The organism is Capnocytophaga sp. oral taxon 903, assembly GCF_013394785.1.
GTDB classification, from domain to species: domain Bacteria; phylum Bacteroidota; class Bacteroidia; order Flavobacteriales; family Flavobacteriaceae; genus Capnocytophaga; species Capnocytophaga ochracea.
Window position 1 is genome coordinate 1,643,258 of record NZ_JABXYW010000002.1, and the last position, 115,343, is coordinate 1,758,600.

A 115,343-nucleotide genomic window follows, 5' to 3' on the forward strand; every position below is an offset into this window, starting at 1 on the left:
TTACAACAAAAAAAGCCTTTGGAGTTCCAAAGGCTTTTTTTGTAAATAATACCGTCCTACTCTACTATAATAGTGTATTTAAGGTCTATATTAGTACGCGGGTCAAAAACAAAATCAAAAAAAGTAGCATCATCTTTCTTACCTTGTCTTATCCGCTACTTTACTTTGTTTTCCCTTCGTTTTATTTCCCTCAAAATTAGTGTTTTCTCACCTCTTTTAACTGTTCATTACCAACTACTTATATACCCTTCCTATACCAATCGTCCAAGATTCGTATAAGCTTCCTATAAGCTCTCTATAAGCTAAACATACCCTCCTAATAACCTTTTTTCATCAAAATTGCATTCCAGCCTCTTCTGAAATATTCCGTTTCCTTACGAAAACTCCGACCTTCCATCACCCATCAGTATTTCTGGTATTATTGGTATTTCTGGTATTATATTATTAAAAAAAGGTCAGCAAAACTCTTCTTGCTGACCTTTTTCTTCTGTTTCTATTATCCTAATCTTTACTGTATCGTAATCGTATTGAGTTTGTTATAACCTGTTTGAGCTTCCCATATGCCTTTGTTAGCCAAACGAATGCTGTATTCCGGACGATGAGCAAGACTTTGGTAAGGGTCTGGTAAATTCAAATAAATGTCATAAAGCCCTTTGGAAAGATGTTGAGGTAAAGTAATATCTGCTTTCACTTTCACAGTCTTACCTGCAAACCAACGTCGAGGGTCGTTATTGAGTTTAAATACTTGTTTTTCCGAAGTGCCTTTTCTCACTAAAACAATCTGCACATCACGATGATTATACGGCGAAGCAAAGCCCTCATTCTTGAGTTCAAGCTCTATTTGCAAATGTCCTCCAGGCACTGGGTTGCCCGTAAATTTACTGTAATTAAGTGCAAAACGATAGCCTAATTTTCTTTTCATATCGTCCATACACCTGTTTTTCCAACTATTAATAGTACCCTCGTGGAAGTCCATATTAATATAACTCCAATGGTACAAAGCCATTTCTCTTAAAGCATTACTACATTCTGTAAAACTATTAGGCGAGGTGCAAGTCTCTCCTCCCATCACCACATACTGGGTCTCCCGCTCCATATACTTGCGGTAGTTTTCATTAGGATAAGTACCCATATTAGGAGCATCGGCTAAAAAGCAATCGTTATGGAAGCCTATGCGTGATAAATCACTGCCATTATAAGCATTTCCCTCTGTAAGATTCGTGTGCACATTGATGTTTTGGGTAAATATCTTTGCCATTGGGTAGCGCACACACACCATTCTATCCTTAGGTAAAATGCTTAATTCTTTTGCCAATACCTTTCTGCGGGCTTCATAAGCTCCTGCGTTTTCTTGGGGTTCAAAGCCGTAATGATTGGTGTAATACCATTCGCCCCAAACACCCACAAAACCTGCTTCCCATACAGCTATGATATCAGCATTTTCACGAATTATTGGTGCCAATTGGTTAAGGTGTCTTTCCGTCCAATACCACGAGGTATCTCCTCTACCATTGTAATAATCACCTTGGTCTTTTGAATAAGCAAAGCGTAAAACCACCTTAGAGCCTCCTTCGCGAATGACTCGCATATTATTCCGAATCCGATTTAAAAAGTACTCCGGAATGTCTTTCTCCCGAAAGTTATTCATATAATAAATCGTGAGAATAAGACTTATCCCCTCCTGATTTCGCTTCTGTCTCACCCAATCTGCATTAAGTGTCCAATCACCTTCCCCTTGGTCTTGATGGGTTAAAAAACCTCTTTCAGGATTTAAAAACACCTCATTAGTACCTTCATATCTCACTGTCTGATTGAGAGAAGGAACTGCTGGGGGTGTAACGGGTGGTATAGGGGTGGTAGTAGACGTAGTAGTAGAGGTTTTGGTAGTAGGTGACTGTGTACCTCCTCCATTGTTAACGTCATCTTCTTTGCTTTGGCAAGAGATTATGGTGGTTAGTAAAACAAAAAATGTTAAAAGATATTTTTTCATAGGATTTTAAGTTTACAATGCATAATTTATTACTTAATCTTTACAAAATAAGGCAATCGCTCCAAAGGTACTTTTAGGGTGTATTCTTTGCCTCCTTTGTACTTTTTGCCTTGTTCGTCTTGCCAAGTGCCTTTGGGGAGTTTTACTGTGCGAATATCGCTTTCGGTCATTACAGGGGCTACTAAATACTTATCGCCCAGCATATATTGGTCTTTGCAATTAGCGAACCCCTGATGAGGAAAAGTATACTCCATACTGCGCACAATAGGTTCTCCTGTTTGTGCCGATTTTTTGGCTTCGGCTATGATATAGTCGCCTAATTGTTCGTGCCATTTGGCGTATTTGATACAGATAGCCAAATTCTCTTTCGATAGAATGCGCCAAGGAGCTACTGAGAATTGCATCATAGGCATCATCGAATGTATTTGGCAAGAGCGCACGATGAGCTTCTGATTGAACTTAGTAGGGTCTACATTCAAGAAACTGCCGTATTCCCCTCCGCCTATCATATCGGGGCAAGCAAATGCATAACCGTTGAGTCCTGCGGCTATCATATCGGGGACTAAACGGGCGACCCCGTCCCAAGAGTAACTTTTGTCGCCCAAACGCTGTACCAAAGCCTGTCCGCCCAATTTCCAGCAAGCGCGGAACTCGTTGTAAGGGAATTCTAAACCTAATTTACCCCAAAGAAGAGACTGTTCAGTATCGTAAGATTTTTGGTCGAAAACGTCAACATCTTCCGCCAAATAGCGCTCTGGGTCACCTGCATCAAACTTAAATCCATCGATGCCGTATTCTTTTTGTAGGTCTTTAAGCATATTCACAAAGTAGGCAAAGGCTTCGGGATTGCTGAGGTCGTAGCAAGCGCTGAGCCCATTCCACCAATCGAGGATAGCAGGGGTGTCAGCTCCTTTTTTCTTCACTAAAAAGCCTTTGTCGCGCAAAAAGCGGTATTCTTGGCTATCGGGTGATACAAATGGGCATACCCATACCATTACTTTGAAGCCCATTTGGTGGAGTTGGTTTATCATTTCCTTAGGTGTAGGAAACTTATCGGGGCGGAATTGCCATACGCCATAGTCTTTTTGCCAGTTGTCATCAATCATTATTACTCCCGTTGGCATTCCGTTGTCCAGAATAGCTTTGGCATAGGCTAAAACGTCCTTTTCGTTCTGATTGTAAATAAGTTCTATCCAAGTGTTGTATTGTGGTTTGGTAAAGAACACTTCGGGGGGATTACCCCAGAAGGCGGAAAGTATTGTTTACTCACTGCCTGATAGGCACTTTTGAGGGTAGTGCCAGCTGTGTGGCAACTCACCTCAGCCCGTGAAGGCGTGATAAGTATCTTTCCTTCTTTAAATTGGTAAGCAAAAGGAGCCTCCGAAGCGATATAACGCCCTTGATTAGAGTACAGAAAGGGCACTGATTGGTTGTTAAAATTCTCGGTGCGCAAGTTGTAAATACGCTCCGATGATTGGTAAGGCATCTCTTTGCCTACGCCCGTAAAGCCACCCCACCATTGTTCATTGGGTAGTAGGGTGATTTCAGTGGGCTGTTGTGCACTCGCCCATAGCGAACTGCACAAAGTAATAAAAGCAAATATTCTTTTCATTTGTATGTTTTTAGTCGTTAGTTATTAGTTCTTAGCCGTTAACTTTTTACCTCTTATCTCTTACCTCTTACCTGAAATAAATTCTGAGGGTGATACCCCAAATTGTTCTTTAAAAGCTCTTGTGAAATACGACGGACTATCGATTCCTACTTCGTAGCACACTTCACTGATGAGTTTATCGGTGGTTTTAAGCAGTTCGGCAGCCTTGTCTAAGCGTATTTTGCGAATGTAGTTCGCCAAGGTAAGCTCGGTGGCTTGTTTGACAAAGCTGTACAACTTAGTGCGGTTCATACCGAGTTCAAGGCAGAGGTTATCTACCGAGAAATGTGGATTTTGCATATTGGTCACTACCAAGTGAGTGAGCTTGTCTAACTGTTCTTGTTGTTTTTTATCAATCACTTTCTGACGGATATTCTCAATAGGAGTGTGTTGTTTGCTCTTGTTGAGCAAGTTGCGCACATTGGTTTTGAGCAGTTTCACATCAAAAGGTTTCGTAAGGTAGGCATCAGCACCTAACTCAATTCCTTCTATCTGCGACTCTATTTGCGATTTCGCCGTGAGCAATATCACAGGAATAAAGCACGTTTGCAGGTTCTTTTTCAGGATAGCACAAAGCTCAAAGCCATCAATTTTAGGCATCATCACATCCGATATGACCAAATTAGGAAAATGCTGGTTGCACTTCTCAATCGCTTGTTCGCCGTCGGAGGCGAGAATGATGTTGTACTCTTTGATAAAGATGTTTTTGAGTATCATCAGTACCTCGTGATTGTCGTCTACTAAAAGCAAGGTAGGTTTATCTTCTTGAGGCAAATTTAACATTTCGTCCTCGTCTTCGCCTATGTGTTCATACTCAACCGCATAGTCCGATAAGTATTCTTTTAGCTGAAAAGCACTGTCCTGCAACTTCTGTTCGGGCAATAAGTAACTATCGTCCATAGGAAAAGTGATGATAACTTCGGTACCTACATTGGGCTTACTGCTAATAATAATCCCACCGCGATGCGCTTCAACTAATGATTTTACCAAAGAAAGCCCGATGCCCGAACCTACTCTTTTTTGTCCCAACCCCTCTACGCGGTGAAAGCGTTCAAAGATTTCGGATAAGGCATTCTTCTCCAACCCTATGCCTTCATCTTGCACTTTTACGACCAACTGTTTGCCTGGCAAGGTATGCGTAGTGTTCTCAAAGGTGCTCTTGTAGAGCGGTGTGAGCTCTCTCAAATTCTCTACCGAAATCGATAAGCGTATAGTGCTTCCCGCATTGGAGTACCTAATAGCATTGGAAAGAATATTCGAAAGTATCTTGCTAAAATACTTCTCATCTAACCACAACTTTACTTCTTGTTCAGGTAGTGTTAATTGCAACGTTATAGCCACTTTGCTTGCCCACTCCTTAAACTCGTTGTAAATGGCTTGCACATAGCTGTTTGCCGAAATGTAATTGGCTTTTAGCTGAGGTGTATACACGTCCATACGGTGTATTTCAAGCAGTTCGTTTACCATATTACTGAGCTTACCCGTATTGCGTTTGAAGGTATGCACATACTTATTGGAAGGCATTTCCTCTTCCATTTCAGTTACTGCGTGGCTCATTAGGGTAAGTGGTGTGCGGAACTCGTGTGAGACGTCTGTAAAGAACTGCATTTTCATCTGCATTAGCTCTTCTTTATGTCGCTCTTTTTCCTCTTGTACAGCTATGGTATGCTTCATTTGCGTCCATCGCATAAAGTACCTGAAACCTATGTACAGCAAGCCTGCAAGGGCAAGTGCATAGAGGGTGTATGCCCACCACGTAAGCCAAAAAGGAGGCTTGGAGACCACTGTAAGCTCGGTCTGCGCTCCGCTCCACTGTTGCCAATCGCCTACCTCTACTAATAGTTTGTAAGTACCATAAGGGAGCTTTTGGTAAGTGGCGTGTGGGGCAGGGTCATTCACGGCTATATAATGCCAATCAGTGTCGTAATCCTCTAATTTATAACGGTAACGCAACCGCTGAGGGGCATTGTATGACAAAGTGGTGAAGTACACCGAAAAATCGTTGTCTGGGTATGCAATCGAAAGCGCATCGGTAAACTCTATACACGAATTGACTACCTTGCCGTTGTTTTCAAACCTGCTAAAATGTACTCTTAGGTGAGCTGACGAAAGCATTTGCGCTTGTGGTTTGAAATAGTTAAAGCCGTGTGAGCCCCCAAAGTACAGATTCCCCTCAGCATCTTTGCAAGAGGAAGCCGTCCCGAAACTGTGTCCTTGCAAGCCATCGTTGTTGCTGAAAGCCGCAAAACGCTTCTGCTTTGTATCAAAGAAACTCAAGTAAAAGCCTCCACACCACACATTGCCAAAAGCATCTACCTCCACACTTTCAATATCGTTAGAGGTTGCCCCTTCTTCTATACCGTAATGTTCGGCAGTATAAGTGAGTTTGCCATTAGCGTTATCAGTGAGAACCACCTTGTTGAGTCCGCTACCCATAGTGCCTATCCAATAAGTATCTTTGTCTTTATCAATTGCCCAAAGATAATTACTACTCAGGCTGTGCGGGGTTTTAGCGTCGGCAGCGTATTTGAGCACACGCACTACCTCGCCTTTGGCATTGAGTTGCAATCGGTTTAAGCCCATTACCGAGGTTATCACCAGTTCGTTCTTAGCTTTATCCACATATATTTTGTGGAGCTTGTTAGTAGATAACCTACGAGGTTCAGGTGTTGTTTCGGTAAAGGTGTAGACGTTTTGCCATTGTCCTTTTTGCTCTTCAAAGCACTCCAATCCTGAATAGGTAGTAATCCACAAACGGTGAAAGGTATCGAGCTTGATATCAAATATATAATCGTTGCACTGTGTTGCAAACGAACCGATAATGCGTCGGCTTTGCTTGTCTATCACCCATACCCGTTCGCGAACCGATACGTACAAGTGTGCTTTATCGCTCTGAATACTCGTAACGTTAGGCGAAAGCTCAGGAGCATTGCAATAGTGCTCGTCTAACTGTTGGTTCTGGGTGTGAAACCTAATCACTCCACCGAACTTATTGCCTATATACACATAGCCATCGGGGTCGTAGTGCATCGTGCTTACAAACTCCGAACCCACTTTGCTTTGCGGTTTTATCCATACCGTCTTGAAGAACGCATCACGCGTACTGCTGTACGATACGCCATTAGACCAAGCCGATACCCACAGATTGCTGTCCTTGTCTAAGAACACACTGTTGATATGATTGCTTGCCGAATACGGATTCAAAGGCGAGTGACTGTGTTCTTTCAGCAGAGAAAGACTGTTTTTATCCAACTGAAAGATACTTTCTTCATTCACTACCCACACGTATTGCCCGCTCAGTGTAAGAGAAAGCAAATGTTTGTTCAGGTCAAATTCCTTTTTAGCGACTATCGTATAGGTGTTATCGGGCTTACAGGCGTACTTCACTAAGCTATCTCGGTAAATCACCCACAAATAGCCATCGGCATACAGCATCTTTACGATACCCGAACCTATGTTGTTCACCTTTTCAGGTAGGGCTTTTAGTCTGCCCTTATCAGGAACGTAAGCCGATAACCAAGGGAACCCCGAAAGCCACACTTCTCCTTTTTCGCTCACTGCTATTTGCGGATTGAGTTGCGAAGTAGTGAGTTGTGAGGCAGAACCAATAGGCAATGTTTTTAGCGTAAGTGCCTTCTCGCGCTGATTCCACACTACCTTAGCACGCCTAATTTGGTTTTCGCTCAAAAGCCAAAGTTCATTGTTTGTGCCTTTTTGTAAGAGTTTTACTTTGGTATAGAAAGCCAAATCAAGAGGGTCGTCTATTTTGAAATTGACAAACTGTTTCAGCCGAATATCAAAACAAGCTACCCCTGCTTCGGTAGCTACCCAAAGGTAACGCCCCATAGGTTGCAAGCTGTACACACGGTTGTAGTACACCGAGTTGATAGGGTCTTGCTCGTACTTGTAGGCATCGAGGGTATAGCCATCGAAACGGTTCAGCCCTCTGTGGGTGCCTAACCAAATAAAGCCCAACGAATCCTGAGCAATGCAAGTAACGTTGTCGTGCAACAGACCTTCATTGCGCGTAAGATGGTGGAAAAGGAAAGTTTCTTGCGCTTGAATTCTCACCACCAACTCTTCTGTGAAAGCGATAGGAAAGAGAAAATACCACAACAGCAGGATTCGCAGGAGCTTTATCGTTCTGTTCATTTGTCAAAAATTCATTTAGAGGGCAAAGATATAAAATCCTTATCAAAAGCTCAAAATACCCAAATCTAAAAACTGATAAGTAACCTTCATTTCTTCATCTTAGATTCGCCTTACCTTCATCGTAGATTCGTCTTTTGTTCGTCATTCCTTCGTCTTTTGTTCGTTGTAGACCCACTGTAGACCCACTGTAGACCCACTGTAGAGCCACTGTAGACCCACTGTAGACCCACTGTAGACCCACTGTAGACCCACTGTAGACCCACTCTTCGTTCACCTCTTCTTCGTCTTTTCTTTACCCTGTTCGTACAGATTATACCTTATCACTATCCTATGGGGTTACCGTAATTTTGATAGTTCGGTATTCAGTGTTATACTTGTACTCGTTGGCACTTACAGTTCCTACATCAGTTTTATAGCCGTCTTTTGAATAGCTTTTAAAACCACTGCTACTGCCCACTACCACTACCTCATAAGTTCCTGCTTTGTCATACGTATGAGTGTATTTAGTCACACCAGAATCATCGGTAATAGTAATACCTTTTCCTGTATCGAAAGCCTTATAGTCAATAGCTCCAAAGTTAGCCGATTCAACAAAGTAATCGCCTATATAACCAATGCCAGCACCCACGGTAGTAAACAGAATCTGAATATAAGAAAGCGTTGCCATTTTTTTGTTTACAGCACTTTCCCAAGCACTTATCACACGACCAATGTCAAAAGTGTAATCGGTATATTCGGTTTTGGGTTCTACGAATAAATCCCAAACGGTTTCTTTTTTGAAAGTGACTACTGTTTCTCCTTCAGCAATTCCTCCTAAGAATATCACGATAGGAAACTTTGTTTCTTCGGGGTGTTCGCTTTCGTCATTAGTACTCTTCAAAGTAGTTGTCGCAAACTTCATTCTTAAAGTCATCTTCTTGTTGCTTCCTACTTTGGTATTTACATTAAGGCGCAAAGCTTCATACCACCAGTTAGGGTGTTTGGCATTCACTTTCACTACATTTTTACCTATGGTAGCATCGGTTACTACTTCGGCTTGACTGCCAACTAAGTTGTCACCGCTATTGGCGTTGCGCACTTCAAAAGCGCCATCGGCTAAGGTAGTGCTTCCTACTTGTGTAGAAGTAAAGTCTACTTTGTAAGGTTTCACATCAGGGTCGGTAGGGCGATAGTTTTTACCTTGCAATTCCTCAGAAGTCTTCCCTTTGAGTACATTGTCTATACTCTTTTGGTAATCGTGCCCTTCATCACCGGTGTAAATAGCCAAAGCATTTACATTGTGATGAATAGTAAAAGTTACGGGGTCGCCTACCTTCACTTGGGTTTTATCAGCTGTTACTGATAGGTCTACGTCTTCAGGTTTGTCCTTAGTACAAGCACCCAAAGCCGTGAGTAGCAACCCGCTAATGAGTAATATATGTGTTTTCATTTGTTTGTGTGTTAAATTGTTAGTTCTTTTTCAACTTTGCCAAAGGTCGTAGCACGACAAGCAATAAAAACTTTGGCAAAGTTTTGCTACGCTCTCATTGGCTATTTAGTATCCAGGATTTTGAGTTAAATTCTTATTTGCGTCCAATTCGCTAAGCGGAATAGGTAACAATTGGTGATAAGGGCGAACATTCTCAGGCGCAGCAGGTGCTGGAATACGACGCTCTTCCCCACTGATAAACGGATTGTTGATACGCCAGTTTTGGAAAGCTTGTACCAAAATGCCACGGCGTACGAGGTCACACCAGCGGTCGGTGGTTTCTCCTACAAGCTCGCGTGCACGTTCATTTAAGATTTCAGTGCGGAAAGCGGTATAATCATCGCTGTAATGTTTAGCTGTCCACATAGCAGTACCTGCATAGTCATAACCATAAGAGGAGGTTTTCCAATCGGGTACTACAGTATTTACATCGTTGATATGAGTTTTATCCAAATCACGAGGCAATACATCGCGGTGTACGATGCGTCCGCCTGCTTTATTAGAGATACGAGCGCGTTTGCGCACTAAATTCACCGCATCGTAAGCGCTTTGCACGTTGGTGCCATTCATTGTTAAAGAAGACGAGGGTGTGTAAGCCCCAGGTGAATGGTTTACCTCGTTATAAGCCTCTGCATAGATGAGGAGTACATCAGCAAAGCGAAGTAACGGTTCATCCATACCAAAGTTCTTGTAGTTATACGAAGAGGTATCAGCTAGTGGGAAACGGCGGAACTTACCGATGCTCCACATTACCCAGTTATTGTTTTCGGTAGCCTTACTAAGAGGTTGGTCTACACGGGTATCTTTGTAAATATTGTAGTCCCAACCCCATAACTTACCATTGTCGAGTACTTGCACACGTGGGCAGTTCCACAACCGGCGAATAGAGTCGGAAGGTTCATAAATCATACGGTGGTAATCGGAACTGGAGATGTTATCCCACGAACCTCCTAAGTTTTCGTTACCTCTCATTCCGTAAAGCATACCTGTCAGTGTACCTGTATCGTCGCCTGTAAGCCCTTGTACGCACCAAATGACTTCTTTTGGAGCTTCGCTTATTTTGGTTTTAGCGTTGAATACATCAGGATAGTATTCTACTAATTGGTAGCGACCGCCTTGTATGACCTCTTTGGCATAGTTCATTGCTTTGGTGTAGTTATCAGTAGCTGAACCAAGCACTTCACGTCCGTCGCGTTGCGCTACTGAAGCGAGCCACAAGTGTACTTTAGCCAAGAAACCGCGACAAGCATCTTTGGTAATACGTCCGTATTGATAACCATTGCTTCTATCGTCTTTTTCGGCTACGTGAGCCATCGAGTAAGTAAAATCGGCAATAATTTGCTCAAATACCTGCTTTTGTGGGGTGCGAGGCACTTTGAGGTCGTCGAGCGATTCAGTTTCTTTTAATACCAAAGGCACATCGCCAAACCAACGCACCAAATCGAAGTACAAGTAAGCGCGCACACCACGAGCTTCGGCTACATAGCGTTCCCAGTTATTGATACGACCTTGGTGTTCGGTTACATTATCGATTACCGAGTTGCAGTTCTTAATGGCAGCATAATGTTGTTGCCACATTTGGGTAATATAATCGTTGTCAGGGCCAAATTTATAGTTACGCAAGCCTTGTCCTTCGTCCCAATCAGCGCGTTTGGCAAGGTCGGTACTAATTTGTTTGGTGCCGTGTCCTGTGATGTACACATCGGTGAGGTAACGGTAAGTACCGTTCATCGCTTGGCGAGCATCCAATTCATTTTCATAGAAAAATTGAGACGTAAGGGTGCTCTTGGGGTCTTCTTCTAAGAACTTAGCACAACTGCTCAATCCGAGGCTTGCCCCTATTGCTATAATAGTGATAATATGTAATTTCATAATCTATATCTTTTAAAAACCAACTTCTACTGAGAACAAAAGTGAGGTAGGTCGTGGGTACGGACTCATATCAAGTCCTGGTGCTAAACGAGCTATGGTGCCATAGCCCGTATTGGCTTCGGGGTCAAACCCTGAATAGCGCGTCCAAAGCGCAAGGTTTGTTCCGGTAACGCCTACACGCAATTTGCTGAGTTTATAAGGCTCTAACACTTCTTTAGGCAAGTTGTAACTAAGAGTAACAGTTTGCAAACGCAAGAATGAACCATCTTCTACTAAGTCGCTGCGGAAAGCATTTTCAGCCCAGAAACCACCTCCAAAGAGTGGGAAGTTGCGGTCGGGGTGAGCTTCCGACCACACATTGTTATAAACACTTTGTGTGATATTGTCGATATTCTTAGTGCCTGTGAGGTAGTAAGCATTACCGTTTACTACATCGTTGCCATACGACCAACGCAAGAAGGCGTATAATTCCCAACCTTTATAGGAGAAAGTGTTACCTATACCACCTGTGTGCAATGGGTTTACATCGGCTACGGGCACACGGTCATTAGTATCGATTACACCATCGTGGTTGATGTCTTTTATACGCAAACCTCCTAAGGCTACGTTAGGGCCTGGTTGAGCATTATCCACTTCGTTTTGGTTGTGAAATACGCCATCGGCTACATAACCGTAGTAGATACCTACTGGCATACCTACGCGCAAGAGCACATCGCTTTTAATTTTGGAATTGATACCTCGGTCGTAAAACTGTTGATACTGACCTTCGTCTAATGAAAGGATTTTGTTTCGGTAGAAAGAAATATTGAAATCGGTTGTCCATTTGAAATTGCCTTCACGCAACCATTGTGCATTGAAGCTCACTTCGAGACCTTTGTTTTCCATTGAACCTGCATTCTTCCACGCTTTTTGGAATCCCGAAGTAGAAGGGATATTCACTTCCAAAAGCATATCGTCTATGCGTTTGTAATACAATTCAGTAGAAAGGGTGTAACGGTTTTTGAGAAAGGACAAATCTAAACCGATATTGTATTGCTTTTGGCTCTCCCATTTAAGATTGTCGTTGGCAATATTACTAGTATAACGACCGATTTCCACTTTGTTACCGTCCAATACTACTTTGTTTTTAGCGAGTTGTGCTAAAGATTGGTAAGATGGGATTTGGTTGTTACCTGTCATACCGAAACTACCGCGCAAACGCAAATTGGAAATAGCTTCTATTTTCTTGATAAAGTCTTCTTCGTGAGCATTCCAAGCCAAAGAAACAGCAGGGAAGTAACCGTATTTGTTATTCTTACCAAATTTAGAAGAACCATCGGCACGTAAAGAAGCATTGAGCACATACTTGTTGTTATAACTATAAGTAGCCCTACTGATGTACGATACCAATTGGTTACCATCATAAGTGTATAAAGGCGCATAGGTTACTAACCCTTGATTGATACCCCAAATACCTTGTTTGGTATCCTCGAAGTTGGTAGATTTGTTATAAGTATAATCTGTCCAATACTTATTGGCTTCAAAAGCGCCCATTATAGAAAAATAGTGTTTATTGATGCTCTTAGAGTATTGCAAACGGGCTTCATATACCCAGCTGTTCTCATTGCGATGAGAGAGCTCCATACGTCCCCGTTCTGACTGTCCGAACCAAGTGTCAGGTCCCCAAAAACGGTCTTGACCAATAGTGTGTAAACGGTAAGAAGCACTGGTGTTAAAAGTCAAATCTTTAAGCAGTTGATAGCTGAGGTATACATTGGCGTTGAGCTCGTTGTATTTGGTATTGATATCCACTTGGTCTACCGCTACCTTAGGGCTCATCGTACGAATATTAGGATAGCTCATCAGGGTACCAAAACCAGGGTAGTCTAAGAAAGGAGAAGTTTGCAAAGCTTTGAGAACCACTCCATTTTGAGACCAATCGCTTACGGGATTTTTATCCTTAGAAACGGCATAAGAGAGGTTGATACCTGCATTCATCTTATCGTTAATCTTCTGTGAAAGGTTGAGACGTGAAGTAAAGCGATTGAAAGCAGAACGTTTGATAAGTCCTTCTTGGTTCAGATAGCCCACTGAAAGCATATAGCGGGTTTGGTCGGTACCACCCGTGATACTACCGTTAGCTTCGTTTTTGGTACCTGTTTGGGTAACTTCTTTCAGCCAATCTTTTACGGCAGGGTGATTCCAGCCTTTTTCGGCAATCATTCGTTGCCAAAAGTCTATTTGAGGTTGGTTGCCCCAAGTGCCATAGTCGAGCATTTTGTGAGCGTAATCTTCAGCGCTGAGCACCTTCAAAGGGATATTAGGCATCATATCAATAGAACTTGCATAACTGAAATTGAATTTTGGTTTGGCGAGCTCTTTTCCTTTTTTGGTGGTGATAAGTACTACCCCATTAGAGCCGTTAGACCCGTAGATAGCTGCTGCGGCGGCATCTTTGAGGATTTCCATTGACTCGATATCGTTAGGGTTTAAACTGAGTAGCGGATTGGTAGCCACATCTTCATTGGTATTGGTTACCCTTTGAGTAGGCATAGGCACCCCATCAATAACAAAGAGCGGTTGCGTACCTCCTGTGATGGAGTTCACCCCGCGAATTCTAAATGTGAGTCCGCTGGAAGCAGAACCATCGGAAGAGATGATTTGCACCCCACTCACTTTACCTTGCAACGCTTGCAATACCTGCGATGGACTGCTTTGGGCAATGTCAGCCATCTTCACCGAAGCTACTGCCGTAGAGATATCGCTTTTGCGCTGTGTACCGTACCCTACAAGCACTACCTCATCAATCTGAGTGACCTCAGGTTCGAGAGATACATTGAAAGTACGTGTTTTACCTACGGCTATGGTTTTGGAGCGATAGCCCATAAAGCTCACTACTATTTTATCGGTAGGAGCTACACTTAGGGAGAAACGCCCTTCAAAATCAGTAGCCGTACCTGAATGTGCGTGCTCTACGGCAACGCTTGCACCAGGGAGGGGTTGTTTGTTTTCATCGGTAACTACCCCCGTAATAGTTACTTTTTGCGCCAGCATTGGGATACTGAACAGCAAAATACAAATGCTAATGATGCTTTTCATTATATAAAATTTAAAGTTTTTTCTTTGGGACAAAATTAAGGAATACTTAACAAAAAGCACTTTACTTATTGTACATTTTTCTTTACTAAAAGTTATTTTTCTGGTAAAAACGTAAGTAATCAATAAGTTAACGTGAGCTCAACGTAAGAAATATCGTAGTATTTATGTTACGAAAAATATACAGAATAGAAGCACAAGGGCTTTTTAAAAGGAAATAAAAAGGAATTATAAGTAACTGGAAAAAGTGTTTTTTGGTTGAAAAGAGCTTGGGTTAGCTTATAGAGAGCTTATAGGAAGCTTATACGAATCTTGGACGATTGGTATAGAAAGGGTATACAAGTAGTTGATTAATACTATAATACAACGATTAAAAAGTGCTAAAAATGAGGTTTCGAGGCGAAAGAAAGAGGAATAGGTAATAGGCCTTAGGCCATAGGCAATAGGAGGGAGTATGACGGAAAAGGGGGAATATAGCGACGGAGAAGGGGGAATGTAGCGACTCACTTATTCGGTAAGCCCCCGAACCCCCGAAGGGGGACAAGCTGGAAAAGGTGACAAACCTCTCTCTTTACACATACCCAGCTGTCGCTGGCTACTTTCAAAGGGGGAGTGTAGGTACGAATGACGAGAGACGAATGACAAACAAATGACGGTGCGAGACACACAGGCGGATAAAATTAGTAAATGAGTTAATTAGCAAATTAGCAAATGGGGGCGAAAGAATTAAATAATGTAGATTTAGAGAGCTTATAGAAAAGACGAACAAAGAACGAACAATGAGTGGCTCTACAGTGGGTCTACAGTGGGTCTACAGTGGGTCTACAGTGGGTCTACAGTGGGTCTACAGTGGGTCTACAACGAACAAAAGACGAACAAAAGACGAAGAAAAAGTGAAGGTAAGTTAAAGCTAAGATAGGGATAAGAAGAAAGTTCGGTTGTATTTATCAATTCAAAAAAAAAAGGGGATACCAACGCAAAAGCGAAGGTATCCCTTTTTTTAATATATTTAATGATTAAAAATCGATAGAGGTATCGTCTTCTCCAGAGTCTTCTTCTTTCTCCTTGCTACAATCTATTTGGATTTGTACATTCTGAGGAGCAGGGAATGCAGCTTTGGAAACAGCTAAGTCAGCATCGGCATAACACTTTTTCATATAGTATCCCCAAATAGGTAGAGCCATTGTAGCCCCTTGTCCATAAGCCATACTACGGAAGTGTACTGCACGGTCTTCGCCCCCTACCCATACGCCTGTTACAAGATTAGGCACCATTGCGACAAACCAACCATCGCTGTTGTTTTGGGTAGTACCAGTTTTACCAGCTATGGCATTGGTAAATTGGTAAGGATAGCCAGTCATCACATTTTTATATACAGCGTTGTAACTATCAGCTCCTTTGGTACGTAATCTCGCTCCTGAACCGTAGCGAGTAACACCTTCCAAAAGATTTACTACGGCGCGAGCTACTTCGGCATTTACTACATCGTGAGTTTCAGGAGTATTTTCGAAGAGTACTGTACCGTTTTTATCTTCAATACGGGTAATCAGTACAGGTTTTACATATACGCCTTCATTGGCAAAAGTGCCGTAAGCACCTACCATTTGGAAAACAGTGGCATCGGCAGTACCTAAGGCGATGGAAGGAGCTTGAGGCATATTGGAAGTAATCCCTAACTTTTTCACTAAGTTAATGACAGGAAGAGGCCCTACTTTATCCATTAAATTCACCGTAATAGAGTTCACAGAGTTTGCTAATGCATATTTGAGAGTCATCATCTTACCAGTAAAGTTACCTGTGGAGTTACGCGGACACCAAGCTTGCAGGTTACCATATTTATGGGCTTCTACACAAGTTTGTATATCGGGCAACTCTAAACAAGGAGAATAGTGGAGCTGGTCAATAGCTGTGGCATAAACAAAAGGTTTGAAGGTAGACCCAGTTTGGCGAGCTCCTTGTATGACTTGGTCGTACTGGAAATGTTTGTAGTTAATACCACCAACCCAAGCCTTGATATGCCCTGTTTGGGGTTCCATAGACATCATTCCTGTGCGCAAAAAAGCCTTGTAGTACAGTATAGAATCGCGAGGGGTCATTACAGTGTCTTTCTCACCTTTCCAACTGAATACGCGCATATCGGTCTTTTTATAGAAAGAGTCGCGGATTTCCTTTTCGGAATAGCCTAAATACTTTAAGTGAGCCCAGCGATTAGAGTTTTTCATTGCCTTTTCAATTAGGGCTGCGTACTCATCTTTTGAGACCTTCACAAAAGGGAACATAGGGTTCTTTTTAGGGTTATTTTCGGCGTCGAAAGCCTTTTGTAGTCGTTGCATATGAGCTTTAACGGCAGCCTCAGCGTAGGCTTGCATCTTAGAATCGATAGTAGTGTAGACTTTTAGTCCATCGAGGTATAAGTTGTGCTTGGTACCATCTGGCTTAGGATTGTTTTCAATCCAAGTTTTCATATAAGTACGCAAGTATTCGCGGAAATAGGTAGCCAAACCGTCGTTATGGCTCTCGGGAGTGAATTTAATTTTTAAAGGCAGTTTTTGTAGAGAGTCTTTTTCCTCTTGAGTAATGTAGTTGTTCTTTGCCATTTGGGCAAGTACTACATTACGCCTATTGGTGACGCCTACTTTATTTTTCACTGGATTATAAAGAGCGGAGTTTTTAAACATTCCGACTAGCATTGCTCCCTCTTCTATCTTGAGATTTTTAGGTTCTTTATCGAAGTAAATTTTGGCAGCTGAGCGTATACCATCGGCATTGTTATTAAAGTCGTAGACATTAAAGTACATTGCCAATATTTCTTCTTTGGTATATTGTTTCTCGAGACGAGTAGCAATAACCCATTCTTTTATCTTTTGAGTATAACGCCCTAAGCCTCTTTTCTTTTCTTTATGGAAGAGCTGTTTAGCCAACTGTTGGGTAATAGTTGAAGCTCCTCCTCTGCTACCGAAGAAAAACATTGCGCGCAAGGTGCCACGCACATCAATACCTGAATGCTCGTAAAAGCGTTCGTCCTCGGTAGCAATAAGCGCATCGACTAATGATTTGGGCAAATCTTTAAACTTAATAGGAGTGCGATTCTCGTCTAAATAGAATTTTCCTAAGGATTTACCATCGGCGGTAATTATTTCGGTAGCTAAATTGGTTTCGGGATTTTCTAAGTGTTTGAAGTCAGGCATCTCGCCTAATAGTCCCAAAGATGCTGATAAGAACAGCAACATAATTGCTACAATTCCACCAGCAAAGATATACCAAAACCATTTTATGACAGGGCTTATACCCTTTTTGGTTTCACTATTGTTTTCTGTGTCGTTTGTTTTTTTCATATCTTATCTATTAGTTTATCAATGAAAGGTTACTTTCTGTTTTTTACTTCCTCAACTCTTAATCCTACTTCAGTAATTCCTTTGAGCACAGGCACGCCGTTGTTATCGCCTATTTTTCGCATTGCTTGTTCTATTTTTATGAGATATTTACCTTTAGTAGGGAATGTGAAATTCTCTTTATACCACAATTTACTCTCTTTTACGGCTGAATAGCCATCGCCTAACCATTTACCTTCGGGGGTAGCCATTTCGTACTCCAAAGTGTCTACAATTACTTTATTGCTGTTAGGCAATTCCATTTTAGTAATGAGAAACAGATTGCTGAACTCATAATGTTCGTCATTTCGGAGCATTATAAAAAGGTTTTTCTTTGCTACTGTGTCGTTTTCTTCTAATTCAAAAAACATAGGTTTATGCTGTTCCCAACCGTTGGGTAGGGAAACATATTGGCTATATTCCACCCCACTATGGCAAGAAATAAGCAAGGTAAAGAAGGTTAGCAGGCTAAGAATTCTCATCTTTCGGTGTATTGTCGTTATTATTAACTTTTTGTTTGTTTTTATAATTAGGGTTCTTTTTGTTATTCCCATTGGTATAATGAGTATTTTTAGGTTTCGCTTGTGGCTTTTGAACTTGTTTCTCGTTTGCTACTTCTGCATTGTTATTGTTTTTTTTAGCTCCTTGATTGGACTGTGATTTCAGTTGTTTAGAGGAGTTATTATTGTTACTTTGAGCAGATTTAGCATTCTTTTGACCTCCTTTATTGTCCTTTTTATTGTTGCGTTTGTTCTTTTTGCGCTTAGGAGTATCGAAACGGGTGATGCTATCTTCTTCTACCGGAGCGAGTTCAATGCCCTCGTATACTGAGGTACTCTTACGAGAAGACAAATCGGTTACAATGGCATATTCTTCGAGTTCCTCGATAGGTTCGCCGTTTTTATTGATTTCTAAGATTTCTTTTACACTGTCTACAGATAGTTTGTGCCAAGTAATAGGGTTTTCATCATAAGTGAACCACATTAATCGCTTAAAGATGTCTATCTTTTGACAAGTAGCCATACCGCGTTGTGTATGGAGTTTTGTATCGGTTCTTGGGAAGTCTTGCAGAGCATCTAAATAAGTATCGAGCTCAAAGTTCAAGCAACATTTTAGCTTACCACATTGCCCTGCTAATTTCTGTGGATTTAAAGAGAGTTGCTGATAGCGGGCAGCCGAAGTAGAAACACTTCTAAAATCGGTAAGCCAAGTAGAGCAACACAATTCGCGCCCACAAGAGCCTATACCGCCCAAGCGAGCTGCCTCTTGACGGAAACCTATCTGGCGCATTTCTATACGCACTGAAAAGGCTTTTGCCATATCCTTAATGAGTTGGCGGAAATCTACGCGTCCTTCAGCTGTATAATAGAAAGTAGCCTTAGAGCCATCACCTTGAAATTCGACATCTGAGATTTTCATTTCGAGTCCTAAGGCAATAGCCAGCTCGCGTGATTGTTTTTGTACTTCAATCTCTTTGGCACGTGACTGTTGCCACACATCTATATCGTGCTGATTGGCTTTGCGGTATACGCGGGGCAAGTCGCCTTCCCAATCTATTTTTCGCTTCTTCATTTGCGAACGCACCAACTCACCTGTGAGCGTTACTACCCCTACATCGTGACCTGAGGGAGCTTCGGTAGCCACGACATCTCCTATTTGCAGAGGGAGCTTGTCTACATTGCGGAAGTATTCCTTCCGACTGTTTTTAAAACGTACTTCCACGCAGTCGAAAAACTCTTGTCCACCAGCTAATTGAGTATTAGCAAGCCAATCGAACACTGAGAGCTTTACACTCCCAGAGCTACTGGCTCGACAGTTGGATATACACCCTTTTTTTGTATGATTGATTGTGCAACTATTGCAACTCATTTTCCTGTTTATTATGTTAATAGTGTTTAGTAATATACTACCTCAATCGGCAAAAATACAAAAAAATATAATTAGAGCAACAATGTTTAGTGATTATTTTCTTTATTTTTAGGATTATTACCTTAATATAGTCTGTTATTTTAGCTTTATAGACAGTATTTCTAAAAGAGATTTTACAGTAGGAATAGGAGGGAGGATTATATTTTCAGTTTGGTTTTTAAATCTGTTTTTTACGGCTTCGGCGGTAGTTTTACCTATACAAAATATTTGTTGTTCAGCTGTGAGGGTGTTGCACGAGCAGTAGCTTTCTACTCCCGACGGACTGTAAAAGAGAATAGCACTTGCGTTCTCTTTTATCTCAATAGGAGTATATTCAGTTTTATAAGCGGTGATTTCTTTTACTTTTAAATTGTTTTCAACAAAGAAGTTGGGGAGGGTATTAAGGCGTTGAGTACCTGCAAAGAATGCGATAGAGGTAAGTTTTTTTAAGGAAGCTAAGTTTTGCTGTAAATGTTGAACCAAATCAGAGGCATAGTGGGCAAAATGCAATACATTAAACCCGTTTTGAGTGAGTAGTTGTTGAGTTTGCTCACCTACACAAAGAACAGGAGTCTCTTTTAAGGTAGTTGCCAAAGGGTGTTGCGATAGGCTCTTCACTGCATTTTGACTGGTAACAATGAGCAAGTCGTAGGGCGGTGTGAGGCTCATTGTTATAGGGCTTACGGTGATAAAGTTGTGTTCGATGAGGTGTATAGGAAGAACTGAAAGGATTGCTTTCTGTTCTTGGGATAAGACTTTTGTAGAGACGATGGTTTTCATATTTGTTATTTAATAAAAAACTCGGTGAGTATTGCTACGCACCGAGTTTGGTAATGTTAAAGAGGGGTTCCTTCGTTGGTTTTGAAGCGATACTCTAAATAAGTATAGGCATCGCGCGGTAGGATTTTTATCCATCGCTTGTATTTCAAGAACCACTTGAAACGGATAGAGCTAAATAGCCCTTTGGTTAAATAAGCTGCTATGAAAGGGTGCGCATTTAGCACGATACGTCCTTTATAGGCTTCCTCCTTAATAATGCTTTCAAGTTCTATATTGATTTTATCAATTAGAACGATAGGCGCTTCGATTTCGCCTTCTTTGCTTGGATTCTCTTCTTTTGTTTTGATGTTTAGTTCTTGGCGCACTCGCTGGCGTGTGATTTGTATCAGACCGAACTTGCTGGGAGGCAAGATTTTGTGTTTAGCACGGTCTTCGGCCATTTCATTGCGCAAGTGGTCGAATAATACACGGCGGTTTTCGCTATTGCCCATATCGATAAAATCGACGACGATGATACCACCCATATCGCGCAATCGGAGTTGTCGTGCGATTTCGGTAGCAGCGATGAGGTTTACGGATAGAGCGGTGGTTTCTTGGTCGTTATTTTTATTGGAATGGTTGCCACTGTTTACGTCTATCACGTGTAAGGCTTCGGTGTGTTCTATTACGAGGTAAGCTCCTTTTGGCATCGATACGGTGCGACCGAAAGCCGTTTTGATTTGTCGTTCGATATGGAACTTTTCGAATATAGGCACTGATGAGTGATAGAGTTTTACGATATTCTCTTTCTCAGGAGCAATTTCTTGTACGTATTTTTTTATCTGTTCATAGAGTTGCTCATTATCTACGTGAATACCTGTAAAGGAATCGTTGAACATATCGCGGAGGATAGCCCCCGTTTTGTTCACTTCACTCATTACCTTAGAGGGAAAAACCGCTTTTTGAATTTTTCGGCACATCAAAACCCAACGATTGAAGAGACTTTGCAAATCCTTGTCGAGTTCCGCTACTTTTTTACCTTCGGCTACGGTGCGTACAATCACACCAAAACCTTTGGGTTTAATGCCTTGCAAGAGTTTACGCAAGCGTTCTTTCTCGGCTTTACCTTCTATTTTCTGAGAGATAGAAATGCGGTCAGAAAAGGGAACCAGCACGAGGTAACGACCTGCGATAGAGAGTTCAGAGCTGATACGAGGACCTTTGGTGGAGATAGGTTCTTTTACTATCTGTACCAGTATAGGTTGATTAGGTTTAAGTGTTTCGGCTACAGAACCATTTTTATCGATATCGGGTTCTAAGGGAAAATCTTTAAGAGAAAAGTCTTTTAGTTTTCCAGAGATTACCCATTTTAGGAACTTCAGTAGAGAAGCTAATTGGGGGCCTAAGTCGTGATAATGCAAGAAGGCGTCTTTTTCGTGACCTACGTTTACAAAAGCTGCATTGAGCCCTTGTATAGGTTTGCGTACCTTAGCGAGCATTATATCTCCTACTCCTAAGCCGTTAGTATCTTCTTCTTTATGAAGTTCGATGAGCCTACCGTCTCTGAGCAAAGCAAAATCTACGTAAGAGGAACCAGAACGAATGATTAATTCTTTGTCCACTTTGTTGGATTTTAGTTAAACAATACTACTTTAAAGCGAAAAAGTAGTTAAAAACTACTTTTTCTTTTTGTGGCGATTAGCTCTCGCTCTTTTTTTGCGTTTGTGGTTAGCCACTTTATGTCTTTTTCTTTTTTTTCCGCTTGGCATAACTTAATTATTTAATATATTGTGATTTATTAATACAATGTTATTTTTTCGCTTTTTTATCAGTTTTAGCTACTTTTACCTTAGCTTTAACTCCTTCAACGAATACTTTTGCAGGTTTAAAGGCAGGAATGTTATGAGCGGGAATTTTCAAAGTGGTATTCTTAGAGATGTTACGTCCGGTTTTTTCAGCTCTAGTTTTGATAATAAAGCTACCGAAGCCTCTAAGATATACGTTTTGACCACTTTCTAATGTGTTGATTACTTCGTTCATAAAGTTTTCAACCGTTAGTTGAACGTCGTTTTTATCAAGACCCAACTTGTCGGAAATCTTTGATACAATTTCTGCTTTTGTCATCTTTATATTGTTTTTATTAATAATATTCTCTAAATCCTTTCAGCGTGCAAAGGTACAAATTAATTATTTAATAAACACTATGTTAGAACAACTTTTTTTATTTTTTATTTTTTAATATCTGATAATTAGCTGTTTAAAACACTGTTTTCTAATATTTTACGATTAAAATATACTTTTGTCATATTGTGGTAGATTTTTATGTTACTGATTGAAAATAAGTTTTAATGATTATCTTTTAACTGTAAGCTGGGCTACGTCGTGCCAAAAAGAAGGATAGGATTTGCTTACGACTTCTTTATCAGCTATTTCGAGGTTAGTTTTTAGCATCAAAGGTGTGAAAGCCATTGCCATTCGATGGTCGTTATAGGTAGCAATGCTAATACCAGAGCGCAAGTGTGGGCAAGGTGCTAAATGCAAGCTGTCGTGAGTAATACTTACATCGGCTCCTAACTTTCTCAGTTCGGTTTGTAGCGCTTGAAGGCGGTCGGTTTCTTTGATTTTAAGAGTGTGTAAGCCTGTTAAATGGCACTCTAAGCCCATTGCTACACAAGTAACGGCTATGGTTTGTGCTATATCGGGGGTGGTATTTAGGTTATACTCGAAACGCTTTTGCTGAGGTTCAGCTACTTTTTCAATGGTTAATTCATTACCTTTGAATGAGGAGTGCACTCCAAAAAACTCATAAATAGTTTTTAAGGCACTATCACCTTGCAGGCTATGAGGTTTAAAATAGGACAATGAAAGGGTGGTGCCTATGGGCGATAAGGCAACAAAAGCATACCAATAGGAGGCGGAAGACCAATCGGATTCTACTTCCCAACTGTTATGTAGTAAGTTTTTTCCTTTCATTGTGTTTACCTTTATAGTATTGGCTTTGAACAACACTTGCTCTTGTCCTATGCAATGAGCTAAGAGATTGGTAGTCATTTTTAAGTAAGGCAGAGAGGTAACTTCGCCTTCCAAATGCAAGGTGAGTCCGTTAGGCAAAGCAGGAGCAATAAGCAATAAAGCTGAACTGTACTGACTACTGACGTTGCCTTGTATATGTACTTCGTTGTTAGTAAGCTTTTTGCCTCTTATATATATAGGTGGAAATCCTTCTTTTTCAGTATATGTAATATCGGCGCCTAACTGTTGTAATGCATTTACTAATAGGTGTATAGGTCTTTCTTTCATTCGGGGGGAACCTGTGAGGAGCACTTCTTTGCCCTGTTGTATTGCAAAATAAGCGGTGAGAAAGCGCATTGCAGTACCTGCGTGATGAATGTCTACAACTTCTGTATGAGAGCTAAGAGCTTGTTGTAGCAGTAGGGTATCATCGGCAGTGGAGAGGTTTTGCACAGTGAGTTCAGGAAAGAGCGCTTGCAATATAAGCGCTCTGTTGCTTTCGGACTTGGAGCCTGAGAGCAACAAATGTTTTCCTGACTGTAATGTGGAATGAGGTAATTGTATGTTCATAAGGTAAAAGATTAATGGTGAATGGTTAGTGGTTAATGTGGGATAGGTGTTTAATAGGGTGCAAAGATAGGGAATAATGCTGATAATACCAAAAAAGCCAATAATGCCAAAAATACCAGGAATGCCAAAAATGCCATAATTAACTTTGCCAAAGTTTTTGCCTGTGCGGCTCACACCTTTGGCAAAGTTTGAGGTGAAAAAGCGATGTGTTGAGACTGTTAGGAGGATTCGGAAGGAAACGGAGATTTTCAGAAGAAGGTTAAGGGCGTTTTTGGTGAAAAAAGGGTGTAAGGAGGGTGGGGTTAGCTTATAGAGAGCTTATAGGAAGCTTATACGAATCTTGGACGATTGGTATAGAAAGGGTATATAAATAATTGACTCATAATACAATACAACGATGCAAAAAACGGTAAAAACGGGGTTTCGAGGCGAAAGAAAGAGGAAGAGGTGATAGGCCTAAGGCCATAGGCACTAGGGGGGGAGTGTAATACAAACATCCCCCTTTACACATACCCAGCTGTCGCTGGCTACCTTCAAAGGGGGAATGCAGCGACGGAAAGAAGAAGGTAATGTGGTGAAAATATCCTCCTTTACACATACTTCGTTCTCGCGGACTTCCTCAAAGAGGGCGAATGTAGCGAGTTACTTATTTGGTAAGCCCCCGAACCCCCGAAGGGGGACAAGCTGGAAAAGGTGACAAACCTCCCCCTTTACACATACCCAGCTTTCGCGGGGCATATACCCAGCTATTGCTGGCTACTTCGGAGAGGGGGAATGTAGCGAAGGGAAAGCAAAGAAATGACGAATAGCGAGGGGCGAATGGTGGAGGTAATGTGAGGGTGTAGCACGACGGGTAGAAACGAGCTACACGGGCAATTAGTAGAGAATTGACAGAAGGGTAGTGGAGAAAATAGTTCTTTTGTACACTCAGATTTGTGGGATAAGTAGCACTTGTGAGATGAATTTGATGGTTGAATTGAGGTTAAGATGAAAATAAGATGAAGAGAAGGGGAGGAGATGGTATTGTATAGGAGGGGTTGGATTGAGGAATGATAGTGTGTAAAAGGTTACATATTTACACATTTTGTGTATAAATACACACTTTGTACACAGGTTACGCACGGGATGCTAACAAGTTATCAACAGGTTGTTAATAACTTATTATGTTGATAATAAGTGTTTTAATATAGTTATGAACAGATTTGCGGTATTTTGGCACGGAATTTTCTATATAGTAGGCGTAAGTTGATAAAACTTATTGTGCATAGTAATAAAATAAATGATTTGTCACAAACAGAAAATGGTTAAAAATTAAATTACTGAAAAAATTGCTAAAAGAAACATTGTTAGATAAGAATCATTAAACAAAACTGTTGTTAAAAATTAAATTTCATTTCATTGTGTTGTTGGGAAACAACTTTTATATTAAGAACATTGCTAAAATTTTAATTGTTTAAACACAATCATTTATTAAACTATTTTAAGACATTCCTTTAAGTTTAGCCAAGCTAGCTTAAAGTACTAACAAATATTGGGAGTTAGTAGTAGTATTTATATTATATGCATTGAAGAAAGACTTTCTTGAAAAAAGAAAGTCTTTTTTTATTAATATAGTATGTTTATTAGAAAAGTTTTGTATATTTGCAAAATTTTTGTCCTGTTTTAAAGAGCGTTTTTTAAACGCACAAAGCTGATGTTCATATTTTTATCATATGATGATAAGTGAGAGAACGGCTAAAAACAGTATATTTTTTAATTTAAAAAGACATATATAAAGTATGAAGAATCCAATTCTTTTAGTAGAAGATGATGTAGTTTTTTCCAAAATGTTAGGTAAATTTTTGGAGCGCAATGGATATGAAGTAGTAAGATGTTATAATTTAGAAGAAGCGGAGAAAAGCCTAAATGCATCGCTAAGTTTAGTATTCACTGATTTACGTCTGCCCGATGGTGACGGTATCAATTTCTTGAAAAAGGTGAAAGAAGTATATCCAGATTTGCCAGTAGTGGTAATGACCAGCTATGCGGAAGTATCGACTGCGGTAGAGGCAATGAAATTGGGTGCTTTTGATTATATATCGAAACCGTTCCAACAAGAGGACGTACTGAATGTTATTAAGAATGCACAAAGCAGTACGCGTACGGCTTCGTTACCTAAGAAGGAAAATGTGAAGGCGGACAACAGCCCTGGCAAAGCTGCTCAGCCTGTTGTTACTAACGAAAATTCATATATAGAAGGTGTAAGTGCCGCTTCTAAAAAGCTGAATAAGTTTATCAGTTTGGTAGCCCCTACGGATATGTCGGTACTCATTACTGGTGAAAGTGGTACGGGTAAAGAGGTGATAGCCAAATCTATTCACTTGAAAAGTGAGCGTCGTAACAAGCCTTTTATTGCGGTGGACTGCGGTGCTATTCCTAAAGAAATTGCATCGAGTGAGTTCTTCGGTCACGTAAAGGGTTCGTTTACGGGAGCAATTACCGATAAAAAAGGACACTTTGAAGAGGCAAATGGGGGTACTATTTTCCTTGATGAGGTAGGAAACCTAAGCTATGACAACCAAATACAGTTGCTACGTGCCCTACAAGAGCGCCGTATTAAACCTATTGGTAGTTCTAAGGAAATAGAAGTTGATATTCGTGTATTGGCAGCTACCAACGAAGATTTATTGGCAGCAGTAGGAAAAGGAGAGTTTCGCGAAGACCTTTATCACCGATTGAATGAGTTTTCGATAAAAGTACCTTCGCTAAGTGAGCGCAAAGACGACTTGATGATATTTGCTTCATACTTCTTGGAAAAAGCAAATGAAAAGCTACATAAGAACGTACAAGGGTTTACTGAAAAAGCGGTACAAAAGATGCTTTTATACACTTGGGGAGGTAACTTGCGCGAACTATCGAACACGGTGAAACGCGCTGCCCTACTCACACAAGGTGATTATATTACCGAAAATGAGTTGCCAGAGCCTGTAATTACTGAAACACGCCATTTCCCTACAGAGCGTTTTTCTTTTTCAACCAAAGAAAACGAGCGTGAACTCATTATTAGTGCGCTACACGAGACTCATAATAATAAAACAGAAGCAGCTAAGCTGTTAGGCTTTACACGTAAAACACTTTACAACAAACTTAAAGCCTATAACATAGACGAATTTTAATAGGTAAGAGGTAAGAGGTAATAAGGTAAAAGGCAAGTAAAACGCCTCTTATCTGTTATTTCTTACCTTTTACTTTTTATCTTAAAAAATGAGAAAGACTTATTTACTAATTACTTTTTTTAACTTATCACTATTTACTACATTTGCCCAAAATAAATCTCCTTTAACAACTACCGATGCCCAAGCACAACAGCAGTGGGTGAACGACACTTATAACAAAATGAGCCTTGATGAAAAGATTGGGCAACTGTTTATGGTATCGGTATTTTCAAGCCATATAGGCACAAAAAAAGCCGAAGAGGTAAAAGACTTCATAAAGAAATACTACATTGGAGGGATTATCTTCTCCAAAGGAGGACCGAAGCGTCAGGCAAAGCTCACCAATGAATACCAAGCACTCTCTAAAATTCCGCTTTTTATGGCAATGGATGCCGAGTGGGGATTGGCGATGCGCTTGGACTCTACTTATGCTTACCCGTGGAATATGACCCTTGGGGCTATTAAAGATAACTATCTTGTAGAACGTACCGGTAGACGCATAGGGTTACACTGCAAACAATTGGGTATGCAGTTTAACTTTGCTCCTGATATTGATATTAACACAAATCCGAATAACCCTATTATAGGAAATCGTTCGTTTGGCGAGGATAAAGAGAATGTAACCCAAAAAGGGCTTGCTTTTACTCGCGGAATGCAGTCGGTAGGGGTGTTGGGCAGTGCCAAACACTTTCCTGGTCACGGTGATACATCTAAAGATTCTCATAAAACTTTACCGCTTATATCTTTCGCCGCTAACCGTATTGACGAGGTAGAACTTTACCCTTTTAAAGCCCTCATCAGAGAAGGAGTAGCGAGCATAATGGTAGGGCACCTTAATATTCCTTCCTTAGAACCTAAAACAGGGCTACCTTCGTCGTTATCAAGTGCTATTATCACCGATTTACTCAAAAAGAAATTAGGTTATCAAGGGCTTATCTTTACCGATGCACTTGGTATGAAAGGGGTATCGGAATACTTGCCCGTAGGCGAAGTGGAAGTAGAAGCCTTCTTGGCGGGTAACGATATTTTGCTGATGCCAGCTAATGTAGCTAAGGGTTTTGAGGCAATGAAGAAAGCCTACCAGAACAAACGCATCAGTGAGGAACGCTTAGCACATTCAGTAAAGAAAATACTAATGGCTAAATACAAAGTGGGGCTCACATCTTTTAAACAATTAGACGAAAGCACTGTAACCTCTACCTTGCACACAATAGAAGACGATTTGCTCACTGAGGAACTGTTTGAAAATGCGATTACGGTAGGGCAAAACAAGGAAAATATACTGCCTATAAAGGACTTGGACAAGCGAAAAATAGCCTATGTGAAGTTTGGTAACGACAGTGGTTGGGCGTTTTATTCCACCTTACGCAAATACGCAGAGACCGTGCTTATTGAGCCTAAGAATGAGGCACAGCTATATGAGGCAGTTGAACCTTTTGACACGATTATCATCGGGTTGCACAAACCAGATAAGACCCCTTGGGACGCATACAAGTTTACAGAGAACGAACTGAAATGGTTAGAGCATATTGCTAAGAAAAAGAAGGTAATCCTCACAGTGTTTACTCGCCCCTATGCGATGCTCGACGTGAAAAATATAGCTCCTATTAAAGCTATTGTATTTGCTTACCAAAACCATAAAGTAGCCCAAGAGAAAGCCGCTCAGCTCATTTTTGGTGCTATTGAGGGCAAAGGAGTTTTGCCTGTAACAGCACACCCTAACTTACCCGTAGGCACTTCAATTGCTACTCCCAGAATAGGACGCTTAGCTTATGGCTTACCTGAAAGCGTGGGACTCAATTCTCTTAAGCTAAAAGAGATAGACAGTATAGCTCTTGATGCTGTAGCACAAAAGATGACACCCGGGATGCAAGTATTGGTTGCCAAAAGAGGAAAAGTAGTTTACCGCAAAAATTTTGGTACTTTAGATTACAATCCAGCTAATAAAGTGACCGACAATACTATTTACGACCTCGCTTCGCTTACGAAGATATTGGCTACTCTCCCCGAATTGATGCGCCTTTATGTGCGTGGAGATTTCAAACCCGTAGATACTTTTGAGGATTTGCTACCAAAGCTCAAACATACAAACAAGGGAGATTTGGTAATGAAAGATGTGCTCTCGCACTATGCTCAGTTCCAGTCGTGGATTCCTTTTTACCGAAAAACCTTAGACATTGATAAAAAGCCTTCGCCTGAGTATTACAGCACTACCAAAAGTGATTCTTTCCCTACTGAGGTAGCCAAAGACTTATATCTTATAGAAGGGTATACTGACAGTATTTATAAAACAATTGACGAGAGTGAGCTTATCAAAGATAAAAAGTACTTATATAGCGACCTCCCTTATTATTATTTCAAGAAGTACATAGAAAAAAAAAACAAGAAGCCCCTACAAGAAATCGTTCAGAAGCATTTTTATAGAGGTTTAGGAGCCTACCAGCTTACTTTTCTTCCTTTGCAACGCTTCTCTCCTGTAAATATTGCACCTGCCGAAGATGAAAAGACCTTTCGTTCTCAGGAGCTTCGAGGGTACGTACACGACCAAGGAGCAGCCCTTTTAGGAGGGGTTGGTGGGCACGCAGGACTTTTTGGAACTGCCGACGATGTAGCCAAAGTGATGCAAATGTACCTCCAACAAGGGTATTACGGTGGTACGTGGTTCTTGCAACCTCAGGCTATAAAAATCTTCAACACTTGTAATTACTGTCCGGAAGGTAACCGTCGAGGTTTAGGATTCGATAAACCACAGTTAGGCAAATCAGGTCCTACTTGTGGTTGTGTGCCAATGGATAGCTTTGGACATACCGGTTTTACGGGTACTTTTGCGTGGGCTGACCCCACTAATGAAATAGTAATAGTTATCCTCTCGAACCGCACTTATCCCTCTTCTGACAATAAACTTTTAGTAAACCGATTGGTGCGCCAAAAGATACAAGGAGTGGTGTACCAAGCCCTATCTGCGAATAAAAACTTTTAAAAAGATTTGGTATATAACGAGAAGTTTTAGTACATTTGCGCCACGTTAATTTTTAAAATAGAATTTATTATATGGAAGCGTGGATTATTGCCATTTTTTTCATTGGCTATCTTTGTATTACTACCGAACACCAAATAAAGGTAGACAAAACCATTTCAGCCTTAGCTATGGCTGTCATCTGTTGGACGATACTTAAAGTATTTAACCTTGATGTACTAGAAGTGCTCAACGGAGTGTTAGTGCCCGTAGATATAGCTAACAACAGTAATGCTATTGATGAAGCACTACGACATCACTTAGCTGAAACCGCTGAAATTCTCTTTTTCTTAATCGGTGCGATGACCATAGTAGAAATCATTGATATGCACCGTGGGTTTGAAATCATCAAGCGAGTGATTCGCACCAGAAGCAAAGTAAAATTGCTTTGGATTATAGGCATTATTGCTTTTTTCCTCTCTTCTATTATCGACAACCTTACTACTACCATTATTCTCATTACCATTGTACGTAAGCTCATACCTGACCAAAAAGAGCGCATTTGGTATGCTTCTATGATTGTGATCGCTGCCAATGCGGGAGGGGCTTGGTCTCCTATCGGTGACGTAACGACTACTATGCTTTGGGTAAAAAATAAAGTAAGTGCTGCTAAATTAGTAGAATACGTATTTATTCCTGCTACTGTATGCTTGATAGTACCTTTGTTCGTCGCTTCGTTTTTACCTGTATTCAAAGGAAAGATAGACACTTCAAACAGCGAAGAGAGTATTACTTACAAAAGCAGTATGCCTGTGTTGGTAATAGGCTTTATCTCTATTATCTTTGTGCCTATTTTTAAATCAATTACACACTTACCTCCTTATATAGGTATGCTCTTTGCTCTGGCTACTATGTGGTTTATTTCTGAAAAATTAAAACCTATCAGAGAACTTTCATCAACCGATAAGGATAAATTCAGTATTCACCGTGCATTAGGACGTATCGAGTTTTCGAGCATACTATTCTTCTTAGGAATTCTCTTGGCAGTGGCTTCATTGCAAACTATTGGTACGCTTTTCAACTTTGCACAAACATTGAATGAGACTATCCCAAGTACAAACGTAGTAATTTTGCTCTTAGGTTTTGCCTCTGCTGTAATAGACAACGTACCATTAGTAGCGGCTAGTATGGGTATGTTCCAAGAACCTATGGATAGTGGTCTTTGGCACTACATTGCCTATGCGGCTGGTACAGGAGGTAGTTTGCTTATCATCGGTTCGGCTGCGGGGGTAGTAGCTATGGGTATGGAGAAGATTAATTTCTTTTGGTATGTGAAAAACATCTTATGGATAGCCCTTTTAGGTTTTGTGTTAGGTTATCTTACTTTGGTAAGTTTTGAAGCTTTACACGTTTTTGGATAGCATAAAACGATACATCATATAGGAAAGACTGCCTAAATATAATTTTTTAGGCAGTCTTTTTTTATAGGTGAACATCAGCGTAGTTACTTCTTAGTCTCTCTCTTTGTATATTACGGATGTTGTATAGAGAATATAAAAGTACTTCAATGCACAGTGTTCACATTTAGAAATAACTTAGTATCTTTGTTAGCAAGAGTACATTATGAAGAATTGTTTTACAGAATAAATAGGATTGTAAGAGAGAAGACTCTTAAAACTTTAAATATGAACGTCGTGTTTATTTGCGAATACTATTGTGTAAGTCAAAAAAACGCCGTACTTTTGCACCCTAAAAGTATTTCAATTAATCACTAGCTACTAATCATTTATCATTAAGCGTTAATCATTAAAAAAGATGTTATCAGAACAAGAAATCATTCGTAGAGAAAAACTCTCTAAATTGAAAGAATTGGGGATAAACCCTTATCCCGCTCCATTATATCCGGTTGATACTACCTCTAAGGACGTAGCCAACCATTATGAAGAAGGTAAACAAGTGGTTGTAGCCGGTAGATTGATGTCGTTGCGTGTACAAGGAAAAGCCTCGTTTGCTACTTTGCAAGATAGTGAAGGCACGATGCAATTGTACTTCAACCGCGATGAGATGTGCCCTACCGATGATAAAACGCTTTACAACGAGGTGTTTAAAAAATTATTGGATTTAGGTGACTTTATAGGTGCTGAAGGAACACTCTTCATCACTAAAATGGGTGAGAAAACCGTATTGGTAAAGAACTTTACGCTACTTTCAAAAGTATTACGTCCGCTACCTATGCCTAAGGTAGATGCCGATGGTAAAGTACACGATGCCTTCACCGATCCTGAACAACGCTACCGTATGCGCTATGTAGATTTGGTAGTAAATCCACAAGTGAAAGAAGTGTTTATCAAGCGCACTAAACTCTTCAATGCTATGCGTCAGTTTTTTAACGATGCAGGTTATTTGGAAGTAGAGACACCTATACTACAAGCTATACCAGGGGGAGCTAGTGCACGTCCGTTTATCACCCATCACAATGCGTTGGACATTCCGCTGTATATGCGTATTGCCAATGAACTTTACTTAAAACGTCTTATTGTAGGAGGTTTTGACGGAGTGTATGAATTTTCTAAGAACTTCCGCAACGAGGGTATGGATAGAACTCACAACCCTGAGTTTACGGCTATGGAAATTTATGTGGCTTACAAAGATTATCACTGGATGATGGACTTCACTGAACGCTTAATCGAGCATTGTGCTATAGCCGTGAATGGTACTACTAAGGCGACCTTTGGTAAACATACAGTAGATTTCAAAGCACCTTATCCACGCCTTACGATGACTGATGCTATTAAACAGTTCACAGGCTTTGACATCACTGGGAAGACAGAAGACGAATTGAGAGCCTTTGCACAGTCTATCGGTATTGCGGTAGACGAGGCGATGGGCAAGGGCAAACTGATAGATGAGATATTTGGTGAGAAATGTGAAGGTAACTTCATTCAGCCTACTTTCATTACCGATTACCCGAAAGAGATGTCGCCACTGACCAAAGAACACCGCGACAACCCCGACCTTACTGAACGTTTTGAGTTAATGGTATGCGGTAAGGAGATTGCCAATGCTTATTCGGAATTGAACGACCCTATTGACCAACGTGAGCGCTTTGAAGAGCAATTGCGACTCTCAGAAAAAGGTGACGACGAAGCGATGTTCATTGACCAAGATTTCTTGCGCGCTCTTGAATACGGTATGCCACCTACCTCAGGTTTGGGTATCGGTATGGACAGACTTGTAATGTTCCTCACCAATAATGAGAGCATACAAGAAGTGCTTTTCTTCCCACAAATGCGTCCCGAGAAGAAAGAAGTAGAGCTTTCGGAAGACGAGAAAGTAGTGTTTGAGCTTTTAAAAACCTCAGAAAGACTGCTTTTAGATGCTCTCAAAACACAAACGGCATTTTCTAACAAGAAATGGGATAAAGCCATTAAAGGTCTTACCAGTAAGAAAGTAGCGAAAGTAGTAAAAGAAGGAGAAGAACTGTTTGTGGAATTAGCAAGTAACAATTGATAATTATTAATTAGATATGATATAGATTTTGCCAAAGGTTATAACACAATACGATATTAATAGCTTCTTAGGTAGAAATTTTGTTAAAGGAAATAGTAATGAATATCACTGAAAAAATATCCTATAAAGAAAGATTAATCACGCGTGCCAAAGCGATTTTAGAACAAGGAAAATATCCTACTGAACTCCTCGAAAAGATTAAAGACGAACGTTTGCTCAAAGAGGTAATGAAGGAAATGATGCCTTCACCGGGAACAGATTACGAGCTTTTAAGCAATGAGGAGAAGCAACAACGTGACCGTTTGTTGGTACTCAATATAAAGTTTAGGGATTATCTGCATGCTCTTGCATTGTGCAAGAATATAGGTTATTTACTTGTGATAACAGCAATGTTAGTGGGGATTAGTGCTGTGATGCAATTCAATAATAATGGCGTTTTTGCTATATTATGTCTGCTAAATGGTGTTTTGGTTTTATATTTGGCTACTGAGAAAAAAAAGCTATTACACTATTGTTGGCAGTTATTTTATGTATTTCTTCTGTTTTATATTATAGAGCTTATTGTATGGAAAGTTCCCTCTCCTTTTGTGTATTTTATCGATAACGATATACTTGCTTCAAAACACGATACCAAGATAAAACTCGCAAACCTATCAACTCCATTAGTTTATGAAGGAATAAGGATAGTAGCACTTTTGGGAATTTATAATGTATTGAAAAAAATCAGCTAATTTGTGAAAGTAAATTAGCTGATTTTTTTTGTTAATTATCAATTGTTTATTATCATTGATGATTATTTATTGTTTTTGTAAAAACCAAAGAAAGCGATATAACCGTAGCAAACTACTAAGGTGAGGAATGCTAAGCGGAAACCTATATAGTCGGTAAGAAAACCGTACAGAATAGGCAAGAGTCCGCCACCGACAATCATCGTACAAAGGATACCTGAAGCTTGAGTTTTGAGTTCGTCTATCCCTTCACAAGCAAGCGCAAAGATAGTGGGAAACATCATAGAGTTGAAGAGACCGATACTTAATAAAGTCCACATTGAGAGCAAACCACCAGTATTGATAGAAAACAAAATGAGAGAGATGGCAACTATAGCAAAAGCAATGAGAACTTTGGCAGGAGCAATCCACTTGATGAGATAAACACTGATAAAGCGTCCTAACATAGCACCTCCCCAGTAGAAAGTGAGAAAAACAGCTATAATAGCCTTGGGGTCGGCTGAGGTTAGATGAGGTTTTCCTGCCAATAAGCCAAGCGTTTCTACAATAAAGCACATAGAGGGGCTCTCTAAAATATCCTTAGTGATGTTCATATTGATGAAGTAGTTTACTGCATAACTTCCTATCACTACTTCAGCACCTACATACAAGAAGATACCTATAGCCCCCAACAGTAAGGGAGTTTTCTTGAGAAGATTCCAATAACTGTCTTTATTTACTTCTTCTTTTATTCTATAAACATAAGGTAATTTAACTACTGCAAAAACAAATGCTAAAGCAAGTGCCCATAAGGCTATATACAAAAAAGGTAATTGTATAGAAAAGGCTTCTTCACGGAAATAAATAAGCTTATCTGTAGTGTCTAAGGCTCCTATTTCAGCTTCTTTTTTTATTTCGTTGCTCAGTAAGTAAGCGGCTCCAAATATAGGAGCAATAGTAGTGCCTATAGCGTTGAAAGCTTGAGAGAAAGTGAGCCGGCGAGGTGTAGTGGCTTCGTCGCCTAAAATCACTATATAAGAGTTCATAGCCACTTGTAGGAAAGTAACGCCACAGCCTAATATGAAGATAGCAGTTAAAAATACCCAATATAAGCGTTCCCCGGCAGCAGGATAGAAGAGCAAAGCACCCAAAGAGATAAGCAAAAGACCTAAGATAATGCCTCGCTGATAACCTATTTTAGTGAGAATAAAACCTGCAGGGATAGAAAAAAATAAGTAAGACAAGAAGAAAGATAGAAGAATATAGGCTGCATCGGAATAATGCAACTGAAACACATCACGAAGATGAGGTAATAAAAGCTGTATGAGCACTGTTAAACCTCCAAAAAGTAAGAATAAAAGTGCTACCAGAACAAAGGCTTGGGTATGTTTCTTTTGTCTATTCATTGCTGTATGAGCTCGGTTTAGAGCGCAAATCTACTACAAAAAATAAAAAAATAGTTAAAATTTAACACTTTATTTTTGTTGTATACATAACTTAAAACGTACAACATACTTGTATTTAGTGTTTTATGTGTAAGTAGAATCCTTGTTAATAAATATGTTAGAAAATATTTTGACAAATCTGTTGGGGGATATCAAAAAAGTTAGTAACTTTGCTCCGAATAAGATAGTACTACTTAGCTCACTACTGACCATAACCATTCGTAACTAATTTAACTAATATAATGAAAAGCTGGTTTTTAAATGTAGCCGTACTTTTTCTCACATCAATGCTTTACTCTCAGCAAGGAGTTATTACTGGGGAAGTAATTGATGGTGATTACAACGCTCCGTTAATGGGAGCAAATGTTTTGGTTAAAGGGACTACCAAAGGAGCTTCTACTGATATGGACGGTAAGTATTCCTTGAATGTAGACTCACCTACTGGAACCTTAGAGTTCTCTTATCTTGGATATGTTACCAAGACAGTTTCGTATAAACTTGTGAATGGTAAAGCGCACGTGCGAATTACCCTTACAAGCGACCAACAAACCCTAGGAGAGGTAATTGTAACAGGTAAAAGCACCTTGTTAGACATTGCACAAGAGCGTAAAACACCTGTGGCGGTATCTACTATTCAAGCTACCGAAATTATAGAAAAATTAGGTACACGAGAACTTCCTGAAGTACTCAATCGCACACCTTCTGTCTATGCTACAAAAGGGGGAGGAGGCTTTGGTGATTCTAAAATCAATATTCGAGGCTTTGACAGTAGGAATGTGGCTGTAATGGTTAATGGTATGCCTGTAAACGATATGGAAGGTGGTACCGTATACTTCAGTAACTGGACTGGGCTTTCAGATGTAACTTCCGCGATGCAAGTACAACGCGGGCTCGGTGCTTCTAAGTTGGCGATTGCATCGGTGGGTGGTACTATGAATTTCATTTTGCGTGCTTCGGATATGCAAGAAGGAGGGAATATATCTTTCAACTATGGTACTAATCAAGAATATAAAGGTACGGTTTCTTACAATACAGGAAAGAGTCTTACTGGTTGGTCGGCTTCTGTGTTGTTCAGCAAAAATGCAGGACGTAAATATGTAGATGGTACTCAGTTTGATGGCTATAGCTACTATTTTGCGTTAGGTTATGAACCTTCTAAAAAACATAGTTTCCAATTTACTTTCACAGGGGCTCCACAATGGCATAACCAACGTAATATAAGTCCGCTAATTTCTGATTATCAGAAATATGGTTCAGAAGACAAACCCAACCGTCGCTATAATTCAGATTGGGGATACTTAAATGGTGAAGAACACACTATTAAGAAAAATGTTTATCACAAACCAGTAGCAATGCTCAATTGGGATTGGAATATCAATGAAAGTACTTCCCTTAGTACTGTAGTATATGCATCATTAGGACGTGGTATGGGAACAAGTTCATCGGGGGTGGCACATTCAATCTCTTCGAAAACTACTGCTAGTGGTACAACCACTTATTCACTTCAGAAAAACTATTTAAATTCTTTCCGTAAAGATGATGGACAGATAGATTTCGATAAAGTGGTGCGTTATAACAACGGAGAGACAGTAGATGATTTACTCCCTATGCAACACCCAAGAGAAGCAGGAAAGAACGTAACAATTGCTAATCCAGGTGGAGGTCGAGCTTTTACAGGTTATGGTGAAGGTTTTACCTTAAATGGCTCAGTAAACTCACACGACTGGTATGGTATCCTTACCAACCTGCAACACCAGATTAATGATCACTTCACTATTAATATGGGGCTTGATGGTCGTTATTACTATGGTTATCACTACCAAGTAGTAACTGATTTGTTGGGTAACGATAGTTATACTGATAATACACAAAATAACAACAAGAATTTGGCAACCCCTACCGTAATTCGTTCTGCGGTATCTACTAAGCCATCTTGGAATCCTTTCCAGAAAGTAGAACCTCTTGAAAATCGTATAGGTTATAGTAGTGAAGGGGAAGTGAAGTGGATGGGACTTTTTTCACAGTTAGAATACTCCGACGATCATTTTTCAGCTTTCTTACAAGGTTCTACCTCTATGCAGTCATACCAACGTATTGATAACTTTTTGAAAGATGGAGTTTCACGCGCCATAAGTACAAATCCTAATTCGGTAATGTATACTAAAACAGGTTTTAAAAACTTGATAGGTTATAATATCAAAGGAGGAGTGAATTATAATATCAACGAACAGCATAATGTGTATGCTAACATAGGATATTATTCTAAGCAACCTTTTTTCAACGCTGTATATCCTAACAATCTAAACTATTTAAACCCTTCGCTTACCAATGAAAAGATATTTGGAGTAGAAGCTGGATATGGTTTTAAATCTAAATTCTTCAGTGGTAATTTAAACCTTTATCACACTACTTGGAAAGATAGATTCCTTCGTCAAACTTACACTTTCGGAAGTTCTTCAGGAGGACGTGGCAGTAATACAGGCTATGCAAATATTTTGGGTGTTCAAGAAATACACAATGGGGTGGAAGTAGATTTCAAAGCTACTATTACTGATTACTTAAAACTAAATGGTATGTTCTCATTTGGTGACTGGTATTACAAAGGCGATGCCTCAGGAACTCTTTTGAATGAGAATGGTAATGCTATAGACTTACAAGGAAATGAGGTGCCTGTTGGTAGGGCTGCAGAGCTCAAACTATACTTAGATAAAGCAAAAGTAGGACAAACAGCTCAAACAACAGCTTCTTTGGGATTAACTGTACTACCCGTTAAGAATTTGAATTTTGATATCGATTGGCGCTATATAGATAACCTATACGCTAATTTGAATATAGGTACTTTTTCTAAAAAAGAAGTAGCCGAAAAAGGAGCTATAAAATTACCTGCTTATCATTTGTTTGACCTTTCTGCTTTTTATAGATGGCAACTTACTGATAAGCAACGTCTCACTTTCTCAGCTCACGCCTATAACCTATTAGATACTTATTACATCGCTGAATCATATACAAGTATTCACACCACTGATAGTAGTAAAACTTACCAAGGTATCGATGTGAGAAACCAAGTGTACTTTGGCGAAGGTCGTACCTTTAGCTTCGGAGTACGCTACAGCTTCTAATAAGTTGAAAAATAAAAGATAAGAACTCAAAAGGCTGTCCTACTCGGGCAGCCTTTTTTAATTAACAAATTAGCAGATTGACAATTTTTTCGTACCTTTGCACCATTCTAAATTATCAATTCTTAATTATTTATTGTAGGATATGTTACGATTCGCAAAAGAATATAAATCTATTTATGAAATCTTTGAGACTTATATGCACTCATCAGACTATGAAGATATTGACTTCGTGTTTGATGTAGTGAACTACTTTCGTCGCAAAAGTAAAAATAAAAAGTCTCCCCTCAATATCGATGAACTCATCACTGAAATCAAACACAAACCCGATAGCATTGCTTTCTTCAAGGAAAAACTCCATAACGTATTTGCTAATAAACAAAAAGTAATTCTTTTTACTGATGCTGGTCTGCTGAATAGTGTTTCTTTCTTCAAAGAATTACGTCGCCGTATCAGTCGTCAGCTTTTGCCCGACCAGCCTTCGGAAGAGAATATACAATACGTACTCAACCAACTCTTCTACCGTCCTTCCGATGTGAAATGGGTACATCAAATTCCTTTAGATAACTGGAAAGAACTCTTTGAAATTCTTGCTGTATCTACTTTCTATGAGGATAGTGAGAGCAAAACTACTTCCAAGCAAATTCTTTTGGCAATAATGATTCTCTCCCAACGTATGGGAGGGCTCGCCTTGCAAACTGATGTGCGCCGTATGGTGCCTGAATATGCTCACCTCAACAGCCCCTTTATCGCTCTCGACGATGAGCTGAACAATCTTGCACGTACTCTTTCCAAGGAAGATAAGCCTTATTTATATATACAAGACCACGAACTCGATTATAAACAGCTGAATATCCTAGCTGGTCAGTGCGAGGATTTCGTAAACAAAGCTGATGCCAATACTTCTAAATATGGGGTGACGTTCAGTGTGAACCAAACTCTTTTGCTCATTCGTCAGCAAATAAAACGCATCAAGCGACTCTATAACTACCTATTTATAGAGAAAGAAGCTGATAAATGTGAAAAAACGATTGCCTTCTACTTAGATATGGTGAAAACTAATTCTAAGAAGAACAATATTCGAAAGCTGATAGATGATAGTGTTTATAACATCACCTACGAGATTACGAACTATACCGGAAAGACGGGTGAACACTATATTACTTCTACTACCGGTGAGTACTTCAAGATGCTCAAAACAGCTTTGTGGGGTGGCGTTATCGTGGGGTTTATGTGTTTGGTAAAACTCTATATGTCGATGCAACCTGACCAAAGTGATTTTTTCCGTGCGCTGAACTATAGTTTTAACTACGCTATTGGTTTTGTGCTCATCTACCTCACAGGGTCTACTTTGGCTACCAAGCAACCTGCAATGACGGCTTCTACGATTGCTAAAACTTTAGAGAGCCTCAGCGACAACGATAACAATAAGGAAAAACAGAAACACTACACCGAATTCTCAGCACTTTTTACACGTTTGTTCCGTTCGCAGTTCATCGCCTTTGTAGGCAATGTGTTTGGAGCTTTCCCTGTGTCTATGCTTTTGGCGATAGGAATGAGTTATCTCAGTGGTTACAATATCGCTACTAAAAAAAGTTTACATCTCTTGGAAGACCTGAATATATGGCATACCCCCGTATTTTTGCACGCTTGTATTGCAGGGATATTTCTGTTCTTATCGGGTATTATAGCAGGCAACGTAGCTAGTGTAAACAACTTTAACAACTTCTATTATCGTCTTTCCGAACACCCCTTTCTTAAAGGCTTCTTTGGTAAAGTACGTATGCAACGCGTTGCTAACTGGATGCAACAAAAGTGGCCGAGTGTCGTCTCAAATATTTGGTTTGGAGTCTTTATGGGAAGTGCGTGGGCAATAGGTCATTTCTTCGGTTTGCCCATCGATATACGCCACATCACCTTTGCCAGTGGTAATTTAGCTTATGGCTTGTATGGTATGAATTTTATCATTAGCTTGGAGAATATCCTTTGGTGTATTTTAGGGATAGGCATCATCGGTTTAGGTAACTTTATTGTGAGTTTTGGTCTGTCGTTATGGATAGCCTTGCGCTCTCGCGAAGTCCCTGCTTCAGAACTAGAATATTTAGGTCGTTGCGTATGGCGAGCCTTTAAAGCACATCCCAGAGCCTTTTTCTTTCCTGTAAAGGAGAAAGAATAAAAGAATATCCAAATGAAACACATCAAAGAAAAATTAGCTGAACGTAAGGCTCACAATGCTTTACGCAGTCTCAAACAACGCCATTTTGCTATTGATTTCTACTCCAATGATTATATAGGATTCAGTACAAATTCTGAGATTACTAAACGCATCTCTGAATTACTCCCTCAGCAAACGGCACCTCACGGGGCTACAGGCTCGCGATTGCTTTCGGGTAACTTGCCTGTCTTTTCCGAAACCGAAAGCTATATAGCTCATTTTCATAAGGCTGAAACAGCTCTTTTGTACAATTCGGGCTATGATGCCAATGTGGGATTCTTCTCCTGTATTGTAGGACGAGGTGATATTATTTTATACGATAGTTACAGCCACGCTTCTATACGCGACGGTATTTCATTGAGTTTAGCCAACTCCTATAAGTTTAAACATAATGATTTAGACGATTTAGAAAAGCTCTTAAAGAAGTTTGCTACCCCTGATAAAACGGTGCTCATCGTTACTGAAACAGTTTTTTCAATGGACGGTGATAGTCCTCATTTGGTGCGTTTGGTAACATTAGCAAAGCAGTATGGGGCTTATATAGCGGTAGACGAAGCACACGCCATAGGAGTATTTGGCAAACACGGCTCTGGGTTGGTGCAAGCATTGGGGTTAGAAGAAGAAATCTTTGCCCGCATCGTTACCTTCGGAAAAGGCTTGGGAGCACACGGAGCTGCTGTCTTAGCTTCAAATGAGGTGATACAGTATTTAGTGAACTTTTCACGCTCTTTCATATACACCACTGCTATGAGTCCACATAGTGTGGCAACTATTAGGGCAGGATATGAGACCTTACAGACAACTAAATCAATAGAACAACTGCATCATAATATACAGTATTTTAAAACGCAAATTGCCAAATACAAAATACAGGGTTTTATCCCTTCTGATTCGGCTATTCAAGCCATAGTAGTAGCAGGCAATGAACGAGTGAAAGCACTTGCCAAAGTACTACAAGCCCAAGACATAGGTGTATTACCCATTTTAGCGCCCACCGTACCTGCGGGACAAGAACGGTTGAGAATATGCTTGCACAGTTTTAATACCGAACAAGAAATCGAAAAGTTAATGAGCCAATTAGCCAGTTTGTCAATTATCTGATTAGAGAATCAATTTTCACCAAAGTTTTTTAATTGCCTATCGTGCTACGACTCGTCATTATAGTATTGTGGTATTATCAAAGCTGAATCCATTTAGCAAGTCTGTGGTCTTCATACGTTTTTTAGCAGGTAATTGCAATTCTAATAGCTTTATATAACCATCTTTTACAGCTACACGCAGTCCTTTTTTATCTACTAAGAGTTCCCCAATAGGGTATTGATGAGAGACAGGTTCGAAAAGAGCATCATATACTTTTACATTTAGCACTTCTCCTTTTTGTACAAACGCTGTCCACGCAGTAGGGTAGGGGCTCATTCCCCTCACTAAACGCTCTATTGTCATTCCTTCCGCTTGCCAATCTATCTTGCAGGTCTCTCTGTATATCTTAGGAGCTTCGGCAAAGGTTACTTCCTTGTTTTGTGGTTGGGTAGTGCAAGTCCCTTCTGCAATGCTATCTACGGTTTTTAGTACCAATTCAGCGCCTTGCAACATTAGTTTGTCGTGTAAGGTGCCTGCTGTTTCGTGAGACTCAATAGGTGTAACCTCTTGTGCGATAATAGCTCCCGTATCAATCTTCTCGTCTATAAAGAAAGTCGTTACCCCTGTTTCCTTTTCCCCGTTGATAATTGCCCAGTTGATGGGAGCTGCTCCACGATAGTTAGGTAAAAGAGAGGCGTGCAGATTGAATGTGCCGTATTTAGGCAATCGCCATACCACTTCGGGCAACATACGGAAGGCTACTACTATTTGCAAATCGGGTTGTAAGGCTTTCAGTGCATTTACAAAAGTTTCATCTTTTAGTTTTATGGGTTGTAACACCGGTATTCCTTTGCTTTTGGCATAGAGTTTCACTGGCGACTGGTGTAGCTTCTGTCCGCGTCCCGAAGGTTTATCGGCTACCGTTACTACACCTACTACGTTGTAATGGTTCTCTACTAATGCTTTTAGCGACGCCAACGCAAAGTCAGGTGTCCCCATAAATACAATTCTCATTTTATCACTTGTCATCTTTTTTACCTTTTACCTTATAATCTTTTAATTGTTTCAGAGGCTCATTTTCTTATTTCAGTTAAGCGATGAGCTCGTTTTTAGCTTTGATTTATTTTGCGCAAAAATATAAAATTTGGTATTAATAGTAAAGTTTTTTGTAGTAAAACTTTTAATACGAGTTATTATTAGTTCTTCTTTCGCCCCTTAGAGTTAAATAACATCAATTGAATATAACAAAAATCTATTTTTCATTCGCCTTTTCCATCACTAATTCCCGATTTTCCGTCATACTTCCTCCTAGTGCCTATGGTCTAAGGCCTAGCACCTATTTCTCTTTCTTTCGCCTCGAAACCCCGTTTTTAATATTTTTAGCATTGTTGTATTATAGTGTTAATCAATTATTTATATACCCTTTCTATACCAATCTTCCAAGATTCGTATAAGCTTCCTATAAGCTCCCTATAAGCTAACCATACCCTCCTAACGACCATTTCTCACCAAAATCACTCTTAACTCACTTTCGAACTTCTCTGTTTTCTTCCGATAGCTCTAACCCTCTATCGCCCGTGTGACTTGCACTTCCCACCTGTCTGACCCCCGTTCTACAAGTCCGCCTCTGCTACTGCATTTCTTGTTGTTCGTGCCCCATTTACTAAGTTCCAAATTTGCTAATTTGCCAATTAGTTTGTACTTTTGCACCAAATTATATTTACTCAACAGAAATAAAGCAAATGAATATATTACGATTTATCACCGCAGGTAGCGTAGACGACGGTAAAAGTACCCTTATAGGTCGATTGTTATACGATAGCAAAAGTATTTTAGCCGACCAGCTCGAAGCATTGGAACAACAATCAAAAAATAAGAACGACGATGGTATCGACCTCGCTATCATCACCGACGGGCTCCGTGCTGAACGCGAACAAGGGATTACTATCGATGTAGCCTACCGCTACTTTGCTACACCCAAACGCAAATTTATCATCGCCGATGCTCCTGGTCATACCCAATATACCCGCAATATGATTACGGGGGCTTCTAATTCCGAGCTCATAATCATTTTGGTAGACGCTCGCAATGGCGTAACCGAACAAACTCGTCGCCATTCAATCATCGCCTCCCTGCTCAATATCCCAGAGGTAGTGGTAGCCGTAAACAAAATGGACTTGGTAGGTTATAGCGAAGAGGTGTTTAACAATATCAAGCAAGAGTACGAAGAGATTGCCAAACGTTTAGGATTGAAGAGCGTGCACTATTTCCCTATTTCGGCTTTTGTAGGCGATAATATCGTGAATACCACTGAGGCAATGCCTTGGTACAAAGGTAATTCGCTTTTAGACTTTTTGGAAACAGTAGAAATTAGCAAAGACAACTATGACCAACCTCGTTTTCAGGTGCAGTATGTAATACGCCCACAAACCGAAGCTTTACACGATTACCGCGGTTATGCGGGAGAAGTCATTTCGGGCACATATCGCAAAGGTGATGCGATAATAGTAGAACCAGAAGGTATTACTACAAAACTCAGTAAGATAGAGTATAACGGCGAAGAAGTTGCAGAAGCAAAGGCAGGTGACCCAGTAGTACTACACATCGAAGACGATATCGATATTTCTCGTGGTGACTACTTTGCCAAACAAGGAGCAGAGCCTCAGCAAGGGCAAGATATCGAGGCTATTGTATGCTGGATGGATAAACGCGAATTGCGCGAAGGTAATAAATACTTGTTGCAACAGCGTAGTAAACTTGTAAAAGCAATTGTGAAGGAAATAGAGTATAAAATAGACGTCAATACCCTCAACCAAACTGAAGGTGTAGAAAGTGTAAAACTCAATGAAATCGCAAAAATCCGACTCAGAACGGCTTCCCCATTAGTATACGACACTTTCCAAAGCAATCCTCCAATGGGTAGTGCTATCCTCATCGATGAGACCAGCAACGCTACCGTAGGAGCTGTGATGATATATTAATGCTTTTATTTTTCTGTTTTATTTCACAATAATACAAGTTAAAAAACTTAAAGCATATATAAAAAGCATTAAATAATGTTAAAAAAGAAATACTTGTATATATTATACATATATTTGCATCAAAATAACATATAAAAAAAATCAAGTTTATGACAGGTAAAGAATTACAAGAATCAGTTAACAAGCTCTGCTTAGATATGAAAGCTAATTTGCCAGGCTTCATCTTTTGTGGAATTCTCAATTGCGCTGATGGAACTATCATTGGAAGTTCTTCAGCTAATCCAGAAATTTCAAAAATTGCAAACGAAGTCTCTCCCTTTTTCTCAACTATTGTAGAGCAAGTGAAAAAAGTGGTTACTTCAAGTGAATCATTAGGAGTTAAAGAAACACATAGTATTCTTATCGAAACTGATAAAGTTACTAATGTGATTGGGGTTTCAAATTCAGGGAAATATTTTATTCTCTTAGCCTTAGATAGAGCCAAAGCTAATATAGCAATAGCTAGAACTTTAGTTGAAAGAAGCAGATCCCTTGCAGGAGCATTAGATGAACACCTCTAAAAAGATAGATATTAAATAATATCTTCATAGCACAAATTTAGGCACTCTGAATTTGTGCTTTTTTGTTTTTTAGCTAAAATGTGTTACTTCACCTATCTAAAATAAACAACAAGCTCAAAATCAACTTCTTTTTTAGTATGCGATGCTTTCGTAGTACTATTCTCATATTCTCATAAATGAGAACATACTGTAAGAGCTGTGATGAAGTGCTCAATGAAATCTTATGAAAAGTTTTATATTTTGATTAGTATAAAAAAGAGCATAAAGCAGATTGTTTGCTTTGTGCTCTTATAATTTCTTCTGTTAAAGGAAATACTAAAAAAAGTCGTCTAATAGGGTTCCAAATTCTCTTTTGCACTTGTAAAGTAAAGCTCTTGAGATACCAACGTTTGATTTAGCTCTATCTAAAGCGGTGATAGAAAAGAACTTTCCTAAAGCTGAAATCATTAACATAAATGTGATTTTGTCTGTTTCAATAAGGATATAATCTAACTCCGACTTTTCTAAGGCATCATTGCTATCTATCACTTTCTTCACTTGATCAATAATAGTAAGATGAAAGGCAGAACCTTGTTCAACTATCTTTGAAGCTTCTTCATTGGCAGAAGCTTTGCTTAAGATAGAACCATCAGAACTACTCAAAATTCCATAGAAGAGGAATCCTGGCATTCCTTGTTTCATATCTTGACAGTGAGCGTCAAGCATTTGTTGTAGTTGCGCACCAGTTAGTTCTGTATTTATATCTGTTTTTACATCTGTACCTTTGGGTTGTAATACTGTATCTGTCATAATTATGATCTTTTATCGAGGCAAAGGTATAATATTTTTTTTATAAAAAGAAATTTTTATGAAAAATCTTTTTCTATAAATATAAAAAATTAATGCTAATGCAAAGAAAATCAATAATTAATACTGTAATAAGATTATCGTTCAAAAGTAAGAAATACTACAAAATTATTTCTGTGAGAAGAAAAATACTACAAGTATAAAACGATATAAACTGTTTCATATAAAGAAGATTTAGGTGTCAAACTTCTTTTTTTATATGAATATATAGGATTATTTAATTTATTGTTGTATCTTTGCCTAAGATTTTTACAGATAGAAAAATTACTATTAGACAAGGTAAATATGAGAATATAGCTTTGTGATAAGATGAATATTATTTTTTCTTTAAAAGTATATAACAATGATAACACATAAATTAACCTCAGAACAAGCAATGGCACTCGAAAATCAGTACGGTGCACATAACTATCACCCACTACCCGTAGTGCTCAGCAAAGGGCAAGGGGTATATGTGTGGGACGTCGAAGGCAAACGCTACTACGATTTTCTTTCGTCTTACTCTGCCGTAAACCAAGGTCACTGCCACCCACGTATCATAAAAGCGCTTACTGACCAAGCGCAAACTCTTACACTCACTTCTCGCGCTTTCTACAACGATAAGCTCGGAGTGTATGAAAAGTACGTAACCGAGTATTTTGGCTTCGAGAAAGTCCTCCCGATGAATACAGGAGCTGAAGCGGTAGAAACAGCTATTAAAATATGTCGCAAATGGGCTTACGAACAGAAAGGGGTGCCTGAAAGTGCTGCCATCATCATCGTATGCGACCAGAACTTCCACGGGCGTACCACTACAGTTGTATCTTTTTCATCAGATAAAAATGCGCGTAAGAACTTTGGACCTTATACACCTGGTTTTGTTTCTGTTCCTTACAACGATTTAGTCGCTTTGGAACAAGTTCTTGCTGATAATAAAGCAACAGTAGCAGGCTTTTTAGTAGAACCTATACAAGGTGAAGCTGGCGTATACGTTCCTTCTGAGGGGTATTTAAGCGGAGCAAAAGCCTTATGCGAAAAGTATAATGCGCTATTTATCGCCGATGAGGTACAAACAGGAGTAGCGCGTACCGGAAAACGTTTAGCAGTAGACCACGAGAATGTAAAACCTGATATATTGGTACTGGGGAAAGCCCTTAGCGGAGGTGTATATCCCGTGAGTGCTGTCCTTGCCGATGACCGTATTATGCACGTGATTAAAGCTGGGCAACACGGTAGTACTTTTGGAGGCAATCCCTTGGCAGCAGCCGTAGCGATTGAAGCCTTGCAGGTAGTAAAAGATGAACATTTGGCTGAAAATGCCGCTCGTTTAGGTGAGATTTTCCGCAAAGAAATCGGCGACTATATCAAAACCTCGAACATAGCTACCTTAGTGCGTGGTAAAGGTCTCCTAAATGCGGTGGTTATCAACGATACCGAAGAGAGTGACACTGCTTGGAATATCTGTCTAAAGATGCGCGATAATGGGTTGCTAGCTAAACCTACTCACGGCAATATCATTAGATTTGCTCCGCCATTGGTAATGAATGAAACGGAATTAAGAGAATGTATTGCTATTATTATCAATGCTTTAAAAGCGCTTGAAAAGTAATACACTATATTGTTACAGATAGAAAGCTACCTAAAACATCAGGTAGCTTTTTATTTATACAGAAATATTTTGTACATTTGCCCCATAGGAACAAAATTCATTTTATAAAAGAAAAAATTATGTATAATTTATTAAAAGGAAAAAGAGGCATCATCTTTGGTGCCTTAGACGAAAATTCTATCGCTTGGAAAACAGCAGAACGTGTACACGAAGAAGGCGGTAAGTTTGTACTTACCAATGCTCCCGTAGCAATGCGTATGGGACAAATAAAAAACTTAGCCGAAAAAACAGGCTCTGAAATCATTCCTGCCGATGCTACCAATATGGACGACCTCCAAAACTTGGTAACTAAAGCTATGGAGATTTTAGGTGGTAAGTTGGATTTTGTGTTGCACTCTATCGGTATGTCGGTAAATGTGCGCAAAAACATTCCTTACACCGAGTCTAACTATGTGAACACTGAAAAAGGTTGGGACGTTTCTGCGCTTTCTTTTCACAAGGTATGTCAAGTGCTTTATAAGAACGATGCGATGAACGAATGGGGTAGTATTGTAGCACTTACCTATATGGCAGCACAACGCACCTTCCCTGACTATAACGATATGGCTGATAATAAAGCCTACTTAGAATCTATTGCGCGTAGTTTTGGCTATTTCTTTGGTAAAGACAAGAAAGTCCGTGTGAATACCATTTCACAATCACCTACCGCTACTACTGCAGGACAAGGCGTAAAAGGTTTTGACGGTTTTATCGCTTACGCCGATGCAATGTCACCATTAGGCAATGCTACCGCTCAAGATTGTGCCAATTATACGGTATCTCTCTTCTCCGATCTTACTCGTAAAGTAACGATGCAAAACCTCTTCCACGATGGAGGCTTCTCTAATACTGGTGTAAGCAACGAAGTAATTGAACGATTTACTAAGTAGTAGTTAGAAATTGGTTGTTAGTAGTTAGAAAACTAACGGCTAATAACTACTGACTAATAACTAATGAAATGAAGTATCTTTTCATTTATTTAGTGCGCTTTTATCAAGTAGCCATTTCGCCACTTAAGCCTCCTACGTGCAGGTATACCCCTACCTGCTCGCAATACACTTTAGAAGCCTTGCAAAAGTACGGTTTTTTTAAAGGAGGCTGGTTGGCTATTAAGCGTATATGCAGTTGTCACCCTTGGGGAGGCAGTGGCTATGACCCCGTACCTTAAATAAACAATAAAAATGCTTTGGGAAAACTTACTCTCTCTTAATAAATATGGTGATACTAGTCTTCGTTTGCGAAAAAATGAAGATGAAACACGACTCAGTTTTGATATGGATTATGACCGTGTGGTCTTTTCAAGTGCTTTTCGTAGCTTGCAAGACAAAACACAGGTAATTCCGCTTTCAAAAACAAGTTTTGTACACACACGTCTTACACATAGTATTGAGGTGTCGGTAGTCGGGCGTAGTTTGGGGCGTGCTGTGGGTAAACACGTGCTCACCAAATATCCTCACTTGCGCGAATTGGGTTACCAAACTAATGATTTTGGAGCCATTATTGCAGCAGCTGCGGTAGCACACGATATTGGTAATCCACCTTTTGGACACAGTGGTGAAAAGGCTATAGGAGAGTTTTTTCAATTCAAAAAAGGAACTGCTATCAAACATTTACTTACAGAAGCCGAGTATGCTGATTTGTGTAGTTTTGAAGGGAATGCCAATGGTTTTAGAATTCTTAACGAAACACGTTTTGGGGTAGAGGGGGGCTTACGGCTTACTTATGCTACCTTAGGAGCTTTTACTAAGTATCCTAAAGAATCACTTCCTGTACGTCCTACTGACCGTATAGCTGATAAGAAATATGGTTTTTTCCAAGGCGATAAAAAATTTTTCAAAGAGGTAGCTGAAACTTTAGGACTAAAATCTAACAGTGTAAATGGTGAATTGCGTTATGCACGTCACCCCTTAGCTTTCTTGGTAGAGGCAGCCGACGATATTTGTTATACTATTATAGACTTTGAAGACGGTATCAACTTAGGACTTATCGGCGAAGATGTAGCCTTAGAGTATTTAGGTGGTATCATCTCAGATAAGATAAATACTCATAAATATAGCAAACTACAAACTAAAGAAGAACGTATTGCTTATTTACGTGCAGTTGCTATAGGAGCTTTAATACAAGATGCTACTGATATTTTCTTGCAAAATGAAGATGCAATCTTGGCAGGAGAATTTCACCAGTCGCTTTTATATGATAGTAAATATCGCCACCAAATCACTGATGTAATAGATTGTAGTGTGGAACGTATATATCAATCCGATGAGGTAGTAGAAAAAGAAGTATCGGGTTATGTGGTTTTACAACATTTATTAGATATCTTTTTTACAGCTATTATCAATCAAGAGAATGGACGTGAGACATCATTTGATAAACTTTTGCTTAAAAAGTTACCTGAAAAGTATCGCAAAAATGGCTCGTTATATGACAAAGTGATGGGCATTACTTGTTATATTACAAGCCTTACCGATAGTAATGCAGTGGAATTACATCTAAAAACAGCCAATACAACCTTTAATATCTAATACTTTAATATGTTTATTATCAGATATATTATAAAGAAAGATTAAAAAAAGTTTAAAAAAACGCTCTAAAAATTTGCAAGTAATAAAAAAAGTAGTACCTTTGCAACCGCAATGAAGAAATGAATTGCATAAATTTACTGAAGGTCTGGTAGTTCAGCTGGTTAGAATACATGCCTGTCACGCATGGGGTCGCGGGTTCGAGTCCCGTCCAGACCGCTTCATAAGATTTAGTTGTGTTGTTTTGTGTAAATATTTTTACACGGGTTTATAGTAAACCAATGAAAGCTTTCCTTTCTCCAAGGAGAGCTTTTCTTTTTAAGTGAGATTTAGAATATAATTTCTCTTAATTCTCTAATAATAAAAAGCTACCTATAAACTTTATAGGTAGCTTTTTAGAATTTAATTATTAATCTAATCCTCGTGTTCTTCTAAATAAGCTTTTCTTACTTTTTTAAACAGCTCTGATGAATATACAAAGTCAGTAACTGCTTCGTTATCGGTGCGGAAAATAGTTTCTTTAGTGCCTTCCCATTCTTTATAACCATTTTTTAGGAATACAATCTTAGCCCCTATTTCCATTACTGAGTTCATATCGTGGGTATTGATTACGGTGGTGATGTTAAACTCTTCAGTAATTTCCTGAATGAGGTTGTCTATCACGATAGAGGTCTTAGGGTCGAGTCCTGAGTTAGGTTCATCGCAAAACAAGTAGTTAGGTTGGTTTACGATAGCGCGAGCAATAGCTACCCGTTTCTGCATACCTCCAGAAATTTCTGATGGTAATTTATCATCGGCATTTACTAGGTTTACACGGCTCAATACTATATTAGCACGCTCGCGTATTTCTTCAGGTGTTTTTTGAGAAAACATCTTCAAAGGGAACATCACATTCTCAAGCACCGTCATAGAGTCGAATAAGGCACTTCCTTGGAATACCATTCCCATTTTTTGACGCAAGGCTACACGTTCTTTGCGTTTCATATCAGCGTACTTCACCCCATCGTAGATAATGTCACCTGAATCAGGGGTAAAAAGACCTAAAAGTGATTTGAGAAATACAGTTTTACCTGAACCACTTTGCCCGATAATCAGATTTGTTTTACCTTTTTCAAAAGTAGTAGAAATACCTTTGAGCACTTCAGTTCCGTTAAAAGATTTATGTAAATTTTCTACTTGTATCATATTTCTGCTGAAGCTACCACTGCCTCTTTGTTTATTTTCTTCACCAAGCCTTGTAGTACTTTGCCAGGTCCTACTTCAATAAATTCGGTAGCGCCATCAGCAATCATCTGTTGTACACTTTGTGTCCATTTCACAGGAGCAGTAAGTTGCTTGATGAGATTCTTTTTAATGTTAGCTTCATTGCTTACAGCCATAGTAGTTACATTTTGGTATACTGGACAAAGCGGTTTGTGGAAAGCTGTTTGCTCAATCGCTGTTGCCAATTCTTCTTCGGCAGGTTTCATCAGTACTGAGTGGAATGCACCACCTACGGGAAGAACAAGAGCACGCTTAGCACCTGCTTCTTTCATCTTTTCGCAAGCTGTTTCTACAGCTTTGAGTTCGCCTGAAATCACTAACTGACCTGGGCAATTATAGTTGGCAGGGGTTACAATTCCGTCAACTGTTGCACAAAGTTCTTCAACCTTACTATCGTCTAAGCCTAATACGGCAGCCATCGTACCAGGTTGTAATTCACAAGCCTTTTGCATAGCGGTAGCACGCTTGGCTACTAATTGCAAACCATCTTCAAATGAGAGGGCTTCATTGGCTACTAAAGCAGAAAATTCACCTAATGAATGTCCTGCAACCATTTGAGGAGCAAAGTTTTTACCAAGCACCTTACTAAGGATTACTGAATGCAAAAAGATAGCAGGCTGGGTAACTTTGGTTTGTTTAAGGTCATCATCGGTACCACTAAACATTATATCGGTGATAGAGAAGCCAAGAATGCCGTTGGCAGCTTCAAAGAGTGCTTTAGCATCAGCAGATTTTTCATATAAGTCAAGCCCCATACCTACAAATTGGGCTCCTTGACCTGGGAAGATGTATGCTTTCATTTATTTGTATTTTTTATAAGATTGAAAGTACAAAGATATTACTTTTCTATAAGAATGCCAAATATTTGCGTTAAAATATCTTTAGCGACCTCTTCTTTGCTTTTTAAAGGAAAACAGATTTGTTTTTCTTTAGTTATAAAAGTAATTTTATTAGTATCGGTACCAAAACCTGCCCCTGCATCACGCAATGAGTTGAGTACAATGCCATCTAAGTTCTTTTTCTCCAATTTAGCTTGGGCATTAGCTACCTCATTTTCAGTTTCTAAGGCAAAGCCAATGAGTATTTGAGTGGTTTTAAGCTTTCCTAAAGACGCTAATATATCAACCGTAGGGACTAAGGTTAGACTGAGATTACCGCCTTTCTTTTTAATTTTTTCGGGGGCTACAGTTTCAGGCGTATAGTCGGCTACAGCAGCGGCAAGGATAGCGATATCACAAGTAGGGAATTCGGTTACAGCATCTTCGTACATTTGCTGAGCACTTACCACCCTATGCAAGTGTATTTGTGAGTGAATATTCTTTTCGGAAGAAGGGCCTAATATTAAATGCACTTCAGCGCCTTGTCGTACAGCTTCATTAGCAAGAGCAATCCCCATTTTCCCAGAGGAGAAGTTTCCTATAAATCGCACGGGGTCGATAGCCTCATAAGTAGGCCCTGCTGTGATAAGTATTTTTTTACCCTTAAGGGGAAGATTTTCGGAGAGTGTATTCTCTATAAACAGCACTATATCTTCGGGCTCAGTCATACGCCCTTGCCCTACAAGTCCGCTAGCAAGTTCACCATAAGTAGCAGGAATGGTATGATTACCATAGGATGCTAATTTTGCTAAATTCTCGGTAACCGTAGGGTGGGCATACATATCCAAATCCATTGCAGGAGCAATGAATACAGGTGCTTTAGCAGAGAGATAGGTAGCCAACAGTAGGTTATCACATACACCGTGAGCCATTTTAGCAAGCGTATTGGCAGTAGCAGGAGCGATGAGCATTGCATCTGCCCAGAGTGCTAACTCCACGTGGCTATGCCAATCGCCCTCGGGAGAGGAAAAACTTGTGAGTACAGGGTTTTTAGATACTGTACTAAGGGTAAGAGGTGTTACAAACTCTTTTGCATTCTCAGTGAGAATTACTTTTACATTGTGCCCATTTTTGGTGAGCAAGCGCACTAATTGAGGTGTTTTATAAGCCGCTATACCCGCAGTGATACCAAGTACTATATTCATAATTTAGAAATATAATTAAAAAAGGCTCTAAACGGCAAGCGGATGCTTACTGCTTAAAGCCTAACAAATAATCTATAAATACCCAATTCTATTCGGCTTCACGGTAATAAATCTTACCTTCAAGCCATTCTTTTACAGCAATAGCTTGTGGTTTAGGTAGACGCTCATAAAAGCGAGATACCTCTATTTGCTCTTTATTCTCAAAGATTTCCTCCAAGCTATCATTATTAGTAGCGAAAGCCTCTAATTTTTCTACCAATTCCTTTTTAATTTCGGCATTTATTTGGTTAGCTCTCTTAGCAATAATAGAAATAGCTTCATAAATATTACCCGTAGGTGCTTCTATAGCCGATTTGTTATAAGTAACAGTAGTGGTAGGAGCATCTATTTTCTTAAAATCCATAATGTAGTTATTTTTGTGATATAAAACTTTTTAATGATGTGTTTATTTTAGCAAGCATATTCTCTGCTTCCTTCTTGTATTTAGTTTCAGGATAGGCACGCAATAAGTTGTCGTAAGCTTCTTTAGCGGTATTGAGGCGTTCCTCTTTTTTAGTCTCTATACTATTGATAGCCCACTCGTAAGCTGAATGCAAGCGCGTGTACAACGCATCTTCTCTAAAAGCACTACCTGGGTTATTAGTCAAAAAATTGTCTAACGATTTCATTGCTGCTTGATAGTCGCGTATTTGGTCGTATTGTTTAGCTATTTCAAACTCTTTTTTCTCTAAGCGAGTCACCAAGTCTAAGGCTAACTCGTTAGCTTCTTTAGCATATTCACTATCAGAATATCTATCCAAAAAGTATTGTAATTTCTCAAGAGCCTGATAGGTATAAGTTTGGTCTACACTATATTTAGGAGTTTCCAAGTAAAGCGATTTCGCTTCTAAGAAAGCCGACTCTGTAGCTTTTTCGCTACGAGGATATAATTTCTGAAGTCGTTCAAACTGATAAGACGCTAAACTGTATTGTTTTAGCTGATAGTAAGAATCTCCAAACATATAATAAATACGTTCTCCTTGTGGCTTACCCGCATATTCTGAAGCTATTTGTTCAAAAAGACGTGTCGCTTTTTTATATTTTTTAGCCTTATATAGCTTTTCAGCCTCAGTATATTTTACGCTTCCTTCTTTTGATTTCAACGCTTTCTGATACTCTCCACACGAAGTAAAGAGTACAGTTAGCAGACCGATAATGATATATTTTTTTATTAACATTCGGCAAAAGTAAAAAGTTTTTCTGATATAACAAAATTATGTGAGCATTCCTCCATCAACATTGAGCACTTGCCCTGTGATGTAAGCCGACATTTCAGAGGCTAAAAACACACAAGCATTTGCTACGTCTTCGGGTTGTCCGCCACGTTTTAGAGGGATAGCATCACGCCAACCTTGTACTACTTTTTCGTCAAGTACAGCCGTCATTTCGGTTTCTATAAAGCCTGGTGCGATAGCATTGCAACGGATATTTCGAGAACCTAACTCTAAGGCAATCGATTTAGTAAAGCCGATAATCCCCGCTTTAGAAGCTGCATAGTTTGACTGTCCAGCATTGCCTTTCACGCCCACCACACTACTCATATTGATAATAGAACCTTTACGTTGTTTAAGCATAATGCGCTGTACCGCTTTGGTCATATTAAACACCGATTTGAGATTTACTTCTATTACCTTATCAAAATCTTCTTCACTGATGCGCATCAGTAAGTTGTCTTTGGTGATACCTGCGTTGTTTACTAGAATATCAACTGTGCCAAATTCGGCTACTACGGCATCTACAAACTCTTGCGACTGTGCGAAGTTAGAAGCATCGCTTTGGTAGCCTTTTACTTTCACACCTTTTGTAGCTAATTCTTTCTCTAATGCCATTGCAGCATCCACTGACGAACTGTACGAAAAAGCAATGTTTGCCCCGTGGGATGCAAATACTTTGGCTATACCACGCCCAATGCCTCTACTAGCACCAGTAATAATAGCTGTTTTCCCTTCTAATAATTTCATATTACTAATTGTTAATTATGAATTGTCAATTGTTTTCAACCGCCTATGCGCTTCACCTTAAACCCTTTTTCTTTGAGAAGTTGCATAATAGTGTCGCGATAATCACCTTGTATGAGGATAGTATCGTTTTTCACAGTTCCCCCTACGCCAAGGTACGTTTTGAGTTCTTTAGCCAAAATCTTAAAATCGGCTTCTGCGCCATTATAGCCCTCAATTACGGTTACGGGTTTCCCTTTGCGTTTTTCGTATTTGCATAGCAAAGGCTCTTCCTGCAACCAAATATTAGAAGGAGCTTCTTGAGGTATCTCCTCTTCTATATGGTCAGGGAAAAGTGATTTTAACTGATCTCTTAAATCCATTACTATTTAGGTTGAGTGTAGCTGATACGCAATTTAACATCTCTTATAACAGTACCCAAAGGAGTAACCACTGCTGAAGATAGTATTTTGCCTTTTGTATTAGTGTCTCTCAAATATGCTCCTGAATTAGTGTTTTTTACATTAGAAGCTACTACTATTCCTAAAGGTACATTTGTCCCTATTTCATTAACCAAATTTAGAATATGATTGGTAATCCTCAATTGGTAAAAAGCTCCTTTTCCGTTTTCTTTTTGCAATTTTCCTAGATGATAGAGATATGAATAAGTAGACAAATCAGCATTTGATGTTGGGTCGTACTGATAATCTACAAGCACAGCTCCTGTTTGGGTGTTATAGATAAAGAGACGTTCAGGCTCTTTTGTATAGCTTACTGAATTATCCACATATAACAATAAACTAGCATCGGTTACCATTAGTTTTTGTGACTTAATATTAGCAATATCTGTATCCGAAATAGTAATAGAAGCTGTTTGTCCTAAAGCTCCGCTGAGGTATATTTTACTGGTATCAGTCAAACTCTCTCCTGAATTGTTAAATAAGTTTACTGTAATGCCATTCAATGAAAGTTCATATCGATTTTTACGTGTTTCTGTAGTTGTAGAATTCGTTCCTGAAGTTTCATAGCTATATACAATCTCTATTTTTGCATTTGCCATATTTAGGAGCATCATTAAATCCTTTGAAAAGTTAGAAGCACTGATACTAATCCCTTTAAAATATTTTTTAAATTCATTAGCATTAGCAAGTTCGCTACTGCCTTCCTTGTTGATAATTTTTGTTTGGAAGAAAATTGTGCTTAGTGGAATACGCAACCCTGGTGCTAATACATCTTGTACTTTTTTACTTTCATCTTCACTTGTTTGTGGGTTGTCAAACTGATAGCGAGTAATAGCTTTATTACTGATAGTGTAAGTACTAGTAGTGTTAGACACAATAGAAGCTCCCAAATTACTTGTAATATTAATGTCATTTGAATAATATACTTTAGCGTTGAGATCCGTATCAATATCACTTAAATAATAGTTCAATTCTCTCACATTCACTTGAAAGCTCGCATCTCTATTCCCATAGATAGAATCTAACGTATATTCTACATTTTGAGAGTAAGAAGCGTTGCTATTAGAACTATTCGGATTGAAGAAAGGAATGTATAGATATGCTTCTGTAACGGTTTCGTTTTCCGATTTGTTCTCACTGTTTTCAGAGGCTTGTGTTTTAGTTCCAAAAGTCGGATTAACAGCTGGCAATGTTACTTGTGCCACTATGGTAGCCGATTTGGTACCAAAGGGAACTTGGCTATACTGTCCTAATAAATATCCTCCTAAACCGTTGGTTTGTACCGCACTTTCTTTTACTTGGCTTACCTGAATAGTAGCTGTAAATACATTAGTGTCAAAGTTAGGATTTTTTAGCAGTCCACCATCTATCTCGTTAAAATCATTACTTGAGCACGCACTGAAAAGTGTTACTATAGTAGCAAAAAATAAAATCTTCTGTATGTTATTCATTCGTTTGTTATTTCTTTAATATTTTACTGTAAAATTCGCGGTAAGAATCTTGGAAAGTTTCCTTATCACTGTTGTAAAGAACAGGCTTTCTTAGATTTTTTAGGTAGGTTTGGAAATCCTCAGGCATATCTTCACTCACCACTACAACTCCATCCGAATACTTGATAGCGACACGCATCAAATTGTAATAAGTAGGATTTTTTAGCGGGTCTACCGTCTTTTTACTAATACCATCAAAAGCCACTTTATTGATAAGCGTACTGTCCAAAGCCCCCTCATAATCGCTATCGAATACTGAGGTAACAATCTTACTTTCTGAAAAGATAGGTTCATCTTTGTAATAGGTGCGCAAGTAAAGAGGCAACAAAGCCGATGCCCAACCGTGTATATGAATAATATCGGGTAACCAATTGAGCTTTTTAACAGTTTCTACAATACCTTTAGCAAAGAAAATACAACGCTCATCGTTGTCTGGGTACATATTGTTTTCCCCATCAAAGAGTGTGCCAGTGCGCCTGAAATATTCATCGTTGTCAATAAAATAAACCTGTATGCGCTCCTTAGGAATAGAAGCTACTTTAATAATCAGAGGTACATCAATATCATTGATAATAATATTCATCCCCGAAAGGCGTATCACCTCGTGCAACTGATGGCGTCGCTCATTGATATTACCAAACTTGGGCATAAAAATACGTATCTGCCCTCCATTGTTATTCACCATTCTCGGGGCTTCAAATGACATCTTTGCCAACTCGCTATAAGGCGAATAAGGCAACACTTCCGACGATACGTAGAGTACTTTTTTATCTTTCATAAAAAGTAATTAGTTATTTTAATTAGCTCTTAGAAGGCACAAAAGTACAAAAAATTATGCACATATCCATAATTTTATATAAGTTTGCACCCAAAAAAGATTTGATACCGATGATTTACACACACCAAAAGGAACTCCATAACCTGTTGGAAATCCTTAAAAATCAAGGAAAAACGATTGGTTTAGTACCTACTATGGGCGCTTTACACGACGGACATTTATCACTCATAAAAAAAGCTAAACAAGAGAATGATATAGCGGTAGTGAGCATTTTTGTGAACCCTACGCAGTTCAACAATCCTACCGATTTGCAGAAATACCCGCGTACCTTAGAAACCGATGCTCAGAAGATTGCTCAGTTCAGTAAAGAGATATTTATTTTTGCCCCTACCGTAGCCGATATTTATGGCGAAGAAGTAGTCGCTGAACCTTTTGACTTTGCAGGATTAGACAAAGTGATGGAAGGTACTTCTCGTCCTGGTCATTTCGATGGTGTAGGCACGATTGTTAAAAAACTTTTTGAGATTGTAATGCCCGATAGAGCTTATTTTGGTGAAAAAGATTACCAACAACTGCTTATTATTCAGCAAATGGTACGACAAACGGGTTTACCCGTAACCATTGTTCCCTGCCCTATCGTGCGCAATGCCGATGGTTTGGCTCTCAGCTCCCGCAATGCTCTCCTCAGCGATCCGATGAAACGGCGAGCTACCATTATTTACAGCACTCTACTCGCTGCCAAAGAACGTTTTGCTACTCATAGCCCTGCCGAAGTAGAAGCCTGGGTAAAAGGAGTCTTTACTCAACAGCCCGACTTCACCTTAGAGTATTTTACCATTACCGATGCGCATACTTTGCAACCTATTACCAAAAAAGAAGCAGGTAAAGACTACCGTGCTTTTATAGTAGTACACGCCGGGGGAGTAAGATTGATTGATAACCTTGCTTTTTAACTAAAAAGTAATAAAAAACTTTGCCAAAGCTCTGATAGTCTCTCGTGCTACGAGCTTTGGCAAAGTTATATATCTTGTAAATAGCTAATATCTTGTAAATAGCTAATTGATTAATTTCCCTTCGTAACTATAAATACATTTTCTTTCTCTACTCCTATCACTTCGTGTTCTACATCTACGGGTATTTGATAGGTATCGAGGTCTTTGAGCACAATTTCTTCTCCATTGATAAGAAAACGTACAGTTCCTTTCACCATAATAAGGGTTGCAGGGATACTGGTAGTGTGTTTTTTCAGCACTCCTCCTTCACCTAAAGCTATGGCTACTTGTCTCACATTCTTGCCGTCTTTTACAAAATAAGTAGTAGGTTTATCAGTCTTAAAAGTGAGCTTATCGGCTAAGTTTACTTTCTGTAACGACTTTACGTGTTCTACTGTTTTGCCATTCACAGCTGTAATGTTGTGCATTTTAAGAATGTCCTGTGCTTTGCCAGCGCGTATACCACGACGGCAAAAGAGAACAATATTCTCTTTCCCTTTTAGTTCTTGCCATCGGGCACCCATCTCTTCCAAAGGAATATTAATGGCTCCTTCAGCAGTCCCCGCGGCATATTCTTTTGGAGTACGCACATCCACAAGGGTTACGTTGCCAGCGTTGATACGCTCAGCTAAGGTCTGTGCTTGCACAGTTACAGTACATAATATCAGTGTACTCATAGTGATTATAAATTTCATTTTTTTATATTGTTTAAATATACCAAGCAGTTAATCCGTGTATTGTTGCAGCAATTGAAGGTCCTATAATCATTGGTAATTCTTTTCTCTTAAAACCTATGATAACATCTATTATTTGTATTGTCATTGCAGTTGATAAAACTATTTTAACTACTGTATTATCAATATTAGTTATGAATGGTACTATAGCGACAATCAAACCAAAGGGGACAGCTCGCGCAGCATACATCTGAGTGAAAAATCTTTCCCCTATAGTAACCTCTTGCGATTTACTCATCCATTGAGGATAAAAAAGAACTAATATAGAAGAGATTATGCTTATTAATGATGCAAAAGCATTTAAAAAGAGTAAAATAATCATAAACTATTATTTAAGTTATTAGAATACTAATTATCACGACTTACAAAAATACGTAATTCACATAATCTTTACAAGATTTTATAAGTATTTTTGTTACTAAGGTCAACAACACTAAATTTCGGATTACAGTATTTTCATATTTTTAATATTTAACTATTACTCAAATTTCTCCACGTTTTTATTTAGGTATGCTATCTGTGTCTTGTGTACCAATAAACTTCATTCGTTCTTCCAAGTCGTTTCCGTAGATGTTATTGATACGCGCAATTACACTGTTAAACGTTTGTCCTAATAGCGAAATATTGCTTTTAAGCTCTTCTTCTTTAAAATCTGGATTGTTCTTTACATTGTCAGCTAAAGCTTTTATCTGTGTTTGGAAAAGTCTAAGACGTGCTTTCACAGTAGGAACATTTATCTTTTCAGGGAAGGTAGCGTCATCGCTGAGTAATTCTCGTAAGGCATCTTCTATCTGCACCAACCAAAAGAATACTGAATAATAAGAGCTCTCTACTTCCGAATGTTCCCCCACAATCTTGTCCGAATACTGTCCTACTTTGTGAAAGTATTTAGCAGGAAGTTCTAAAACAGAACGATACAGAATTACATTGTCATTCTCTTTAGCATTCTCATCTAAGGAAAGTTTTATAGTGTAAGGAGCTGATTTTTTAGGTGAAAAAGTAATCTGATATCTGTTCCAATCGTCTTCTAAAGCAGTCTTTTTTACGTTGCTTGTCGAGGAGTTAAGCGTATCTAATGCAAAGGTTGCCGATAGTTCATCGGTGTTAGACTCTGAGAAATTTAGGTTTACTTTTGGATAGTTTACTTTTTTTAAAACTACAGAAAAAGTATAAGGAATGTTTGCTACCAAAAACCTACTCCATTGTAAAGAGGCTACCTCATTGTTCTTTTTCTTTTCAAACCTAAAAACAGTATCTTTCGAAGCCTCTGCAGGAGCTCGCCAATCACGTTCTACTAAGCTATTGATGTTTTCAGTTTTAGAGTTGATAGGGTACAGTCTACTGTACACCAAGAGACTATCGGGGTTTAAGAGCATTAAATCATCTGTGTTTTTAATTTTGGCAGGAGCCATCGAAACAATCACCTGCATCAGCGATTGAAAACTCTTCCAATGCTTCATATCTTCTTGAGCTTTAGGGGTAAGGTCTATCAATTTGAACTCCTCAAAGTCAATTGATTTAACTTTGTGCGCTTGCGTTGTTTTGTTAGCCTCTTTGTCGTCATTACACGAAATGAAACACGTTAATAAACTGAATAATATATAAAATCTGTACTTCATAACCTCTTGTATTACTGAAAACACCAAAGCCAGACTTACTTACATAAATCTGGCTATTAGTGATAAATCTAAAACCTAAATGACTATTTAGCTAACTTGTTAATATGTTTAGCTAAACTGCTCTTTAAATTCGCCGCTTTATTAGCGTGAATAATATTTCTCTTAGCAAGTTTATCAATCATCGAAACTACTTTAGGGAAAAGAGCTTTGGCTTCTTCTACATTTTCCAAAGCGCGTAGTTTTCTCACGGCGTTACGAGCCGTCTTGTGTTGATAACGATTGCGTAAACGAGCTGCTTCGTTTCTTCTGATTCTTTTTAATGCTGATTTATGGTTTGCCATTTTCCTTTATTAGTTTTATTTTTATCGCCGTACCTTTCCTTTGAAGATACTTCTAATAGTTGCATTTAGTAGTCCGTAGGGGAATCGAACCCCTGTTACAAGGATGAAAACCTTGCGTCCTAACCCCTAGACGAACGGACCTTGAAAATTATTGTTTAATCCAAAAAACTTAATATATGCTTGTAGTCCGTAGGGGAATCGAACCCCTGTTACAAGGATGAAAACCTTGCGTCCTAACCCCTAGACGAACGGACCATTCTGCCATTAAAGCACTACTTCTCCTTTAATGCGGTGGCAAAAGTACTACTTTTTTTTATACCTGCAATATTTTTGAACATTTTTTTTACAAAAATGCTAAAATTATTTCTTAAGTGTCTTATAGTTAGTAGGTTGTTAATCTGTGTTTTTTCTATGTGAACAATTCTTTTTATTTAGCTGTTACAAATTTAGTAAAAACGTAAGCGTGTTTACACCATCGGCGTAATCCCATAGTTTAGGAGTCTGCGTTTGCCCGAAGGGTATTTCACCATCTATAAAATTATGACCTACTACACATTGTATCTTTTCTCTGTCGGTGGCTAATTTCTTTTTTAGAGCTTCTTTATTGGTGTAATATTCATAGAAAAGAGTCGCAATAGGTGAACCGTAATGTTCGTCTTCTTTCAGCAGTAAGAAACCGTTCTCGAGTAGTTTATACAAGCTCATTAGGTAAACGGCTTTGTTGTAGTCGTAGTTATTGGCGTATTTTTGTTCTTCAATAATGTCTTTATACGGGTAGATAGCCTGAAATAATAGGTCGAAATCATAACCTTGGGGTACAAATAGTTTAGAAACACTTCGGCAACCCAAGCCGTAATACAAAAAGATGTCTTTACCTAAATCCTGCAATTCCTCAGGTGTTTCTTCACCTGTAAGTACGGCTACTGAATGGCGGTTTTTCCTTATAATATGGGGTTTCTTGCCAAAGTAATACTCAAAATAGCGTGCGGTATTATCGCTACCCGTAGCTATTACGGCATCGTATTCAGTTACTTTATCATCTGTAAAAGCTACCGCTTCTGCCCATTCAGGGGCAAAAGTCCTTATCTGTGTTATGAGGTAGGGAAGTAGTACGCGGTCGTCGCTGGAGAGCTTTACTATTGCCTTATGTCCTGCTACCAATACGCACAACAAATCGTGGAAGCCTACCAAAGGCAGATTACCAGCCATTATAATCAATATTTTTTTAGGCGAAGTAGTTTGTGGTAATTGATATTGCGACAGCCATTGTTGTACATTGTTTTCACTGAGGGCTTCACTCCACGATTTAAAGGCAAATATTACATTAGCACCCGTAAACCAACTGTTCTGCTGTTCTACTTTATCAAATATATCGTTGAATTGTTCGGTTTTAGAAAGTAGTTCCCCTAACCGAACTAAGTTGTTTATATTTTGTTGCTTCATTACAAAGTATCTATTTTACCTTTTATCTTTTACCCTTTACCCTTTACCTTTTACTCACATACCTAATTGTGAGCCCTCGCTGGCTTTATCTTTTACCTTTTATCTTTTACCTTTTACCTAAAACGATGGTACTATCCCAATCCGTACACCAAACTTAGGATTACGTACCCCATTCACATCATTGAAATCGTTGCGCCATACGAAATCTACTCGTATAAAGCGAAAGTTTCCTAACCCTATGTTCTCAATCCCAAATCCGTATTCCCAATACAGTTTTTCAGGTGAATTGAATATAATATTGGTAATATTAGCTTGTTTGTTCTTGTCAGAGAGTGTTCCGTAAGCAAATCGTCCAAATATTAAACTCTTAAAGCGCATTTTTTGTAAAAAAGGAATGCGGTTGAACAAGAATCCATCAAAATGATGCTCAAAATATCCATTGATATAGGTGTCGGTAATGAAATCGTAGTAATCTAAAAGCGCAAAAGTGTTAGGAGCTGATGAATACGATTGGTTTGCAGGAGTAGGGGTTAGTGCTATCAGAGGTGCTGTACCGAATACCTTGCCTGCTTCCACCGTAGCGTGGAAAATACCGTACCCGAAAAGCGGAATAGGTTTGTAAAGCACCGTTTGCACTTTGTCGTAATCAAACTTACTGTTTAATACACCGTCTACGCCTTTGGAGTATTTAAGGGTATACATCGGAAAGAGCTTTTTGCCATAACGCTGTTCCACCCCATAGCCAAATACCTTCCGGTGAGGGGTAAAGGTAAATTGTGCCCCTGTATAAAAATTGTCGTATTCGTGAATTTCCTTGCCTGTCTTGGGATTTCGGTAGGCAATAAGGAAGTTCTCTTCGCTTGCCGAAGTGAGTTTTTGGTAAGTACCAAATACCGAAAACTGCAAGTTAGGCACAATGTCATAGTTAATAACACCTTGTACTTTTTTGTTGCGAGTAAGATAATAGTTCTCACCACGCGCAATGATAAAGTTGGTTGTCTTTTCAAAATTCAGCTCAGTATCGTCGTGCATTACAAAGGTACCCAACTGCAAATTGTCGTTCTGATAGCCTGCTCCAAAGGTAATACGCGGACTGTGAGAGATAAGGTATTTACCACTGATACCGTATTTAAACTCTTTGTCTCTCACCCCATAAGCTCCGTATACATAGGTGCGGAAGCGGTCATCGGTAGAGAAGAACGAACGAAAGCCAGCTCTTAGCCGTAAACCCTCTACGTTGTTGCTCGAGAAAGTTTGCCAAAACCTGCCAAACTGCATATAATTGCCAATAGGAATATAGCCCGACGTCACGATATCGGTTACATCACCTATCATCTTGATGCGTTTATTGCTCCCCACTTCCCGAATCAGAACTTTCGTTTTAGTGAGGTCTGCCCCTCCTAAGGTATTTGCGTCCCAATAACTATCGTCTTTGTAAAACTGGTTTTTCGCAACCTTTACCACCTGTTCGTCATAAAAATTAGCAGGTTTAGGCTTGTTGAGAATAATATCCGAAAAAGTGATGTAGTTCTTTACATATAATCCCTTTTCCTCGTCTTTCTTTGTCAGAAGCGTAAAGTCCCCTTCTTGTATCTCGCGTTCAGGAAGGTATATACTGTCGTTAGCAATGGTAAAGTATTTTTCAAAAGAAAGTCCACGTACTAAGTTGATATTCGTTTTAGCCGTAGTGCGCATCTGTATCGAACTCACTATATAAGTCTTAGTGTCTACTTCAAATTTACCCTCTAATGCTAAATCTTGGTCATCACGAGGAAAAAAGTTGATGCGATAGAACGAGCGGTCGTCTCTCTGAATTGTATCGCTCAGCACGTACAGATATACGCCATAACCAAACTCCGCTAGCGGACTCACAAAGGGCTTGTTCAGTATCATATAAGTATTGTCGTAAATATCAAAATCGTCAAACGACTGACTTACACGTTCCAATCCAAATCCTTGTTGTACAATCCCTTGAGCACGTTCAGCTTCTATGTCTATTCGCTTTTTCCCCAACTGATTGTCGCCGTAAACCGTTTCTATCTTTTCAGTGAGATACATTGGCAGAGAGAAGGTCTCTTTGTATTTCTTCTCAGAAAGAATACGCCTGATAGTGTCATATTCCTTTCCTAAAGCCTTTTTTAAGAAGATGGTATCGAGGTTGTTCACCCCCAATTCCGTTGTACTGTGTTTTTTAAACTGATACGCCGTGGCGTTTTGTAGTCCACGCTTCTTTTTATTCTTCCAAATACCTTGCAATACGGTATAGGCAGGGTTCTCTTTTTTAGAAAGTGCCTTAGTAGGTTTCGCTACAACTGTTACCTCTTCGAGCAATTCCCCTTCCACCAATACCACTACCAAATCTTTGGTATTGTCTTTGTCTAAATGTATTTTCTTAGTGTTGTATCCTATAAGTGAGACTTCCAAATCCTTCTGTCTTTTCTCCGAATACAGAGAAAACCGCCCTTGGTCGTCGGTATAAGCTCCAATGGTAGTCTTTGCAAAAATCACATTGGCATAAGCCACGGGGTTACCGTTTTCATCAATCACTTTACCCGACACGTGTGTCTGCCCCCATACTTTTGTAAGACAGAGCATTAAACCGAATAAAAGGAGCAGTAAGAAGCGTTTTTTCATCGTATAAAATCACTTTTAAAATGCAAAGATATAAAAAATAATAAAAATAATATACAGAATGCTACTTTTCTAAAACCAAATCTACTGTATATTATTATAAACTCTTATTTTTTGTAGACCTGCCTTTCACGAAAATAAAACCCTCATTTTCCTTCTATTGTTCCTTTGTCATTCGTCACCCCCGTCTCTCTTCATTCGTCATTCGTCCCTCGTCATTACTTCCCTTTTTCGTCATCACATTCCCCCCTTTGAAGGGGGCTAGGGGGATGTTTCATTATTTTCTTCGTCACTACACTCCATCTTTTCCGTCATACTCCCTCCTAGTGCCTATGGCCTAAGGCCTATCACCTATTCCTCTTTCTTTCGCCTCGAAACCCCGTTTTTAACATTTTTAGCGCTGTTATATTACAGTATGAATCAACTACTTATATACCCTTCCTATACCAATCGTCCAAGATTCGTATAAGCTTCCTATAAGCTCTCTATAAGCTAACCATACCCTCCTTATAGCCTTTTTTCACCAAAATCCCTCTCAGTTCTCTTCCGTTCTTTTCCGTTTCCTTCCGAATCCTCCTACTCCCTTCCTCAGCTCATTCCACTTGTCCGAATTATCTGAGTCTTTCCGGGATTCTCCAACTAATTTCTACCACTTCTTAATTTACTAATTTTCCAATCTTCAAATTTGCTAATGCTAAAAATTTATCTCTACCTATAATTAATAAAAAATACCAAAGGAAGTAGCACACGCTGCTTCCTTTGGCAAAGTATAGGAGGTTACTGCCATAATTAATGTGAGCTTGATATAAGCAGATAACTGATGTTAGTTTTTTATAAAAGTTTTTTTTCTGTATTGTTCTTTTGCCAAGTCGTAACGATGAAGTTTTAGGAGCAATCGATACTTTTTACTATGTACGATTTTACAACATTGGTGTTTTTATTAATCATTCCTTCATTTTCTTTCTTTCGTTGTATTAGTAACAAATGAAAAAATAAATCATCCCTATTTAAGTCAAAAACTTGTTTTAATCTTGGTTTTATTGTTTCTAAATTATTTATCATTCTTTTTAGCGTATCTATAATCCCGTAAATCTAAACCTTCGAACATCACATCTCTAACTCGATCAATCGAAAAAGCACCAAACATGTCATTTTTTTCATTTTCAATTTCTTTTAAGTCCTCCATATTAGTAACAATAAAATAAACCTTTTTAACACCATTTAGGGTTTTAACAGATGTTTCATAAAGATAAAAATACGGTATAGTTCCTGTTTTAAATCTATAATCTATTTGTATTTCAAACTTTCCACCACTTCTATTTTCAATAGTACTACTTACTGTTTCACCTGTGTCCGTATTAATAATAATTTCAATTTTACTAAAACCAATACCCTCTACATCTTTTTCTGCATATTTATATCCAACACCTCGTGTTGTATAAGTACCATTTTTAAATTCACCATCGTTTGTAGCTTTCCAAACCTGGTGTAATCGAACTTCAAAATTTCCTTTTATATTAGTGTCTAAAACCAATTTTCTTTTATCTTCTTCTTTAAGTTTGATTTCTTCAAATGGTAATCTTCCACTAAATTCTTTACTTGGAACAAACTTATAATTTTTATCGACATTTTTAAGTTTTTGATAAAAATTAGAAATTAATGGTTCTACATCTACTTTCGGAATATCAGGTGTTGGTATATAACCACCATGATTACCTCCTCCATTATTTCCACCACCATTATTAGGTTTATCGGTTTTACCCGTTTGTGGTTTCTGAGGTTCGTCGTTACTGTCTTTTTGACAAGATGTCAAAGTTAAAAAAGCCAATAACATCACACCTATAAATAGGCTGAAAAATAATTTGTTGTTTGTCTTTGTTTTCATGATATTATATATTTATTTTGTTATTATTTATTTTACTATATTTTAATTGTTTATAAAAGATTATTGTAGAAAGAGTCTGTCGATTTTAAGAATAGTTTAAATTATAATTTCTTACCAAAAATAGCTTTATTTTCCTGGTTTTTTTGCTTTTAGTATGATCTCTCTTTTTTCTTCAGGGCTAAACTGTATACTATACACTTTTTCTAAATTTTGGAATAACTCATTGATAGTATATATATAACCTATCTCTCTTTTAAAATTATTTTCTTCAATCTTTCCATGATAAAATTGATTCCAAAGATTATTAAATTTGTTTTTGAAATCTTTTAAATTTTCTTCTTTTACTAAGGATATGTAAGAATGAAAAGAGTAGTTTTGCTCATTTGCTAATCCATCTCTTTTTTGTAACCCTATAAAAGAATATAAGATTATACCCTTGCTCTTTATGAGAGTAGCTATATCTACTGCTATTTTTTCAATAATAATATCTATGATATTTGTAGCTCTAATTTTTACTTTTTCATCTTTTTCAAGATTTTGCACTTCACACATATTAGAGTGTATTTTAATCACCTTACAAGGAAAGAAATCTTCCATGCTATTTTTCTGTGCAAAATAATAGTTGTCTACTTTTACTTCCATTTTATTTTGATTTTTTAAATTAAACATTCTACAACGCTATCACTATTCTTCCTTATTTCTTTGAGAGTTTATTAGTTGATCAAACCATTCTCGTTCTTCTCTAAGTCTTTCATTTTTATGTAAAAAGAATTTTCTTCAAAATCTTTAATTCTTTTTTCTACAATTCACTAAATCTTTTTAAACTCATCTTCCCTGTCTCTGCAAGAGTATAATTTACTTTTTTCTTATTTAGGACTTTTTTTGTCTTTCCTCACAAGAAATTAACAAGCTAAAAGAAATAGCAAGGTAAGTAAAAAAGACAGTGTAAAAAAATATTTTTTACTATTCTTTTTGGTTTGTTCATTTTTTTAATCTGAAGTATTATCTTTATTCTTAGAAGAGAAGTTGCATACGGCAAAGGAAGACACAATTGCGCTTCCTTTGCTCCATAAGCTAACTTATTCTGTATTACTTAAATTGTAGAAATGTACCAGATTCCCAACAACAGAATAAAGCTAACGCTTTTTTCATAAAAACAGAAAGCGTGAATTACTTACTATCTGTTGTCAGGAGTTCTGGTAAACTTTGTAATACAGAAAGTGTAACCCACGCTATAACGTAGGCATCAACTTTTTGTTACTGTATTACTTTTTGAAATGTACCAGATTTCTGACAACAGAACAAAAGCTAACGCTTTTAATATGTCTTTATTTTCGGTGCATAATTACGACTATTTTTTATACTACGCAAATATTTTAGCATTTATTTTTATTGTTTAATAGATAAGTTGTTTATTATCAGTTAAAAGACAAAAGGTAAAGCACAATTAGCCACAGACAACTAATGTCTAAATTATTCACGGTTGTTAGCAATTAGTCCTCAGAGTTACTAAAGATACTCAGAGCCTCTTCAAGACAGCCTCTCTAATATTCTCATCTACTAATTCTTTCATTTTCTAATTTTCCACCCGTCCTTGTTCATTCGTCATTCGTCCCTCGTCATTGCACCCCCTCTCCTTGGGAGAGGGACGGGGAGAGGATTCTTTTTCTTTCGCCTCGAAACCCCGTTTTTAACATTTTTAGCCTTGTTGTATTACAGTATGAATCAATTATTTATATACCCTTTCTATACCAATCGTCCAAGATTCGTATAAGCTTCCTATAAGCTCTCTATAAGCTACCCATACCCTTCTTATAGCCTTTTTTCACCAAAACTTCTCTCAGCTCTCTTCTGAAAAATTCCGTTTTCTTCCGAATCCTCCTAACAGTACTCAATACATCGCTTTTTTATCTAAAACTTTGGCAAAGTTAATAGCCCATCGTGCTACGACTGCCTGTGCGGCTCGCACCTTTGCCAAAGTTTATTATTTCTGGCATTATTGGTATTTTTGGCATTATTGGCGTTTCTTGTATTATTGCCTTTCTTATTAAAAAAGGGACGTTTTATAAACGTCCCTTGAATATACTTTATTTTTTTATCTTTTATCTTTTACCTTTTATCTTTTACCTTTTATCTTTTACCTTTTATCTTTTACCTTTTACCTAAACTTGAGCCTGAGCAACAAATCTCCTAAACCCTTCTTCTCCTTTTGGAGTATGTTTGAACACGCCACAATTCTCCAATACTTCACAGAAAGTATCGCCTATACTCCTATTAATAAAGTTATCTAAGTTCTTTATAGAAAGTGGAGTAGGGGAGGTATTCACGTAACGTTCTAACCACTGAGTGTGTTTTTGCAAAGCAGAGTCAGCGTTCATTTGGGAATATACAGTGCTGAAAGCGTTACCAGCTGTAATGGCTTCACTAAGCAAGGTTTTAATGCTCGCCATTTCAGTCTTTAACCTACCAGGTAAAATCGCTAAGCCCATCACCTCAATAATCCCAATATTCTCTTTTTTGATATTGTGCAGATGTTCGTAAGGGTGAAAGATACCCATAGGGTGCTCAGTATCCGTACGGTTGTTGCGCAAAGCCAAATCGAGTTCATATTTGCCGTTTTTAAAACGTGCCACAGGGTTTACCGTATTGTGACGCACACCCTCAGTATGCGAGTAGATGCCTAATGATGCATCGCTGTAATTTATCCACGATTGCAAGATTACATCAGCTAAGGCGATGAGGCGGTCTTTCTCACCGCGCAATCGCAATACGCTCATAGGCCAATTTACGATACCTGCTTCCACATCTTCAAAGCCTTTAAAGCTCACACGTTCTTTTATGGTAGCTTTTTCCATAGGGAAAACGTGTCGTCCGCCTTGAAAGTGGTCGTGTGAGAGGATAGAGCCTCCCACAATAGGTAAATCGGCATTAGAACTGAGGAAGTAATGAGGGAATTGCTCTACAAAGCCCAATACGTGCTCAAAGCAAGCTTTGTCAATCTTCATAGGGCGATGCTCACTCGAAAAGACGATACAATGCTCGTTGTAATAGATATAAGGGGAGTATTGGAAAAACCATTCCTCATTGGCTAAATCCAGCTTAATCGTGCGCAAGTTTTGCCTACCAGCGTGATTCACACGTCCCATATAGCCTTCGTTCTCTTTACAGAGCAAACATTTTGGGTAGTTAGTGGCTACCACATCTTTTTGGGCAGCAATATCACGAGGGTCTTTCTCTGGCTTAGAAAGGTTGATAGTAATTTCTAAATTGCCATAAGGACTATTGTGTTCCCACAGAATGTTCTTAGCAATTCTATCGGTGCGTATGTAGTTGCTTTGCTTGTTGAGCTCATAAAACTGTTGGGTAGCGTCCTCTTTGCTCCTTTGGTAAGTATGCCAAAAGTCTTTACGAATTACCGATGTACGAGGTAATACTTGTCCCATAATCTTAGAGTTCAGTAGGTCACGGAAAGTAAGCGTATCGGTAGTGAGGGTGCCGTTCTCAGCTGCCCACTGCACTAAGCGGTCGAGTACTTCTGTAGGATAAGTTATCTGGGCTACCTCTTTAGCGATTTGAGCTTGCTCTTCTTTTGTAAACTCGGTATAACTATCGCAACCAATACTTTCCAAAACAGCATTGGTAACAAGAATACGGTCGTCTTCCTTCACCAAGTTATGAAGTACCGCATAACTGATGAGCTTTTCTACTTCAATATAAACTTTCACAATTAATAATTATCAATTAATAATTAACAAGACTATTCGTTATTTAATAAGAAACTTATAAACGGTTTCTTGCTTGTACACTTCCCCTTTTTCTAAGGGTTTTACCCCAAACTTCGGCTGATTGATACCATCGGGGAAATCTTGCATCTCAATAGCTACACCTACAAATCGTGGGTTTTTTGATGGTTTTTCTTTGGCAGTACATACCTTATCGAATACAGGTACATCGTCTAAAAAGTTACCAGTGTAAATCACAGCCACACGCTGGGTAGTATAAGCTTCCATAGTAATACCACTCTCAGGAGAATGTAATACCAACTGAGGAGCACCTTTAAGTCCGCTGTGGTTGAGCACAAAGGGGTGGTCGTAGGCACGAGTGATTTCAAATTGAGGGTGCCCTTCAGCAATACCCTCAGCGATGACTTTACCTTTGCGGAGGTCGAAAGTAGTACCTTCTACAGCTATGTAATCACCCGTAGGTATCAATCCTTCTGCCAATTCACAAATATTATCAGCAGCGATTTGTAATACTTGGGTATCGCCATTCATTTCCATATCACCTGAAAGGTTGAAATAACTGTGGTTGGTGATATTGAGGTAGGTTTTGGCATCGGCAACGGCTTCGTAAGCAATATGCAGGCTGTTGTCATCAGTGATGGTGTAAATCACTTTGAAATCTACTTTTGCAGGGTAGCCTTCTTCACCATTAGGACTTGTGTAGTGCATTTCTAAACCATTAGCGAGCTCTTTTACTTCAAAGAGTTTACTGCTAAAACCTTCTTTACCACCGTGCAATGAGTTTTCACCATTGTTTTTAAATAGGTGATAGGTTTTCCCGTCGATAGTGAAAGTAGCGTTGTGAATACGCCCTGAAGTGCGCCCAATAGTAGCTCCATTATAGGCACCATTACCTATGTAATCTTCCAAATGCGCATAGCCTAACACTACGTTTTTCAGTACGTTATGTTTATCTTTTACAGCTATTTCGGTAATAGTACCGCCTAAGTTCAAAACAGACACGCGGAATCCATTGGCGTTCTGTAAGGTATATTGATAGACAGCCTGTCCGTTGTGAGTACCGAACAGGCTTTTGTTGATGGTTATCATACTTTGTCTTGTTTATAGTTTTTTAGCGCCGTCGCTTACAGAAGCGATATAGAAATCGGCAGCATAACCTATTTTGTTCTTGTAAGCCTCGCCTACGTTTTTAATGAAATCGTCTACTTTGTCTTTTTTCACGATGCTTACAGTGCAACCGCCAAAGCCAGCGCCCGTCATACGTGAACCTACTACGCCAGGTTGTTCCCAAGCAAGGGCAGCTAAAGTATCGAGTTCTACGCCAGTTACTTCATAATCATCGCGCAAAGAAATGTGCGATTGGTTCATTAATTTACCAAACTCAGCTAAATTACCTGCTGAAAGCTCTTTTTGTGCTTTAAGAGTACGTTGGTTTTCATACACTGCGTGTTTAGCTCTTTTTTGTCGAATAGGACTCTTGATGAGGTCTTTGTTGGCTTCAAATTGTTCAATAGAGAGTTCTCCTAAGGCTTTGATAGGTAATTTAGTTTGCAATTCGGCTAAGGCTTCATCACATTCGGCACGGCGTTCGTTGTATTTAGAATCGGCGAGACCACGACGTTTGTTAGTATTGGCAATCACGATTACCTCATCTTTAAGTACCACAGGGACATAAGCATATTTGAGGGTGTTGCAATCGAGGAGGATAGCGTGGTCTTTCTTACCCATAGCTACCGCAAATTGGTCCATAATACCAGAGTTTACCCCAATGAATAGGTTTTCAGTTTTCTTGCCTAATTGCGCCATTTCCACAGAGTCGATAGAGAGGTGGAAGAGGTCTTTTAGCACAATAGCGGTAAGCATCTCAATAGAAGCAGAAGAAGAAAGCCCTGCGCCATTAGGGATATTCCCAGAAAAGAGAATATCGAAACCAGAGTCGATTTTTTGTCCTGCTTCGAGGAACATTTTAATCACACCCTTTGGGTAGTTAGCCCAATCGTGTTTTTTGTCGTTGGTAAGTTCGTCGAGGGTGAACTCCATTACGCCAAGGTCAGCAAAGTTTTCAGAATACATACGGAATTTGCGGTCATTGCGTTTTTTTACGAGACCGTAAGTACCTTTGTCGATAGCGCAAGGAAACACATTACCGCCATTGTAGTCGGTGTGTTCACCGATGAGATTCACACGTCCTGGTGCGAAGAATTGTTTTTCGGCAGGAGCACCGAAAACTTCTTGAAACTTTTGTTCTAAGTGTTTCATATAGTTTTAATTTTAGTTATTAGTTTTGTTTAGAAATTACTTAATTAAATAATATAATGGAAAGAGGGAGTGCTGTCAAAGACAATTCCTAATAGATATGATTCTTGTAGAGACAATATATTTCTTATCTTATAAAGGATTTTAGCTGAGTCAAATACCAATCAAAGTCATCATACATAATAAAGTGGAGCCCTTTATTGGCATATCTAAGGTCTCTCAAAGATAAATTTTGATATTGATCTCTTATGTTGTCTTTTGAAGAAGTAAATACGGACTCTAAGAGCACTAAGGCAGGCACTTTTATCTGTTTTATTTCCTCTCTGAGGTCTGTATTAGAGATTTCACACACAAGTTTGGCGAGGGTCTCCCTATCTGAGGCTACACTCCACTGAACGATGGTAGGCTTCTTGGCTTCCTCTGTTGTATAGTACATCATTGAAGCCATTTGCGAACGCTCAAAGTCTTCTTTGGGCATTGCTGTAAGTTCCTTGATCATAGGAGAACAATCCTTGTTAGGTGTTATCTTAAAATTAGGATCAGAAAGCAAAGGCAAGCAAGGCAAAGCATCTACAATCACTATTCTATCAAGTAGGTCAGAGGCTTTAGCAGCTATTTTCATAGCAAGGATGCCCCCTAAGCTATGCCCTACAATCGTAGGTTTTTGGATGTTCTCCTTTTTGATATAGGAGATAATGGCATCTGTCCAATAGTCCAAACTTGGATTCTTTACAGGGGTAATTCCTCCAAACCCCGCTAAGGTAAGCAGGTAGCAAGTGTGGTTAGTGATAAGAGCAGATACAGTCTCTTGCCAGACATCGCTGGAGCAGCCAAGTCCTGGAATAAACAAAATAGGACTTCCTTTTTCTCCTACTTTTTTCACTGAGAATGGAGATTGTCCAAACGTAGATAGTGGCAAAATAAGTAAAAGGGAGGTTATAAAAACATTTCTCATAGTAAAAAAAATAGATTTTAAATTAAAAATTAGCTTGGTTTCAACTTTGGCAAAGTTTCAAACTAAAAGTTTGTATTACCTATTTAAAGTACTTTTTAGCAATTGCTCTGAGTTCTTTTTCTTTGTCTTCCAAACGCTGAAAGAGCACGAACTGGTTGCGGGCACGAATGTAATTCTCCTCAGGATATGAGGTTTTGAAGTACACATCGTTGTTAAAATAATCAGCGAGGAAACGGATACCGATAATGAATATCATATATTTGGCTCCGTCGACGATGTGTTTTTTCTCTGAGGGAGTCATCACAGGGTTCATTACTGAAAAACCTTTGCAGAGCGCTTCGAAGAACTCGGTATTGAAAACGATTTTGCTTTCATCGGCTTCGTTTTCTTCGGTAGGGCTTACCGAAGTACGTACCATATCGCCGAAATCGTAGAGTAAGATACCTTGCATCACTGTGTCGAGGTCGATTACTCTAAAATCATCGGGATTGAATTTATTGATGAGTACGTTATTGATTTTGGTATCATTGTGGGTTACACGAATGGGGATGCGCTTTTCGTCTACTTCTTTTTGGATAAGGTCGAAAATTACCTTGTGTTTTTGCGCAAATTCGTATAGCTTTTCAGCTTTGTCTTTGCGTGCAGGTGTTGCCTGAGCATAAGCATCTTCGAGTTGTTGGAAGCGTAAATCTCCGTTATGGAAATTAGGAATGGTAGCCTGCAATCGAGAGGTGTCGATATTGGCAAAGGTTTTCATAAAAGTTGCAAAGGCAGTAGCAGCTTTTTCGGCTTGCCAAGGAGCTTCGATGAATTCATAAGAAGTATAACCTTCGGCAAAAGGGAATACACGCCATACAATGCCCTCGGCATTTACGGAGTATCCTCCTTGTTTAGCTTTCATCATTGGGAGAATGATGTGATTGTTAGGTTCAGTTTCCCAAAGCAGTTCGATGTTTTTGATGATGCTGTCGGGGGTTTTGAACACATTGCTGTTAATCCCTTGAAGAATATAATTTGTATCGGTGGTTTTTACCAAATACGTACGGTTGATGTGTCCGTTGCCATAAGGTTCCACAGAAAGGAGGTTTCCTTTCAAGTTAAATTGATTGGCTATTTCTTTCATTTTATTTAGGTAAGAGGTAAGAGATAAGAAGTAAAAAACTTATTATCTCTTACGGGTTAAACATTTTATTAGAATTTATCGGGGTACTCGCCTTTATCTACGAGTTTTTGTATTTCGTTTTGTACCATTGCGAGGTCTTCGTGATAGGTCATACCGAACCAGTTGTCGTGATTGGGTAATACTTCTAATTTATATCCGTAATCCTTAATGGCGTGTTGTACTACCATAGGGATGTAAAATTCGGATTTAGGGTCATCTTTATGTTCGGCTACAAATTCTTTGAAATAACGGTCGGCTATATCCAAAACTTCGTGAGTAAATCCCCAGAAGTTCATAGATACGTAGGTGCTTAGGGGATACTCGGCGCCCGTAGCTTCGTCTACGGCAGTAGTTTCGTTAATTTTACGCAGTTTGGTAGCTTCGTTGATAGAGAGTAGGTGATGATTGGCGTCTACTTCGCAGATACCGCGTGAAACTGTTCCGTTTTCACTAAGGGTGTTTTTCAGTAGATATCCTCCTGAGAAGAATGTTTTTTCTTTACCAGCATTGAGTGCTTCGTACATCAATTTAAAGCCTTCTTTGCCGTAGTAATCATCGGCATTGATGATGAGAAAAGGGTTTTTTACAAACTCTTTTACACAAAGCATAGCGTGCCCTGTACCCCAAGGTTTTTTACGTTCGATGCCTTTTGGGTTAAAATCGTCTTGATATACATAAGTAATGGGCACATTATTGAATCGATTTTCTAAGTGTTGGCGTGCTAAATCGTCGATTTCACGACGGATAATGAGTACTACATTGTCGAAACCAGCTTGTAGAGCGTCGTAAATACCGTAATCAAACAAAGCGTTGCCATTGTGAATATTTTCTAACTGCTTGTCTGAACCAAAGCGACTTCCTAAACCTGCCGCTAAAATTACTAATGTTGTCATATAAAGTTAATTTCTTAATAAATAAAAGTCTTGATAAGTGAATGTACTTATTTTGCATCGGCAAAGATAGGGATAATTTTGTAATCTGGAAAAAAATATAACGAAATTTTTACGAAGAATTTAAAAATGCTTTCCGTTACTTGTTCTTTTATAAGAGTTTTGATAATGCCAATAATGCCAGTAATGCCAGTAATGCCAATTAACTTAGCCAAAGTTCAAACTTTGGCTAAGTGTGTAGCGCAAAAGCGACACACCGGAGTTTTTCGGAGAATCTCGGGGGGACTTTGAAAGTCTCGGGAAGAGGGGTGAAAGGGCTGGGAGTTTGAGGACAAACGAAAGTTTTTGGAAGGATTTTAGAAAGGTTTAGAAAGATGTTGAAGGTATGGTTTAGTGTACTTAGCTTATAGAAAGCTTATAGGAAGCTTATACGAATCTTGGACGATTGGTATACAATGACTGTATTAAACATTGAGAAACAGGCATTTAGGAAGTGTTAAAGATATATTAAAACGAAAGCTAAGGCGTAGGGGTGTACTTTCGTAATTTAGGGTAAAGGGCGTTTGGGGTAGGGGAGGGGTGTTATAACTTACCTCCCCCGCTCCCCCTCCAAAGGGGGACAATCCGCAATCATACCTATTTAAAACTTTTTGCATATTCTCAATGGAGGAGAATCCGTTAAATGTGAATGCTGTAAGGATTATATGGGTGATTTTGGTAAATTAGTTTTTTTTGTTACCTTTGTGCTTTCATTGCTTATTAGCTTTCGCTTTTACTTATAAGTTATGGTATCAGAAAAAGATTTAGAAGCCTTAATGGCTCAGGTAGATGGTGCTGTGGACAGGCAGTACGACTTCATTAAAGAGATGAAGCAGATAAAGCAAACACTTTGGGAACTGAAAGCCCAAATGCGTGCTACTTCGGTATTAACTTCGGCGGTACCCGCAGAAACGGCAGTGCCTGAGGGTACACGTGAGGCAGTAACAGAGACTCCCCCTGTGGAAACGGTAACTCCTGTTGAAGAACAAACCGCAATAAATACTGTGGCTGAGGAGATGACGGCAGCTGTTGTAGAGAAGCAAACGCCTGTTGCGACGGTTGCTGAACCGGTGCAAGAAACTTCACAACCGAAACAAGAGACCCCTCCGATTACCTTTACAACAAAAACGAATCCGTTTGTGCCTAAAAAGAAGGTGAGAAATCCGTTTGAGCCGAAGCAATCTACTAACTGGGAGCGATTTATCGGTGAGAATTTGTTTAGCAAGATAGGGATAGTGATTATTATTATTGGGGTGTTTATAGGGGTGAAATACTCTATTCAACACAACCTTATCAGCCCTGCAATGCGCTTGGTTTTAGGTTACTTAATGGGTATAGGGCTTTTTGTAACGGGAGCTATGCTCAAGAAAAAATATGAGAGTTTTAGTGCTATCTTGGTGAGTGGAGCAATGACGATTTTTTACTTCGTCACCTTTATTGCATATGCTGTTTTTGGTTATTTCCCGCAATCTCTTGCCTTTGTGCTGATGTTCCTCTTTACAGCCTTTACGGTACTTGCTTCGTTGAGCTATAACCAAGTGGTGATAGCTATTATAGGGCTTGTGGGAGGTTATGCGGTACCTTTTCTTTTGAGTAATAACTCGGGTCAGGTAGAAATCCTATTTGCGTATACAGCAATTATTAACATAGGTGTGCTGATACTTTCGTTTTATAAGCAATGGCGTTCACTGTACATTTCGGCGTTGTTCCTCACTTGGCTATTGTTGTTCTCGACGTGGGCATCGGCTTATCAGTACGACGATTTTATACCTTACTTTGTATTTAATTTGGTAACGTTCCTCACTTTCTATGTTGCTTTTATAGCCCAGAAAATACACAGGGTACAGGAATTGGAAGCGGTAGATGTGCTTTTGTTCTTGTTTAGTAGCTTGTCGTTCTACGCGATGGGTGTTTGGCTTATATTGGATTATTATCCTAATAATCGGACTTTTGTGGCGATGTTTACATTGCTTAACGCTGTATTTCACTTTTTGGTGGGGTATTATTTTCACCTCAAAAAGACGCCTTCTCAGGCTTTGAAATACCTAGTTTTGGTGTTGGCACTCTCATTTGCTACTTTGGTAATCCCGATACAGTTTAAAGGAACGTGGATAACTATCTTCTGGATAGCCGAAGCTGCGTTACTCTTTGGGTTTGGACGTACTAAAAAAATGCCTGTGTACGAGCGAATTTCATACGCAGTAGTGATTTTGGCTACTTTCAGTTTGCTGATAGATTGGGGGAAAGGCTCTTATAGTATCTTTGATATGGAAGACGCGAGTGCGTATATCACGCCTTTTGCTAACTCGCTCTTTATTACAGGGTTACTTTATAGTGTGGCGGTAGGAGCAATGGCTTATATCAATGATAAATACAAAGAGACAGGGACGCTTAATAAAGTGTTGAGCTTTTTGTTCAATATTTTTTCGGTACTTATTCTGTATTGCACTTTTTACAGAGAGATAAGCGTGTTTTGCGATATGAGGGCTCTACATCAAGACCCTGAGATTTACAGCCATTATGTGGCATATCAAGACCTGAACACTTTTAAAGGGGTATGGCATATTATATACAGTGTGTTGTTTATTTCGGCTTATAGTTTTCTGAACGTGAAGTACCTGAAAAAGAAATTGTTGGCAGAACTACAAATAGGCTTAAACTTTTTGTTACTGACTATATTTATGACCTTGGGACTTTACTATTTCAGTGAGTTGCGTGAACGTTATATGGAAGAAGCGCAGGAAGGAGGACAGTTATCCCTTTGGTTTTTAAATATTAGATATGTGGGTTTGCTCTCGCTGGTGGCATTAGGCAATAGCATTTATGCCCTCAGTAAGTTTTTGGAATTTAAAACAGGAGCAAGGCGTGTATTGGAAATGTTGTTGCATCTGGTTATTTTGTGGGTTGCTAGCAGTGAATTACTGCACTGGACAGATATATATGAGTCGGTAGCTAATTATAAATTAGGTCTTACAATTTTATGGGGAGGTTATGCTATTTTATTGGTAGTATTGGGTATTTTTAAAAGGAAGAAATACCAGCGAATATCGGGTATTATACTGGTAGGTTTTACGCTGTTGAAGTTATTCTTTTACGATACTACCCACCTCGACACTCTTCATAAGACCATAGTGTTTGTACTGCTTGGGATATTGCTACTGATAGCATCATTCCTCTATAACAAATATACCAAAGAGATAGAGGGGGAGCAAAAATAAGAGGATACAAGATTAAAAGAGAGAGAAAAAATGCTGAATGTGTATTATTTTTCCAGAGAAAAAGAGAGAGATTAGAGGAGTTAGTTTTATTATAGTAAGCTGTAAATCAAACTAATAAAAGGCGAAGATTGTTGTAAGGAAAATTTTTTGATAAAAAAATACATATAATTAAAATAAAAGCATTACTTTTGTGCCATAATAACCAAAATTTAATTTTGTAATGATTAGAGATTATAGAGACATTAAGCTTACTGTACAACGTCCTACTCCTATTGACAAGGAGGTGAACTGGAATAAATCGTTGGTAGTGATTAGTGAAACTGATATTTATGGTCGTATTACCAATGTAAACGATGTGTTTTGCAATGTTTGTGGCTATAGTGCTGCGGAAATGGTAGGGCAACCACATAGTATCATTCGCCACCCTGATATGCCTAAACTGATTTTTAAATTGCTTTGGGATAACCTTAAATTGGGGAATAACTTTATTGGGGTGATTAAGAACTTAGCAAAATCAGGAGAGTATTATTGGGTAATCACCGATTTTGAAATGCGTAGAGATGCTGAAGGAAATATCACACACTACATTGCACGCCGTAGATCGGTGCCCAAAGGAGTAATAGACAACTATGTAGCACCGTTTTATGATACGCTTTTGAAGCTTGAGAAGATAGGAGGAATGGAGCTTAGCACCCGTTTTTTCAAGAACTACTTAGCTAAACAAGGCAAGGATTATATTGATTTCATTATAGATATAATGAATGAAAATAGAGAAAATGTGTCTTTCGAAGAAAATCAAGTATCATCAGTAGATACTACACAAGTGATTTCAGATGATATTGTAACTATGAATGAGGCTCAAAACGAGAAACGCAAGAGTTTCTTTGGTAGATTGTTTGTGCAATAACTATCTAGAGCAACATATGTGATTAACTAAAAAATTTAAAATAATATGTCAGAATTTAAAAGTGCTGTACCTACAATTGCAAGACCCACTCCTATTGACCGTGAAGTACAGTGGGATAAGACCAAAGTACTCATCAGTGAAACAGATGCGATTGGTACTATTACCAAAGTGAATGATGTGTTTTGTGAGGTATCACACTACACTGCTGAAGAACTCATAGGACAACCTCATAACTTGATACGCCACCCCGATATGCCAAAACTTATTTTTAAGCTTCTTTGGGATAACTTAAAGGCGGGAAATAACTTTGTGGGTGTGATTAAGAACTTAGCTAAAACAGGAGAATACTACTGGGTGGTTACTGATTTTGAAATGCGTCGTGATGCATCGGGTAATATTACACATTACATTGGCAGAAGAAGATCGGTGCCTGAAGCAGCGATTAAAGACTATTTGGCACCTTTCTATGATTCACTTTTGAAAATGGAGAGAATAGGGGGGGTAGAATTGAGCAGTCGTTTCTTTAAAAACTATTTGGCTAAGCAAGGAAAAGATTATATCGATTTTGTGATAAGTATTATGTCAGAGGGTCAAACTAAATTTACAGCTGAAACCGTATCGGGTGTTGATAATAACAACGTGACAGTATCTGACGATATTTACCAAGTAGATGACTCAATGAATGAAAAACGCAAGAACTTCTTCGAGCGTTTGTTTAACTAATAAAAACATTAGATAGAGATAAGAGAGGAATAGAGGTAGACTCTATTCCTCTTTTTTGTGGCATAGGATTTGTTATTTATTGAGCGTGGATTGTCAATTGAAAATTATTTTATACTTTTGCCCCGACTAATTAATTCAATAACGAAATGGACTTAACAGCCTATCACTTTGTATCGCTGTTTCACAATAATGTACAGCAATACCCACAGAAAGACGCTTTGATGGGAAGAGACGCTTCTTCTCATTGGAAAGGTATTACGTGGGAGACCTTAGGCAGTACCACAACCCTTTTATCTAAATCTCTGCTTTCATTGGGTATCCAGCCCCAAGAAACTGTAGGGATTCTTGCACAGAACACCCCACAATGGTCGCTTGCCGACCTTGCTTGCTTGCAAATACGCGCCATTCCGGTACCCATATATACTACAAATACCGCTGAACAAGCCCTCTACGTGATGAACCACGCTGAGGTGAAAGTGCTGTTTGTAGGCGATGAAAAGCAATACCACAAAGCTCTTGAAGTAGCCTCTCAGTGCCCCACCTTGCAAATGATTGTGGTATGTGATAACGAAGTACCTCTTACTGAAAAACAGTATTCCATTCACTGGAATGACTTTTTGGCACTCGGTAATAGTCCGCAGTATGATACAGAGTTAGACAAGCGCATTGCAGAACGCAATTTAGACGACCTTTTTACGATTATCTACACTTCGGGTACTACGGGTGAGCCCAAGGGAGTAATGCTTACTTATGAGAATTTGGCTTTCCAGATGGTAGGGCATACCGAGCGCTTATCTACCGTAGATAACACTGATACGTCATTGGCTTTCTTGCCACTATCGCACGTATTTGAACGCGCGTGGACGTACTTCTGCCTTTACAAAGCAGTTACTGTTTATTACTTAGATGATACTAACTTAGTGCGCGAAGCCCTTGCTGAGGTGCGTCCTACCTTGATGTGTGCTGTACCGCGCTTCTACGAAAAGATATTTGCCACCGTACACGACCGAGCTGACGCATCGTCATTTGTAAAGCGTAAGCTCTTCCGCTTGGCAATAGCTACTGGTAAACGAGTATTGGCATTACGCGAACAAGGTAAGAAACCGTCGTTTGTCTTACAGAAAGCTTATAACCTTTTTGATAAAATGGTGTATAAGAAACTGAAAGAGGCTCTTGGTGGACGCATTAAGTTTATGCCTTGTGGAGGGGCTAACCTCGAACCTAGTATCGGACGTTTCTTTCAGTCGATAGGTATTAACCTGAAATTAGGTTATGGGATGACCGAAACGACTGCTACTATATCTTGTTGGGGCGACGATCGTATCAACCCACAATCGGTAGGGAATGTGATGCCTAATGTGCAAGTGCGGATAGGAGAGGAGAACGAGATATTGGTAAAAGGAGGGATGGTGATGAAGGGTTACTACAAGAACCCAGAAGAAACCGCCAAAGCTTTTACTCCTGATGGTTATTTGCGTACGGGTGATGCGGGTAATTTGGACGGTAATAACAATCTCTTTATCACCGAACGCATCAAAGAACTGATGAAGACCTCTAACGGCAAATACATTGCTCCACAGATGATTGAAGGCAAGGTAGGGAAGTATAACCTTATAGAACAAATAGCTGTGATTGCTGATGGTAAGAAGTTTGTTTCTGCCCTTATTGTACCTAACTACGAGATGCTCTCACAAGCACTAAAAGATCTCAACCTTAAGTACAAAAACACGGCAGATATGATAAAGCATAGCCAAGTGATTGAGTACATAGGTAAGCAACTACAAAAATTTCAGAAAGACCTACCCGACTACGAGCAGATTAAAAAGTTTACGCTTCTGCCTTCGGCTTTCACTATTGAGCGTAATGAGATTACTCCTTCGCTTAAACTCAGAAGAAAAGTGATTTATGCCAATTATAGTCGTGAAATAGAGGCGATGTACAGATAAAGATATTAGAGACTATCCGTAAAAGCATTGTTGTATTTTCTTATTTTGTATCTTTGCGCCCGATTTTTAATATTATCTGCTAATCGAAGAGTAATTTGTATGAAAAGATTCTTATTTATGGCAATATTAAGTTGCCTTGGTCTTGTGTTTGTACAATGTACCAAAACCGACACAGAACGTGTAGAAATAAAAGGAGAACGCGGTGAGCGTGGCAACTTAATCCTCTCAGGAATAGGCGTGCCTGATGCTTCTCAAGGAACGATAGGCGATTATTATCTCGACCTATCTACAGCCAATCTTTATGGAGCTAAAACAGTACAAGGCTGGGGAACTCCTATTTCTTTAAAAGGCTTAAAAGGTGATGCAGGAGCCGATGGTGCTAATGGTACCGACGGTCAAAACGGAAAAGATGCTCCTGTACCTCAAATAAAAAATGGCTTTTGGTATATAGGTGAAACGAATACTCATATTAAAGCCCAAGGAGAAAAAGGTACTGATGGTACTAATGGCACCAATGGTCAAAACGGTCAAAACGGTCTTACGCCTCATATAGGAGAGAATGGTAATTGGTTTATAGGGAATCAAGATACTCATATAAAAGCTCAAGGAGACAAAGGAGAAACAGGTGCTACGGGTGCTACGGGAGCACAAGGGCTTCCCGGTAAAGATGGCTCTAAAATATATTCAGGACAAGGCAAACCTGTGAGTCAAGGAATAGAAGGTGATTACTATATCGATACTGAAGCTAAAATATTCTATGGACCTAAAACTAATATAGGTTGGCCTTCTACCGGTATTTCTCTTACCGCTCAACAAATGAGTGACACAGACTATGAACTTAGTGCTGACGGAAAAATATTGTTAAAATGGAAAAATGAGAAAACACGTTTTATCGATATGAATACTGACCCTAAGCTAAAAGATGTAGAAATCATAGCTGACAATGCTTTTAATGCAGAAATAAATAAACTCACATACCAGTTGAGAACTTTCGTCATTGGGGATAAAGTAAAAGATATAGGGGCTAAGGCTTTCTATCTATGTACTAAATTGACAAGTGTAGAAGTATCGAATGAGAATATAAGAAGAGGGATTACAAAAATAAAAACGCAAACCTTTGCTAATTGTACTCATCTACAAAATGTAGATATTCCTTCAAGCGTTACTACTATTGAAGCAAGAGCTTTCACAGGTTGTAATAGACTTACAAGTGTTATACTTCCTGAAACAGTAAATAATATAGTAAATAATGCCTTTGCAAAGTGTGACAATTTGCATACCGTAATCATACGTAACCCTAATGCTTTTAGAATAGGAACTATGGCATTTAATCAAACACTCTTGCGCAACATTTATGTCCCTTCCGGGAAAGTAGAGGAATATAAAATATTAAACCCTCAATACAAAGATTTTATCAAATAAGATATAAACAAAAAAAAGCTACCAATTCGGTAGCTTTTTTTATTACCTTTTATTTTTTACCTGTTACCTGAATAAACGCTTCTTCCAAATTAAATGCTTGCACTTCGGTAATAAGGTTTTGAGGCGTGTCTTCTTTTAGCAATTGTCCTTCGTTTAAAATACCTACACGGTCACAAAAATCCTGTGCCTCTTGTAAATGATGGGAGGTGTAAAGTATCGACATTCCTCCTTTGTTCAATTCCTTTAAATAATCGATAATAATATTTTTGGATTGCACATCCACCCCCACTGTAGGTTCGTCTAAGAAAAGCACCTCAGGGCTGTGCAATATACCCGCCACCAAGTTGATACGGCGTTTCATTCCCCCCGAAAAATGAGCAATCTTCTTATTGGCAACTGAGGCTAAGGCTACTCGTTCAATAGCTTCGTCAGTGAGTGCTTTTAGTTGTTTGCCTTTGAGTCCATACAGGCTACCGAAATAATGCAAGTTTTCGCGAGCGGTAAGCGTAGGATACAAAGCGTATTCTTGCGGAACCACCCCTATTTTATACCTAAGGCTTGTATCTTTATAAGTAAGTCCTACAATAGAAAAACTCCCCATCGTAGGTTTGATACTCCCAAAAAGAATAGACATCAAGGTAGTTTTTCCCGCTCCATTAGGTCCTAAAATACCATAAATTTCTCCTCTTCTCACCTTAAACGTCACATCGTTCAAGGCAAGGCTAGTGGCTTCTTTATATTGTTTGCTGAGGTGGGTTACCTCAATGGCATTGGGGGGTGTACTCATATTCTCAAAAGCTAAAAAGCGGGGCAAGTTAGTCAAAATATTGCAATTAGCAAAGTTTTTTGTACATTTGCAGGGTTTTAATAGGTAACAAGTAACACAGTGAACGAAAATGTAACGCTTAGAATAGCAATGCCTGAGGATACTCCTGCTATTTGGACAATTCTATCTGCTGCTATTGAGCGTCGCAAAGCCGATGGCAGTAACCAGTGGCAAGACGGCTACCCTAATGAAGAGGTTATAGCTAACGATATCGCCCATCAATATGGCTATGTACTCACGGAAGGCAACGAAATATTAGGCTATGTTGCTCTCCTCATCAACAACGAACCTGCTTATGAGGCTATCAAGGGCAAATGGCTTACCAATGCCGACTTTATGGTATTTCATCGCGTAGCAATTTCGCCTGACCATTTGGGGCGTGGCTTAGCAAAGTTTCTTCTTCAAAAGATAGAAGAAATAGCTTACAATAAAGGCATTCCTTCTTTGCGAGCCGATACTAATTTCGATAATGCCCCGATGTTACACCTATTCGAAAAATTAGGCTATAAGTACTGCGGTGAAGTTACTTTCAGAGGTACTCCCCGCAAAGCCTTTGAGAAAAAACTATGAATCAAGAATTACTCACCTATTTAGAACATTTTATTACCGAAGAACGCAAGGAACGTTTTTTACAGGTAATAAGCGCGCGTACCAATCACTTTACGGTAGCGATGGAAGATGTATTCCAAATGCATAACACCAGTGCCGTAGTGCGCACTTGCGAAGTCTTTGGCGTACAACAAGCACACAGCATAGAAGGACGATTTGGCAAACGCCTTGATGCCAAAATAGCAATGGGTGCTCAAAAATGGGTAGACGTCTTCCGCTATAACGACACCCAAAGTTGTATCGATGCCCTCCGTGCCCAAGGTTACCAAATTGTGGCAACAACCCCACACAAGGACGCTTATTTCCTCAACGACTTCGATATTAGTAAAAAGAGTGCTTTCTTCTTTGGTACAGAAAAAGAAGGACTCTCCCAGCAAGTACTCTCACAAGCTGATACATATTTAAAAATTCCAATGGTAGGTTTTACCGAAAGTTTGAATATCTCAGTAGCGGTAGCCATTGTCCTGCAACAGCTTACTGATAAACTCCGTTGTAGCCAAGTAGCTTGGCAACTCACCGACGAAGAACGCCTCAGCACTCTTATTAATTGGACAAAGAAATCCATTCGCAACGTAAAAGATGTGCTAAAACGCTACGAAGAACTCACCGCTGAAAAATAAAAACTTTCAATAAACTTCCTCCTATCTTCGCATTAACTACAAGAAATCTTCATCATTTCTTTGTTCATTCTTTTCCTACTTGCCTGCCCTGCTACGACTGCCCGTGCGGCTTGCACCGTCTTTTGTATGAACTTTGCCAAAGTTTCAAACATTGCCAAAGTTGAATTCCAACTAATAACCTTCTTTTTATCTCTATCTTAGATTTGCCTTACCTTCATCGTAGGTTCGTTTTCTGTTCGTCATTCCTTCGTCTTTTGTTCGTTGTAGAGCCACTGTAGAGCCACTGTAGAGCCACTGTAGAGCCACTGTAGAGCCACTGTAGAGCCACTGTAGAGCCACTGTAGAGCCACTCATCGTTCGATTATCCCATAAGCTTTGTATAATCCTCCCCCAATTTCACCATTAACCATTAATCATTAACCATTAACCATTAACTACACTTCCCATTTTCTAATTTTCAAATTTGCTAATTTTCTAATCTTTATTTGGCATTTCTGGTATTTAAGGTATTACAATTTCTTCACTCATTTTTTTCATAATTCGTAATCCGTAATTTGTAATTATTTTGTACCTTTGCACCGAGAAGAGATTTTTAACCATTTACAGAAATGAATACTATAACAAAAACAAACTTTAAATTCCCTAAACAAAAATCCGTTTACAGAGGGAAAGTGCGTGATGTGTATCAACTTAAAGATGATACCCTCATTATGATTGCTACCGACCGTATTTCGGCTTTCGATACCATTCTACCCAAAGGTATTCCTTACAAAGGTCAGATATTAAATCAAATGGCTGTAAGTTTCTTGCAACAAACTGAAGATATTGTACCTAATTGGCTTATTGCTTCTCCTGACCCTAATGTTTCTATTGGTCAAGTGTGCGAACCGCTAAAAGTGGAAATGGTCATTCGCGGTTATCTTGCAGGGCACTCGGCTCGTCTCTACAAAAATGGCGTGCGTAAACTATCGGGAGTCCCCTTGCCAGAAGGTTTGAGAGAGTTCGATATGTTCCCACAACACCCCATTATTACTCCGGCTACCAAAGCCGAACAAGGCTTGCACGACGAAGATATTTCCCGTGAAGACCTCATTCGCAAAGGAATTGTAAGCGAGGAAGACTATCGATTGATGGAAAAATACACCTACGCACTCTTTGCTCGCGGTACTGAAATCGCCTCTAAACACGGACTCATCTTGGTAGATACTAAATACGAATTCGGTAAAACCCGCGATGGCGAAATAGTGCTCATCGACGAAATTCACACCCCCGATTCCTCTCGTTATTTCTATAAAGAAGGCTATGACGAACGACAAGAAAACGGTGAACCCCAAATACAGCTCTCCAAAGAATTTGTACGCCAGTGGCTCATTTCGAAGGGCTTTCAAGGTGAAAAAGGGCAAAAAGTACCTACGATGACTGATAAGTATGTACAATCCGTTTCTGAGCGTTATATAGAGCTCTACGAGAATATTATGGGTGAAAAATTCCTTCCCGCCGATACTTCCGATATAGAGAACCGCATCTACGACAACATAATGCGATTTTTGCAGAATCAATAATCAATGAAAAAAGGTCGCTTTTGCGTCCTATACTTTGCCAAAGTTGAATAGCGCTCGTTAATTGTTAATTGTCAATTGTCAATTGTTAATTGAACCACGATGTCTACATATCATTAGGAAGTAACTTAGGAAATCGTAAAGCCTACCTGCAACAAGCCATTGAAGGCATTGCGATGCGGGTGGGTACTATTGTCGATATAGCCCCTGTTTACGAAACACCCTCCTGGGGTTTTTCGGGGGAAGCTTTCCTGAACACCTGCTTGCTATGTCGTACCTTTCTATCACCTGAGGAAGTATTAGTACAGCTCTTGCAAATAGAACAAGAACTCGGGCGAGAGCGTATGCCTCAGTCCAAAGGCTACCAATCGCGCACTATCGACCTCGATATTCTTTTCTACGACGATAGAATTATTAATACTGAAGTGCTCACCGTGCCTCATCCTCTTTTGCACCGCCGTAAGTTTGTGCTGAAACCTTTAGCAAATATCGACGACCTCAAAGTACACCCCGTACTCAAAAAAACGGTTGCCGAACTCCTCCGCACTACCGATGATACTTCACCCGTGCAACGTCTTACCGACCAGCTGTCCTTTCCTGCACAAAAATCACCGTTTTTGAATTATAAGTATATTGCTATTGAGGGGAATATAGGTTCTGGAAAGACCACTTTGGCAACTAAAATAGCCGAAGACTTCAATGCAAAGCTCATCTTAGAGCAGTTTTCCGATAATCCTTTCTTGCCTAAATTCTACGAGAACCCCAAACAATACGGTTTTACGTTAGAGATGTCGTTCCTTACCGAACGCTACCAGCAAATGTGTGAGCAGTTGGCACAAATGGACTTGTTTAAGGAGTTCGTCGTCTCCGATTATGATATCTTCAAATCACTTATCTTTTCTAAGGTAACTCTTACCGATGATGAATTTGTGTTGTACCGTAAGCTTTTTTACATTCTTTATAGCCAAATCATCAAACCCGATTTGTATGTATTCCTCTATCAAAATACCGACCGTCTTATTGAGAACATCAAGAAGCGCGGTAGAACATATGAGCAAAACATCTCCCCCGATTATCTCAAAAAGATACACTATGGCTATTTAGATTTCATACAGAAGAATACCGCTATGAATTCTCTTATCATTGATGTAACCGACCTCGATTTTGTAAAACACTACACTCATTACGAGTATATTATAGAAAAGATACGCGAGAATTAATTTTCAGTATGCACTTTGCCAAAGTTTTAAATTTTGGCAAAGTTGAATAACTTTTATTTTGATAAATCCACTCTAAAAATACGGTTTTCTATGCATTATAAGTATCCAAATGAAAAGAAACACAATATGGTTTATACCAATTGGATAGTTTATAAAAGAGTAGACTAAATACCATTTCTCCTAATTTGCGAATTCGCAAATTAGCTAATTTGTCAATTATTCGTATCTTTGCCCCCGATTTTTAAACTACAACAAAATGTCAGCAGTTAGAAAAGAATACAAACGAGTAACTACCAAATCAGTAGTAGAGATGAAAGCCAATGGCGAAAAGATTTCGATGCTTACCGCCTACGATTATACATTTGCTAAACTATTAGATAGTGCCGGTATCGATGTGCTATTGGTAGGCGACTCCGCTAGTAATGTAATGGCAGGTCACGAAACTACCCTTCCTATCACCTTAGACCAAATGATTTATCACGCCTCATCAGTAGTACGTGGGGTGAATCGCGCCCTTATAGTGGTAGATTTGCCTTTTGGTACTTACCAATCCGACCCTAAAAAGGCGTTGCGATCAGCTATTAGAATAATGAAAGAAAGTGGGGCTCACGCAATTAAATTGGAGGGAGGTAAGGAGGAAGCCGAGAGCATCAAGCGCATTGTAAATGCGGGCATTCCGGTAATGGGACACTTGGGGCTCACTCCTCAATCGATTCACCAGTTTGGTTCATTCGCTTTGCGTGCTAAAGAAGAAGCCGAAGCTCAAAAACTCAAAGAAGATGCTAAGTTATTAGAACAATTGGGTTGTTTTGCTATTGTATTAGAGAAAATACCTGCTACGTTGGCTGAAGAAGTAGCCAAGAGTGTGCATATTCCCATTATAGGGATTGGGGCTGGTAGTGCAGTAGATGGACAAGTATTGGTGATGCAGGATATGCTGGGTATGAGCAATGAATTCCAGCCTCGTTTCTTGCGCAAATATGCCAATTTGCAAGAAGTGATTACTAATGCCGTATCGCATTACATCGAAGACGTAAAAAGCGTCGATTTTCCTAATGAAAAAGAACAGTATTAATGTTCCGTCATCAAGGTAAAAAGCGTACCGCCAAACACAATCTACAAATAGCCGTAGTACTCTCATTTGTTGCAGGAATGGTGAACGTTACCGGCTTTTTGTTTGTGGGTAAACTTACCACCAATGTTACGGGACATTTTGCATATTTTATCTATGACGTCTCGGTAGCTGAGTTTTGGAAAGGGCTCATTTACTTTCTTTACATCTTTGCTTTCCTCATAGGTTCCTTCACTTCGGGCTTGCTCATCGAGAATGCTAATTATCATCGCACTCAGAACAAGTATCTCAAGCCTACACTCTTGGAGTGTTTGGCTTTGTTATCGGTAGTAGGGTTACACGCTTTTTCTTCCAATGACATTCCCGCCGATGTTACTGCTTGTATCTTGCTCTTTGCAATGGGCTTGCAGAATGCTTTTGTGACTAAAATTTCTAACTCGGTAGTGCGTACTACTCACCTTACAGGTCTCTTCACCGATTTAGGTATCGAACTCGCCCAAAGAATTTACCTTAATCGTAATCACTACGAGCAGCAACACACGCATTTGAGAAATACCATTCGTCTCAGACTTTTTATCATTGCATTCTTCTTTCTAGGGGGATTTAGTGCGGGGTATTTTTATATTGAACAAGGTTTTTCAATATATACTCTGCTCATTTCGGTAGCCATTCTTCTCTTAGGTCTTTTCTACGACGGAATGCGCTTTTTCTATTTCACTAATAAACGACATTATGAAACTTATCACAAACGCCGAAAACGTAGACGTGCTTTACGAAGACAATCACGTTATCGCCGTAAACAAGCGAGTAGGCGACATAGTTCAGGGCGACAAGACGGGGGACACTCCGCTTAGCGATATTGTCAAACAATACCTTAAACAAAAATATAACAAACCTGGGGAAGTATTCCTTGGGGTAGTACATCGCTTAGATCGCCCTACTACGGGAGTGGTGCTCTTTGCCAAAACTTCTAAAGCTCTCACACGCCTCAATACGATGTTTGCTAACAAACAGGAAGTACAGAAAACCTATTGGGCGTTAGTAGATGCAAAACCTCCTGTCGAGGAAGATACACTTACCCATTGGTTGGTGCGTAATGAAAAGCAAAACAAGTCAGTAGCATATAATAAAGAAATACAGCAAAGCAAGAAAGCTGTATTGCATTATAAGTTATTGAAATCGTATGAACGTTATTACCTATTAGAAATCGACCTTATTACGGGGCGTCATCACCAGATAAGAGCGCAATTAGCTGCTATTGGATTGCACATCAAAGGAGACCTGAAGTACGGCGCTAAACGTTCCAATCCCGATGGTGGTATCTGTCTTCACGCTTATAGCCTGAGCTTTGTTCATCCTGTAAAGAAAGAGCCTATTAAGATTATTGCAGAAGCCCCTTTCTCTTTCTTGTAGTTAATTGCTAATTCATATAGCTTAGAGTTGTAGAATTTTTACAATTTCATTTATACTTTCTTCTTCAGTAAGATTATCCATAGGGATAATATAGTTAGCTTGCATATAAAAAGGGTTGCGTTCAAACAGATGTTTGCGAATGAAATCCTCTAAATCAGTATCATTAATTTCAGAGAGTAGAGGGCGATGCGGTTTTTCTTTAATAAGACGTTTGGCTAAGATTTTAGGTGGGTATTTTAGATAAATAGATAAAGAAGTAGCTTGTTTTATTAAAGCCATATTATTGCCAAAGCACGGTGTTCCCCCTCCTAAGGATAATATAAAGTCTTCCTCTTTTTGTAATAACTCCTTTAAATAAAGAGTTTCTTTTTTCCGAAAATAAATCTCTCCTTTACTACCAAAAATCTCTTGTACTGATAGGTTTTCACCTTCAGCAATATAAGAATCAAGGTCAATAAAAGGAATGTTTTTAAGGTGAGCTATAGCTTCTCCAAGAGTAGTTTTACCGCTTCCCATATAGCCAAGTAAAATTATTTTCATATATAAGGTATTGTATAATAGATGTTTGAAATGTAATGCTAAAAATAAACTGCAAAAATAATACTTTTTTTCTTGTTACATAAGAAATTTGTTATATCTTTGCACCCGCAAAACAATAAAGACACTGAATTGTTATAATGACTCGGTAGCTCAGCTGGTAGAGCACGACACTCTTAATGTTGGGGTCCAGGGTTCGATCCCCTGCCGGGTCACAAGGGTTATACAATTTGTTTTTTTATTTTTAAGGGACTTGGTAGCTCAGTTGGTAGAGCACAACACTTTTAATGTTGGGGTCCTGGGTTCGAGCCCCAGCCAGGTCACAAGGGTTATACAATTTGTTTTTTTATTTTTAAGGGACTTGGTAGCTCAGTTGGTAGAGCACAACACTTTTAATGTTGGGGTCCTGGGTTCGAGCCCCAGCCAGGTCACAAATGCGTAAGCCTACGTGGAGAAATTGGTAGACTCGCCATCTTGAGGGGGTGGTGCTCGTTAGGGCGTGCTGGTTCGAATCCAGTCGTAGGCACAAAAAATAAGACTACTTTATTGATAAAGTAGTCTTTTTTATTGTCTATATTTATATTTTTTTAATTATAGTACTTTTAAAGCACTTTCTTTAGTCCACCCTATTTTTCCATTAGCTAAACGAATTTTTATCCAGTCATTATTCTTTTCTATAATTTCTACTTTAGTACCTTCGTGAAGCTGCACTACTTCATTGCTATAAGAATTGGCTTCAGAAAATACCCGTACCGTTTTATCGAATAAGATAGCATATTTTTCACCGTCTACTTGCCTTTTATGAAAATCGGCGATGAAATAAGTACCTACTGCTACTGCTACTGATACGAACATCAAGGTGAAAAAGAGCCGTTTGAGGGCAGTTTGTTCTAAAAAGTAGTAACAAAAGAAACTCAATACAAATACTATTACTCCTATTATAGAGAGCACTGCCCACGTTTGCAAGCTAAACAAACCTGTAATAGCATCGGAGAGCTGGCGTAACCAAGTTTTAGGTAGGGGTGTAATAGCATCTACCTTCATTTGGTTTGCCAATAGGAGTCCGTTTTTAGCCTGTTGGTTTTTGGGGTTTAGCTGGAGGGCTTTCTCATAATAATAGATACTTTCAGGCACGTGATTCAGTTTGTAATAAGTATTTGCTAAATTATAGTACAAAGCTGATGATTCTTTACCAGACTTCAAAATTGATTTGTATTGGTCAATTGCATTTTGGTACTCTCCTTGGTCGTAATATTGGGTTGCTTTCTCGAAAGGATTTTCGTTAGTTTGAGAAAAAACAGAGAAAGAGAGCAATAGCAAGAGTGATATGATGATGTTGTTTTTCATTTTATTACTTGTTTTTCACTTGTTTGTCGAGGGCAGAGATTACTTGTACTGCCTCGCTAAAATCTTTTTCCATAGAAGCATCGGTGTGATGCTGAGAGTAGCGTGCCATTTCGCAATTAGCGAGTAATGCCATAAACTGAGCTACGGTAGCTTCAGTAGCTTTTCGGCTGAGCAATAGTTCAGTGATTTTATCTTTGCTCATTTCAGCTGTTTCAATTTTTAATTTAGCTTTTAAGTAATTGTGCAAGGCGCGTTCTAACGCTTCGTAGAAGGTACCTTTATCACCTAATTTACGTTTAGCTTCTCCTAGATATTTCTTCGCTAATCTATTGGCTACTCTTACTTTATTACCTTCGATATCTCCGGCTCTTTGCATTTTGATATGCCACCAGATAAGTACAATAGGGATAAGAAGCAAAGGCAAGAACAACCATAAATAGTAAGCTGTAGAACCAAAGAATACAGGTTGGTGCATTGGCTGAAGGTCAGCATTGGTTTGAAGACCTTCTGGTTTTAGAGGAATGTTATTACTATTAGCCGTGTCATTAGGCTGGTTTTCGGCTGTAGGGCCTTCGGTTACATCTATCCAAATATCTTCGGTTTTTACAGTTTCATATTTCTGAGAATTAGGGTTGAAATACGAGAAAGAGAGTCCTGAAATAGGATATTTTCCTTTGTATTCAGGAACGATAGTATAGGTTTGCTCTAAGCGTCCTTTCATTCCGTTAAGAGAAGTGTTGATGTCTTCTTTTTGTTCGGGAGCATACACTTCTAACGATGATGGGAAAGTAGGCTTAGGTAAATCAAACAGTTTAAAATTGCCATTACCTGATACTTCTATTTTTAGTTGAGTACTTTCATTAGCTTTGAGTGTATGTTTAGTAGTATTTACGGAAAAAGAGAAGTTACCGACTGCTCCTGAGAAGTTTTCGGGTTTTCCTTCCTCAGGTAAGGGTTTTATGTTTAAAACACGACTACCAGAACTTACTTTGCGTGATATTTCTTCATAGAAAGGGCGTCCAAAGAAGTCTCGTTGTCCTGTAGGAGCATTGATAATAGCTTCTACAGACAGAGGTTCGAGAGTGATAGCTCCTGTTTTTTGAGGGTAAAGCACTATTCTTTTTACTACAATACAACGGTAGGAACGACCTTGATAAGAGCAATTTTCTACCTCATAATTTTGCAGACGTATATCTTGACTCCAGAAGTTAGGGTATTTTGGTACTTCTAACAAACGCAGGTTACTAAGAGATATTTCTCCTCCTACATAAAGTCGATATACCACACTTACAGCTTCGTTAAGGTATGGGTTGGGCTTTGAAACTTCGGCAAGAAGGAATAGGTTTTCACGTGCGATATCGTTAGTATTTCTGTCTATTGAGGGAGTTTTTACTGCCTCGGTAACAGTGATAGCTATGGGGTTTGTTTTATATGTTCTACCGTCAATTTCTATACTTGCTTGTCCTATGGTAAACTTACCTTTGGCAGTAGGTTGGAGAATGTAAATATAAGTTTTGGAGAAACTACTTACTCCATTAATCCACGATCTTGAAACCGATTGCGAAGGTCCCATTACTATGGTAAAACCGTGAAAGTTAGGCGGAGTAAAGTTATCGCCGTCTTTATTCATAGAGAACTCTATGCGCAAGCGTTCGTTAGCCCCCAATTGATTTTTACTCACTTCGGCTTTGAACTCTACTTGTTGTGCATAGAGACTTTGGATTAAGAAAGTTATAAAGAATATTATCTTGTATTTCATTTTAGCTTTTACTTATTAAAAGAGCGAATAGCCATTCGCCCCTACTACTACCAATCTTTTTCAGTTTTAGCGCGTTGACCTTTTACTTTTTGAGCGTTAATTTTCTCTTGGGTTTTGCGCTCTTCGTTGTTCATTGCCTCCAAGATACGCTCCATTTGTTGTGGCGAAAGAGAAGAGGGACGTTGTTCACCTTGTCCTTGTCCGCTTTGGTTTTTATTCTGCTGGTTGTTTTGGTTAGGGTCTTTTTGGTCGTCGCCCTTATCTTTGTTTTTATCCTGTTTATCGCCTTGATCTTTTTTATTATCTTTATTGTCTTTGTTGTCCTGATTATTCTTGTTATCTTGGTTTTTATTCTGGTTATTTTGGTTCTGTTGATTATTTTGATTATTCTGATTTTGCTGGTTCTGTTGATTGTTTTGGTTTTGTTGGTTGTTTTTATCTTTATTGTTTTTGTTGTTTTGAGGTGGAGGTGGGTTTTGTTTAAGCATTTCTTTGGCTACTGCCAAATTGTAACGGGTTTCTTCATCTTTAGGATTATGACGCAAAGCTTCTTTATAAGAGAGTACCGCCTTTTCGTACTCTTTGTTCTTCATAAAGGCATTGCCTAAATTATGGAAAGCCTTGTGTTTTTCTTCTTCAGTTATCTTATCGGAGGTTGAGGCGTTTTTAAGTCGGGAGAAAGCCTCGTCGTAACTCTTTTGTTGATAATACATCGTACCGAGATTATACTGTGCAGTAGCGTTGTTTTTATCTTCGGCTATTGCTTTGCGATATTCTACTTCGGCTTGTACGGGTTTATCGCCTTTGAGAGCGGTGTTGCCCTCGTAGGTATATTTTTTAGAGTTAGCAATTGCTTTTTGTGCCTCTTTTTCGGCTTTGGTTTGTGCATAAGCAGAGAGGGATAGTAAGGATAATGTTATGTATAGAATGTTTTTCATAGTAGATTGTTTGTTTTCAACTTTGCCAAAGTTTCAAACTTTGGCAAAGCTCAGGACACACTATTTGTCTTTTTCTTTTTCGTTGAATAGATTCAATTTCTTTACCCATTGAGTTTTGCGTTCAAAGATAGCGAGGTCTAAGATGAGCAAGAGCAAAGCTCCGCCTAAAAACCACTGAAATTGGTCTTTGAAATCTACGAACTTTTGGGTATCGAACTGACTTTTTTCAGTACCGTCTAATATTTTGTTAATTTGGCTTACTACTTTTTGGGTATTATCGCCGTCGAGGTATTCACCTCCTGCATTGATGGCTATCTGTTGCAAGAGCTCACGGTTGAGTTTGGTAATCACCACCTCACCATTGCGGTCGCGCTTATACGTTTGTCCGCCTCCTTCTTTGATAGGGATAGGAGCGCCTTTTTCGGTGCCAATACCTATGGTGTAGATATGTACTCCTTTTTCTTGTGCTTCGGTAGCGATTTCGGTAGCACCCATTTCGTGGTCTTCGCCATCGGTGAGGATGAAGAGCAAGCGCGCGGTGGGAGTATTTTCATCGAAATAGTTGCTTGCCATACGTATTGCCTCCTGAATGGCAGTTCCCTGAGAGGAAAGCATATCGGTGTTCATACCTTGTAGAAACATCTTAGCGGCAGAATGGTCGGTAGTGAGAGCGAGCTGAGGATAAGCGCTGGCTGCATAAGCTACGATACCTACACGGTCGCCTTTTAGCTGACTAATGGTTTCGAAAGCGATGCGTTTTGCCTTTTCCAAACGATTGGGGGCTACGTCTTCGGCAAGCATACTTTTAGAGACATCAATAGCAAAGACGATATCTACCCCTTCGCGTTTTACGGTTTCAATTTTTGTACCTATCTTGGGGTTAGCAAGGGCGATGCTCAGTAGCACAAGCACTACTGCCAAGACACTCCATTTCACCCAGAGTTTGAATCGCGAACGGTCAGGAGCTAAACGCCTAAGGGCAGGGGAGGAGGCAAATTGTCTTTGCAACCGACGTTTGCGAAGCATTGAAAGGACAAAGATGATGAATAGCGGGATGAGTACCGCTATGAGCCAAAGATATATTTTTTCGTCGATATGAATCATAATTAGTTAAAAGATAAGAGTTAAGAGTTAAAAGTCGCAAAGGCTTTTATTATTAACTTTTAATTCATAGCTGTTAATCAAATACTGCGCCAAAACGATGCAAAGATACAAAATAATTTATAAAATTAGAAAATGAGAGAATTAGGAAATTAGAAAATGAGGTGCGAGCTTGAGTTAGAGGAATGAGGCTATGCCTCAGAAATTAAACAAAATTTAAACAAAATCAAGGCTACGTCTTGTGAAATAACTTTTGGGAATTAGCAAATTAGAAAATGAGAGAATGAGAAAATGGAGTGCGAGCTACAAGAAACGCGCCAGCGGAGGGTTTGTCAGTTTATTCAACTTTGCCAAAGGTGCGAGCCGCACAGGCAGTCGTAGCACGACGGGCAATTAATTTTGGCAAAGTGTGTACCGCAAAAGCGATGTGTTGGAACTATTAGGAGATTTCGGAAAAAAACGGAATAGTTCGGAAGTGGGTCGAGAGGGATTTTGGTGAAAAAAGGCTATGAGGAGGGTGGGGTTAGCTTATAGAGAGCTTATAGGAAGCTTATACGAATCTTGGACGATTGGTATAGAAAGGGTATATAAAAAGTTGATTCATAATATAATACAACAACGCTAAAAATGTTAAAAACGGGGTTTCGAGGCGAAAGAAAGAGAATCCTCACCCCGTTCACATACTCTCCTATTCGGAGACTTCTCCCAAGGAGAGGGGGTGTAATGACGAGGAACGGGTGACGAATGACGGAGGGAATATGGTGAAAACTTTTCGCTGGCTATCCTCAAAGGGGGAGATGCGATGCAAAAGCGACAATTGAGACTTTGATGAATCTTAGGTGATTGTTATACAAAGGCTGTTGGAGCGTTTAATAATCAGTGAATTATATTTTAAGGTTTTAGATTTTAATTATTTAGTTTGTCAATTCGAAAAATAGTTGTACCTTTGCGCCCTGAAAAAATTACGTAATAAAATTAGCATTGCAATGAAAAAAGAAATTCACCCAGAATCTTACCGTTTGGTGGCTTTCAAAGATATGTCGAACGACGATATCTTCATCACAAAGTCTACCGTAGAAACAAAAGAGACTATTGAAGTAGAAGGGGTTGAGTATCCATTAGTAAAATTAGAGATTTCTCGCACTTCGCACCCTTACTACACTGGTAAATCTAAACTTATCGACACAGCCGGACGTATTGATAAGTTTAAAAACAAATACGCTAAGTTCCAAAAATAACATAGCAACTTTTAAAAACCTCCTCACGGAGGTTTTTTTTCTTATGAAAATACTTTCGGTCTCTCTTCATAATATCGCTTCTATAGAAGGTCCCTTTACGCTTAATTTGGAAGCTGAACCCCTTAAATCGGTGGGGTTATTTGCTATTACAGGAGCGACAGGGGCAGGCAAATCTACCATTTTAGATGCTATTTGCCTTGCGCTTTACAACGATACCCCTCGCTTGGCAACTACAAAAAACTCGGTTGCTATTGCTGACGGCTCGGCTGAGGTGCAGGTGAATAATGTGAAGAACCTCTTGCGCAAAGGGGCGATTTCGGGCTATGCCAAAGTGGTATTTCAGGCGGTAGACGGCAAGACTTATGAAGCGGAATGGCAGGTACGCAGAGCCTATAACAAACTTTCGGGGGCAATTCAGCCTGAAACTTTGCAACTTACTTGCCTGACGGATAACCAACTGATTGCTGAGAACCGCAAGACATTGGTGCTCGAAAAGATAAAGGAATGTGTAGGTTTGACTTTTGACGAGTTTACCAAATCGGTGATTTTGGCACAAGGAGACTTTACGTCGTTCTTAAAAGCGAATGATGATAAGCGGTCGGATATCTTAGAAAAACTTACAGGTACGGAGATTTACACACGCATTTCTAAGCAAGTGTACGAACTCAACAAGCAACATAAAAACGAACTCCAACTCTTAGAAAAACAGCTTGAAAACATTGTTTTTTTAACGGAAGAAGAACGCAGTGCCTTAACCGAGCAACTTACAGCCGATGAAGAGAGGTTGAAAACCTTACAAGCATCGCTCGCTTCTTTAAAAGAACAACAACAGTGGTTTGACAATCAGAAGTTGTACACTCAGCAATGGCAAGAGGCTGTTGCCAATAAAGAAAAAGCCGAACAAGAGAAAACCTCGCAAGCGGAACGTTTTGGAGAGCTTGCTATCATAGAGCAATTACAAGCTATAAAAGGGGATATCCTCACCGAGCAAAGAGAAAAAGAACTATTAGCAACCGCTCAGCAACATTTGAAGGAAGCTACTACTGAAAAAGAACGGCTCACAGCTGATAAGGCTAAGGTATCCGAACGAAAATTGCTAACCGAAAACGATTTGGCTACTGCCAAAAAGGCTTATGAAACTGCCAAACCTGTTATTGCCAAAGCAAAAGAATTGGACGTACGACTTGCAGAACTGACGCAAATTTTTGAGCAAAAACAGCAACAACAAGAGGCGAAAGAGACTGCTTTGCAAGCTAAAAAAGAGTCGCTTGAAAAAGTAACTGAACACATACAGAAAGGGGAGGGCTACATTCAGCAAGAAGAGCAGTGGCTCAACACTCACCCTGATGAAGCGCAGTTGTACCGCAATGCGTTGTGGCTCAAACAGCTTGTGGAAGAACAGCAACAACTTAATGAAAAACTAACCGCCCATAGCCAAGCAGAAGCACGCCTTACACAACAACTCAATGAGCTGAAAGCACAATACCCTATACAGACACTCCCTTCAACTGATATAGAGACGCTTGCCAAACAGCAGAAGGCTTATCTCACCGCCTTGCAAGTGTATCAGGCGGATAGAGAGATTGCCAAACATATCAAGCAATACACTGACGCAAAAGTTCAGGGAGAAGCGCTCTTACAAGAGATGCAAAACGCTCAAAGCCAAATATTGGAAACATTGCAACGTTTGAAAGCTGAGAAGATAGCGACCCAAATAGCTTGTGATACAGCGGAACGCATTTACCAAAGGGCACAAATAGAAAATACCAAAGATGTAGCGTTTTTGAGAGAACATTTGGTGGAAGGAGAAGCCTGCCCCGTATGTGGTTCGGTACACCACCCCAATGCTCATAAGGCAGTAGCTGAACACCTGATAGATACAGTGCAACAAGAATTTCTAACGGCTAAAAAACAATTAGAAACGCTTACCAAAGAGGTTATCACCAAAGAAACGGAGCTCAAAGAACTGCAAAAGCGTATAGAGAGTCAGACAGCACAAAACGCAGAGCGTACGGATTTATGGCAACAAGAGAGCGAACGCTTGTCGCAATCAGTGTATTATACGACCTATCCTTCTGTGAAAATAGAAGCATATATCACGGATAAGATAGCAAAAACAGAACATCTTTTAGCGGAAAACGAGCGTCTTTTTGAAGTCCTCAACCGACTCAAATCGCTTACTGATGAGCTGAATACCCTTACGAAAGACGCTGAAAATTACGAGCAACAACGGCAAAAATACAGTCAGCAATTACAGAGCTTGCAACTTTCGGACGCTTGGCTTACCCTTTGGAAAACCGATATTGTGCAATTTCAAAAACAAATTACCACTGCTAAAACCGACTGGGAAGCGCATTCGGCTTGTGTGGAGAAATACAAAAAGCGCCTTGCTGAACTCACCCAAGAGCGCACTGAGCTCGCCTCCTCACAACAAGTACTCCATCAAGAGCTCACCGAATTGACAACGACAATCGATAAAGAGCAAGCACAATTGCAAATGCTGAAAGAAGAACGTGCGGGATTGTTAGAAGGAAAATCGGTTCAAGTAATAGAAGAGAGTTACCAACAGCAGTTAGAACGATTAACAACTCTTTCAGAGCAAACGCAACAGCAATACAACGCTATTTTATTAGAGATGACGGCTAACGAAAAAACCTTAGAGACCTTAGCGACACAACAACAGCAATCGCAAGCTCATATAGCCGAGGCAACTCACAAAATAGAAGAATGGCTTACAGCCTACAAGCCTGCTCAAATAGAGCATATAAGAGGGAAAATGCAAGAGTGGGCGAATCGTTCTCACGAATGGCTACAATCAGAGCGCCAAGCCCTTCAATCGTTAAATGACCGCATTGCACAATACAATACCATTGCGAATGAAAAACAGCAAGCGCTTGAAACACTAAAAGAAAAAAGACCACTCAACCTTACAGAAGAAGATATTGTTCAGCAGTTGGCTGAACAGACAGCAGAAGAAGATACCTTGCGCGATACGGTAGTCACTCAAAAGAGTCGGCTTTTAAATGATGAGCAACAGCGAGCAATAGCAGTTGAGTTGCACACAGCCAAAGAAGAAAAGGAAAAACTCGCTCATCGTTGGAGCTTACTCAACGACCTGATAGGGAGTAGTACCGGTAATGCGTTTCGCAAATACGCGCAGGAGTACACTTTGGATATGCTCTTGCAATATGCTAATGTGCAGATGCGCTACCTCAATAGGCGCTACACCCTGCAACGCATTCCCAACTCTCTTAGTCTGCAAGTAATAGACAATGATATGGGAGCTGAGGTACGCTCGGTATACTCACTTTCCGGAGGAGAATCGTTTTTGGTGTCTTTGGCTTTAGCTTTGGCACTTTCGTCTCTTTCATCTACCAAAATGAACGTAGAGACCCTCTTTATAGACGAAGGGTTTGGTTCTTTAGACTCTGAGACACTTTCAGTAGCCTTAGATGCCTTAGAGAGTTTGCAAAATCAAGGGAAGAAAGTGGGAGTTATCTCTCACGTGCAGGAGATGGTAGAGCGTATTGCTGTGAAAGTAGTGGTACAGAAGGAAGGTAATGGGAAGAGTAAGATAGTGGTTAGTAATTGATTATGAAGAGAATATATACTATAGGACATTCCACACATACATTGGAAGAATTTATAGAGATGTTACAATCGTTTGAGATACAACATTTAGTTGATATCAGAGGATTACCAGGCTCTAACAAATATCCGCAATTTAATAAAGAAAACTTAGAGGTAGTATTACCCGAAATTGGGATAGCCTATACCCATCTCACGTTGTTAGGTGGTAGACGTAAAGTACATAAAGACTCTAAGAATACTCGTTGGCATAACGAGTCTTTTCGAGCTTATGCTGATTATATGGAGACTTATGATTTTGAGAAAGGTATTGCTCAACTCATTGCTATAGCTGAAAAAGAAACTACTGCCTATATGTGTGCAGAGGCTGTTTGGTGGCGTTGTCATAGGTCGATGGTATCAGATTATTTGAGAGCCAAAGGTTGGCAAGTAAATCATATTATGGCAATAGGTAAGGAAGAACCTCATAGATACACCGCTCCTGCTCGTATTATAGGAGATAGAGTAGTGTATTATGATGATGGAGAGATTTTAAATCTCTAACACAATAAATCAGATATAGAAAAAGATTAGAGAAAATCTTTATTAAAAGAACTGTGAAAAAGTATGTAAACATTAAAATAATACGATGAAAGTAAAAGACATAACTAAAGTTCTAGAAACTCTTGCACCACTTGATTATGCTGAGAGTTTTGACAATGTAGGCTTATTGGTAGGTGACGCCAATGCCGAAGTAACAGGAGTGCTCATCACCTTAGATACATTAGAAGCTGTGGTAGAAGAAGCTATTGAAAAGAATTGTAATCTCATTGTTAGCTTTCACCCGATTATCTTTAATGGGCTGAAATCGCTTACAGGGAAGACCTATGTGGAACGAGTAGTGATGAAAGCTATTCGACATCAGATAGCTATTTACAGTATGCATACGGCTTTGGACAATCAGCTGTTAGGAGTGAATGCTTCTATTGCTGACCGTTTAGGATTACACAATCGCTCCATACTTATTCCACAGCCTAATGTTATTAGAAAACTTATTACCTATGTTCCAAAAGCTAATGCTGAGAAACTACGTAAAGCGCTCTTTGAAGCAGGAGCGGGGAATATTGGCAACTATGCGGAATGCAGTTTCAATCTTGAAGGGAAAGGCACTTATAAGGGCAATGAATCTTCGCGCCCAACTATTGGTGAACCCAATGTATTTCACACAGAAGATGAAACACAAGTAGGAGTTATTTTTCCCAAGCACTTACAATCTCAAATCCTAAAAGCACTTCGCCAAAATCACCCCTATGAAGAGGTGGCTTATGAGATATATATACTCGAAAACGAGCACCAACATATAGGAATGGGTATGATAGGGGAATTTGAAACCCCGATGAGTGAGGCTGATTTCCTTGTTTATTTAAAAGAAAAAATGGAGGTAAGCTGTATTAGGTATTCAGCATTCAGGGGAAAAGAAGTGAAAAAAGTAGCTGTATTGGGAGGAAGTGGAGCTTTTGCAATAGAAGATGCTAAGCGAGCAGGAGCAGATGTTTTTGTGAGTGCAGACTTTAAATACCACGATTTTTTCAGGGCTGAGGGGAAAATATTATTAGCAGATATAGGTCATTTTGAAAGTGAACAATACATAAAATTTATTTTATTTGAGTATCTTTCAAAAAAAATTCCTACTTTTGCCCTCTCAATATCAAATGTAGATACAAATCCTATCAAATATTATTCATAGATATGGCACAAAAAGTGGATATAACCGTAGAAGAAAAATTAAGAGCATTGTATGATTTACAGCTCATCGATTCTAAGATTGATGAGTTACAGAACACTCGTGGAGAGCTTCCGTTAGAAGTTTCAGACCTTGAAGATGAGGTAGAGGGTTTAAAAAAACGTCACGTAAAGTTTAAAGAAGAGTTAGACGAATTGCAGGCAGGAATTGCTGAGAAGAAGGCAAAAATTGAAGAGGCAAAAGCCCTTATTAAAAAATATACTACCCAGCAAAAGAATGTACGTAACAATCGTGAATATACCTCTCTTTCTAAAGAGATAGAGTTTCAAGAGTTAGAAGTACAGTTGGCAGAAAAACGCATTAAAGAAGGTAAAGCGCAAGTAGACCAAAAGAAAGAGGCTATCAAACAAGTAGATGAGCGCAAAGCCCAACGTGATGCGCACCTCAAGCACAAAAAAGCTGAACTTGATTCTGTTTTGGCAGAAACTGAGAAAGAGGAGGAATTTTTAAGAGAAAAAGCAGAAGAGTATGCGGCTAAAATTGAAGAGCGTTTGCTAAAAGCCTATCAACGCATTCGCAGTAGTGTGATGAACCGTTTAGCAATAGTGCCAATTCAGCGTGGAGCCTCTGGAGGTTCATTCTTTGCTATTCCGCCACAAGTACAAGTAGAAATTGCCTCTCGTAGAAAGATTATTACTGATGAGCACAGTGGACGAATCTTGGTAGATGCAGCTTTAGCTGAAGAAGAAAGAGAAAAGATGGAAACTTTGTTTAAAAGTTTTAAATCTTAGAGATAAGTAATGAGGAAACTAATTATATTAAGAAAAATGAGTCCGGCAATCACTGGACTCATTTTGTTTTTATTTGATATTTAATAAGCTTTAGCAAAAAGCACTCGCTTGCTTGAAGGCTTGCCTGAGTAGATGCAAGACCCTGCTTCTTCATTGATATCCAAAGGTATACAACGTATAGTTGCTTTGGTTTCTTCTTTGATACGCTCTTCAGTTTCGGGAGTACCATCCCAGTGTGCTGAGAGGAAACCTCCTTTAGTTTCTAACAATTCCTTGAACTCGTCATAGCTATTTACCTCGGTAATATGGGTATTGCGGTACTCCAAAGCTTTGTTGTACATATTGGATTGAATATTCTCTAAAAGCTGCTGAATATGAGCTACAATTTGTTCACCAGCTACTGTCTCTTTGGTAAGAGTATCGCGACGGGCTACTTCGAAGGTATTGTGCTCTATGTCGCGTTGCCCTACAGCTAAGCGCACGGGTACCCCTTTGAGTTCGTACTCGTGGAACTTAAAGCCAGGAGACTGTGTATCACGATCGTCGAATTTTACACTGATATTGTGTTTTTTGAGTTCTTCAATTAAAGGCTGAATATGGGAGTGCACTTTTTCTAATTGTTCTGCTCCTTTGTAGATAGGCACAATCACCACTTGTATAGGAGCCAATTTAGGAGGAAGTACTAATCCGTTGTCATCGCTGTGGGTCATAATCAAAGCACCCATTAAGCGGGTTGAGACCCCCCAAGAGCTCGCCCATACGTATTCTTGTTTACCTTCTTTGCTCACATATTTCACGTCAAAGGCTTTGGCGAAGTTCTGTCCTAAGAAGTGTGATGTTCCTGCTTGCAGTGCTTTTCCGTCTTGCATAAGGGCTTCTATACAGTAGGTATCGTCAGCCCCTGCAAAGCGTTCGCTTTCACTTTTTACACCCTTTATTACAGGCACAGCCATAAAGTTCTCTACGAAGTTGGCGTATACGTTCATCATCTTTTGAGCTTCTTCTATGGCTTCGGCTTTAGTGGCGTGAGCGGTGTGTCCTTCTTGCCACAAGAATTCGGCAGTGCGAAGAAATAGACGGGTGCGCATCTCCCAGCGTACTACATTCGCCCATTGGTTGATGAGTATAGGCAAATCACGGTAAGACTGTATCCAGTTTTTGTAGGTGTTCCAAATAATCGCCTCTGAAGTAGGACGTACTATCAGCTCTTCTTCGAGTTTTGCTTCCGGGTCTACCATTAGTTTTCCTTTTTCATTAGGGTCGGCTTTAAGACGATAGTGGGTTACTACGGCACATTCTTTAGCAAAACCTTCAGCATTCTTTTCCTCTGCTTCAAAATAACTTTTGGGTACAAATAAAGGAAAATAAGCATTGGTGTGACCAGTTTCTTTAAACATACGGTCGAGTTCTGCTTGCATTTTTTCCCAAATAGCATAGCCGTAAGGTTTGATTACCATACAGCCACGCACGCCTGAACTTTCGGCTAAATCGGCTTTTACAACCAATTCGTTATACCATTTAGAATAGTCTTCACTGCGTGATGTTAAATTCTTGCTCATATATTTTTTAAACTCTTTTTATAGGTTTTTTGGCTTTTCTCCTTACCACTTTGGTAGGATTTTCAGTACCATTTTTAGGGTGTTTTTGTTTGTAGTAGTGTAGACAGCTTTCTATGTAAAAATCTCCTTGATTCCTGATAAGCCCTGCTACATTATCGTTAAACCATATCTCAGCTAAGTTAGCTTTTAGATATTTTGATATATCATTGCTGTTTCGTTTGAAATCTATGTTGATTTTACGCTCTTTTAAAAACTTTGAAAAGGCGTTGAGCATTTCTTTGGGCACTTTGTATTCCCCTATGAAATAAGACTTTTGAGGCTTATGGTTCTGAGAAGGGTGACTGTCTAAGTATTCAAACAAAAAGAAGTTCGTAAGTCCTGAGTTTAGCACTTCATTTACCATATAGGTTTCCGGTTTCATATCTATCGGTACATATACGTCAGGGTAGATACCACCACCACCATACACTACTTTTCCTTTAGGAGTTGTAAACTTTAAAGAATCGGGGACTGTAGCATTATCTATTTGGAAGCTTCTGCGCTGGTGACGCAAGTTGTAGGGCTTTTGTATAGAGCGTCCTGTTGGAGTGTAGTAGCGAGCGGTAGTAAGGCGTACTGCCGAACCATCAGGTAGAGGCATTTCGCTTTGTACTAATCCCTTGCCGAAAGTTCTACGTCCTACTATCACACCTCTATCGTTATCCTGTAAAGCCCCTGCTACAATTTCACTAGCTGATGCGCTATTTTCATTGACAAGTACAAATATAGGTTTATTTTCGAATAACCCACCAGCAGTAGAATAGGTTTCTTCTATTTCTTTGCGATTATTTTTGGTAAATACAATCATCTTATCCTTTGCTAAGAACTCATCGGCTATCTGAATTCCAACATTGAGAAAGCCACCAGAATTATTACGCAAATCTAGAATTAAACTGTTAATACCTTCTTTTTCCAAAGCTTTAAGTGCTGAGTCAAATTCATCATTAGTAGTTTCGGCAAACCTATTCATACGTATATAGCCTAAAGTATCATTTACTTTGTAAAAACAATCAATGCTTTTAATAGGAATAAACTTTCGCTCAATACCTATTTTAAAAAGACTATCTTTACTTTTTCGGTAAATAGTTAAATCTACTTTTGACCCCATTTCTCCTTTGAGAATATTTTTGATTTTATCAGTATTTAAGTGTTTTTTAAACAAGGTATCTTTCCCTGCTATTAAAATACGGTCACCAAAACGAATACCTTTGTGCATTGCATCACTTCCCTCAATAGGTTTGATTACAGCAATGGTATCTTTGTACATATAAAAGCTAATACCCACACCTACGAACTTACCACTCATCGTTTCGGCTACCTCTTGGATATCACTTTTAGAGATATAAGTGGAGTGAGGATCTAACTTGCGCAAAATACTGTTTATTGTGAGGTCTACAATACTATCGGTATTTACTTTATCTACATAGTCCTCTTCTATATAATCGATAAGTCTGTTTAATTTCACTTTATAAGGATTCTCTTGCACCGTATCTATATCCGTAATAGGCATAGGTACAGGTGGAGGAGGCTTGGGAATGTAGAAATTCGCAAGTTGTCTTCCTAAAACAAGCCCTAATGCTAAACTTAAGCCTATAAATATGGGGAGTATGTAGTGTTTGTTTTTCATCAAATAATTTTATTTACCAAAGGCAGTAATCCCCTGTTTTATCCATTTGTAAAACTCATCGGGGTCATCGGTATCAAGGGTATATCCTATTGGGTCTACTAAGTTCTCTCCTTGGAGATTCATCAGCACGTAAAAGGGCTGTGTATTGGCTTTGTAATGGAGGGTTTGGAACTCACTCCATTTTTGTCCAATGGTTTTTATCATCTTGCCTTCTCTAATTTGTGAAGGTCTCACTTCGCTTTCAGGTAGTGGACGTTTATCGTCTACGTACAACGAAATTAATACCACTTCATTTCTGAGAGCATCGAGCACTTGAGGGTTAGGCCATACATTTTGTTCCATTTTGCGGCAGTTTACACAAGACCAGCCAGTAAAGTCTAACAATACGGGTTTGTTCACTTGTTTGGCATAAGCTAATCCTTTTTCATAATCATCAAAAGTAACGATATTGTGAGGTTTGAACAAGTGCGCTCCTTCAGGAAGAGCACCTTCATCTACACTGGCACTACCTCCGTCAGCGGTATAGCCTACACCGTAAGGCGATTCGCTATAATGTTGCGGAGGAGGAAAAGCATTGATAAGGTTGAGTGGTGCCCCCCATAACCCCGGAATCATATAAATTGTAAAACTAAGAGTTAGTAAGCCTAATAGCAGGCGACCTACTGAAATACGGTCGGAGGCATCGTCGTGAGGCAAACGTATTTTTCCAAAAAGATAGAGCGATAAGGCACCAAAAACTGCAATCCAAATAGCGATAAATACTTCTCGTTCTATCCAGTGGTATTGCAATACCAAATCGGCATTAGAAAGGAATTTGAACGCCAACGCTAATTCTAAAAATCCTAACACCACTTTCACAGTATTCATCCAACCACCTGATTTAGGCAAGGAGTGCAACCAACCAGGGAAGGCTGCGAATAAGGCAAAAGGCAAGGCAATTGCCAATGAAAAGCCAAACATCCCGATAATAGGAGCGATACCCCCTTCGGAAGCAGCTTGTACTAACAAAGTACCTACAATAGGACCTGTGCACGAGAATGATACGATAGCTAACGCCAACGCCATAAAGAAGATACCTATAAAACCACTGCGGTCGGCTTGAGCATCTACTTTGGTACTCCACGAGCTGGGCAAAGTAATTTCGAACGCTCCTAAGAATGAAATAGCAAATACTACCAAAATCAAGAAAAAGATGAGGTTAAACCAGAAGTTGCTTGCCAAAGCATTCAAAGCATCTGCACCAAAGATAGCAGTAATAGCTGAGCCCAACAACACGTAAATCACAATGATAGAAATACCATAGATCACAGCATTCTTCACACCTTTAGCTTTAGTTTTGCTTTGTTTGGTAAAATAACTCACCGTCATAGGAATCATTGGGAATACACAAGGAGTGAGCAAGGTAGCAAAACCTGAAAGGAAAGATATAAAGAATATTGTCCACAGGCCTTGACGTGAGATAGGGGTAGTAGTCGGAGCTTTGGTTGTTGTAGTCTGACTTACACTAGTTGTAGGAACTGTATTATTATTGTCGGTATTATTACCAAAAGTAAACTGAGGAGTTACCACTTTGCTTGCAACGGTAGCTCCCGAAAGGAAAAACTCTAAATCTACTGTGTCAGGAGGCAAACAGTTGCTATCGTCACAGCTCATAAACTCTACCGTTGCTTTTATAGAAGTTGTAGGTTTTACTATTTTGATGCGTTGTTTGAAGATAGCTTGATTGTGAAAATAAGCAATTTCCATATCAAAAACCTTGTCGTGTTTTTGTATAGGTTTACTTTCTTCGGTCTTACCTATAAGCTCGAAGTTTGCGCTTTTTTCAAAAGTAAAGGTGGTAGGAATAGGTCCTTTAGGCGGAATGTTTTGTGCGTAGAGCTTCCAGCCTGCCTCAATGGAAGCTGTTGCTACCAAATAATATTCGTTATCGCTGATTTTTTCAACCGCTGTTTTCCATTTTACAGGGTTGTGTATCTGAGCGTTTGCTATTGCAACAAGTACTACGAATATCAATGTTATTATTTTCTTCATTCGTTATTGAGTTTGTGAGTGATAAATTTTAGAGTGCAAAATTACAACAAAATAATGATATGTACAATTTTTAATGATTAGAGAAATCATTAATCATTAATAAGTCTTGTCATATAGAAACCATCATAACCCGATTGATGAGCAAAAATCACTTCCTCAGCTTCTAAGCGAAACTCTTTTCCTGCTTCCGAAGCTAAGAATTTTTCTATTTGTTGTTGGTTTTCACTAGGCAATATAGAACAAGTAGCATAGACAAGTTTGCCTCCTTTTTTTAGCAATTTACTGTACTGTTGTAAAATTTCCTGTTGAGTAGTGCGTATTTCGTCCAAGAATTCAGGTTGCAATTTCCATTTTGCATCTGGGTTACGGCGCAGTACGCCGAGTCCGCTACAAGGGGCATCAATGAGTAAGCGGTCGAATGTGCCGTGCATACGTTTGAGCTGTTTGGGTTCTATGAGTTTAGTTTCTATGTTAAAAACCCCGTTACGGCGTGCCCTGCGTTTGAGCTCTTGCAATTTCTGCTCGTAGATATCCATCGCTATAATTTGACCTTTGTTTTGCATTAGGGTAGCGAGGTGTAAGGTCTTACCTCCTGCTCCTGCACAAGTGTCAATCACACGTTTCACCTTGTCGTCTATCTGCATAAAGGGTGCTACTTTTTGAGAGGAAGCATCTTGTACCTCAAACAGTCCATCGGAAAAGGCTTGGGTTTTAAAGATATTGCTGCGTTCTACTAACTGCAAAGCATCGGGGTAATCGCGCAAAGGATAAGTTTCTACTCCTTCTTGTCGCAAAAACTGTTGCAAGTGTTCCAAAGAAGTTTTAAGAGTATTCACGCGCAATACTACGGGAGCTAAACTGTTAAGAGCGTGCAATTCATCTGTCCACAACGCTTCTCCTAATTCTTGTGCTCCCAAAGTATCTAACCAGTCGGGTACTGATTCACGTAGTTTTCTTACCTTAGAGAGTTCGTCGAACTTGCCTTTGATACGACGTGCAGGAGTATCTTCAAAATAGTTTCCCCAATCCGGTAAGGCGATACTTTTGAGAGTCGCCCACACGGCAAACATACGGCGTAGGTTGTGCACTGTAAAGGGTTCGTACACTTCCGCAATCTCGGCATAAAGCCGTTTCCAACGCACAATGTCGTAAATGGTTTCGGCAATAAAAGCCCTATCGCGGGCACCCCAACGCTTGTCTTTTTTCAGTTGTTTTTCTACTACTTTATCGGCGTATTGCCCTTCGTTAAAAATAAAGGTAAGTCCCTCTATCACGGCATCTACTAAGTTTCTGTGTAATTTCATTATACTAAAAATAAGACGGTAATTTTTGTATTACCGTCTCTTTACTTTATCTTTTTGAAGGGCGAATTACAATTCGCCCCTACAATATGATGCAAAAGTAACTTTAATAATTATTTAATTAAAAGAGCTGTGCAGTAAAGGTAAACAAGAAGTTACCGTAAGTTGATTTTATTTGAGCATTATCGGTAAGTATTGTTTCGTACATTTGGTATAGGTTTGTTTGTTTAGCAATGTCATAAGACGCATCTAAACGAATACCTCCTAAAGTAACCCCTGCTCCAAACGAATAACCTGTAAGGTCACCTACGGTGGCAGTTGCTTTGCGATACGGACTTTGTTCGTAGCGATAACCTCCACGAAGGCTTATATAGTTAGTACTTGCTGGTTCATTCTTAAACATTTTGAAAGGAATACGAAACTCTCCTCCTACGCGTAAGGTAGAAGTATCACCCAAATCATTTTGGATAATATTATTCTCACCTTCCATATTACTACTTCTAAACTTTAGATTGTTATAAGCTCTATAAGTATAATCTACACTTAGTATGGCTCTTTTCTTGATAATATAAGCTAAACTACCTGTCCACGCGCTCGGAGTACGGAATTTATATTCACGTTCATACCAAATTTCATCTCCATAACGATTGATAAGCTCAACGTCTGAATCAAAAGTTCTAGTAGCAACACCTACAGTACCATACAACACTTGTCTGTACTCTTCTTTCATTCTATACCACGTAGGCGATTGATAGCTCATACCTAAACGCAAGTCATCTGTTATTTTTATAATAGCTCCTAACTGCAAAGAAAAACCATCTCCTGTGGTATTGATATATTGCTTATGGTTAGCATATCGCAAAAAAGGATTAGTGCCTTGAAAATTATCATCTTTTGCACTATAAAGAGCTTTTTCATTGATGTTATGAACATTCAAGTTTAATCCTAAGCCTATAAAGTCTCCCAACTGTGAAGCAAAATTAAAGTTATATTTATTCACATAACCTGAACGATCTATTCTATAAGTTTGTAACCGTTCTCTATTATCTCCACTAGGATTATAAGCAATGTTAGTCGTAGAAGTAGCAGTAGGAGTGATAAGTTGAGCCATCATTCCTAAATAAGCCATTTGTGCAGCATACCCTTCTGTTTTTCCTAATTTAGCATAAAATTCGCCCACATCTCGTTGGTTACCTTCTGTCCCTGTTATACGATCAGGACCTCCTGAAAAAGTGCCATAACTAAACGGATTTCCGTTATTACCTTTTGTAGCATAGTACAAAAAATAATTATCTAATCCTTTGTTATTGTAAGCAGAATATGAAAACTTATCATTATCAAATGTTTTTGCTAATTGATAATTAAATCCAAAACTCACTTTCTTAAAAGTAGCAGAAGCATCTGGTAAGAGAAACACAACACCAAACTGATTCAGATTGAAGTCATTATTAGTCATTTTAGTATTTCTGTTTAAAAAATTAATCTCTCTTTTCTGATTGTTGTTATTTAAAGAAAATGAGATTTCAGAACTGTTAAATATAGAACTCGCCGCAGGATTGACATTGATAGCAGAAGGGTCGCCTCCCAAGGCTCCGAAAGCTCCACTCATCGCTTTAAAACGAGCTGTTCCTGTAAGCTCTTCTGTTGAGTAACGCAAGGCATCAGTATAATTCTGTGCTTGTACATTAGCTACGAAAAGAAAAGCTCCTAAAAGTAATATATGATTGATTTTTTTCATTTGTTAATATTTTTAATCACGATTAGAACTTCTGTATCCTCCTCCACTATTAGAGGAACTGCTACTGTTGTAGTTTCCTCCTGAATTGCTATTGCTATAGTTAGAGCTTCTGCCTGAATAGTTAGAATTATTAGACTCATAAGCTCTTCTTAATTCATAGCCTGAAGGAGCTCTATTATAATCATTGTTACGTCCTTGATTTTGGTAATTAGGACGACTTGCGTCATTGCTATAATTATTACCTTGTGTTTGAGAACGATTGTAAGAGCCCCTATTGTAATCACTATAACGATTAGGGTCTCCTCTTCGTCCGTCGTCTCTTATGATAGCTCTTCCTCTGCTTCCGCCATAGTAATCTCTACCATATGAACGATTGGGCTCATAATAGTAATCTCTTGGGCGGTAATAGTCGTAATAATAGCCATAGTATGGGTATCCGTAATATCCATAATAAGGATAACCATAGTAACCGTAGTAAGGATAGTAGCCTCCGTAGTAACCGCCCCAATAAGGGTCGTAGTAATTACCCCAGCCCCAGCCTAAGGAAAAGCTCCAGCCAGAGCGATAAGGGCGATAGTAAGGGTAGTCGTAATAGCTATAATAAGGATACCAAGCTCCGTAGCCCCAATAGTTATTCCAGCCGTAATAAGGATTTACCCAACCGTTATTATATACATTTACATTCACTCGTGAAGGGTTACTACCCCAACCTCCGTAAGAGGAGTTGCCTGTATAGGCATTGGAGCGATAGCTGTTCACATCGGTGAAATGTGTAAAACTACTGTCAGTTTTTTGTTGATATTGTTGTGCTTTTTCACTGAAAAAATCCTTATATTTATTAGGTGTATAAAGGTTTTCAGGAGGATAGTCATAACGTTCAGGATAGCTTTCTCTCTCCACGTATCTTACCCTTTCGGGTACAGGGTCGTTATAGATACCATCGGCGTAGTAATAACCTACGCACGAGGTAAGTGCTAATGAGGCTACCAGACCTAAGGTGAAGTATCTCATCGTTTTTCTGAGGTTAAAATTCTTTTTCATCGTCAATCGTTTTTAGTTAATAGTGTGTAATTAATGGTTTGTGGTCAATGGTTAATGCTTGATGAATGTAAATCAATTTTTGTGCCAAAATCTATCTACTTCTTACTCTTCACTTTTTACTTCTTTTAGTTGGGTACCCCAAAAGAGAACCTTTTCGCCAAAAGTTTCAGCAGACTGTTGTA

88 protein-coding genes, 7 tRNA genes and 1 pseudogene (1 of these 96 cut by a window edge) are annotated in these 115,343 nt (G+C 39.1%); 39 read left to right on the forward strand and 57 right to left on the reverse strand.

Annotated features, from left to right (window positions below):
• Window positions 1-508: 508 nt before the first annotated feature.
• The 7 genes and pseudogenes from HW279_RS06825 to HW279_RS06850 form a co-directional block, all read right to left on the reverse strand.
• The gene (locus HW279_RS06825; RefSeq protein WP_178958434.1) at window positions 509-1,990 is read right to left on the reverse strand and encodes a DUF4832 domain-containing protein; all 1,482 of its coding nucleotides are present in this window, start codon (window positions 1,988-1,990) and stop codon (window positions 509-511) included.
• A 29-nt stretch (window positions 1,991-2,019) separates the two neighbouring features.
• Window positions 2,020-3,602 (reverse strand): annotated as a pseudogene (locus tag HW279_RS06830) (glycoside hydrolase family 31 protein).
• A 60-nt stretch (window positions 3,603-3,662) separates the two neighbouring features.
• Window positions 3,663-7,793, reverse strand: coding sequence for a response regulator (locus HW279_RS06835; protein WP_178958435.1), 4,131 nt, complete (start codon window positions 7,791-7,793; stop codon window positions 3,663-3,665).
• Window positions 7,794-7,887: 94 nt separating this feature from the next.
• Window positions 7,888-8,067, reverse strand: a complete 180-nt coding sequence (locus tag HW279_RS10870) for a hypothetical protein (RefSeq protein ID WP_255495798.1) — start codon at window positions 8,065-8,067, stop codon at window positions 7,888-7,890.
• 54 nt (window positions 8,068-8,121) lie between these two features.
• A complete protein-coding gene (locus HW279_RS06840) occupies window positions 8,122-9,222 on the reverse strand; it encodes a DUF5017 domain-containing protein (protein WP_178958436.1) in 1,101 nt (366 codons plus the stop codon).
• Between the two features lie 105 nt (window positions 9,223-9,327).
• Window positions 9,328-11,133, reverse strand: a complete 1,806-nt coding sequence (locus HW279_RS06845; protein ID WP_178958437.1) for a RagB/SusD family nutrient uptake outer membrane protein — start codon at window positions 11,131-11,133, stop codon at window positions 9,328-9,330.
• 12 nt (window positions 11,134-11,145) lie between these two features.
• A complete protein-coding gene (locus tag HW279_RS06850; protein ID WP_178958438.1) occupies window positions 11,146-14,211 on the reverse strand; it encodes a SusC/RagA family TonB-linked outer membrane protein in 3,066 nt (1,021 codons plus the stop codon).
• A gap of 776 nt (window positions 14,212-14,987) precedes the next feature.
• On the opposite strand from HW279_RS06850, the gene HW279_RS11160 reads away from it, so the two are divergent.
• Window positions 14,988-15,116 carry a hypothetical protein gene (locus HW279_RS11160; RefSeq protein WP_255495799.1) on the forward strand — a complete coding sequence of 43 codons (129 nt, stop codon included), beginning with the start codon at window positions 14,988-14,990 and terminating at the stop codon, window positions 15,114-15,116.
• A 108-nt stretch (window positions 15,117-15,224) separates the two neighbouring features.
• Here the strand turns inward: HW279_RS11160 and HW279_RS06855 are convergent, their stop codons facing one another.
• The 7 genes from HW279_RS06855 to HW279_RS06885 all read right to left on the reverse strand — a co-directional run bounded on the left by HW279_RS06855 (window position 15,225) and on the right by HW279_RS06885 (window position 23,828).
• A complete protein-coding gene (locus tag HW279_RS06855; protein WP_178958439.1) occupies window positions 15,225-17,543 on the reverse strand; it encodes a penicillin-binding protein 1A in 2,319 nt (772 codons plus the stop codon).
• A gap of 29 nt (window positions 17,544-17,572) precedes the next feature.
• A complete protein-coding gene (locus HW279_RS06860) occupies window positions 17,573-18,061 on the reverse strand; it encodes a gliding motility lipoprotein GldH (protein WP_178958440.1) in 489 nt (162 codons plus the stop codon).
• The gene (locus HW279_RS06865) at window positions 18,048-19,358 is read right to left on the reverse strand and encodes a stage 0 sporulation family protein (RefSeq protein WP_178958441.1); all 1,311 of its coding nucleotides are present in this window, start codon (window positions 19,356-19,358) and stop codon (window positions 18,048-18,050) included. Before HW279_RS06865 ends, HW279_RS06860 begins: the two co-directional genes overlap by 14 nt.
• A gap of 225 nt (window positions 19,359-19,583) precedes the next feature.
• Window positions 19,584-20,267 carry a uroporphyrinogen-III synthase gene (locus HW279_RS06870; protein ID WP_178958442.1) on the reverse strand — a complete coding sequence of 228 codons (684 nt, stop codon included), beginning with the start codon at window positions 20,265-20,267 and terminating at the stop codon, window positions 19,584-19,586.
• 56 nt (window positions 20,268-20,323) lie between these two features.
• Window positions 20,324-21,868, reverse strand: a complete 1,545-nt coding sequence (locus HW279_RS06875) for a ribonuclease E/G (protein ID WP_002670818.1) — start codon at window positions 21,866-21,868, stop codon at window positions 20,324-20,326.
• A gap of 187 nt (window positions 21,869-22,055) precedes the next feature.
• On the reverse strand, window positions 22,056-22,370 hold the full coding sequence (locus tag HW279_RS06880) for an HU family DNA-binding protein (protein ID WP_002670816.1): 315 nt from the start codon (window positions 22,368-22,370) through the stop codon (window positions 22,056-22,058).
• Window positions 22,371-22,598: 228 nt separating this feature from the next.
• Window positions 22,599-23,828: a 3-phosphoshikimate 1-carboxyvinyltransferase gene (locus HW279_RS06885; RefSeq protein ID WP_178958443.1), complete on the reverse strand. Its 1,230-nt coding sequence runs from the start codon at window positions 23,826-23,828 to the stop codon at window positions 22,599-22,601.
• Between the two features lie 650 nt (window positions 23,829-24,478).
• Here HW279_RS06885 and HW279_RS11165 point away from each other — a divergent pair.
• The 6 genes from HW279_RS11165 (at window position 24,479) to HW279_RS06910 (ending at window position 34,219) form a co-directional block, all read left to right on the forward strand.
• A complete protein-coding gene (locus HW279_RS11165) occupies window positions 24,479-24,637 on the forward strand; it encodes a phosphinothricin acetyltransferase (protein ID WP_255495800.1) in 159 nt (52 codons plus the stop codon).
• Between the two features lie 969 nt (window positions 24,638-25,606).
• Window positions 25,607-26,983, forward strand: a complete 1,377-nt coding sequence (locus tag HW279_RS06890) for a sigma-54-dependent transcriptional regulator (protein ID WP_002670899.1) — start codon at window positions 25,607-25,609, stop codon at window positions 26,981-26,983.
• Between the two features lie 88 nt (window positions 26,984-27,071).
• Entirely contained in the window at window positions 27,072-30,002 is a 2,931-nt protein-coding gene (locus HW279_RS06895; RefSeq protein ID WP_178958444.1) for a glycoside hydrolase family 3 N-terminal domain-containing protein, read from the forward strand.
• Window positions 30,003-30,073: 71 nt separating this feature from the next.
• Entirely contained in the window at window positions 30,074-31,399 is a 1,326-nt protein-coding gene (gene nhaD, locus HW279_RS06900) for a sodium:proton antiporter NhaD (RefSeq protein WP_178958445.1), read from the forward strand.
• A gap of 394 nt (window positions 31,400-31,793) precedes the next feature.
• Window positions 31,794-33,488, forward strand: a complete 1,695-nt coding sequence (lysS, locus tag HW279_RS06905) for a lysine--tRNA ligase (RefSeq protein ID WP_009421293.1) — start codon at window positions 31,794-31,796, stop codon at window positions 33,486-33,488.
• A gap of 98 nt (window positions 33,489-33,586) precedes the next feature.
• On the forward strand, window positions 33,587-34,219 hold the full coding sequence (locus HW279_RS06910; RefSeq protein ID WP_178958446.1) for a hypothetical protein: 633 nt from the start codon (window positions 33,587-33,589) through the stop codon (window positions 34,217-34,219).
• Between the two features lie 62 nt (window positions 34,220-34,281).
• On the opposite strand, the gene HW279_RS06915 is transcribed toward HW279_RS06910, so the two are convergent.
• The gene (locus HW279_RS06915; RefSeq protein ID WP_178958447.1) at window positions 34,282-35,601 is read right to left on the reverse strand and encodes a sugar MFS transporter; all 1,320 of its coding nucleotides are present in this window, start codon (window positions 35,599-35,601) and stop codon (window positions 34,282-34,284) included.
• A gap of 281 nt (window positions 35,602-35,882) precedes the next feature.
• Here HW279_RS06915 and HW279_RS06920 point away from each other — a divergent pair, with 281 nt between their 5' ends.
• From HW279_RS06920 to HW279_RS06930, 3 genes are all read left to right on the forward strand, one after another.
• Window positions 35,883-38,759: a TonB-dependent receptor gene (locus HW279_RS06920; RefSeq protein WP_178958448.1), complete on the forward strand. Its 2,877-nt coding sequence runs from the start codon at window positions 35,883-35,885 to the stop codon at window positions 38,757-38,759.
• 142 nt (window positions 38,760-38,901) lie between these two features.
• A complete protein-coding gene (locus HW279_RS06925) occupies window positions 38,902-40,932 on the forward strand; it encodes a recombinase (RefSeq protein WP_178958449.1) in 2,031 nt (676 codons plus the stop codon).
• Between the two features lie 12 nt (window positions 40,933-40,944).
• A complete protein-coding gene (locus HW279_RS06930; protein WP_178958450.1) occupies window positions 40,945-42,072 on the forward strand; it encodes an aminotransferase class I/II-fold pyridoxal phosphate-dependent enzyme in 1,128 nt (375 codons plus the stop codon).
• 57 nt (window positions 42,073-42,129) lie between these two features.
• Here HW279_RS06930 and fmt read toward each other — a convergent pair whose 3' ends face one another.
• Window positions 42,130-43,080, reverse strand: coding sequence for a methionyl-tRNA formyltransferase (gene fmt, locus HW279_RS06935; RefSeq protein WP_009421303.1), 951 nt, complete (start codon window positions 43,078-43,080; stop codon window positions 42,130-42,132).
• Window positions 43,081-43,793: 713 nt separating this feature from the next.
• Between fmt and HW279_RS06940 the strand changes: the two genes are divergently transcribed.
• Together HW279_RS06940 and HW279_RS06945 are read left to right on the forward strand one after the other, a co-directional pair.
• The gene (locus tag HW279_RS06940) at window positions 43,794-45,032 is read left to right on the forward strand and encodes a sulfate adenylyltransferase subunit 1 (protein ID WP_178958451.1); all 1,239 of its coding nucleotides are present in this window, start codon (window positions 43,794-43,796) and stop codon (window positions 45,030-45,032) included.
• A gap of 149 nt (window positions 45,033-45,181) precedes the next feature.
• Window positions 45,182-45,592, forward strand: coding sequence for a hypothetical protein (locus tag HW279_RS06945; RefSeq protein WP_178958452.1), 411 nt, complete (start codon window positions 45,182-45,184; stop codon window positions 45,590-45,592).
• Between the two features lie 315 nt (window positions 45,593-45,907).
• Here HW279_RS06945 and HW279_RS06950 read toward each other — a convergent pair whose 3' ends face one another.
• Window positions 45,908-46,381, reverse strand: coding sequence for a hypothetical protein (locus HW279_RS06950; protein WP_178958453.1), 474 nt, complete (start codon window positions 46,379-46,381; stop codon window positions 45,908-45,910).
• A gap of 400 nt (window positions 46,382-46,781) precedes the next feature.
• Here HW279_RS06950 and rocD point away from each other — a divergent pair, with 400 nt between their 5' ends.
• The 5 genes from rocD to HW279_RS06975 all read left to right on the forward strand — a co-directional run bounded on the left by rocD (window position 46,782) and on the right by HW279_RS06975 (window position 50,806).
• Window positions 46,782-48,026, forward strand: coding sequence for an ornithine--oxo-acid transaminase (gene rocD, locus HW279_RS06955; protein WP_178958454.1), 1,245 nt, complete (start codon window positions 46,782-46,784; stop codon window positions 48,024-48,026).
• A gap of 119 nt (window positions 48,027-48,145) precedes the next feature.
• A complete protein-coding gene (locus HW279_RS06960) occupies window positions 48,146-48,955 on the forward strand; it encodes an enoyl-ACP reductase (RefSeq protein WP_009751608.1) in 810 nt (269 codons plus the stop codon).
• A gap of 68 nt (window positions 48,956-49,023) precedes the next feature.
• Window positions 49,024-49,233, forward strand: a complete 210-nt coding sequence (gene yidD, locus HW279_RS06965) for a membrane protein insertion efficiency factor YidD (RefSeq protein WP_002680684.1) — start codon at window positions 49,024-49,026, stop codon at window positions 49,231-49,233.
• A gap of 13 nt (window positions 49,234-49,246) precedes the next feature.
• A complete protein-coding gene (gene dgt, locus HW279_RS06970; protein ID WP_178958455.1) occupies window positions 49,247-50,590 on the forward strand; it encodes a dGTP triphosphohydrolase in 1,344 nt (447 codons plus the stop codon).
• A 142-nt stretch (window positions 50,591-50,732) separates the two neighbouring features.
• Window positions 50,733-50,806, forward strand: a tRNA-Asp gene (locus tag HW279_RS06975).
• Between the two features lie 195 nt (window positions 50,807-51,001).
• On the opposite strand, the gene HW279_RS06980 is transcribed toward HW279_RS06975, so the two are convergent.
• From HW279_RS06980 to HW279_RS07020, 9 genes are all read right to left on the reverse strand, one after another.
• Window positions 51,002-51,772: an ABC transporter ATP-binding protein gene (locus HW279_RS06980; protein ID WP_009411683.1), complete on the reverse strand. Its 771-nt coding sequence runs from the start codon at window positions 51,770-51,772 to the stop codon at window positions 51,002-51,004.
• Window positions 51,769-52,650 carry an ACP S-malonyltransferase gene (gene fabD / locus HW279_RS06985; RefSeq protein WP_178958456.1) on the reverse strand — a complete coding sequence of 294 codons (882 nt, stop codon included), beginning with the start codon at window positions 52,648-52,650 and terminating at the stop codon, window positions 51,769-51,771. The genes HW279_RS06980 and fabD overlap by 4 nt, the downstream gene beginning before the upstream one ends.
• Window positions 52,651-52,688: 38 nt before the next feature.
• A complete protein-coding gene (coaBC, locus tag HW279_RS06990; RefSeq protein WP_178958457.1) occupies window positions 52,689-53,873 on the reverse strand; it encodes a bifunctional phosphopantothenoylcysteine decarboxylase/phosphopantothenate--cysteine ligase CoaBC in 1,185 nt (394 codons plus the stop codon).
• An 88-nt stretch (window positions 53,874-53,961) separates the two neighbouring features.
• Window positions 53,962-54,276 carry a DNA-directed RNA polymerase subunit omega gene (locus HW279_RS06995; protein ID WP_002670957.1) on the reverse strand — a complete coding sequence of 105 codons (315 nt, stop codon included), beginning with the start codon at window positions 54,274-54,276 and terminating at the stop codon, window positions 53,962-53,964.
• A gap of 7 nt (window positions 54,277-54,283) precedes the next feature.
• A complete protein-coding gene (locus HW279_RS07000) occupies window positions 54,284-55,090 on the reverse strand; it encodes an outer membrane protein assembly factor BamD (protein ID WP_015782608.1) in 807 nt (268 codons plus the stop codon).
• 36 nt (window positions 55,091-55,126) lie between these two features.
• Window positions 55,127-55,873 (reverse strand): 3-oxoacyl-[acyl-carrier-protein] reductase, encoded by a 747-nt coding sequence (gene fabG / locus HW279_RS07005; protein ID WP_048747397.1) that lies wholly within the window; start codon window positions 55,871-55,873, stop codon window positions 55,127-55,129.
• Window positions 55,874-55,908: 35 nt separating this feature from the next.
• Window positions 55,909-56,232: a translation initiation factor gene (locus HW279_RS07010; RefSeq protein ID WP_053581790.1), complete on the reverse strand. Its 324-nt coding sequence runs from the start codon at window positions 56,230-56,232 to the stop codon at window positions 55,909-55,911.
• A 2-nt stretch (window positions 56,233-56,234) separates the two neighbouring features.
• Window positions 56,235-57,761 carry a DUF4270 domain-containing protein gene (locus HW279_RS07015; RefSeq protein WP_178958458.1) on the reverse strand — a complete coding sequence of 509 codons (1,527 nt, stop codon included), beginning with the start codon at window positions 57,759-57,761 and terminating at the stop codon, window positions 56,235-56,237.
• Window positions 57,762-57,768: 7 nt separating this feature from the next.
• Window positions 57,769-58,578, reverse strand: a complete 810-nt coding sequence (locus HW279_RS07020; protein WP_178958459.1) for a glycogen/starch synthase — start codon at window positions 58,576-58,578, stop codon at window positions 57,769-57,771.
• A 56-nt stretch (window positions 58,579-58,634) separates the two neighbouring features.
• On the opposite strand from HW279_RS07020, the gene panC reads away from it, so the two are divergent.
• On the forward strand, window positions 58,635-59,531 hold the full coding sequence (gene panC, locus HW279_RS07025; RefSeq protein ID WP_178958460.1) for a pantoate--beta-alanine ligase: 897 nt from the start codon (window positions 58,635-58,637) through the stop codon (window positions 59,529-59,531).
• Between the two features lie 110 nt (window positions 59,532-59,641).
• Here the strand turns inward: panC and HW279_RS07030 are convergent, their stop codons facing one another.
• From HW279_RS07030 to HW279_RS07110, 17 genes are all read right to left on the reverse strand, one after another.
• On the reverse strand, window positions 59,642-60,265 hold the full coding sequence (locus HW279_RS07030) for a rhodanese-like domain-containing protein (protein ID WP_034554591.1): 624 nt from the start codon (window positions 60,263-60,265) through the stop codon (window positions 59,642-59,644).
• Window positions 60,266-60,278: 13 nt separating this feature from the next.
• Complete coding sequence (locus HW279_RS07035) at window positions 60,279-60,626, reverse strand: hypothetical protein (RefSeq protein WP_178958461.1); 348 nt, start codon at window positions 60,624-60,626, stop codon at window positions 60,279-60,281.
• 178 nt (window positions 60,627-60,804) lie between these two features.
• Entirely contained in the window at window positions 60,805-61,923 is a 1,119-nt protein-coding gene (locus HW279_RS07040; protein ID WP_178958462.1) for a hypothetical protein, read from the reverse strand.
• 83 nt (window positions 61,924-62,006) lie between these two features.
• Window positions 62,007-62,264 (reverse strand): 30S ribosomal protein S20, encoded by a 258-nt coding sequence (gene rpsT / locus HW279_RS07045; RefSeq protein WP_002670974.1) that lies wholly within the window; start codon window positions 62,262-62,264, stop codon window positions 62,007-62,009.
• Window positions 62,265-62,333: 69 nt separating this feature from the next.
• Window positions 62,334-62,405: transfer RNA gene (locus HW279_RS07050), tRNA-Glu, on the reverse strand.
• Window positions 62,406-62,447: 42 nt separating this feature from the next.
• Window positions 62,448-62,519 (reverse strand) — tRNA-Glu (locus tag HW279_RS07055).
• A 183-nt stretch (window positions 62,520-62,702) separates the two neighbouring features.
• Window positions 62,703-63,707, reverse strand: a complete 1,005-nt coding sequence (locus HW279_RS07060; protein ID WP_178958463.1) for an acyl-CoA reductase — start codon at window positions 63,705-63,707, stop codon at window positions 62,703-62,705.
• A gap of 117 nt (window positions 63,708-63,824) precedes the next feature.
• On the reverse strand, window positions 63,825-66,341 hold the full coding sequence (locus tag HW279_RS07065; protein WP_178958464.1) for a DUF5686 and carboxypeptidase-like regulatory domain-containing protein: 2,517 nt from the start codon (window positions 66,339-66,341) through the stop codon (window positions 63,825-63,827).
• 1,048 nt (window positions 66,342-67,389) lie between these two features.
• Window positions 67,390-68,223 (reverse strand): hypothetical protein, encoded by an 834-nt coding sequence (locus HW279_RS07070; RefSeq protein WP_178958465.1) that lies wholly within the window; start codon window positions 68,221-68,223, stop codon window positions 67,390-67,392.
• Window positions 68,224-68,349: 126 nt separating this feature from the next.
• The gene (locus tag HW279_RS07075; protein WP_178958466.1) at window positions 68,350-68,865 is read right to left on the reverse strand and encodes a hypothetical protein; all 516 of its coding nucleotides are present in this window, start codon (window positions 68,863-68,865) and stop codon (window positions 68,350-68,352) included.
• Window positions 68,866-70,385: 1,520 nt separating this feature from the next.
• Window positions 70,386-71,948, reverse strand: a complete 1,563-nt coding sequence (locus tag HW279_RS07080; protein ID WP_178958467.1) for a UDP-glucose--hexose-1-phosphate uridylyltransferase — start codon at window positions 71,946-71,948, stop codon at window positions 70,386-70,388.
• A gap of 39 nt (window positions 71,949-71,987) precedes the next feature.
• Complete coding sequence (locus tag HW279_RS07085) at window positions 71,988-73,055, reverse strand: aldose epimerase family protein (RefSeq protein WP_178958468.1); 1,068 nt, start codon at window positions 73,053-73,055, stop codon at window positions 71,988-71,990.
• A gap of 12 nt (window positions 73,056-73,067) precedes the next feature.
• Window positions 73,068-74,225 (reverse strand): galactokinase, encoded by a 1,158-nt coding sequence (locus tag HW279_RS07090; RefSeq protein ID WP_178958469.1) that lies wholly within the window; start codon window positions 74,223-74,225, stop codon window positions 73,068-73,070.
• Window positions 74,226-74,349: 124 nt separating this feature from the next.
• A complete protein-coding gene (locus HW279_RS07095) occupies window positions 74,350-75,177 on the reverse strand; it encodes an alpha/beta fold hydrolase (protein WP_178958470.1) in 828 nt (275 codons plus the stop codon).
• 79 nt (window positions 75,178-75,256) lie between these two features.
• A complete protein-coding gene (locus HW279_RS07100; RefSeq protein ID WP_088594647.1) occupies window positions 75,257-76,300 on the reverse strand; it encodes a phosphotransferase enzyme family protein in 1,044 nt (347 codons plus the stop codon).
• 68 nt (window positions 76,301-76,368) lie between these two features.
• Window positions 76,369-77,232 carry an NDP-sugar synthase gene (locus tag HW279_RS07105; RefSeq protein WP_178958471.1) on the reverse strand — a complete coding sequence of 288 codons (864 nt, stop codon included), beginning with the start codon at window positions 77,230-77,232 and terminating at the stop codon, window positions 76,369-76,371.
• Between the two features lie 47 nt (window positions 77,233-77,279).
• Window positions 77,280-77,444 (reverse strand): hypothetical protein, encoded by a 165-nt coding sequence (locus HW279_RS07110; protein WP_180321179.1) that lies wholly within the window; start codon window positions 77,442-77,444, stop codon window positions 77,280-77,282.
• 570 nt (window positions 77,445-78,014) lie between these two features.
• Here HW279_RS07110 and HW279_RS07115 point away from each other — a divergent pair.
• The 5 genes from HW279_RS07115 (at window position 78,015) to HW279_RS07135 (ending at window position 85,484) form a co-directional block, all read left to right on the forward strand.
• Window positions 78,015-80,486, forward strand: a complete 2,472-nt coding sequence (locus HW279_RS07115) for a DUF2339 domain-containing protein (RefSeq protein ID WP_178958472.1) — start codon at window positions 78,015-78,017, stop codon at window positions 80,484-80,486.
• A gap of 220 nt (window positions 80,487-80,706) precedes the next feature.
• Entirely contained in the window at window positions 80,707-81,393 is a 687-nt protein-coding gene (locus tag HW279_RS07120; protein WP_009418637.1) for a PAS domain-containing protein, read from the forward strand.
• Between the two features lie 45 nt (window positions 81,394-81,438).
• Complete coding sequence (locus HW279_RS07125; protein WP_009420674.1) at window positions 81,439-82,116, forward strand: PAS domain-containing protein; 678 nt, start codon at window positions 81,439-81,441, stop codon at window positions 82,114-82,116.
• 146 nt (window positions 82,117-82,262) lie between these two features.
• A complete protein-coding gene (locus HW279_RS07130; RefSeq protein ID WP_178958473.1) occupies window positions 82,263-84,062 on the forward strand; it encodes an AMP-dependent synthetase/ligase in 1,800 nt (599 codons plus the stop codon).
• A gap of 99 nt (window positions 84,063-84,161) precedes the next feature.
• Window positions 84,162-85,484 carry a leucine-rich repeat domain-containing protein gene (locus HW279_RS07135; protein ID WP_178958474.1) on the forward strand — a complete coding sequence of 441 codons (1,323 nt, stop codon included), beginning with the start codon at window positions 84,162-84,164 and terminating at the stop codon, window positions 85,482-85,484.
• 49 nt (window positions 85,485-85,533) lie between these two features.
• Here HW279_RS07135 and HW279_RS07140 read toward each other — a convergent pair whose 3' ends face one another.
• On the reverse strand, window positions 85,534-86,271 hold the full coding sequence (locus HW279_RS07140) for an ABC transporter ATP-binding protein (protein ID WP_178958475.1): 738 nt from the start codon (window positions 86,269-86,271) through the stop codon (window positions 85,534-85,536).
• A gap of 99 nt (window positions 86,272-86,370) precedes the next feature.
• Here HW279_RS07140 and HW279_RS07145 point away from each other — a divergent pair, with 99 nt between their 5' ends.
• Together HW279_RS07145 and HW279_RS07150 are read left to right on the forward strand one after the other, a co-directional pair.
• Complete coding sequence (locus tag HW279_RS07145) at window positions 86,371-86,880, forward strand: GNAT family N-acetyltransferase (protein WP_178958476.1); 510 nt, start codon at window positions 86,371-86,373, stop codon at window positions 86,878-86,880.
• Window positions 86,877-87,539 carry a TrmH family RNA methyltransferase gene (locus tag HW279_RS07150; protein WP_178958477.1) on the forward strand — a complete coding sequence of 221 codons (663 nt, stop codon included), beginning with the start codon at window positions 86,877-86,879 and terminating at the stop codon, window positions 87,537-87,539. Before HW279_RS07145 ends, HW279_RS07150 begins: the two co-directional genes overlap by 4 nt.
• Window positions 87,540-87,731: 192 nt before the next feature.
• On the opposite strand, the gene HW279_RS07155 is transcribed toward HW279_RS07150, so the two are convergent.
• Entirely contained in the window at window positions 87,732-87,893 is a 162-nt protein-coding gene (locus HW279_RS07155) for a hypothetical protein (RefSeq protein ID WP_178958478.1), read from the reverse strand.
• Window positions 87,894-88,147: 254 nt separating this feature from the next.
• Here HW279_RS07155 and HW279_RS07160 point away from each other — a divergent pair, with 254 nt between their 5' ends.
• The 5 genes from HW279_RS07160 (at window position 88,148) to HW279_RS07180 (ending at window position 92,803) form a co-directional block, all read left to right on the forward strand.
• Window positions 88,148-89,101 (forward strand): phosphoribosylaminoimidazolesuccinocarboxamide synthase, encoded by a 954-nt coding sequence (locus tag HW279_RS07160; RefSeq protein WP_009411722.1) that lies wholly within the window; start codon window positions 88,148-88,150, stop codon window positions 89,099-89,101.
• An 89-nt stretch (window positions 89,102-89,190) separates the two neighbouring features.
• On the forward strand, window positions 89,191-90,318 hold the full coding sequence (folK, locus tag HW279_RS07165) for a 2-amino-4-hydroxy-6-hydroxymethyldihydropteridine diphosphokinase (RefSeq protein ID WP_048746662.1): 1,128 nt from the start codon (window positions 89,191-89,193) through the stop codon (window positions 90,316-90,318).
• Window positions 90,319-90,574: 256 nt separating this feature from the next.
• Window positions 90,575-91,393, forward strand: a complete 819-nt coding sequence (gene panB / locus HW279_RS07170) for a 3-methyl-2-oxobutanoate hydroxymethyltransferase (protein WP_009411723.1) — start codon at window positions 90,575-90,577, stop codon at window positions 91,391-91,393.
• Entirely contained in the window at window positions 91,393-92,244 is an 852-nt protein-coding gene (locus HW279_RS07175; protein WP_048746670.1) for a YoaK family protein, read from the forward strand. The genes panB and HW279_RS07175 overlap by 1 nt, the downstream gene beginning before the upstream one ends.
• Window positions 92,156-92,803 (forward strand): RluA family pseudouridine synthase, encoded by a 648-nt coding sequence (locus tag HW279_RS07180; RefSeq protein WP_178959039.1) that lies wholly within the window; start codon window positions 92,156-92,158, stop codon window positions 92,801-92,803. Before HW279_RS07175 ends, HW279_RS07180 begins: the two co-directional genes overlap by 89 nt.
• Window positions 92,804-92,824: 21 nt before the next feature.
• Here the strand turns inward: HW279_RS07180 and HW279_RS07185 are convergent, their stop codons facing one another.
• Entirely contained in the window at window positions 92,825-93,343 is a 519-nt protein-coding gene (locus HW279_RS07185) for a shikimate kinase (protein WP_178958479.1), read from the reverse strand.
• A gap of 139 nt (window positions 93,344-93,482) precedes the next feature.
• Between HW279_RS07185 and HW279_RS07190 the strand changes: the two genes are divergently transcribed.
• The 4 genes from HW279_RS07190 to HW279_RS07205 all read left to right on the forward strand — a co-directional run bounded on the left by HW279_RS07190 (window position 93,483) and on the right by HW279_RS07205 (window position 93,866).
• A tRNA-Lys gene (locus tag HW279_RS07190) sits at window positions 93,483-93,555 on the forward strand.
• A gap of 35 nt (window positions 93,556-93,590) precedes the next feature.
• A tRNA-Lys gene (locus tag HW279_RS07195) sits at window positions 93,591-93,663 on the forward strand.
• 35 nt (window positions 93,664-93,698) lie between these two features.
• A tRNA-Lys gene (locus HW279_RS07200) sits at window positions 93,699-93,771 on the forward strand.
• An 11-nt stretch (window positions 93,772-93,782) separates the two neighbouring features.
• A tRNA-Leu gene (locus tag HW279_RS07205) sits at window positions 93,783-93,866 on the forward strand.
• A gap of 65 nt (window positions 93,867-93,931) precedes the next feature.
• On the opposite strand, the gene HW279_RS07210 is transcribed toward HW279_RS07205, so the two are convergent.
• Genes HW279_RS07210 through HW279_RS07225 form a run of 4 tightly spaced genes read right to left on the reverse strand, consistent with a single transcriptional unit; the run spans window position 93,932 to window position 98,488 of the window.
• Complete coding sequence (locus tag HW279_RS07210) at window positions 93,932-94,687, reverse strand: tetratricopeptide repeat protein (protein ID WP_009420661.1); 756 nt, start codon at window positions 94,685-94,687, stop codon at window positions 93,932-93,934.
• Between the two features lie 4 nt (window positions 94,688-94,691).
• Entirely contained in the window at window positions 94,692-96,446 is a 1,755-nt protein-coding gene (locus tag HW279_RS07215) for a BatD family protein (RefSeq protein WP_178958480.1), read from the reverse strand.
• Between the two features lie 47 nt (window positions 96,447-96,493).
• Window positions 96,494-97,384, reverse strand: coding sequence for a tetratricopeptide repeat protein (locus tag HW279_RS07220; protein WP_178958481.1), 891 nt, complete (start codon window positions 97,382-97,384; stop codon window positions 96,494-96,496).
• 60 nt (window positions 97,385-97,444) lie between these two features.
• Window positions 97,445-98,488 carry a VWA domain-containing protein gene (locus HW279_RS07225; RefSeq protein WP_178958482.1) on the reverse strand — a complete coding sequence of 348 codons (1,044 nt, stop codon included), beginning with the start codon at window positions 98,486-98,488 and terminating at the stop codon, window positions 97,445-97,447.
• Window positions 98,489-99,471: 983 nt separating this feature from the next.
• On the opposite strand from HW279_RS07225, the gene HW279_RS07230 reads away from it, so the two are divergent.
• From HW279_RS07230 to HW279_RS07250, 5 genes are all read left to right on the forward strand, one after another.
• The gene (locus HW279_RS07230; protein ID WP_002671135.1) at window positions 99,472-99,723 is read left to right on the forward strand and encodes a type B 50S ribosomal protein L31; all 252 of its coding nucleotides are present in this window, start codon (window positions 99,472-99,474) and stop codon (window positions 99,721-99,723) included.
• Between the two features lie 43 nt (window positions 99,724-99,766).
• Window positions 99,767-103,315 (forward strand): AAA family ATPase, encoded by a 3,549-nt coding sequence (locus HW279_RS07235; protein ID WP_178958483.1) that lies wholly within the window; start codon window positions 99,767-99,769, stop codon window positions 103,313-103,315.
• Window positions 103,316-103,317: 2 nt separating this feature from the next.
• A complete protein-coding gene (locus HW279_RS07240; protein WP_178958484.1) occupies window positions 103,318-103,854 on the forward strand; it encodes a DUF488 family protein in 537 nt (178 codons plus the stop codon).
• Between the two features lie 85 nt (window positions 103,855-103,939).
• Window positions 103,940-105,037: a Nif3-like dinuclear metal center hexameric protein gene (locus HW279_RS07245; RefSeq protein ID WP_178958485.1), complete on the forward strand. Its 1,098-nt coding sequence runs from the start codon at window positions 103,940-103,942 to the stop codon at window positions 105,035-105,037.
• A 2-nt stretch (window positions 105,038-105,039) separates the two neighbouring features.
• A complete protein-coding gene (locus tag HW279_RS07250) occupies window positions 105,040-105,825 on the forward strand; it encodes a zinc ribbon domain-containing protein (protein WP_053580344.1) in 786 nt (261 codons plus the stop codon).
• 80 nt (window positions 105,826-105,905) lie between these two features.
• Here the strand turns inward: HW279_RS07250 and proS are convergent, their stop codons facing one another.
• The 7 genes from proS to HW279_RS07285 all read right to left on the reverse strand — a co-directional run.
• The gene (gene proS / locus HW279_RS07255; protein WP_178958486.1) at window positions 105,906-107,384 is read right to left on the reverse strand and encodes a proline--tRNA ligase; all 1,479 of its coding nucleotides are present in this window, start codon (window positions 107,382-107,384) and stop codon (window positions 105,906-105,908) included.
• 7 nt (window positions 107,385-107,391) lie between these two features.
• Window positions 107,392-109,050: a S41 family peptidase gene (locus HW279_RS07260; protein WP_178958487.1), complete on the reverse strand. Its 1,659-nt coding sequence runs from the start codon at window positions 109,048-109,050 to the stop codon at window positions 107,392-107,394.
• Between the two features lie 9 nt (window positions 109,051-109,059).
• Entirely contained in the window at window positions 109,060-111,081 is a 2,022-nt protein-coding gene (locus HW279_RS07265) for a protein-disulfide reductase DsbD family protein (RefSeq protein WP_178958488.1), read from the reverse strand.
• An 89-nt stretch (window positions 111,082-111,170) separates the two neighbouring features.
• Complete coding sequence (locus tag HW279_RS07270; RefSeq protein WP_178958489.1) at window positions 111,171-112,385, reverse strand: RsmB/NOP family class I SAM-dependent RNA methyltransferase; 1,215 nt, start codon at window positions 112,383-112,385, stop codon at window positions 111,171-111,173.
• 118 nt (window positions 112,386-112,503) lie between these two features.
• Window positions 112,504-114,120, reverse strand: coding sequence for an OmpP1/FadL family transporter (locus tag HW279_RS07275; RefSeq protein ID WP_178958490.1), 1,617 nt, complete (start codon window positions 114,118-114,120; stop codon window positions 112,504-112,506).
• A 12-nt stretch (window positions 114,121-114,132) separates the two neighbouring features.
• Window positions 114,133-115,161 (reverse strand): hypothetical protein, encoded by a 1,029-nt coding sequence (locus tag HW279_RS07280; protein ID WP_178958491.1) that lies wholly within the window; start codon window positions 115,159-115,161, stop codon window positions 114,133-114,135.
• Window positions 115,162-115,263: 102 nt separating this feature from the next.
• A protein-coding gene (locus tag HW279_RS07285; RefSeq protein ID WP_178958492.1) for a DUF4286 family protein crosses the window boundary here: on the reverse strand, window positions 115,264-115,343 show its 3' portion. The gene runs 226 nt beyond the window's last position; 80 of the gene's 306 nt are visible here — the last part of the coding sequence; its start codon lies beyond the right edge, outside the window; its stop codon occupies window positions 115,264-115,266.

Excerpts from the sequence above, each read along its gene's own strand:
- coaBC (WP_178958457.1), bottom strand. The coding sequence starts at position 53,873 with ATGAATATAGTACTTGGTATCACTGCGGGTATAGCGGCTTATAAAACA.
- HW279_RS07065 (WP_178958464.1), bottom strand. The coding sequence starts at position 66,341 with ATGAAAAAACGCTTCTTACTGCTCCTTTTATTCGGTTTAATGCTCTGT.
- HW279_RS07015 (WP_178958458.1), bottom strand. The coding sequence starts at position 57,761 with ATGAATAACATACAGAAGATTTTATTTTTTGCTACTATAGTAACACTT.
- HW279_RS06825 (WP_178958434.1), bottom strand. The coding sequence starts at position 1,990 with ATGAAAAAATATCTTTTAACATTTTTTGTTTTACTAACCACCATAATC.
- HW279_RS11160 (WP_255495799.1), top strand. The coding sequence starts at position 14,988 with ATGAGTGGCTCTACAGTGGGTCTACAGTGGGTCTACAGTGGGTCTACA.
- HW279_RS07040 (WP_178958462.1), bottom strand. The coding sequence starts at position 61,923 with ATGAAGTACAGATTTTATATATTATTCAGTTTATTAACGTGTTTCATT.
- HW279_RS06980 (WP_009411683.1), bottom strand. The coding sequence starts at position 51,772 with ATGATACAAGTAGAAAATTTACATAAATCTTTTAACGGAACTGAAGTG.
- HW279_RS07070 (WP_178958465.1), bottom strand. The coding sequence starts at position 68,223 with ATGAAAACAAAGACAAACAACAAATTATTTTTCAGCCTATTTATAGGT.
- HW279_RS07215 (WP_178958480.1), bottom strand. The coding sequence starts at position 96,446 with ATGAAATACAAGATAATATTCTTTATAACTTTCTTAATCCAAAGTCTC.
- HW279_RS07035 (WP_178958461.1), bottom strand. The coding sequence starts at position 60,626 with ATGATTATTTTACTCTTTTTAAATGCTTTTGCATCATTAATAAGCATA.
- HW279_RS06940 (WP_178958451.1), top strand. The coding sequence starts at position 43,794 with ATGAATATATTACGATTTATCACCGCAGGTAGCGTAGACGACGGTAAA.
- rocD (WP_178958454.1), top strand. The coding sequence starts at position 46,782 with ATGATAACACATAAATTAACCTCAGAACAAGCAATGGCACTCGAAAAT.
- HW279_RS07125 (WP_009420674.1), top strand. The coding sequence starts at position 81,439 with ATGTCAGAATTTAAAAGTGCTGTACCTACAATTGCAAGACCCACTCCT.
- HW279_RS07260 (WP_178958487.1), bottom strand. The coding sequence starts at position 109,050 with ATGAAAAACAAACACTACATACTCCCCATATTTATAGGCTTAAGTTTA.
- HW279_RS06930 (WP_178958450.1), top strand. The coding sequence starts at position 40,945 with ATGAAACACATCAAAGAAAAATTAGCTGAACGTAAGGCTCACAATGCT.
- HW279_RS07275 (WP_178958490.1), bottom strand. The coding sequence starts at position 114,120 with ATGAAAAAAATCAATCATATATTACTTTTAGGAGCTTTTCTTTTCGTA.
- dgt (WP_178958455.1), top strand. The coding sequence starts at position 49,247 with ATGCTTTGGGAAAACTTACTCTCTCTTAATAAATATGGTGATACTAGT.
- HW279_RS07270 (WP_178958489.1), bottom strand. The coding sequence starts at position 112,385 with ATGAAATTACACAGAAACTTAGTAGATGCCGTGATAGAGGGACTTACC.
- HW279_RS07060 (WP_178958463.1), bottom strand. The coding sequence starts at position 63,707 with ATGAAGCAACAAAATATAAACAACTTAGTTCGGTTAGGGGAACTACTT.
- panB (WP_009411723.1), top strand. The coding sequence starts at position 90,575 with ATGTCAGCAGTTAGAAAAGAATACAAACGAGTAACTACCAAATCAGTA.
- fmt (WP_009421303.1), bottom strand. The coding sequence starts at position 43,080 with ATGACAAGTGATAAAATGAGAATTGTATTTATGGGGACACCTGACTTT.
- yidD (WP_002680684.1), top strand. The coding sequence starts at position 49,024 with ATGAAGTATCTTTTCATTTATTTAGTGCGCTTTTATCAAGTAGCCATT.
- HW279_RS07225 (WP_178958482.1), bottom strand. The coding sequence starts at position 98,488 with ATGATTCATATCGACGAAAAAATATATCTTTGGCTCATAGCGGTACTC.
- HW279_RS06915 (WP_178958447.1), bottom strand. The coding sequence starts at position 35,601 with ATGAATAGACAAAAGAAACATACCCAAGCCTTTGTTCTGGTAGCACTT.
- HW279_RS07235 (WP_178958483.1), top strand. The coding sequence starts at position 99,767 with ATGAAAATACTTTCGGTCTCTCTTCATAATATCGCTTCTATAGAAGGT.
- HW279_RS06945 (WP_178958452.1), top strand. The coding sequence starts at position 45,182 with ATGACAGGTAAAGAATTACAAGAATCAGTTAACAAGCTCTGCTTAGAT.
- HW279_RS07155 (WP_178958478.1), bottom strand. The coding sequence starts at position 87,893 with ATGAGTGGCTCTACAGTGGCTCTACAGTGGCTCTACAGTGGCTCTACA.
- HW279_RS07085 (WP_178958468.1), bottom strand. The coding sequence starts at position 73,055 with ATGATAACCATCAACAAAAGCCTGTTCGGTACTCACAACGGACAGGCT.
- HW279_RS06880 (WP_002670816.1), bottom strand. The coding sequence starts at position 22,370 with ATGACAAAAGCAGAAATTGTATCAAAGATTTCCGACAAGTTGGGTCTT.
- HW279_RS07130 (WP_178958473.1), top strand. The coding sequence starts at position 82,263 with ATGGACTTAACAGCCTATCACTTTGTATCGCTGTTTCACAATAATGTA.
- proS (WP_178958486.1), bottom strand. The coding sequence starts at position 107,384 with ATGAGCAAGAATTTAACATCACGCAGTGAAGACTATTCTAAATGGTAT.
- HW279_RS07000 (WP_015782608.1), bottom strand. The coding sequence starts at position 55,090 with ATGTTAATAAAAAAATATATCATTATCGGTCTGCTAACTGTACTCTTT.
- HW279_RS07265 (WP_178958488.1), bottom strand. The coding sequence starts at position 111,081 with ATGAAGAAAATAATAACATTGATATTCGTAGTACTTGTTGCAATAGCA.
- HW279_RS07280 (WP_178958491.1), bottom strand. The coding sequence starts at position 115,161 with ATGAAAAAGAATTTTAACCTCAGAAAAACGATGAGATACTTCACCTTA.
- HW279_RS07240 (WP_178958484.1), top strand. The coding sequence starts at position 103,318 with ATGAAGAGAATATATACTATAGGACATTCCACACATACATTGGAAGAA.
- HW279_RS07120 (WP_009418637.1), top strand. The coding sequence starts at position 80,707 with ATGATTAGAGATTATAGAGACATTAAGCTTACTGTACAACGTCCTACT.
- HW279_RS07095 (WP_178958470.1), bottom strand. The coding sequence starts at position 75,177 with ATGAGAAATGTTTTTATAACCTCCCTTTTACTTATTTTGCCACTATCT.
- HW279_RS07250 (WP_053580344.1), top strand. The coding sequence starts at position 105,040 with ATGGCACAAAAAGTGGATATAACCGTAGAAGAAAAATTAAGAGCATTG.
- panC (WP_178958460.1), top strand. The coding sequence starts at position 58,635 with ATGCACATATCCATAATTTTATATAAGTTTGCACCCAAAAAAGATTTG.
- rpsT (WP_002670974.1), bottom strand. The coding sequence starts at position 62,264 with ATGGCAAACCATAAATCAGCATTAAAAAGAATCAGAAGAAACGAAGCA.
- HW279_RS07210 (WP_009420661.1), bottom strand. The coding sequence starts at position 94,687 with ATGAAAAACAACATCATCATATCACTCTTGCTATTGCTCTCTTTCTCT.
- fabD (WP_178958456.1), bottom strand. The coding sequence starts at position 52,650 with ATGAAAGCATACATCTTCCCAGGTCAAGGAGCCCAATTTGTAGGTATG.
- fabG (WP_048747397.1), bottom strand. The coding sequence starts at position 55,873 with ATGAAATTATTAGAAGGGAAAACAGCTATTATTACTGGTGCTAGTAGA.
- HW279_RS07135 (WP_178958474.1), top strand. The coding sequence starts at position 84,162 with ATGAAAAGATTCTTATTTATGGCAATATTAAGTTGCCTTGGTCTTGTG.
- HW279_RS06960 (WP_009751608.1), top strand. The coding sequence starts at position 48,146 with ATGTATAATTTATTAAAAGGAAAAAGAGGCATCATCTTTGGTGCCTTA.
- HW279_RS07105 (WP_178958471.1), bottom strand. The coding sequence starts at position 77,232 with ATGACAACATTAGTAATTTTAGCGGCAGGTTTAGGAAGTCGCTTTGGT.
- HW279_RS07075 (WP_178958466.1), bottom strand. The coding sequence starts at position 68,865 with ATGGAAGTAAAAGTAGACAACTATTATTTTGCACAGAAAAATAGCATG.
- HW279_RS06850 (WP_178958438.1), bottom strand. The coding sequence starts at position 14,211 with ATGAAAAGCATCATTAGCATTTGTATTTTGCTGTTCAGTATCCCAATG.
- HW279_RS07030 (WP_034554591.1), bottom strand. The coding sequence starts at position 60,265 with ATGAAATTTATAATCACTATGAGTACACTGATATTATGTACTGTAACT.
- lysS (WP_009421293.1), top strand. The coding sequence starts at position 31,794 with ATGTTATCAGAACAAGAAATCATTCGTAGAGAAAAACTCTCTAAATTG.
- HW279_RS07230 (WP_002671135.1), top strand. The coding sequence starts at position 99,472 with ATGAAAAAAGAAATTCACCCAGAATCTTACCGTTTGGTGGCTTTCAAA.
- HW279_RS06995 (WP_002670957.1), bottom strand. The coding sequence starts at position 54,276 with ATGGATTTTAAGAAAATAGATGCTCCTACCACTACTGTTACTTATAAC.
- HW279_RS06855 (WP_178958439.1), bottom strand. The coding sequence starts at position 17,543 with ATGAAAAAAACAAACGACACAGAAAACAATAGTGAAACCAAAAAGGGT.
- HW279_RS07090 (WP_178958469.1), bottom strand. The coding sequence starts at position 74,225 with ATGAAACACTTAGAACAAAAGTTTCAAGAAGTTTTCGGTGCTCCTGCC.
- HW279_RS06910 (WP_178958446.1), top strand. The coding sequence starts at position 33,587 with ATGAATATCACTGAAAAAATATCCTATAAAGAAAGATTAATCACGCGT.
- HW279_RS06885 (WP_178958443.1), bottom strand. The coding sequence starts at position 23,828 with ATGAACATACAATTACCTCATTCCACATTACAGTCAGGAAAACATTTG.
- HW279_RS07100 (WP_088594647.1), bottom strand. The coding sequence starts at position 76,300 with ATGAAAGAAATAGCCAATCAATTTAACTTGAAAGGAAACCTCCTTTCT.
- HW279_RS06870 (WP_178958442.1), bottom strand. The coding sequence starts at position 20,267 with ATGAAAACCATCGTCTCTACAAAAGTCTTATCCCAAGAACAGAAAGCA.
- HW279_RS06895 (WP_178958444.1), top strand. The coding sequence starts at position 27,072 with ATGAGAAAGACTTATTTACTAATTACTTTTTTTAACTTATCACTATTT.
- nhaD (WP_178958445.1), top strand. The coding sequence starts at position 30,074 with ATGGAAGCGTGGATTATTGCCATTTTTTTCATTGGCTATCTTTGTATT.
- HW279_RS07245 (WP_178958485.1), top strand. The coding sequence starts at position 103,940 with ATGAAAGTAAAAGACATAACTAAAGTTCTAGAAACTCTTGCACCACTT.
- HW279_RS06845 (WP_178958437.1), bottom strand. The coding sequence starts at position 11,133 with ATGAAATTACATATTATCACTATTATAGCAATAGGGGCAAGCCTCGGA.
- HW279_RS07220 (WP_178958481.1), bottom strand. The coding sequence starts at position 97,384 with ATGAAAAACATTCTATACATAACATTATCCTTACTATCCCTCTCTGCT.
- HW279_RS06890 (WP_002670899.1), top strand. The coding sequence starts at position 25,607 with ATGAAGAATCCAATTCTTTTAGTAGAAGATGATGTAGTTTTTTCCAAA.
- HW279_RS07160 (WP_009411722.1), top strand. The coding sequence starts at position 88,148 with ATGAATACTATAACAAAAACAAACTTTAAATTCCCTAAACAAAAATCC.
- HW279_RS06950 (WP_178958453.1), bottom strand. The coding sequence starts at position 46,381 with ATGACAGATACAGTATTACAACCCAAAGGTACAGATGTAAAAACAGAT.
- HW279_RS07150 (WP_178958477.1), top strand. The coding sequence starts at position 86,877 with ATGAATCAAGAATTACTCACCTATTTAGAACATTTTATTACCGAAGAA.
- HW279_RS07185 (WP_178958479.1), bottom strand. The coding sequence starts at position 93,343 with ATGAAAATAATTTTACTTGGCTATATGGGAAGCGGTAAAACTACTCTT.
- HW279_RS06920 (WP_178958448.1), top strand. The coding sequence starts at position 35,883 with ATGAAAAGCTGGTTTTTAAATGTAGCCGTACTTTTTCTCACATCAATG.
- HW279_RS07175 (WP_048746670.1), top strand. The coding sequence starts at position 91,393 with ATGTTCCGTCATCAAGGTAAAAAGCGTACCGCCAAACACAATCTACAA.
- HW279_RS06840 (WP_178958436.1), bottom strand. The coding sequence starts at position 9,222 with ATGAAAACACATATATTACTCATTAGCGGGTTGCTACTCACGGCTTTG.
- HW279_RS07140 (WP_178958475.1), bottom strand. The coding sequence starts at position 86,271 with ATGAGTACACCCCCCAATGCCATTGAGGTAACCCACCTCAGCAAACAA.
- HW279_RS07115 (WP_178958472.1), top strand. The coding sequence starts at position 78,015 with ATGGTATCAGAAAAAGATTTAGAAGCCTTAATGGCTCAGGTAGATGGT.
- HW279_RS07010 (WP_053581790.1), bottom strand. The coding sequence starts at position 56,232 with ATGGATTTAAGAGATCAGTTAAAATCACTTTTCCCTGACCATATAGAA.
- HW279_RS07020 (WP_178958459.1), bottom strand. The coding sequence starts at position 58,578 with ATGAAAGATAAAAAAGTACTCTACGTATCGTCGGAAGTGTTGCCTTAT.
- HW279_RS06925 (WP_178958449.1), top strand. The coding sequence starts at position 38,902 with ATGTTACGATTCGCAAAAGAATATAAATCTATTTATGAAATCTTTGAG.
- HW279_RS06835 (WP_178958435.1), bottom strand. The coding sequence starts at position 7,793 with ATGAACAGAACGATAAAGCTCCTGCGAATCCTGCTGTTGTGGTATTTT.
- HW279_RS06860 (WP_178958440.1), bottom strand. The coding sequence starts at position 18,061 with ATGAGAATTCTTAGCCTGCTAACCTTCTTTACCTTGCTTATTTCTTGC.